The sequence below is a fragment of the Amycolatopsis orientalis DSM 40040 = KCTC 9412 genome (genome assembly GCF_000478275.1).
Lineage (GTDB): Bacteria > Actinomycetota > Actinomycetes > Mycobacteriales > Pseudonocardiaceae > Amycolatopsis > Amycolatopsis orientalis.
Genome location: NZ_ASJB01000064.1, coordinates 229610 through 343164, shown reverse-complemented (window position 1 = coordinate 343164; position 113555 = coordinate 229610). Strand labels below are relative to the sequence as shown.

At 69.1% G+C, this 113555-nt stretch carries 106 protein-coding genes and 1 pseudogene (2 of these 107 running past the window's edge); 51 read left to right on the top strand and 56 right to left on the bottom strand.

Going from position 1 to position 113555, the window contains the following annotated elements; all coding sequences use genetic code 11:
- A protein-coding gene (locus L324_RS42850; protein ID WP_161780878.1) for a hypothetical protein crosses the window boundary here: on the top strand, positions 1-2 show a 2-nt sliver of it. It extends 148 nt beyond the left edge of the window; just 2 of its 150 coding nucleotides fall inside the window; its start codon lies beyond the left edge, outside the window; its stop codon straddles the left edge of the window (only 2 of its three bases are visible, at positions 1-2).
- Between the two features lie 38 nt (positions 3-40).
- The gene (locus tag L324_RS23230) at positions 41-457 is read left to right on the top strand and encodes a MarR family winged helix-turn-helix transcriptional regulator (protein ID WP_235783621.1); all 417 of its coding nucleotides are present in this window, start codon (positions 41-43) and stop codon (positions 455-457) included.
- A gap of 12 nt (positions 458-469) precedes the next feature.
- Here the strand turns inward: L324_RS23230 and L324_RS23225 are convergent, their stop codons facing one another.
- Positions 470-2119, bottom strand: coding sequence for a WXG100 family type VII secretion target (locus L324_RS23225; protein ID WP_037312253.1), 1650 nt, complete (start codon positions 2117-2119; stop codon positions 470-472).
- Between the two features lie 70 nt (positions 2120-2189).
- Positions 2190-2969: an SDR family NAD(P)-dependent oxidoreductase gene (locus tag L324_RS23220; RefSeq protein ID WP_037312251.1), complete on the bottom strand. Its 780-nt coding sequence runs from the start codon at positions 2967-2969 to the stop codon at positions 2190-2192.
- Between the two features lie 85 nt (positions 2970-3054).
- On the opposite strand from L324_RS23220, the gene L324_RS23215 reads away from it, so the two are divergent.
- On the top strand, positions 3055-3906 hold the full coding sequence (locus L324_RS23215) for a helix-turn-helix transcriptional regulator (protein WP_037312249.1): 852 nt from the start codon (positions 3055-3057) through the stop codon (positions 3904-3906).
- On the opposite strand, the gene L324_RS23210 is transcribed toward L324_RS23215, so the two are convergent.
- Positions 3865-5100: a PucR family transcriptional regulator gene (locus L324_RS23210; RefSeq protein ID WP_037312246.1), complete on the bottom strand. Its 1236-nt coding sequence runs from the start codon at positions 5098-5100 to the stop codon at positions 3865-3867. The two genes, L324_RS23215 and L324_RS23210, sit on opposite strands and share 42 nt — an antisense overlap.
- A gap of 111 nt (positions 5101-5211) precedes the next feature.
- On the opposite strand from L324_RS23210, the gene L324_RS23205 reads away from it, so the two are divergent.
- A complete protein-coding gene (locus tag L324_RS23205; protein ID WP_235783620.1) occupies positions 5212-6081 on the top strand; it encodes an SGNH/GDSL hydrolase family protein in 870 nt (289 codons plus the stop codon).
- An 82-nt stretch (positions 6082-6163) separates the two neighbouring features.
- On the opposite strand, the gene L324_RS23200 is transcribed toward L324_RS23205, so the two are convergent.
- Positions 6164-7345, bottom strand: a complete 1182-nt coding sequence (locus tag L324_RS23200) for a S8 family peptidase (protein WP_037312243.1) — start codon at positions 7343-7345, stop codon at positions 6164-6166.
- A 270-nt stretch (positions 7346-7615) separates the two neighbouring features.
- On the opposite strand from L324_RS23200, the gene L324_RS23195 reads away from it, so the two are divergent.
- Positions 7616-8419, top strand: coding sequence for a pentapeptide repeat-containing protein (locus tag L324_RS23195; protein ID WP_037312241.1), 804 nt, complete (start codon positions 7616-7618; stop codon positions 8417-8419).
- Between the two features lie 6 nt (positions 8420-8425).
- On the opposite strand, the gene L324_RS23190 is transcribed toward L324_RS23195, so the two are convergent.
- Positions 8426-9064, bottom strand: coding sequence for an SDR family NAD(P)-dependent oxidoreductase (locus L324_RS23190; protein ID WP_037312239.1), 639 nt, complete (start codon positions 9062-9064; stop codon positions 8426-8428).
- Between the two features lie 180 nt (positions 9065-9244).
- On the opposite strand from L324_RS23190, the gene L324_RS23185 reads away from it, so the two are divergent.
- Positions 9245-10198 (top strand): helix-turn-helix transcriptional regulator, encoded by a 954-nt coding sequence (locus L324_RS23185; protein WP_037312237.1) that lies wholly within the window; start codon positions 9245-9247, stop codon positions 10196-10198.
- Here the strand turns inward: L324_RS23185 and L324_RS23180 are convergent.
- Positions 10177-11115 carry an AraC family transcriptional regulator gene (locus L324_RS23180; RefSeq protein WP_037312235.1) on the bottom strand — a complete coding sequence of 313 codons (939 nt, stop codon included), beginning with the start codon at positions 11113-11115 and terminating at the stop codon, positions 10177-10179. The genes L324_RS23185 and L324_RS23180 overlap by 22 nt on opposite strands.
- Before the next feature lie 82 nt (positions 11116-11197).
- Here L324_RS23180 and L324_RS23175 point away from each other — a divergent pair, with 82 nt between their 5' ends.
- Together L324_RS23175 and L324_RS23170 are read left to right on the top strand one after the other, a co-directional pair.
- Complete coding sequence (locus L324_RS23175) at positions 11198-12025, top strand: Rossmann-fold NAD(P)-binding domain-containing protein (protein WP_037312232.1); 828 nt, start codon at positions 11198-11200, stop codon at positions 12023-12025.
- Between the two features lie 32 nt (positions 12026-12057).
- Entirely contained in the window at positions 12058-12549 is a 492-nt protein-coding gene (locus L324_RS23170) for an anthrone oxygenase family protein (protein WP_081736438.1), read from the top strand.
- Positions 12550-12557: 8 nt separating this feature from the next.
- Here the strand turns inward: L324_RS23170 and L324_RS23165 are convergent, their stop codons facing one another.
- Both L324_RS23165 and L324_RS23160 read right to left on the bottom strand, forming a co-directional pair.
- Positions 12558-13790, bottom strand: a complete 1233-nt coding sequence (locus tag L324_RS23165; RefSeq protein WP_037312231.1) for an RNA polymerase sigma factor — start codon at positions 13788-13790, stop codon at positions 12558-12560.
- Positions 13787-14920: a glycosyltransferase gene (locus L324_RS23160; RefSeq protein ID WP_037312229.1), complete on the bottom strand. Its 1134-nt coding sequence runs from the start codon at positions 14918-14920 to the stop codon at positions 13787-13789. The genes L324_RS23165 and L324_RS23160 overlap by 4 nt, the downstream gene beginning before the upstream one ends.
- 83 nt (positions 14921-15003) lie before the next feature.
- Here L324_RS23160 and L324_RS23155 point away from each other — a divergent pair, with 83 nt between their 5' ends.
- Genes L324_RS23155 through L324_RS23135 form a run of 5 tightly spaced genes read left to right on the top strand, consistent with a single transcriptional unit; the run spans position 15004 to position 18571 of the window.
- The gene (locus L324_RS23155; protein WP_037312226.1) at positions 15004-16041 is read left to right on the top strand and encodes a hypothetical protein; all 1038 of its coding nucleotides are present in this window, start codon (positions 15004-15006) and stop codon (positions 16039-16041) included.
- Between the two features lie 38 nt (positions 16042-16079).
- On the top strand, positions 16080-16367 hold the full coding sequence (locus L324_RS23150) for a hypothetical protein (RefSeq protein WP_037312224.1): 288 nt from the start codon (positions 16080-16082) through the stop codon (positions 16365-16367).
- Complete coding sequence (locus L324_RS41025) at positions 16364-17761, top strand: WXG100 family type VII secretion target (protein WP_051174055.1); 1398 nt, start codon at positions 16364-16366, stop codon at positions 17759-17761. Before L324_RS23150 ends, L324_RS41025 begins: the two co-directional genes overlap by 4 nt.
- The gene (locus L324_RS23140; RefSeq protein ID WP_037312222.1) at positions 17748-18293 is read left to right on the top strand and encodes a hypothetical protein; all 546 of its coding nucleotides are present in this window, start codon (positions 17748-17750) and stop codon (positions 18291-18293) included. The genes L324_RS41025 and L324_RS23140 overlap by 14 nt, the downstream gene beginning before the upstream one ends.
- A 23-nt stretch (positions 18294-18316) precedes the next feature.
- Positions 18317-18571: a hypothetical protein gene (locus L324_RS23135; RefSeq protein ID WP_051174054.1), complete on the top strand. Its 255-nt coding sequence runs from the start codon at positions 18317-18319 to the stop codon at positions 18569-18571.
- 6 nt (positions 18572-18577) lie between these two features.
- Here the strand turns inward: L324_RS23135 and L324_RS23130 are convergent, their stop codons facing one another.
- Positions 18578-19372, bottom strand: coding sequence for a TetR/AcrR family transcriptional regulator (locus tag L324_RS23130; protein ID WP_037312221.1), 795 nt, complete (start codon positions 19370-19372; stop codon positions 18578-18580).
- A gap of 70 nt (positions 19373-19442) precedes the next feature.
- On the opposite strand from L324_RS23130, the gene L324_RS23125 reads away from it, so the two are divergent.
- Together L324_RS23125 and L324_RS23120 are read left to right on the top strand one after the other, a co-directional pair.
- A complete protein-coding gene (locus L324_RS23125) occupies positions 19443-22160 on the top strand; it encodes an SCO1167/SCO6262 family helicase (RefSeq protein ID WP_037312219.1) in 2718 nt (905 codons plus the stop codon).
- The gene (locus L324_RS23120; RefSeq protein ID WP_037312217.1) at positions 22157-23317 is read left to right on the top strand and encodes an SWIM zinc finger family protein; all 1161 of its coding nucleotides are present in this window, start codon (positions 22157-22159) and stop codon (positions 23315-23317) included. The genes L324_RS23125 and L324_RS23120 overlap by 4 nt, the downstream gene beginning before the upstream one ends.
- On the opposite strand, the gene L324_RS23115 is transcribed toward L324_RS23120, so the two are convergent.
- The 6 genes from L324_RS23115 to L324_RS23090 form a co-directional block, all read right to left on the bottom strand.
- Entirely contained in the window at positions 23254-23901 is a 648-nt protein-coding gene (locus L324_RS23115) for a DUF4865 family protein (RefSeq protein WP_037312620.1), read from the bottom strand. The genes L324_RS23120 and L324_RS23115 overlap by 64 nt on opposite strands.
- A gap of 36 nt (positions 23902-23937) precedes the next feature.
- A complete protein-coding gene (locus L324_RS23110; protein WP_051174053.1) occupies positions 23938-24369 on the bottom strand; it encodes a hypothetical protein in 432 nt (143 codons plus the stop codon).
- Positions 24370-25235: 866 nt separating this feature from the next.
- Positions 25236-26855 carry an acyl-CoA dehydrogenase family protein gene (locus tag L324_RS23105; protein ID WP_037312214.1) on the bottom strand — a complete coding sequence of 540 codons (1620 nt, stop codon included), beginning with the start codon at positions 26853-26855 and terminating at the stop codon, positions 25236-25238.
- Positions 26839-27444 carry a TetR/AcrR family transcriptional regulator gene (locus L324_RS23100; RefSeq protein WP_037312212.1) on the bottom strand — a complete coding sequence of 202 codons (606 nt, stop codon included), beginning with the start codon at positions 27442-27444 and terminating at the stop codon, positions 26839-26841. Before L324_RS23100 ends, L324_RS23105 begins: the two co-directional genes overlap by 17 nt.
- Before the next feature lie 32 nt (positions 27445-27476).
- On the bottom strand, positions 27477-27935 hold the full coding sequence (locus L324_RS23095; protein ID WP_037312210.1) for a peroxiredoxin family protein: 459 nt from the start codon (positions 27933-27935) through the stop codon (positions 27477-27479).
- Between the two features lie 35 nt (positions 27936-27970).
- Positions 27971-28504 (bottom strand): RNA polymerase sigma factor, encoded by a 534-nt coding sequence (locus tag L324_RS23090; RefSeq protein ID WP_037312208.1) that lies wholly within the window; start codon positions 28502-28504, stop codon positions 27971-27973.
- Between the two features lie 132 nt (positions 28505-28636).
- On the opposite strand from L324_RS23090, the gene L324_RS23085 reads away from it, so the two are divergent.
- The 4 genes from L324_RS23085 to L324_RS23070 are packed head-to-tail and all read left to right on the top strand — an operon-like array spanning position 28637 to position 31349.
- Positions 28637-29164, top strand: coding sequence for a DinB family protein (locus L324_RS23085; RefSeq protein ID WP_081736437.1), 528 nt, complete (start codon positions 28637-28639; stop codon positions 29162-29164).
- Positions 29165-29174: 10 nt separating this feature from the next.
- A complete protein-coding gene (locus tag L324_RS23080) occupies positions 29175-29942 on the top strand; it encodes an NAD(P)-binding domain-containing protein (protein WP_037312204.1) in 768 nt (255 codons plus the stop codon).
- Complete coding sequence (locus L324_RS23075; RefSeq protein WP_037312202.1) at positions 29939-30697, top strand: putative protein N(5)-glutamine methyltransferase; 759 nt, start codon at positions 29939-29941, stop codon at positions 30695-30697. The genes L324_RS23080 and L324_RS23075 overlap by 4 nt, the downstream gene beginning before the upstream one ends.
- A 10-nt stretch (positions 30698-30707) precedes the next feature.
- Positions 30708-31349: a class I SAM-dependent DNA methyltransferase gene (locus tag L324_RS23070; protein WP_037312200.1), complete on the top strand. Its 642-nt coding sequence runs from the start codon at positions 30708-30710 to the stop codon at positions 31347-31349.
- Here L324_RS23070 and L324_RS23065 read toward each other — a convergent pair whose 3' ends face one another.
- Together L324_RS23065 and L324_RS23060 are read right to left on the bottom strand one after the other, a co-directional pair.
- Positions 31350-32189: a class I SAM-dependent methyltransferase gene (locus tag L324_RS23065; RefSeq protein ID WP_037312198.1), complete on the bottom strand. Its 840-nt coding sequence runs from the start codon at positions 32187-32189 to the stop codon at positions 31350-31352.
- Positions 32190-32226: 37 nt separating this feature from the next.
- Entirely contained in the window at positions 32227-32433 is a 207-nt protein-coding gene (locus L324_RS23060; RefSeq protein WP_201769676.1) for a VOC family protein, read from the bottom strand.
- A 745-nt stretch (positions 32434-33178) separates the two neighbouring features.
- Here L324_RS23060 and L324_RS23055 point away from each other — a divergent pair.
- Complete coding sequence (locus tag L324_RS23055; protein WP_037312196.1) at positions 33179-34159, top strand: tyrosine-type recombinase/integrase; 981 nt, start codon at positions 33179-33181, stop codon at positions 34157-34159.
- A gap of 1 nt (position 34160) precedes the next feature.
- On the opposite strand, the gene L324_RS23050 is transcribed toward L324_RS23055, so the two are convergent.
- Complete coding sequence (locus L324_RS23050) at positions 34161-34544, bottom strand: hypothetical protein (protein WP_037312194.1); 384 nt, start codon at positions 34542-34544, stop codon at positions 34161-34163.
- Between the two features lie 66 nt (positions 34545-34610).
- On the opposite strand from L324_RS23050, the gene L324_RS23045 reads away from it, so the two are divergent.
- Entirely contained in the window at positions 34611-35390 is a 780-nt protein-coding gene (locus tag L324_RS23045; RefSeq protein ID WP_037312193.1) for a glycerophosphodiester phosphodiesterase family protein, read from the top strand.
- Positions 35391-35452: 62 nt separating this feature from the next.
- Here the strand turns inward: L324_RS23045 and L324_RS23040 are convergent, their stop codons facing one another.
- A complete protein-coding gene (locus tag L324_RS23040; protein ID WP_037312191.1) occupies positions 35453-36127 on the bottom strand; it encodes a transglycosylase family protein in 675 nt (224 codons plus the stop codon).
- Positions 36128-36397: 270 nt separating this feature from the next.
- Here L324_RS23040 and L324_RS23035 point away from each other — a divergent pair, with 270 nt between their 5' ends.
- The 3 genes from L324_RS23035 to L324_RS23025 all read left to right on the top strand — a co-directional run bounded on the left by L324_RS23035 (position 36398) and on the right by L324_RS23025 (position 39161).
- Entirely contained in the window at positions 36398-37798 is a 1401-nt protein-coding gene (locus L324_RS23035; RefSeq protein WP_037312189.1) for an MFS transporter, read from the top strand.
- A gap of 30 nt (positions 37799-37828) precedes the next feature.
- Positions 37829-38587, top strand: coding sequence for a thymidine kinase (locus L324_RS23030; protein WP_037312187.1), 759 nt, complete (start codon positions 37829-37831; stop codon positions 38585-38587).
- A gap of 226 nt (positions 38588-38813) precedes the next feature.
- Complete coding sequence (locus tag L324_RS23025) at positions 38814-39161, top strand: RNA polymerase-binding protein RbpA (RefSeq protein WP_005151365.1); 348 nt, start codon at positions 38814-38816, stop codon at positions 39159-39161.
- A gap of 449 nt (positions 39162-39610) precedes the next feature.
- Here L324_RS23025 and dapA read toward each other — a convergent pair whose 3' ends face one another.
- A complete protein-coding gene (gene dapA, locus L324_RS23020; protein ID WP_037312183.1) occupies positions 39611-40522 on the bottom strand; it encodes a 4-hydroxy-tetrahydrodipicolinate synthase in 912 nt (303 codons plus the stop codon).
- Between the two features lie 73 nt (positions 40523-40595).
- On the opposite strand from dapA, the gene L324_RS23015 reads away from it, so the two are divergent.
- Positions 40596-41597, top strand: coding sequence for a LysR family transcriptional regulator (locus L324_RS23015; protein WP_037312180.1), 1002 nt, complete (start codon positions 40596-40598; stop codon positions 41595-41597).
- Here L324_RS23015 and L324_RS23010 read toward each other — a convergent pair.
- The 3 genes from L324_RS23010 to L324_RS23000 all read right to left on the bottom strand — a co-directional run bounded on the left by L324_RS23010 (position 41490) and on the right by L324_RS23000 (position 44073).
- Positions 41490-42275, bottom strand: a complete 786-nt coding sequence (locus L324_RS23010) for an SDR family NAD(P)-dependent oxidoreductase (RefSeq protein WP_037312178.1) — start codon at positions 42273-42275, stop codon at positions 41490-41492. The two genes, L324_RS23015 and L324_RS23010, sit on opposite strands and share 108 nt — an antisense overlap.
- A gap of 77 nt (positions 42276-42352) precedes the next feature.
- The gene (locus L324_RS23005; RefSeq protein WP_037312615.1) at positions 42353-43633 is read right to left on the bottom strand and encodes an RNA polymerase subunit sigma-70; all 1281 of its coding nucleotides are present in this window, start codon (positions 43631-43633) and stop codon (positions 42353-42355) included.
- A 65-nt stretch (positions 43634-43698) separates the two neighbouring features.
- Positions 43699-44073, bottom strand: a complete 375-nt coding sequence (locus tag L324_RS23000; protein ID WP_235783619.1) for a DUF4406 domain-containing protein — start codon at positions 44071-44073, stop codon at positions 43699-43701.
- A 51-nt stretch (positions 44074-44124) separates the two neighbouring features.
- Here L324_RS23000 and L324_RS22995 point away from each other — a divergent pair, with 51 nt between their 5' ends.
- On the top strand, positions 44125-44889 hold the full coding sequence (locus tag L324_RS22995; RefSeq protein ID WP_037312172.1) for a DeoR/GlpR family DNA-binding transcription regulator: 765 nt from the start codon (positions 44125-44127) through the stop codon (positions 44887-44889).
- On the opposite strand, the gene L324_RS22990 is transcribed toward L324_RS22995, so the two are convergent.
- The 3 genes from L324_RS22990 to L324_RS22980 are packed head-to-tail and all read right to left on the bottom strand — an operon-like array spanning position 44876 to position 48882.
- Positions 44876-45643, bottom strand: coding sequence for a polyprenol monophosphomannose synthase (locus tag L324_RS22990; protein ID WP_037312170.1), 768 nt, complete (start codon positions 45641-45643; stop codon positions 44876-44878). The two genes, L324_RS22995 and L324_RS22990, sit on opposite strands and share 14 nt — an antisense overlap.
- Positions 45644-45669: 26 nt before the next feature.
- Positions 45670-47262 carry an apolipoprotein N-acyltransferase gene (gene lnt / locus L324_RS22985; RefSeq protein ID WP_037312167.1) on the bottom strand — a complete coding sequence of 531 codons (1593 nt, stop codon included), beginning with the start codon at positions 47260-47262 and terminating at the stop codon, positions 45670-45672.
- 9 nt (positions 47263-47271) lie between these two features.
- Positions 47272-48882, bottom strand: a complete 1611-nt coding sequence (locus tag L324_RS22980; protein ID WP_037312164.1) for an amidohydrolase — start codon at positions 48880-48882, stop codon at positions 47272-47274.
- Between the two features lie 142 nt (positions 48883-49024).
- Between L324_RS22980 and L324_RS22975 the strand changes: the two genes are divergently transcribed.
- Positions 49025-50419, top strand: coding sequence for a KamA family radical SAM protein (locus L324_RS22975; RefSeq protein WP_037312159.1), 1395 nt, complete (start codon positions 49025-49027; stop codon positions 50417-50419).
- A gap of 79 nt (positions 50420-50498) precedes the next feature.
- Here L324_RS22975 and L324_RS22970 read toward each other — a convergent pair whose 3' ends face one another.
- Positions 50499-51917 (bottom strand): alpha/beta fold hydrolase, encoded by a 1419-nt coding sequence (locus L324_RS22970; protein WP_081736436.1) that lies wholly within the window; start codon positions 51915-51917, stop codon positions 50499-50501.
- Positions 51918-52001: 84 nt separating this feature from the next.
- Here L324_RS22970 and L324_RS41020 point away from each other — a divergent pair, with 84 nt between their 5' ends.
- From L324_RS41020 to L324_RS22955, 3 genes are all read left to right on the top strand, one after another.
- Positions 52002-53039, top strand: a complete 1038-nt coding sequence (locus L324_RS41020) for a sensor histidine kinase (protein WP_051174052.1) — start codon at positions 52002-52004, stop codon at positions 53037-53039.
- The gene (locus L324_RS22960; RefSeq protein ID WP_037312153.1) at positions 53036-53686 is read left to right on the top strand and encodes a response regulator; all 651 of its coding nucleotides are present in this window, start codon (positions 53036-53038) and stop codon (positions 53684-53686) included. Before L324_RS41020 ends, L324_RS22960 begins: the two co-directional genes overlap by 4 nt.
- A 265-nt stretch (positions 53687-53951) precedes the next feature.
- On the top strand, positions 53952-54203 hold the full coding sequence (locus tag L324_RS22955) for a J domain-containing protein (RefSeq protein WP_037312150.1): 252 nt from the start codon (positions 53952-53954) through the stop codon (positions 54201-54203).
- A gap of 36 nt (positions 54204-54239) precedes the next feature.
- Here L324_RS22955 and L324_RS22950 read toward each other — a convergent pair whose 3' ends face one another.
- Positions 54240-54794, bottom strand: a complete 555-nt coding sequence (locus L324_RS22950) for a hemerythrin domain-containing protein (RefSeq protein WP_037312147.1) — start codon at positions 54792-54794, stop codon at positions 54240-54242.
- 113 nt (positions 54795-54907) lie between these two features.
- On the opposite strand from L324_RS22950, the gene L324_RS22945 reads away from it, so the two are divergent.
- Positions 54908-55765, top strand: coding sequence for a sensor histidine kinase (locus L324_RS22945; protein ID WP_037312144.1), 858 nt, complete (start codon positions 54908-54910; stop codon positions 55763-55765).
- A complete protein-coding gene (locus tag L324_RS22940; protein WP_037312141.1) occupies positions 55759-56439 on the top strand; it encodes a response regulator in 681 nt (226 codons plus the stop codon). The genes L324_RS22945 and L324_RS22940 overlap by 7 nt, the downstream gene beginning before the upstream one ends.
- A 9-nt stretch (positions 56440-56448) precedes the next feature.
- Here L324_RS22940 and L324_RS22935 read toward each other — a convergent pair whose 3' ends face one another.
- The 5 genes from L324_RS22935 to L324_RS22915 form a co-directional block, all read right to left on the bottom strand.
- Positions 56449-57087, bottom strand: a complete 639-nt coding sequence (locus tag L324_RS22935; protein ID WP_037312138.1) for an ABC transporter permease — start codon at positions 57085-57087, stop codon at positions 56449-56451.
- Positions 57084-57821 carry an ABC transporter permease gene (locus tag L324_RS22930; RefSeq protein WP_037312135.1) on the bottom strand — a complete coding sequence of 246 codons (738 nt, stop codon included), beginning with the start codon at positions 57819-57821 and terminating at the stop codon, positions 57084-57086. Before L324_RS22930 ends, L324_RS22935 begins: the two co-directional genes overlap by 4 nt.
- The gene (locus L324_RS22925) at positions 57818-58522 is read right to left on the bottom strand and encodes an ABC transporter ATP-binding protein (RefSeq protein WP_037312132.1); all 705 of its coding nucleotides are present in this window, start codon (positions 58520-58522) and stop codon (positions 57818-57820) included. The genes L324_RS22930 and L324_RS22925 overlap by 4 nt, the downstream gene beginning before the upstream one ends.
- A gap of 130 nt (positions 58523-58652) precedes the next feature.
- On the bottom strand, positions 58653-59861 hold the full coding sequence (locus tag L324_RS22920) for an MFS transporter (protein ID WP_438938463.1): 1209 nt from the start codon (positions 59859-59861) through the stop codon (positions 58653-58655).
- Positions 59862-59896: 35 nt separating this feature from the next.
- Positions 59897-60928: a glycoside hydrolase family 43 protein gene (locus tag L324_RS22915; RefSeq protein WP_037312129.1), complete on the bottom strand. Its 1032-nt coding sequence runs from the start codon at positions 60926-60928 to the stop codon at positions 59897-59899.
- Between the two features lie 434 nt (positions 60929-61362).
- Between L324_RS22915 and L324_RS22910 the strand changes: the two genes are divergently transcribed.
- The 7 genes from L324_RS22910 to L324_RS22880 all read left to right on the top strand — a co-directional run bounded on the left by L324_RS22910 (position 61363) and on the right by L324_RS22880 (position 73940).
- Positions 61363-64239 carry a glycoside hydrolase family 9 protein gene (locus tag L324_RS22910; RefSeq protein ID WP_081736433.1) on the top strand — a complete coding sequence of 959 codons (2877 nt, stop codon included), beginning with the start codon at positions 61363-61365 and terminating at the stop codon, positions 64237-64239.
- A gap of 449 nt (positions 64240-64688) precedes the next feature.
- The gene (locus tag L324_RS22905; protein ID WP_063624609.1) at positions 64689-66155 is read left to right on the top strand and encodes a glycoside hydrolase family 10 protein; all 1467 of its coding nucleotides are present in this window, start codon (positions 64689-64691) and stop codon (positions 66153-66155) included.
- A 36-nt stretch (positions 66156-66191) separates the two neighbouring features.
- Complete coding sequence (locus L324_RS22900) at positions 66192-67838, top strand: glycoside hydrolase family 27 protein (RefSeq protein WP_037312126.1); 1647 nt, start codon at positions 66192-66194, stop codon at positions 67836-67838.
- A gap of 18 nt (positions 67839-67856) precedes the next feature.
- On the top strand, positions 67857-69836 hold the full coding sequence (locus tag L324_RS22895; protein WP_037312123.1) for an alpha-L-fucosidase: 1980 nt from the start codon (positions 67857-67859) through the stop codon (positions 69834-69836).
- 38 nt (positions 69837-69874) lie between these two features.
- Positions 69875-71173 carry a ricin-type beta-trefoil lectin domain protein gene (locus tag L324_RS22890; RefSeq protein WP_051174050.1) on the top strand — a complete coding sequence of 433 codons (1299 nt, stop codon included), beginning with the start codon at positions 69875-69877 and terminating at the stop codon, positions 71171-71173.
- 48 nt (positions 71174-71221) lie between these two features.
- Positions 71222-72520, top strand: coding sequence for a ricin-type beta-trefoil lectin domain protein (locus tag L324_RS22885; protein WP_051174049.1), 1299 nt, complete (start codon positions 71222-71224; stop codon positions 72518-72520).
- Between the two features lie 226 nt (positions 72521-72746).
- Entirely contained in the window at positions 72747-73940 is a 1194-nt protein-coding gene (locus L324_RS22880) for a hypothetical protein (RefSeq protein WP_051174048.1), read from the top strand.
- Between the two features lie 122 nt (positions 73941-74062).
- Here L324_RS22880 and L324_RS22875 read toward each other — a convergent pair whose 3' ends face one another.
- Genes L324_RS22875 through L324_RS22855 form a run of 5 tightly spaced genes read right to left on the bottom strand, consistent with a single transcriptional unit; the run spans position 74063 to position 81552 of the window.
- A complete protein-coding gene (locus L324_RS22875; protein WP_152546965.1) occupies positions 74063-76450 on the bottom strand; it encodes a ricin-type beta-trefoil lectin domain protein in 2388 nt (795 codons plus the stop codon).
- Positions 76451-76456: 6 nt separating this feature from the next.
- Complete coding sequence (locus L324_RS22870) at positions 76457-78397, bottom strand: DUF8034 domain-containing protein (protein ID WP_037312116.1); 1941 nt, start codon at positions 78395-78397, stop codon at positions 76457-76459.
- Positions 78398-78429: 32 nt separating this feature from the next.
- Positions 78430-79320, bottom strand: coding sequence for a carbohydrate ABC transporter permease (locus L324_RS22865; RefSeq protein ID WP_051174047.1), 891 nt, complete (start codon positions 79318-79320; stop codon positions 78430-78432).
- Complete coding sequence (locus L324_RS22860; RefSeq protein ID WP_037312113.1) at positions 79310-80191, bottom strand: carbohydrate ABC transporter permease; 882 nt, start codon at positions 80189-80191, stop codon at positions 79310-79312. The genes L324_RS22865 and L324_RS22860 overlap by 11 nt, the downstream gene beginning before the upstream one ends.
- Positions 80188-81552, bottom strand: coding sequence for an ABC transporter substrate-binding protein (locus L324_RS22855; protein WP_051174046.1), 1365 nt, complete (start codon positions 81550-81552; stop codon positions 80188-80190). Before L324_RS22855 ends, L324_RS22860 begins: the two co-directional genes overlap by 4 nt.
- Positions 81553-81883: 331 nt before the next feature.
- On the opposite strand from L324_RS22855, the gene L324_RS22850 reads away from it, so the two are divergent.
- Positions 81884-82651 (top strand): FadR/GntR family transcriptional regulator, encoded by a 768-nt coding sequence (locus L324_RS22850; protein WP_235783618.1) that lies wholly within the window; start codon positions 81884-81886, stop codon positions 82649-82651.
- A 39-nt stretch (positions 82652-82690) separates the two neighbouring features.
- Here the strand turns inward: L324_RS22850 and L324_RS22845 are convergent, their stop codons facing one another.
- On the bottom strand, positions 82691-83515 hold the full coding sequence (locus L324_RS22845; protein WP_037312584.1) for a dienelactone hydrolase family protein: 825 nt from the start codon (positions 83513-83515) through the stop codon (positions 82691-82693).
- Between the two features lie 73 nt (positions 83516-83588).
- Here L324_RS22845 and L324_RS22840 point away from each other — a divergent pair, with 73 nt between their 5' ends.
- Positions 83589-84545: a GlxA family transcriptional regulator gene (locus tag L324_RS22840; RefSeq protein ID WP_037312109.1), complete on the top strand. Its 957-nt coding sequence runs from the start codon at positions 83589-83591 to the stop codon at positions 84543-84545.
- 76 nt (positions 84546-84621) lie between these two features.
- On the opposite strand, the gene L324_RS22835 is transcribed toward L324_RS22840, so the two are convergent.
- Together L324_RS22835 and L324_RS22830 are read right to left on the bottom strand one after the other, a co-directional pair.
- A complete protein-coding gene (locus L324_RS22835; RefSeq protein WP_328286155.1) occupies positions 84622-85131 on the bottom strand; it encodes a DUF6292 family protein in 510 nt (169 codons plus the stop codon).
- Positions 85132-85213: 82 nt separating this feature from the next.
- On the bottom strand, positions 85214-86209 hold the full coding sequence (locus L324_RS22830) for an Acg family FMN-binding oxidoreductase (protein ID WP_037312106.1): 996 nt from the start codon (positions 86207-86209) through the stop codon (positions 85214-85216).
- Positions 86210-86386: 177 nt separating this feature from the next.
- Here L324_RS22830 and L324_RS22825 point away from each other — a divergent pair, with 177 nt between their 5' ends.
- Positions 86387-87049 carry a response regulator transcription factor gene (locus L324_RS22825; protein ID WP_037312579.1) on the top strand — a complete coding sequence of 221 codons (663 nt, stop codon included), beginning with the start codon at positions 86387-86389 and terminating at the stop codon, positions 87047-87049.
- A 26-nt stretch (positions 87050-87075) separates the two neighbouring features.
- On the opposite strand, the gene L324_RS22820 is transcribed toward L324_RS22825, so the two are convergent.
- From L324_RS22820 to L324_RS22805, 4 genes are read right to left on the bottom strand one after another with little or no spacing between them, the layout of a single operon-like run.
- Positions 87076-87966 (bottom strand): universal stress protein, encoded by an 891-nt coding sequence (locus L324_RS22820; protein ID WP_037312103.1) that lies wholly within the window; start codon positions 87964-87966, stop codon positions 87076-87078.
- Complete coding sequence (locus L324_RS22815) at positions 87963-88568, bottom strand: CBS domain-containing protein (RefSeq protein WP_037312100.1); 606 nt, start codon at positions 88566-88568, stop codon at positions 87963-87965. The genes L324_RS22820 and L324_RS22815 overlap by 4 nt, the downstream gene beginning before the upstream one ends.
- Positions 88569-88605: 37 nt before the next feature.
- Complete coding sequence (locus L324_RS22810) at positions 88606-89499, bottom strand: universal stress protein (protein WP_037312097.1); 894 nt, start codon at positions 89497-89499, stop codon at positions 88606-88608.
- Positions 89483-90028 (bottom strand): flavodoxin domain-containing protein, encoded by a 546-nt coding sequence (locus tag L324_RS22805; protein WP_037312094.1) that lies wholly within the window; start codon positions 90026-90028, stop codon positions 89483-89485. The genes L324_RS22810 and L324_RS22805 overlap by 17 nt, the downstream gene beginning before the upstream one ends.
- A gap of 418 nt (positions 90029-90446) precedes the next feature.
- On the opposite strand from L324_RS22805, the pseudogene L324_RS22800 reads away from it, so the two are divergent.
- Positions 90447-91589 (top strand): annotated as a pseudogene (locus L324_RS22800) (transcription termination factor Rho, short form); the annotation flags it as partial.
- A 39-nt stretch (positions 91590-91628) separates the two neighbouring features.
- Here the strand turns inward: L324_RS22800 and L324_RS22795 are convergent.
- Entirely contained in the window at positions 91629-92126 is a 498-nt protein-coding gene (locus L324_RS22795) for a hypothetical protein (protein WP_235783617.1), read from the bottom strand.
- Positions 92127-92466: 340 nt separating this feature from the next.
- On the opposite strand from L324_RS22795, the gene L324_RS22790 reads away from it, so the two are divergent.
- Positions 92467-92718, top strand: a complete 252-nt coding sequence (locus L324_RS22790; protein ID WP_037312088.1) for a hypothetical protein — start codon at positions 92467-92469, stop codon at positions 92716-92718.
- A gap of 1 nt (position 92719) precedes the next feature.
- On the opposite strand, the gene L324_RS22785 is transcribed toward L324_RS22790, so the two are convergent.
- Positions 92720-94171, bottom strand: coding sequence for an aldehyde dehydrogenase (locus L324_RS22785; RefSeq protein ID WP_037312085.1), 1452 nt, complete (start codon positions 94169-94171; stop codon positions 92720-92722).
- Between the two features lie 78 nt (positions 94172-94249).
- Between L324_RS22785 and L324_RS22780 the strand changes: the two genes are divergently transcribed.
- The 3 genes from L324_RS22780 (at position 94250) to ligA (ending at position 98028) form a co-directional block, all read left to right on the top strand.
- Positions 94250-94810 (top strand): TetR/AcrR family transcriptional regulator, encoded by a 561-nt coding sequence (locus L324_RS22780; protein WP_162835873.1) that lies wholly within the window; start codon positions 94250-94252, stop codon positions 94808-94810.
- A 74-nt stretch (positions 94811-94884) separates the two neighbouring features.
- Positions 94885-95982 carry a calcium:cation antiporter gene (locus tag L324_RS22775; protein ID WP_037312079.1) on the top strand — a complete coding sequence of 366 codons (1098 nt, stop codon included), beginning with the start codon at positions 94885-94887 and terminating at the stop codon, positions 95980-95982.
- A gap of 54 nt (positions 95983-96036) precedes the next feature.
- The gene (gene ligA, locus L324_RS22770; protein ID WP_037312573.1) at positions 96037-98028 is read left to right on the top strand and encodes an NAD-dependent DNA ligase LigA; all 1992 of its coding nucleotides are present in this window, start codon (positions 96037-96039) and stop codon (positions 98026-98028) included.
- Between the two features lie 7 nt (positions 98029-98035).
- Here the strand turns inward: ligA and L324_RS22765 are convergent, their stop codons facing one another.
- The 4 genes from L324_RS22765 to L324_RS22750 are packed head-to-tail and all read right to left on the bottom strand — an operon-like array spanning position 98036 to position 102985.
- On the bottom strand, positions 98036-99232 hold the full coding sequence (locus tag L324_RS22765; RefSeq protein WP_051174044.1) for a family 2 encapsulin nanocompartment cargo protein terpene cyclase: 1197 nt from the start codon (positions 99230-99232) through the stop codon (positions 98036-98038).
- Between the two features lie 29 nt (positions 99233-99261).
- Positions 99262-100125 carry a geranyl diphosphate 2-C-methyltransferase gene (locus L324_RS22760; RefSeq protein ID WP_037312076.1) on the bottom strand — a complete coding sequence of 288 codons (864 nt, stop codon included), beginning with the start codon at positions 100123-100125 and terminating at the stop codon, positions 99262-99264.
- A 53-nt stretch (positions 100126-100178) separates the two neighbouring features.
- Complete coding sequence (locus tag L324_RS22755) at positions 100179-101567, bottom strand: family 2B encapsulin nanocompartment shell protein (RefSeq protein WP_037312073.1); 1389 nt, start codon at positions 101565-101567, stop codon at positions 100179-100181.
- Positions 101564-102985, bottom strand: a complete 1422-nt coding sequence (locus L324_RS22750) for a family 2B encapsulin nanocompartment shell protein (RefSeq protein ID WP_037312070.1) — start codon at positions 102983-102985, stop codon at positions 101564-101566. Before L324_RS22750 ends, L324_RS22755 begins: the two co-directional genes overlap by 4 nt.
- A 497-nt stretch (positions 102986-103482) precedes the next feature.
- Between L324_RS22750 and cmtR the strand changes: the two genes are divergently transcribed.
- From cmtR to L324_RS22735, 3 genes are read left to right on the top strand one after another with little or no spacing between them, the layout of a single operon-like run.
- Positions 103483-103824 (top strand): Cd(II)/Pb(II)-sensing metalloregulatory transcriptional regulator CmtR, encoded by a 342-nt coding sequence (cmtR, locus tag L324_RS22745; RefSeq protein WP_037312067.1) that lies wholly within the window; start codon positions 103483-103485, stop codon positions 103822-103824.
- Positions 103821-104489 carry a cation efflux transmembrane domain-containing protein gene (locus tag L324_RS22740; protein ID WP_051174043.1) on the top strand — a complete coding sequence of 223 codons (669 nt, stop codon included), beginning with the start codon at positions 103821-103823 and terminating at the stop codon, positions 104487-104489. The genes cmtR and L324_RS22740 overlap by 4 nt, the downstream gene beginning before the upstream one ends.
- 10 nt (positions 104490-104499) lie before the next feature.
- On the top strand, positions 104500-105111 hold the full coding sequence (locus L324_RS22735) for a class I SAM-dependent methyltransferase (protein WP_037312064.1): 612 nt from the start codon (positions 104500-104502) through the stop codon (positions 105109-105111).
- Between the two features lie 269 nt (positions 105112-105380).
- Here the strand turns inward: L324_RS22735 and L324_RS22730 are convergent, their stop codons facing one another.
- Positions 105381-106397: an endo-1,4-beta-xylanase gene (locus L324_RS22730; RefSeq protein WP_037312061.1), complete on the bottom strand. Its 1017-nt coding sequence runs from the start codon at positions 106395-106397 to the stop codon at positions 105381-105383.
- Between the two features lie 38 nt (positions 106398-106435).
- Between L324_RS22730 and L324_RS22725 the strand changes: the two genes are divergently transcribed.
- On the top strand, positions 106436-107485 hold the full coding sequence (locus L324_RS22725; RefSeq protein ID WP_037312059.1) for a LacI family DNA-binding transcriptional regulator: 1050 nt from the start codon (positions 106436-106438) through the stop codon (positions 107483-107485).
- On the opposite strand, the gene L324_RS22720 is transcribed toward L324_RS22725, so the two are convergent.
- The 4 genes in view from L324_RS22720 to L324_RS22705 are tightly spaced (at most 58 nt apart) and all read right to left on the bottom strand, a layout consistent with a single transcriptional unit that may run on beyond the window.
- A complete protein-coding gene (locus L324_RS22720; protein WP_037312055.1) occupies positions 107446-110463 on the bottom strand; it encodes a glycosyl hydrolase 115 family protein in 3018 nt (1005 codons plus the stop codon). The genes L324_RS22725 and L324_RS22720 overlap by 40 nt on opposite strands.
- A 58-nt stretch (positions 110464-110521) precedes the next feature.
- Positions 110522-111340 carry a carbohydrate ABC transporter permease gene (locus L324_RS22715; protein WP_037312052.1) on the bottom strand — a complete coding sequence of 273 codons (819 nt, stop codon included), beginning with the start codon at positions 111338-111340 and terminating at the stop codon, positions 110522-110524.
- Complete coding sequence (locus L324_RS22710; protein ID WP_037312046.1) at positions 111340-112305, bottom strand: carbohydrate ABC transporter permease; 966 nt, start codon at positions 112303-112305, stop codon at positions 111340-111342. The genes L324_RS22715 and L324_RS22710 overlap by 1 nt, the downstream gene beginning before the upstream one ends.
- A protein-coding gene (locus L324_RS22705; protein WP_037312043.1) for an ABC transporter substrate-binding protein crosses the window boundary here: on the bottom strand, positions 112302-113555 show its 3' portion. Its footprint extends 39 nt past the window's final position; the window shows 1254 of its 1293 coding nt (coding positions 40-1293); its start codon lies beyond the right edge, outside the window — the gene reads right to left on this strand; its stop codon occupies positions 112302-112304. The genes L324_RS22710 and L324_RS22705 overlap by 4 nt, the downstream gene beginning before the upstream one ends.

Sequence of the window (113555 nt, the reverse complement as noted above, 5' to 3'; positions counted from 1 at the left end):
AAGGCGCTGATGCGACGACGGCCACGTTCTTCAACGACTGGTGCGGTGCGAGACCCGCCTGTACAACGCGCTCAACGACCGGATGCGCCGAGGCCACGGGATCGCGGCCTCGCAGTACGAGTTCCTGCGCTACCTGCGCGACCATCCGGACGCACGAGTCGGGGACCTCACGGCCTTCTTCGTCATCGGGGTCGGAGCGACCAGCAAGGGAATGGACCGCCTCGAAGGACGCGGCCTGTTCAGGCGCGTTCCCGATCCCGCCGACCGCCGCTCCTCGCTACTGGAACTCACCGACACCGGCGAGCGTCTTGTCCACGAAGCGGACGAGACGCTCGCGGCCATCGGCGCGCTCATCCAGACGGCCCTCGACCCAGCGCGGCTAGGCGCCGCCGCGCAGGCGCTGCGGCAACTCCTGACCGCGCTCGAACACGACAGGATCGGCACACCCGCAGGCTGAAGAGCCGCCGGTTCAGGGGAGGGCTTCGCCGAGCTTGTCCAGCCCCTCGCGGATCCCGTCCTCGACGCGCCGATACGTGTCCGCGCCGGTCACCAGGCTGTCGGCGATGCCACCGACCGTGTCCACACTCGCCGTGAGCCGATCCCCGGCGGCGCTGAGGTGCTTGGTCAGCGTGTCGCTGAACGCGGTGGCGGCGGGAACCTCGCCCAGCAGATGCGCCACCAGTTGCAGCCGCGACATCGCGCCCGCCGCGCCGCTCAACGTCGACGTCGCCTCGTCCAGGACACCCGCGGCGCCGACCAGCGAATCGGGGTCCGTTTCGTATCCGGCGTCGCCGGAGGAGAGCGCACCGTCCAGGTCGAGGCCGAGCTCTTCCAAGGAGATCCTGGTCAGCTCAGGTTCGTCCCACTTCGAACCCGGGTTCTTCTGGTACCCGTAGGCGCCGGATTCGTGTGCCAGCACGATCTCCCCGTCGATCTCGACGGCTTCCTCGACGCCGTGCGAGTCGTAGCCGTCGTCGTTGCCCGGCTCGCCGCCCTTCAGCTCGATCTCTTCGCGATCGTTGAAGTCGAACCACTCCGGCGTCCGGTCCTGCCGGTAGAACTTGCCGCTGTGCCCGTCGGAGGAGGAGAAGATGAACTCGTCGTCGCGGACCACGACACCCTGGACGTTGTTCGGTGTCTCGATCGGTTCTCCGGCTTTGTCCGGCTGGGGCGAACCATCCGGGCCGACGGGGACCTCGTAGAGCCGGTTGTTGGTGTAGTCGCCCACGAAGAGCTTGCCTTGCGCGTAGGTGACGTAGCTGTGGGCGGGCGTGTCGACCACGTCCACGGCGTCGACCGGTTTGCCGCTGTCCCGCGCGGCGTCGAGTTCGGCCTTGTCGTAGACGTACACGTATCCGTTGGACGACACCCAGACGTGCTTGCCGTCCGTCGCGACACCGCCGGTGTGCGTGGGCGCGCCGACCTCGTCGTTGCCGTTGAGGTAGACGTTTCCCGATTCCACTCCGGTCTCGTAGTCGACGTAGGTCAGCCTGCTTGGCGTCAGGTCGGGGCCGATGGGGCTGTCGCCCGATCCGTCACCGTCGCCGTCGTGGTACGAGCCGACGAGCAGGTTCTTGCCGTCGTAGGCAAGGCCCTGCGACGTCCACGGCTGCCCTGGATCGACGCCGCTGATGTCGGCGTTGCCGTCGCTGTCCCAGCCCTCGCTTCCGCCGCCGTCGGTGGTGGCCGCCAGCGCGGTGAGCCTGCTTTCGTAGGTCTGCTGGGCGACGGTCAGCGCCCGGATGGTCTTCATCGCGATCTCCGGCGCTTCGAGGAGATCGGTCAAGCCGAGCTCGCGCCAGGGGCCGATGGCGGTGTCGGCCGACGTCCGCAGCGCGGAGTACGCCTTCGCGGCGCCCTTAATCGCCGCCTCGGCGGTGTCGAGCTGGGTGTACACCTCGGCGACGGTTCGCGAAGACTCTTTCGCCTTACCGACGAATTCCGCGGCCGCTGTACCGCGCCATGACCGCGCCGCCCGCAAGGCGCCGTCGGAGATCCCGTCCGCGACGGTCCGCAACGACGCCTTGGCGTCGGCGATGGTGGTGCCGACTTCGGCGATGCCCGCCGCGTCACCCGAGGTGAGCTTGGCGTAGAGCGGTTCGGGATCAAGGAACGGCATCGGCTCCTCCTCGGTCAGCGGTCGCGTTCTGACGTCGGCGGGCGGACACCGGTTCCCTACGATCCACCGCTCAGGACAGCATCCCGCCGTCCACCCGCAGGACGGTGCCGGTGACGTAGGAGGCTCGGTCGCTCAGCAGCCACGCGGCGGCCTGCGCGACCTCCTCGGGTTCGGCCACGCGCCCGAGCGGCGTCTGGGCGTTGAGCCGCTCCAGGATCCCCGGTGAGCTCGCGACCCATTCGCTGAACATCTCCGTCATCGTCGTCCCGGGGGCGACGGCGTTGATCCGGATCCCTTCCGGCCCATAGGTGGCGGCGGCCGACGCGGTGAGGCTGTTGACGCCTCGTTTCATCGCGCCGTACGCGGGGAGTTCGGGATTGGCCATCAGGCTGCCGACACTGGTGTTGTTGACGATGGCCCCGGTGCCCGCGGTGGCCCTGATCGCCTCGATCTCGGCGACCATCGCCAGCCACGGGCCCTTGAGGTTCACCGCGTAGATGCGGTCGAAGTCGGCCTCGGTCACCCGGTCCAGCGGGCCGGGCGGCACGTTCGTCGCCCCGTTGTTGAACGCGACGTCGAGCCTGCCGTGCAGGTCCACGGCCCGGCCGACGGCCGCGCGCACGCTCGCCGCGTCCCCCAGGTCGCACACCACGTGGTCCGCGACGCCGCCCGCCGCGCGGATCTCCTCGGCCACGGCCTTGAGCTGGGCCTCGGTCCGGGCGGCGAGGACGACCCGGGCACCCTCCTCGGCGAACAGCCGCGCGGCGGCGGCACCGATACCGCGGCCGGCGCCGGTGACGAAGGCGACCTTGCCGTCCAGCAGGCCCGAAACAGTCGTTGTGTTGGTCATGCCACCGAGAGTCCGCCCGTCCGGTGACGCTATCCAGGCACCGGCGGTACCTGGATAGCCCGGGCCCGTCGCGCACACTGGAGGGGTGGACAGAGGACAACTGGCGGATTTCCTGCGCAGCCGTCGCGAGCGGATCGCCCCCGCCGACGTGGGCCTGCCCGCCGGGCCACGCCGCCGCACCCCGGGACTGCGCCGCGAGGAGGTGGCGCAGCTGGCGTTCATCTCGACCGAGTACTACACGCGGCTGGAGCAGGCACGCGGTCCCCGGCCCTCCCGGGAGGTACTGGCCGGGCTGACCAGGGCACTGCGGTTGTCGGACGTGGAACGCGACCACCTGCACCATCTCGCCGGTGCTCCGCCGGGACCTCCGCCCGGCCCGTCCCGGGAGGTCCGGCCGAGCATCCTCGCCCTTCTGCGGCGCCTTCCACAGGCCGCGGCGATCGTGCTGTCGGCGACCTACGAGGTGCTCGCGTGGAACGACCTCGCCGCGGCACTGATGGAGGACTTCTCCGCACTCCCACGCCGCGACCGCAACCTCGTCCGCCGCGCGTTCCTCGGGCCGCGACCGGAAGGCGGTCGACTGTACGGGGTGTCGGACGCCGACGAGTTCTCCGCGAGCGCGGTCCGGAATCTGCGGGCCACGGCCGGCCGCTACCCCGACGATCCCGAGGTCACCGGACTGATCCGGGAACTTCTCGACGGCAGCGAGGAGTTCGCCCGGCTGTGGGCCGCGCACGACGTCTGCGCCGAGCCCACCCTGTGCAAGACGTTCCGGCATCCGGTGGTCGGCCCGATCAGCGTCAACTGCGACGTCCTCGCCATCAGCGACCGGGATCAGCAGGTCGTCATCTACACCGCCGACCCCGGCACCCCGTCGGAGAACGCGCTGCGGCTTCTATCGGTCGTCGGGACGCAGCGCATGGACGTCCCGCGCTGAGCCTTTTGTAGGTTCCCTCGATACCAGCGACGAGACATGCGGATCGATCCGCAGCGCGGTGGCGAGTGCGAAGCGGCCCGCCGGGTCGTCGATCGTGCCGCCGAAGAGCGTCCGCAGCTGCCGGATCCGGTACCGGACGGTCTGGACGTGGACATGCAGTTCGACACCGATCGCCTGCGGCTGGTCTGGCCGCGCGAGCCAGGCCGCCAGTGTCGCGGTCAGCCGTTGTCTCGCCGGTTCGGGCAGGCCCGCCAGCGGGGCGAGGACGTCCTTCGCGAACTCGGCGGCGAGTTCCGGGTCGGCGGTCAGCAGCAGGTCGATGCGGTGGTCGGTGGTGTGGACGAGGGCGCTTTCACCGAGTGCGCCGGTGCGGGTGAGCCGCCACAGCGCGCTCGCCCGGCGGGCGCCGAGTGCGGCCGAACGCAACGGGACCACCGGGCCGACCCCGGCTTGGTCCCGACCGAGCAGATCCCGCAACCGGCCGAGGTACCACTCCAGCCGGTCGGCGGGCATGACCACGGCCGTGAGGTCGTCGTGGCGGCCGATCAGCACCCGGCCCGGCATCCGGTCCAGCAACCGCGGCGCGACGTCGGCGCTGGTGACGGCGATGACGAGCCGGTCAGGCGGTACCCACGCGGCCTGGCTCGCGGCGTCGTCGAGCACGTCGCGGGCGGCCGCCGGTTCGGTGAGCAGGAGACCGAGGAGCCGGTCGCGCCGTGCTTGCCCGGCCCGCGCCGCCTGTGACCGCGCTTCGGCGTATCCGTCGGCGGCCGCGGCCGAGAGTTCCGCGATGAACGCGAAGAGCGCCTCGCCGAGTTCCACGATCGCCTGGGTGGGGAGGTCCACGGCCGGTGCCGCCGAGGTGAGCTGCCGCCATACTCCCAGCGCGGCCGACTGGTAGAAGCCGAGCATCTCCTCCAGGCTGCGGCCCGCGGTGTGCTGGGCCCGGCCCTGCGCGCGGTAGACCTCGCGGTCGGTGGTGACGTCGGGGTGGCCGATCTCGCTGAAGAAGGCCGACAGCGCGACGTCGAGGGTGGTTTGCAGGTTCGCCGCCGTCCGGTGGTCCAGCGGGGTCCGCAGCCCGGCGCGGACCTGGTCCAGCGCGGCGGACGCGATCGCGGCGGTGTCCGGTTCCAGCCGGGTGAGCACCGAGGCGTCCAGCCGGCGCCACGGCTGCGCGGACGGCGTGGTCATAGAGGAAACCTACAAAACTCCGATCAAGTACGCGCGCCTCCGTTCTAGTGGTTCACCCGCTCCCCGGCGGACGCTGTCGGCGGCATTCGACGACGCATGCAGGAGGCGGCAGTGACACGTTCTCGCTGGGGAAGACTCGTTCGTATCGCCGCGGTGGCGGGCACCGCACTCACCCTCGCCGGATTCGGGACACCGGCCATCGCGGCCGAGCGCCAGGTGTACGTCGCGATGGGTGACTCGTTCTCGGCCGGTTCCGTGGTCCTGCCGCAGTCCGATCTGCTCACCTGCGCCCGGTCCGCGATCAACTACGCGGGCCTGCTGGCGAGGGAGATCGAGGTCGACGAACTGCGCGACGTCACCTGTGGTGCCGCGACCACATCGCATTTCAGCAATCCGCAGAAAGGCATCATCTCCGGCACCAACCCGCCGCAGTACGACGCGCTGTCCGCCGACACCACCCTGGTGACCGTGGGCATCGGCGGCAACGATGTCGGGCTGGTCGGGCTCGCGACGTCGTGTGTGAACCTGCTTCCGGTGGGGACGTCGTGCAAGGCGGCCAACACCGCGGGCGGGGTGGACAAGTACGCGACCAGGATCGACGCCTTCGCCGCCACCTACGGGACGGTCATCGAGCAGATCCGCCAGCGTGCCCCGCAAGCGAAGATCGTCATGGTCGGCTACCCGACCGGGATCAAGGGCGGCGGCTGCTGGCCGCTCGTGCCGGTACTGCCGCAGGACGCCGACTACATCCAGGCCAACATCGACCGGCTCAACGCGCGCATGGCCGAACAGTCCGCGGCGCACGGCGCGAGCTACGTCGACATCCGGACGCCGAGCATCGGGCACGACGCCTGCCAGCCGATCGGCGTCAAGTGGATCGAAGGGCTCATCCCGTCGGTGGTGAACAACAGCTTCGCGCCCCTGCACCCGAACGCCGCCGGACTCGCGGCCGTGGTGCCCAGCATCCGGAAGGTGCTGTAGCCCGCCGCCGACGCCAGGAAAGGACCTTTCCTCGCAAATTCTGCGAGGAAAGGTCCTTTCCTGGCGTGTGTGGGGCGTGAGATCAGGCGGTCGGCGCCCAGTACAGGAGCCGGTTCGGCGAACCGGAGCCCGGGTTGGTCACCTTGTTCGGGGTGGCGGCGTTGATGAGCGCGGTGGCCACCTGCGCGGGGGTGGCGGACTTGTTGTTCTGCAGGTAGCGGGCGGCGACGCCGACCACGTGCGGGGTCGCCATCGAGGTGCCGCTGATGGTGTTGGTCGCGCTGTCACCGGTGTTCCAGGACGAGGTGATGTTCGAACCCGGCGCGAAGATGTCCACGACCGAGCCGTAGTTGGAGAAGCTGGAGCGCGCGTCGGTGTTGGTGGTCGAGCCGACGGTGATCGCCTGGGTCACGCGGGCGGGGGAGTAGTTCGAAGCGTTCGCGTTGGAATTCCCGGCGGCCACGCCGTAGGTGACGCCCGCGGCGATCGAGCGGCGGACGGCGTCGTCGAGGGCGGTCGAGGCGCCGCCGCCGAGGCTCATGTTGGCGGCGGCGGGCTTGACGTGGTTCTTGGTGACCCAGTCGATGCCCGCGATGACGCCGGCGGTGGTGCCGCTGCCGGAGTTGTTGAGCACGCGGACGCCGTAGACCGTGGCGCCCTTGGCGATGCCGTACTGCGAACCGGCGATCGTGCCGGCGACGTGGGTGCCGTGACCGTTGCCGTCCTGGGCGACGGCGTCGTTGTCGACGAAGTCGTAGCCGTTGCGGGCGCGGCCGCCGAAGGTGGTGTGGCTGATCCGCACCCCGGTGTCGATGACGTAGACGTTCACGCCGGCGCCGGTGGAGGTGTAGCTGTAGCGCTGGTCGAGCGGGAGGTTGCGCTGGTCGACCCGGTCGAGGCCCCAGGACGGCGGGTTGACCTGTGTGGCGTCCGCGTGGACGACCTGGTTCTGCTCGACGGCCGCGACCGAGGGGTCCGCGGCGAGCCGTTTGGCCTGCTTCTCCGAGAGTGACGCGGCGAAGCCCTTGAGCGAGCCGCTGTAGACCTGCTCCACCTTCGCGCCGAAGCGGCTGGCCAGCGCGTCGACGACGCCGGTGTCCTTCAGCGTGACGATGTAGCTGTTCGGGATCGCCTCAGGTGATCCCGCGGCGAGGATCTGTCCTTCGGCGGCCTGCGCGGGAGCGGCGGTGACGCTGATCGCCACGGCGAGGACACTCGCCATTCCGGCACCCGTCAGCCAACGCGCTTGTCTCGTCTCTCGCATGCGTTCGTCCTGTCGTTCGCAGGGGGACCGGCCGGTCAAGACCACGGGAGAGGAAAGCGGTCCAGCTCGACCGCATGGGACGGCACCTGCCGAAGCCCACGAAGATCGAGGTTATTGAGCGTTTGACATGTCCGATATCGACTGAATGGGGCAGGACCCGACCTTCGTCTGGCGACCATTAGCGGGGGGTGCCCTGCACGGAAAGTGGACCTGGGCTCCTCCGTACCCTGTGGGTGGAACACCTGCCGATCCTCTGGAGCCCGAATCACCGTGCCAGCCCTTTCGAGCCTGCGAGCCGACTGCGAGAACTGCTTCGGCCTGTGCTGTGTCGTCCCGGCCTTCGCGGCTTCGGCCGACTTCGCGATCACCAAACCGGCGGGCCAAGCGTGCCCGAACCTGCTCGCGGACTCCCGGTGCGGCATCCACGACAAGCTCCGCAAGACGGGCTTCACCGGCTGCACGGTCTACGACTGCTTCGGCGCGGGCCAGAAGGTCTCGCAGGTCACCTTCGACGGCGAGGACTGGCGGAAGGCGCCGAAGACGGCGAAGTCGATGTTCGCGGTGTTCCCGGTCATGCGGGATCTGCAGGAACTGCTCTACTACCTCACCGAGGCGGCCGCACTGCCGACGTCGGCGCCGATCCGCGGCGACCTGGCCGGGATGATCGACCGGACCGAGCGGATGACGCTGGAGAAACCCGACGTGCTGCGGAAACTGGACGTCCACGCGCACCGGGGCGAGGTGAACGGCCTCCTGCTGCGCGCGAGCGAACTCGCCCGCGCCGAGGTTCCGGGCAAGAAGAAGGACCGGCGCGGTGCCGACCTCATCGGCGCGAAACTGAAGGGCGCGAACCTGCGTGGCGCGCTCCTTCGCGGGGCTTACCTGATCGGCGCGGACTTGCGCGGCGCCGATCTGCGCCAGGCCGACGTCATCGGGGCGGACCTGCGCGACGCCGACATCCGTGGCGCGGATCTGCGTGGCGCGCTCTTCCTCATCCAGTCCCAGGTGGACGCGGCCAAGGGCGACGCGACGACGACGCTGCCCGAGTCGCTCTCCCACCCGGCACACTGGTAGCCGTTTTCATCCTTTGTGGACGATCTCCCGCAGCCTGCCGTCGTGCGGCTGGGTGTGCAGGCGCCAGTAGTGCTCGGCGATGTCGTCCGGGTCGAACGGTGTCCCCTTCGCGACGGCGCCGGCGACGGTGACCGACGCGACGTGCACGCCCGAGGGCCCGAATCGCTTGTCCAGCAGTGAGACCAGCGCACGGACACCGGCCTTGCCGAGCGACAGGCTGGTGTACTCCGGTACGGCGTCCGGCATTCCGCCGGTGATGATGATCGTGCCGGAGCCGCGTTCGGCCATCCGCGGCGCGACGTGAGCGGCGGTGGTGATCGCCCCGACGACGTTGACCGACCAGGCCCTGAGGTGCTCTTCAGTCGTGAGTTCGCCGGGGGCGTCGGCCTGGATGACGGCGGCGTTGTAGACCACGACGTCGGGCACGCCGTGTTCGCGGACGGCGGCGTCGAGGGCGGTCGTGAGTGCTTTCTCGTCGGTGACGTCGGCGGTCAGCGCGAGTGCGGTCCCGATTTCCGCGGCCACCGGGGCGAGGGTCGCCTCGGTGCGGGCGATGAGGGTGATCGGCAGCCCTTCACGGGCGAACCGGAGGGCCACGGAGCGTCCGATGCCCGGTCCCGCGCCGATGACCACTGCGCCTGCCATGTGTGCTCCTTCGAGGTCGGTTGCGGCCGACCGTAAGCCCTGACATCGATGTGAGGGTCAAGCTCGCGTTTCGTCCTCTGGATGCGGTAGTTGGCATCGCGAACTACCACATCCAGAGGACGAAACGCGGGTACCCAAAGTGCGCATCGGGTGAGCGGTTTACCTGCCAGACTGAGCCGTATGCGTGCTGATCGCCTGGTGGCCACCCTTCTGCTGATGCAGGCGCGGGGCCGGGTCACGGCTTCGGAGCTGGCCGACGAACTCGAGATCTCGGTCGCCACGGCCCGGCGGGACCTCGACGCGCTGTCGGCGGCGGGCGTGCCGGTGTACCCGCAGCCGGGCCGCGGTGGCGGGTGGTCGCTGATCGGCGGCGCGCGGACGGACCTCAGTGGACTGTCGGCGTCGGAGGCGCAGGCGTTGTTCCTGCTCGCCGGGCCGGCGGCGTCGATCTCGCCGGAGGTCAGATCCGCCCTGCGGAAACTGGTCCGCGCCCTGCCCGACACCTTCCGGGCCGACGCCCAGGCCGCCGCGGACGCGGTCGTCATCGATCCGTCCCGCTGGGGTGAGCGGGAGAAGGAACGGCCCGCACCGCTGACCGTGCTGCAGGCTGGGATCGTCCGCCGCCGCAAGGTCCGCTTCGGTTACGCGAAGAAGGGGGCCGCCCCGGCCGAGCGGCTGGTGGATCCGTGGGGCCTGGTGGACAAGGACGACGTCTGGTACCTCATCGCCGGCACCGAGAAGGGCCAGCGGACCTTCCGCGTCGACCGGATGGCCGACGTCGAGGTGAGCGACCTGCCCGCGGCGCGCCCGGACGACTTCGAGTTGTCGCGGGCGTGGGAGGGCGTGGTCGATCAGATCGAACGACGACGCTCGGGGCTGGACGCCACCGTGCTCATCGCGGAGCGGCATCTGCCGATCCTCCAGGACCACTTCGGACGGCAGTCGGTGGTCGAGGAGACACTCGGCGACGGACGGGTGCGGGTGACGGTGTCGGCGCCGGTGGCGTGGATGATCGCCCAGAAACTCGCGGGCTGGGGCTCGATGATCGAGGTACTGGGCCCGCCGTCGGTCCAGGAGGAACTCGCGCGGATCGGCGCGGAACTGGTCGAGCGCTACGCGACGCCGGCGCGGTAGTGCTGCGGGCTGACGCCGTGTTCGCGTTTGAACGCGGTGCTGAGCGCGAACGAACTGCCGTAGCCGACCTGCCGCGCGACCGCGCCGATGGTGACGTCGGGGTGCTGCCGCAGCAGATCCGCGGCGAGTGCGATGCGCCAGCTCGCGAGGTAGGCCATCGGTGGTTCGCCGACCGCGGCGGTGAACCGGCGGGCGAACGCGGCCCGTGAAACCCCGGTGTCGGCCGCGAGGCTCGCCACCGTCCACGGCTCGGAAGGCTTGTGCTGCAACAGTTTCAGCGCCCGCCCGACGACGGGGTCACGATGCGCGCGATACCAGGCCGGTGCCGCGGCCCCTGGCCGGTCGAACCAGGTCCGCAGCGCGGCGACCAGGAGCAGATCGAGCACCCTGTCCAGGACGGCTTCCTGCCCCGGCGAGTCCTTGACGATCTCCCCGGCGAGCAACGGCACGAGCGGGTTCTCCCACTCCTCGTCCCGCACGACCAGCAGCGGTGGCAGCGCGGTGAGGAGCCGTTTGCTGATCTCGCCCTCTAGCGGATAGGTGCCGGTCAGCAGGACGACGGGGCCGTCCGGATCGCTGCCCCAGGTGCGGACGCCGAGGTCGGACAGCTCGGTGAGGTGCCGTCCGTCGGGGGCCAGGCATTCCTGTCCCGGCAGGATCATCGCCTGCGGTGGCGTGGCCGGATCGTCCGCGACGAGATACGGGTCGGGGCCGCGGGCGATGGCGATGTCGCCGGCGCCGAGCCGGACGGCGTCCCCGTGCTCGGGCACGACCCAGGAGTCCCCGCGAACCTGGGCCATCACCGTCAGCGGCGCCTCGTCCTCCACGCGCAGTGACCACGGCGGGGTCATCACCGATTTCAGCAGGAACGCGCCGCGGGCGCGAGGTCCGTCGAGCAGTCCGGCGAGGGGGTCCATACCCGCCAAGTGTAGACGATGAAACATGGAATAGAGCCTTTGAACTATGTCGAGTCTCATTCCGAGGCGCTTGACTAGGGGCATGACAGAGACGAAGAACAACGAGACGGTGCTGGTCCTCGGTGCGACGGGCAAGACCGGGCGCCGGGTGGCACGGCGGCTGACCGACCTGGGGATCGAGGTCCGGAAGGCGTCGCGTCCGGCGTTCGACTGGGACGACAGGTCCACCTGGACGGCGGCGGTCACCGGCGTCGGCGCGGCCTATCTGACCTACTACCCCGACCTCGCCTTCCCCGGCGCCGCCGAGGCGATCCGCGACTTCTCGAAGCTGGCCGTGGAGCACGGCGTCCGGCGGCTGGTGCTGCTGTCCGGCCGCGGTGAGGAGGAGGCCGTGGTCAGTGAGGAAGGGGTGCGCGAGTCCGGTGCCGAGTGGACGGTCGTGCGGTCCAGCTGGTTCGCGCAGAACTTCAGCGAGCACTTCCTGCTGGAACCGGTGCTCGCCGGTGAGATCGTGCTCCCCGCCGGGCAGGTGACCGAGCCGTTCATCGACGTCGAGGACATCGTCGACGTCGTGGTGACGGCGCTGACCACCGACGGGCACGACGGCCGGGTGTACGAGCTGACCGGGCCCCGGTTGCTGGGTTTCGCGGACGTGGCGGCGGAAATCGGCAAGGCTGCGGGGCGGGATGTCCGGTACGTTCCGGTCTCCGCGGCGGAGTTCGCGGCGGGGGCTGCCGAACAGGGTGTGCCGGAGGAGGAGATCGAGGGCCTGACCGACCTGTTCACGCGCATCCTCGACGGCCGGAATGCCTCGCTCACCGATGACGTCGAACAGGTACTGGGCAGGCCCGCGAGGGACTTCTCCGACTATGCCGCGAAAGCCGCGGCCACCGGAGTCTGGAATCGATGAAACGAACGGGAATCGGAAGGGAGGCGACAGGAGTGTCCACGCTGAGCACGGTCATCCTGGTCGCGGCCGTCATCACGGCGGGGTTGATCGCGGGCTTGTTCTACGCCTACACCTGCTCGGTCATGCCGGGGCTGGGGCGGGCCGACGCCCGGACGTATGTGACCGGGATGCGGGAGATCAACATCGCGATCCTCAACGGCTGGTTCGCGCTGAGTTTCGGTGGCGCGCCGCTGCTCGCCGCGGTGGCGGCGGCGCTGCACTTCCGGTCGGAGCTGCGGTCCGCGCTGCCGTGGCTGATCGCGGGATTCGTCCTGCTGCTGGTGATGCTGATCGTGACCATGGCGATCAACGTGCCGTTGAACAACGCGCTCGAAGCGGGCTTCGACGGCGACAGCACCGACTTCGAGGCGCTGCGGGCGAAGTTCGAAGGTGTCTGGGAACGGTGGAACCTGGTCCGGACACTGGCCGCGATCGGCGGCTTCGGCGCGCTGGTGGGCGGGCTGATCGTGCACGCCCGCGCCTGATCCGTCCGTCAGGAGATTTCGGCGAGTTTTCCCGCCAGGTAGGCCCGCTCGGCGTCGGTACCGGTGAGCGCGAGCGCTTCACGGTAGGCGTCGGCGGCCTCTCCGAACCGGTCGAGCCGCCGGAGGAGGTCCGCGCGGGTCGCGGGAAGCAGGTGGTAGCCGGGCAGGCTGCCGTCCGCGGCCAGTTTGTCGACCAGTTCGAGCCCGGCCTCGGGGCCTTCGGCCATCGCGACGGCCACCGCCCGGTTGAGTTCGACGACCGGCGAGGGCACGAACCGCAGCAGTTCCCCGTACAGCGCGGCGATCTGCGCCCAGTCGGTGTCGGCGGCCCGCGCCGCGGTGGCGTGACAGGCGGCGATGGCGGCCTGGACCTGGTACTGCCCGGGGACACCGCGGCGGAGCGCGGTCTCCAGCAGTTCGGTGCCCTCGGCGATCTCGGCGGCGTTCCAGCCACCACGATCCTGATCCTCGAGCGAGACGGGCGTGCCGTCGCCGTCGACGCGGGTGACACGGCGGGCGTCGTGCAGGAGAAGCAGCGCCAGCAGCCCGAGGACCTCCGGTTCGCCGGGCATGAGTTCGGCGAGGACCCTGGCGAGCCGGATGGCCTCCGCGGACAGGTCCGGGCGCAGCAGATCGGTGCCCGCGCTGGCCGAGTAGCCCTCGTTGAACAGCAGGTACAGCATGCCCAGTACGGCGGCGGTGCGTTCGGGCAGCAGGTCGGCGGGCGGGACGCGGTACGGGATCCCGGCGGTGCGGATCTTCCGTTTCACCCGGACCAGGCGCTGCGACATCGTCGCCTCGGAGACCAGGAACGCGCGGGCGATCTCGGCGGTGGTGAGCCCGGCCAAGGTCCGCAGCGCGAGCGCGACCTGCCCTTCCATCGGCAGAGCCGGGTGGCAGCAGGTGAAGATCAGCCGGAGCCGGTCGTCGCCGACGCCGCTGTGGTTCCACTCCGGCTCGGCGTCGGCGGCCAGGTCCGCGGCTTCCCGCAGTTTCTCCGCGCCGACGGCCTCTCGGCGGATCCGGTCGGTGGCACGGTTGCGGGCGGTGGTGGTGAGCCAGGCGCCGGGTTTCGCGGGGACACCGTCGCGGGGCCAGGTGCGCAGCGCGAGCGCGAACGCCTCCTGGACGCATTCCTCGGCCAGATCCCAGTCGCCGGTGACCCGGATCAGGGTCGCGATCACCTGACCCGACTCCTCACGGAACGCCCTGGTGATCGCGGCGTCGAGGTCACCGGTCACCGGAGCAGCCCTTCCAGCAACGGAACGGTCTCCTCCGGCGGCGGATACGCGGTGACCTCGTCCCGCAGCCGCCCGGCCGCCTCCCGGTAGGACGGTTCCCGCAGCACCGAGGACACCGCGTCACGGATGTCCTCCGGGGTCGCTTCGATGACGTCGAGGACCCTTCCGAGCCCGAGTGCGACGGCACGATCGCCGTTGTGGGGCTGGTCGGCGCCCATCGGCAGCAGCACCATCGGCAGACCGTGGGTGATCGCGCCCAGGAGGCTGCCCGAGCCGCCGTGATTGAGGACCGCGTCGCAGTACGGAAGGACGTCGTCCTGCGGGAGGTACTTCGCGAGGTGGATGTGCTCGGGCTGACGGCTGAACTCCGCGGGATCGATGAGGTTCCCGACAGTCACCACACAGGTCGCGTCGACCTCCCGCAGACCGGCCAGCACCCGCGCGAACAGATCGCCGGACTCGGTGTTGAAGATCGTACCGAGGGTGAAGTAAAGCCCGGGGCGGCCCTCGACGTGCCAGTCCGGCACGGGGCCGCGTCCGGGAACGGGTACGTGGAAGGGCCGCGTGGTCGGCGGCAGCGGGAACCGGGGATCGCGGAAGCTCGCGGGGAAGGGCGAGAGCACGAGATGGCGGTGGGCCGTCTCCAGATTCCGTTGCGGGGGAAGCCCGTGGGCGGCGCGGACGTCGTTGAGCGCGTCGTCCACGAGGTCGGGGCGGATGAGGGCGCCCGCGGCGGTGACCAGGACGGTCGCGTGGGGGAGGCCGAGCTTTTCCGCGGTGATCATCGGACCGAGGTCCGCTTCGTCGCAGACGAGGAGGTCCGGCGCCCAGGTGTCGCAGAGCGCCAGGACGTCCTCCGCGCGCAGGGGAGCGGTACGGCGGACGAAACCGTCGCGCAGATCGGCGTCCTCGCGGTCCCTGTCGACGGGGAGCAACGGGCGGCGTTCTCCGTCGCTGCCGAGATTCGGGCCCGACGGGAACACCGTGAAGCCGGCCGCCTCGACGACGGGAACCATCAGCGGCTCGCCGGTGAACGCGATCGTGTGCCCCGCGTCGGCGAGCGCACGGGCGATCGGGACGAGCGGCCGGAAGTGGCCGTTGCCGCCGGCGAAGGTGAACAGGACACGCACTCGGACGACCCTATCGGCGGGACCGCCGGTTTTCCCGGCGTTGCCCCGCTTCTCACCCCACCGGTCAGCGCTACCCTGCGGCGGTGATCGATACGGACGCCGACGAGGTCCGGCTGTGCGCGCTGGAAGGCTGCGAGAATCCTTTGCCACCGCCCGCGGTGGACGCCGACGGGAAACGCAAGGGCGGACGGCCTTCGGCCTACTGCAGTAAGACGCACGCCGACGCGGCGTCGCGCGCCCGCCGGGCCGCCGCGGTGGCGAGCGTGGCCGATCCGCTGCTGGAGGTCCGCCGGATCGCCGACGAGTTCACCCCGGCGGCGGCGTCACTGGTGGAATCGCTCGACGCGATGCGCGCGCGGTTCGACGACGCGGCAGGGGCGGCCTTGGGCCGGGTCACCGAAGCCGAGACCGAGGCGGCCACGGCGCGGCGGGAGGCCGAGGAGGCCCAGCAGGCGGCGGCGAAGGCCGACACGGCGCGCGCGACGGCGCTGGCCGCGTCCCGCGACGACAGGATGGCCAAGGCCAAGGCCGAACGCACCGCCGAGCAGGCCTTGAAGGACGCGGAGGAGACCCGCCAGCGTTCGTGGACCGAGATCGCGGCGCACGAACGGGCCCGGGGCGCCGCCGAAGCCGCGACGGTCGCCGCGGAACGCGCCCGTGACGCGCTGGTCTCCGACCTCCGGACGCTGCGCGAGGATTTCGCGGCCGTGCGGACGGAGAAGACGCGGCTGACCACGGAGCTTGGTGAGCGGGACACCGCGCTGGCGCGGGCGGTGGCCGAACTCGAAGCCTTGCTGGACCGGCTCGACGAGGCGAAGGCCAGGGCGACGGTGTCCGAAAAGGACTGTGCCGCGGCACGGGCGGAATCCACGGCGCTACGGGGCGATCTGGACCGTGTCCGCGCCGAGCTGGCGCGGGAGCACACCGCCCGCAGCCTCGCCGAAGCCCGGGCGACCGCGCTGGCCGAGGAACTGGAGCGGGCACAGGCCCGCGCCGCCGCCGACCAGGCACGGTATGACGACGTCGTCCGTCAGCTGGCCGAACTCGCCCGTACTCCGGTCGTCGAGGAAGCGACCACCCCTTCGCCCGAATCGCCTGTGGAGACTCCCGAGCTCCCGTAGAGTCCCGCTGACCTATCCAGGGTTGGGGGTCTGAGGCTGTGAGCGGGTACGAGGTCGAGATCGGTCAGCTGCGGAACGCGGCCAAGGCGGCGGGGTCCGCGGCGGACCAGGCCAGAGCCGTGGAACCGGGCGCAGGCCTGGACGCGATCGCGACGGCGTTGCCCGGTGGCGAGGCCGCGAAGAGCGCGCCGACGCTGGCCTCGACGTTCACCGAGCGCGCCAAGGGGTGGGCCGGCGAGATCGACCGCTGGGGCGAATCGATCACGACGGCCGCGAAGGCCTATTCCGAAAGCGAGAAGTCCGCGGAGGAGGCGTTCGGAGGATGACGGTCGGCTACGACGACGTCCGCACATGGGACGCCGAAGCGCTCGACGCGACGGCCACCAACCTGGGTGGACGGCGGGACAAACTCCTCGGGCTGCAGGACGAACTCGACGACGCCAGGAAACTGCCCGACTGGCACGGCCCGGCGGGCGAGCGCGCCCGCGATTCGCTGGGCGAGACGCGGAACGACGCCGAGACCCTGATCGCGGAACTCTCCGCCGTCGAAAGCGCCCTGCAGAACGCGTCGGACGATGTGTCCGCACTGAAGACCAGGGTCGCCAACAACGACTCCCTCGCCGGCACCTACCAGTTCCGCATCGCCGCCGACGGCGCGATCGTGGACGACAAGCCCGCCGATCCTCCGCCGAAGTCCCGGTTCGAGGCCGAGGAGTACGCCGAGTCCCGGCGGCACCGCGAAACCATCAGGAAGCAGCTGGCACAGGAAACCAAGGCGATCCTCGCAGCGGCGAACGCCATCGACGCCACTCTCGCCCGGGTGATGCGGCTGGCGCGGGACGGCGAGATCAGCGACCACGGAGCGACCACCCTGGCCGGTGCCAGGAAGGGCGGGGAGATCGACGCCCAAGTGGTCGAGATGGAACAGGCCCTGCGCGACGCGGGTCTGCTGAACGGACCACCCGCGTCCGGCCACTACCGGCAATGGCTGGAGAACGCCGTACGCCGGGGCGTCTCGATCGACACCATCAAGAAGATCGCCGACGAACACGACATCACGCCGGAGGACTTCAAGGTCCTCGACGGCATGGAAGAGATCCGCGAGGACAAGGACGGCGACGGGACCTACAAGTCGTACTTCCTGATGCCGACCGACATCAGCGGGGACGACGCCGCCAAGGCGGTGCGGATGACCTACGTCCTGAACGCGGGCACCGACTACGGCACCGAAGGCGAGAAGACCGACTTCGCGCCGACGCCGTACGGATCCGAGGAACTGCGGCGGATCACCGACCGGCAGCGGGAGAACTCCTGGAGCTACGACGACGACGTGGGTTTCGTGCACGGCAACGGCGGGCGGCTGGTGACCACCCCGAACGGCATGATGATGGGGCTCGGCGGAAACCTCGTCCAGGACCAGTTCAGCCAGCGCGGCGGAACCACCTGGGGCGACACGTTCATGCTGAACATCGACGATCCGAAGGATCCGGCGCAGCAGCTTCGCGAGGTCGCGAAGTCGGGCCACGCCTGGTACGAGGGCGACAACGGTGCCTCCCAGGGGTCGCTCGACATGGACCGGCTGCTGCACCACGAAGAGCGCCATTCCCAGCAATGGGGCCGCGAGGGCTACACGGGCTTCCTCGCCTCCTACGCGTGGGAGCAGGTCACCGGCGGCAACGAAACCGAGGAAGACGCGGGACTGTCCGATGGCGGCTACTAGAAGGGTCGTCTGCGCCGCCGTGCTCGTGGCGGCGGTGACGGGGGCGTGTGACACCAGGGCGCAGTTCGCGCCGTCGCTGCCGCCGGAGGCCGGGTTCCGCGTCGACGACGGCGTCCTGAAACTGTGGACGGGCACTCCGTGCGAGGGCGTCACCGGCCTGAGGCTGACGTTCGATTCCGGCGCCAAGGAGAGCACGGAGCAGATGTGGACCGCGCCGCGGCCGGGGGTGCGGGTCGAGCGCCTGGACCTGCTGACAACCTCCGGCGAATCCTCTGTGGACACCAGTGGCCTCCAGGTCCGGACCCCGCTGCCCGCGGAGTACGACTGGACCAAGGCAGGCTCGGTCAGCATCGCCGTCGACGGCCCGAAAGCGTACGGTGCCAAGGCCGACGTCACCCAGGTGCTGCGCGAGTCGGCCCGGCATCCGGCCGGGAGCTACCTGTTCGGCCGGAGCGGCTGGCTGGACGCGGCCGGCGTCCAGCGCGAGAACCGGAAGTCGTTCCTGACCGTCTGCACTCCCGACCCGGAGTGACGTTGCCACCAGCGGAGCCGCATATGGACATGCCGGACGACACCGGCCGCACGAGCACCTCGAGGACGGTGTTCCGACGCGTCGTGCTCGGCGCGTTCGCCTGCGTCGCCGCGGTGATCGTGCTGCTCGCCGGCCGCGCGGTGCTCAGCGCGACCGGCTTGTCCTCCGATCCGCACGGCTACGGGATGTTCGCGGGGATCCTGTTCACGGCGGTCCTGACCCCGGTCGCGCTGGCGTTGTGGCTGCTCTACCGCTCATTGCGACGACGCGGCAGGTGACCTGGCTCAGGAGGGCAGTTCCCGCTCCGCCCCGCGTGCGGCCCCGTTCACCAGTTGCTCCACGCCGTCCAGGATCCGTGCCAGGCCGAACCGGAAGGTGTGCAGCGGCGCGCTCGCCGCACCGTGTGCCTCCCCGGCCGCCTGGCCGATCCGCGCCGCCAGCGGGAACAGGCCCGCGTCGGCTTCCGGGATCTCCGCGAGCACGGGGGCGCTGGCGGTCCACCACTCCATGTCCGTCATCCCGGAGCGGCGCACGAGACTCGCCGACTCGACCGACCCCCGCGCGATGCCCTGGACGTATCCGTTGACCATCGCGACCACGGCGTCCATCTCCAGGTCGGTGAGCCCGATCGCGTCGATGGCGCCCAGCTCGCGTTCGTGCTTGGCGAAGGTGTTGGGGCCGAGGGGGAGACGGCTGGTGATGAGCTGGAGCATCCACGGATGCCGGTGGTACATCTCCCAGGCGTCTTCGGCGAGGATCGTCATCGTGACCCGCCAGTCGTGGCTCGCCGGCGGATCGGTCAGCTCGCCGTGCACCCGGTCCATCATCAGGTCGAGCAGCTCGGCGCGGCTGGGGATGTAGGTGTAGAGGGACATGGGGGAGACGCCGAGCCGTTCCGCGCCCCGCCGGACCGACAGCGCGGCGATCCCCTCGGAGTCGGCGAGGTCGATCGCCGCGGTGACGATCTCCTCGACGGTCAGCTTCGGCTTGGGGCCACGCCGGGGTTTGTCCCGCACGCCCCAGAGCAGTTCGATGGTCCGCCGTGGATCGCCCGTGCCGGTGTAGTCCGCGTACGTCATCCTTGTTCTCTCTACGCTGTACAGAGTTTGTGTTATCCTGAACTGTACACCGTACAGAGATTGGGGTTGAGTGACGTCTCACGACGGTTTCGACAGTGTCGTGTTCGAACCGAAGAATCCGGCTCGGACCAGCGGATTCGTTTTCTGGAACGCCGACGGTGACCGGCCGGGGACCGGGGAGGTGACGGTCGCCCTTCCCGAGCTCAGGACAGTGCCCTGCGTCCGGCTTCCGATGGCCGAGGCGCTCCCCGCCCTCCTGCGGCTGCACGCCAGCGGCGATCCCTCCGCGCGCTTCTGGAGCATGGCGGCCACGGCGGCTCTCAAGCTCGCTGAGGCGGGCCGCCTGCTGCCCGGGCTCACCGAGTCCGATGTGGACGCCTGGCGTGCCGGGCCGCTGGAGGCCGCCGAAGCCGCGTGGCTGCACCGGCTCGCCGAGGCGATGCCGCCGCGGGCCCGGGCTATTCGCGGAGAGGGAAACCTCCTCCCGGCGAGGTATCCGCTGCTGCGCGCGTTCCTCGACGCGGTCGCCGACACCCTGCCCCGGACACCCGCTGCCGCGCAGGCGACCGGCGTCAAGGCCTTCGCCGCCCCGCCGTCGCATCGGGTCCCGGAGCTGCGGGACTGGGCTGCCGAGGTCGCGGCCGGGCTGGACTCCGGCGTCCGGGTCTCGCTGCGCGTCGAGATGCCCGGCGACGACTTCGCCGACGGGCGCTTCCGCGGGGTTGTCCAGGTGCACAACCTCGCCGATCCGGGCGTGGTGGGCGACGCCGCCGCGCTGTGGGCGGGCGACGACAGGTTCGGCCCGCGGGCCCGGATCGACGTGATGCTGGCGCTGCTGCGCGCGGCCCAGGTGTGGCCACCGCTGGAACCACTGCTCAACGCGGCGGTCCCGGACGAGGTCGGCCTCGGCGACTCCGACGTCACCGAACTCCTCACCACCGGCGCGCCACTGCTGGCCACCGCGGGTATCGAGGTCCACTGGCCCGCCGTGCTCGCGCGCGATCTGAGCGCGAAGGCCGTCGTCGGCGGCGGTGACGCGCCTCCCGGCGACCTCCCGTCGTTCTTCGCGGGCGGGAAGCTGCTGGAGTTCGACTGGCAGCTCGCGCTCGGCGGCGCCGCGCTCACCGCGGCCGAGATGGACGCGCTGGCCGAGGCCCACCGTCCCGTGGTGCGGCTGCGTGACCAGTGGGTGCTCGTCGACCCGGCGCTGGCGGCGAAGGCGCGGGATCGTGCCCTGAAACCGCTGACCCCCATCGACGCGCTCGGCGCCGCGCTGAGCGGGACGGCCGAGGTCGACGGCGAACGCGTCGACGTCCTCACCGACGGCTGGCTCGCCGCGTTGCGGGAACGGCTGCTCGCCCCGCCCGAACCGCAGGCCCCGCCGCGGGGTCTGGCCGCGACCCTGCGCGACTACCAGCTGCGCGGCCTGCAGTGGCTCACCGCGATGACCTCGATCGGGCTCGGCGGCTGCCTGGCCGACGACATGGGTCTCGGCAAGACCATCACGCTGATCTCGCTGCATCTGCAGCGCGCGGACGGCCCGACGCTGGTCGTCTGCCCGGCCTCCCTGCTGGGCAACTGGGAACGCGAGATCACCCGGTTCGCCCCCGGCGTCCCGGTGCGGCGGTTCCACGGCACGGAGCGCTCGCTCGAGGACCTCGGCAACGGTTTCGTGCTCACCACCTACGGCACGCTGCGCGTGGACCCGGGCCCGCTGGGCGCCGTCCACTGGGGACTGCTGGTCGCCGACGAGGCTCAGCACGTCAAGAACCACCGCTCCGGCACGGCGAAGGCGCTGCGGACGCTGACGTCGTCGGCCAGGGTGGCGCTGACGGGCACCCCGGTGGAGAACAACCTCGCCGAACTGTGGGCGATCCTCGACTGGACCACTCCCGGTCTGCTCGGCACCATGGCCGACTTCCGCCGGGTGTGGGCGAAACCGGTCGAGTCCGGAAAGGACCCCGAGGCCGCGGAGCGGCTTTCCCGCCTGGTCCGCCCCTTCCTGTTGCGGCGGCGCAAATCCGATCCGGGGATCGCACCGGAACTGCCTGCCAAGACCGAGACCGACCGGCCGGTGACGCTCACCGCCGAGCAGGCGGCGCTGTACGAGGCGACGGTGCGCGAACTGATGGCCGAGATCTCCGCCAGCGAGGGCATCGCGCGCCGCGGCCGGATCGTCAAGCTGCTCACCGGGCTCAAGCAGATCTGCAACCATCCCGCCCAGTACCTCAAGGAACCGGCGGGCGCGGTGCTCGACGGCCGGTCCGGCAAGCTCGAACTGCTCGACGAACTCCTCGGCACCATCCTCGCCGAGGACGGCGCGGTGCTGGTGTTCACCCAGTACGTCGCCATGGCGCGGCTGCTGGAACGGCATCTCGCCGCCCGCGGGATCGGCACGCAACTCCTGCACGGCGGCACCCCGGTGCCCAAACGCGAGGAGCTGGTGCGCCGGTTCCAGGCCGGTGAGGTACCGGTGTTCCTGCTGTCGCTCAAGGCGGCAGGGACCGGGCTCAACCTGACCCGCGCCGATCACGTCGTGCACTACGACCGCTGGTGGAACCCGGCGGTGGAGGACCAGGCGACCGACCGCGCCTACCGGATCGGGCAGACCCGGCCGGTGCAGGTGCACCGGCTCATCGCCGAGGGCACGGTCGAGGACCGGATCGCGGCGATGCTGCGGGAGAAACGCGCGCTGGCCGACGCGGTACTCGCCGGCGGCGAGGCCGCCCTGACCGAACTGACCGACACGGAACTGGCCGAACTGGTCGAGTTGAGGAGCCGCCGATGAGCACGCCCGACGACCGCGTCCGCGGCTTCCCCGCCTTCGGCGCCCAAGGTGGCCGCGGCCAGTTCGCCCGCTCGTGGTGGGGCCGCGCGTGGATCAGCGCGATGGAGGACACCGCGCTGGACCTGCGGCAGCTCAAACAGGGCCGCAAGTACGCCGCGGCCGGCCGGGTCGGGCCGATCACGGTCAGCCCCGGCCGGATCGCCGCCGTGGTCGACGACCAGGAAGGCCAGTACCGCACCGAGGTCCGGCTCGCGGAGCTGACCGAGTCCGAATGGGAGCACTTCCTCGATCGCGTCGCCTCGCGGGCCGGGCACCTCGCAGCGCTGCTGGACCGGGACATGCCACACGACCTCGTCGAGGCCGCGGACGACGCCGGGGTGCACCTGCTGCCCGGGATCGGGGACCTCGACCCGGACTGCGACTGCCCCGGCTGGGAACTGCCGTGCCGTCACGCGGCGGCGCTGTCGTTCCAGGCCTCGTGGCTGCTCGACGCCGATCCCTTCGTGCTGTTGCTGATGCGGGGCAAGGGGGAGCGGGAACTCCTCGACGAGTTGCAGCGGCGCAACGCGCCCCGGTTCGTGCGGACAGGGGACGACGACACCTCACCGGAGCGGGCCTACGCCGACGAACCGGGTCCGCTGCCCGACGTCGCCGAGTTCGTGCCGTCCGCAGGTCCGACGGTGCCCGCCGCACCCGGCATCCCCGCGGAGACCTTCGCCCTGCTGGTGGCCAACGCCGCCCAGATGGCCGGTGCGCTGCTGGCGTCACAGCCGAAGCTCACCCGCAGACAGGACGCCGTCCGCCTCGCCGCCACCCGGCCGGAGAGCGCCGGACGGCTGCGCCCACCCGAGGGTGGTGACGACTTCGACCGCGCCGTGCTCGCCTGGCGACACGGCGGGCGTGCCGGTCTCGACGTCCTGGAAACCACCTGGACCCCGCCGCCCCAGGCGATCGGCCGCGCAAGGGCGGCCTTCGCCGAGGTGGTGGACGATCCCGGCCAGGGCCTGGACGTCGAACGCAACCACTGCGCCGTCCGCGGGACGGGCGTGGAGATACGGCTGGGCAAGGACGGCCTCTGGTACCCGTACCGGGATCAGTGGCCGGCCGGGACGCCCGAGGCCGACCCCGGGGTGCTGCTCGCCGCGCTGCTGGGCTGATCCCACTGCCGTCCTCGCCGCAGCTCGTCCAGCCGCGGCGAGGACAGGTGGAGGATCCGGTACCGGACCTCGTCCGACTCCGGTGCCTCGTCGCGCCACAGGCTGTAGCGCACCACCTGCCAGGTCCGCGGATCGACGGCCAGCGCCCCCGAATGCGCGCCGTCCTGCCGCAGGTGCTCGCGAAGCCCGTCGAGGGCCTCGCCCAGGAAGGCCACCGGATCGGCCTCGGCGGGGATCGTCGTGACGTGCTTGCCCGCCGCCACGGGAGCGGTGCCGAACGCGGGACCCTCCTCGAATCCGAGCACGGTCCAGTGCTGCACCGCGGGACGCCCGAACGACTCGATGATGCCGGTGAACGGCCCGCCGAACAGGAAGGCGTTCATCCCGGCCTCGTCGTGCCACAGGTAGAAGGGGGAGTACTGGTTCAGGGTCGAGCCGTCGACGCCGCGCTCCCGGATCCCGTACACCTTCAGCCCCAGGCCGCCGAAGTCGTCGAGCAGATGGCCGCGGGTGGCGACGCGGTCGCGGATGACGCCCATGTCGTAGTCGGCGGGGAGGGTGATCTCGTACTGCATCGCATGCATGCCGTACATACTAGTAGGTACAGTGCGGTGTCCTGGCTATTTCTTGCTGAGCCGGAGGATCCCCTCGTTGCCCTGTACCGCGACGACGACGATCACCTGCCGGTTGATCTGGTGGGCCATCCCGGCCGGACCGGACACCGCCGCGCCCATCCCGCCCGACGCCGGGGCGAGCCCCACCTTCCCGGCCTGGATCGCGACCGCGAGCGGCCCCGCGCCGCCGTCGTTGGGGATCTGATCGCCGTTGCGCACCAGCACCTCGCACTCGCCGTCGGCGCACGCCCGCAGATCCCGTCCGTCCGCGGCGACGAACGGTGCCCCGGACGGGGCCGCCGCCCCCAGCATCGGCGCACTCCCCGCGGAAGGCCCCGAACTCGCCGCGGCGAAGATCGGCGTCGGGGCGGCCGTCGCGCAGCCGGCGGCGAACAGCGCCAGGGGGACCAGGACCAGGCATCTTCGGCGATCGACCATGACCGACGAACGTAGCCGACGCGGGAGCCCTTGCATGCACCCGAATTCCGCAATCCCGCGGCCATTCGCAGTGCTCGGCGGCCGTCCGGCCGGCGGAATCGGCCGGACCTCAGCGGCACGTGGTCATCCGGGCACTGAGCGTTCGACTCACCGGGCGGAGTCGTGAGTGGTAATGACGGTTCTATTTTGAGGGGTAAGGCAAAGATGTCGTGCTCCGGCGAGCGTCCGGCTGGCTGGCGGAAGCCGGGCCGCGGATCCGAGAGACACTCTTCTGAAGACAAGTGTCCGACTTGGGCTGTTTGTGCGGTTTCACGGGGTGGTCGTGAGTGGCAAGGAGCGTTAGAACGCTCTTTGCCACTCACGACCCCGGTCAGGAACGTGCATTCAGGCATCAACCGGACGCCGGATCGCCGCAAACTGTCCTTCGCGGACAGGCCCCGGTCTCGTGAGGGAGTCCCACGTAGGTCGCCAAGTAGTGAAGGCCTCCTTCGCTACCTTGAGGGTAGGCAAGGGGACCTTCACGCCATCGAGTCGATCACGCCACGTTTGCCTTACCTCTCAATAACCAACCCTCACTCGGGTACCTGCTCGTAGCCTGCGGCCTTGCCCGCGGTGAAGTACATGATGGCCCCCTTCCTTGCGCTAGGCGCAAGGAAGGGGGCCATCATGTACTTCGGAAGGCTGTGAAGGTCGAGTTTCCTCTGCTGAGCCGAGCGAAGGGGACCTTCACGCGCTACCGCTGTGACCGGCGGTGCCACTGAGCCTGGTGGCGATGGTCCGAGCCAGCCGCCAACGAACCTGCCCCCGGTAGGTACCTAAAACACCCTTGGTTCTCACCGTCATCACCACTCACGACAGAGCCGGCCTCAGACCTCGGCGCGGGCGACGATCGCCCGGGTGTCCACCCCGGACGGAAGCGTCCCGAACGCGCCACCCCAGTCGCCGCCCAGCCGTGACGCGCAGAACGCGTCGGCCACCGCCGGCGCACCGTGCCGCACCAGCAACGAACCCTGCAACACCAGCGCCATCGACTCCACCAGCCGCCGCGCCCGGTACTCGATGTCCGACAGATCGGACAGCTCCTTGCGCAGCCTGTCCACCGCGTCGTCCAGCCGCACGTCGGCACCGGCCGCCTGCTCGACCTCCGTGAAGTACGCCGCCACCGACTCCGGCTGCTTCGCCATCGCCCGCAACGCGTCCAGCGCCGCGACGTTGCCCGAACCCTCCCAGATCGACATCAGCGGCGCCTCACGGTAGAGCCGCGGCATCCCCGACTCCTCGACGTACCCGTTGCCACCCAGGCACTCCAGCGCCTCCACCGCGTGCGACGGACCCCGCTTGCACACCCAGTACTTCGTCACCGCCAGGCCCAGCCGCCGGAACGCCTGCTCCTGCTCGTCACCCTGCCGGTCGGTGGCCGCCGCCAGCCGCATCCCCACCGTCGTCGCCGCCTCGGACTCCACCACGAGATCCGCCAGCACATTCCCCATCAGCGGCTGATCCACCAGGTTCGCCCCGAAAGCCCGGCGATGCCGCGCGTGATGGACCGCCCGCACGGCGCCGTACCGCATCCCCGACGCGCTCCCGACCGCGCAGTCGAGCCGCGTGTTGTTCACCATCTCGATGATGGTGCGCACCCCGCGGCCCTCCTCGCCGACCAGCCAGCCGACCGCGTCGTCGTACTCGATCTCCGACGACGCGTTGGAGCGATTGCCCAGCTTGTCCTTCAGCCGCTGCAACCGGATCCCGTTGCGCGAACCGTCCGGCAGGACACGGGGGAGCAGGAAACACGACAGCCCGCCCGGCGCCTGCGCCAGCGTCAGGAACATGTCCGACATCGGCGCCGAGGTGAACCACTTGTGCCCGACGATCACGTAGCTGCCATCACCGAGCGGCCGCGCCGTGGTCGTGTTCGCCCGGACGTCGGAACCGCCCTGCTTCTCCGTCATCGACATCCCGGCGATCAGCCCGCGCTTCGTGCTCGGCTCACGCAGCCCGAAGTCGTATTCCGCCGACGCCAGCAACGGCTCGTACCGCGCCGACAGCTCCGGAGTGAACCGCAACGCCGGAACCGCCGCGTAGGTCATCGAAATCGGGCACGTATGTCCCGCGTCTACCTGACCCCAGACGTACATCTTCGCCGCCCGCGCCGCATGCGCACCCGGACGGGAATCCCGCCACGGCGCCGCGTGCAGCCCGTGGGACACCGCGACGTCCATCAAGTCGTGCCAGTGCGGGTGGAACTCGACCTCGTCGATCCGGTTCCCGACCCGGTCGTGCGTCCGCAGCACCGGCTCGTTCTCGTTGACGAGCCTGCCCCACTCCTGCACCTGCTCACTGCCGGCCAGCCTGCCGAGCGCGTGCACCTCGGCCACCGCCCAGCCCGCGTCCGCCCGCTCCAGCCCCTCCAGCAGAGCCGGATCCGCGGCGACGTCGTACTCCGTCAGCGGCGGCACCTGGTTGGTGACCTCATGAGTGACCGGCATCGGAACCTCCCAAAGAACGCAGGACGAAAGTGCGCAGCCCGGACACCTCGTCCGCACTGCCGGTGGTCAACGGACCGATCAGCACCTCGGCGGCGGCACCGACCAGCGCCGCCGCGGTGACCTCGGCGTCCTGGGCGGGCAGCACCCCGGAACGGACGCCGTCGGCCACGAGCCCGGCCACCACATCGCGGAACGCGCGCCGGAACACCAGCCGTTCGGCCTCGATCGGCGCGTCGACGGGCTCGGCCAGCAGCGCGTAGGCCATCCGCGGCGTCTTCAACGCGCGGCTCGCGAAGGTGTCGAAGACCGCCACGACCCGCTCGGCAGGTGTGCCGGGCCGCTCCGACACCGCGCGCACCGCCTCGACCTCACGCGTGACGACCTTGCGGAACAGCTCCACGACCAGCGCGGCCTTGGTGGGGAAGTGGCGGTACACGCTCCCGACCGCCACCCCGGCCCGCTCCGCGACCGCCGACACCGAACACCCCGCGTAGCCACGCTCCGCCAGCTGCTCCATGGCGGCGGCGAGGACGGCGTCACGCTGGGCGTCCAGGCGCTCCTGGACCTTCGGTGTACGGCGATACGGCACCCAAGAAGTGAAGCACTGATTCACACCTTCAGTCAACGCACTCTGGCAAGCCCCTCCACCGCACTGACGATCCCCTTCCGGTCATAAGCACCGGTCGGCATCGTCGCCGCATGGGCATGCCGGACCACCCCGTCCCGGTCGATCAGCACACTGCCCGACTGCTGCAGCAGCTTCTTCCCCAACCCGAAAGCCTCGTGCGGCGTACCGCCGCGACCGGTCACCACCCGGAACGGCACCCCGCGCTTCGCACGCCACGCCTTCGCCTCCGCCCGGCCCTCGGGAACGGCGACCAGCACCCGCACCTCCGCGGCGGCCAGCTCCTCGGCCCGCCCCACGAGATCCTTCACATGGCTGTTGCAGACCGGACACGTGGTCGACCGCATGAAATAGATCAGCACGTTGTCCTTACCGCGGTGATCCGAAAGCCGCACGACCTGCCCGGCCGTGTCCTCCAGAACGACCTCGGGAACCGTGGAACCGATTTCGAGCATGACAACTCCTCAAGAGAAATAAGGGGAAACGAAGATCAGGAAGCAGGAATGTCGAGAAGAGCCCGCACCGTCGCCCGGGCGCGATGCAGCCGGGACTTCATCGCGGCCGTACTCAGACCGAGCGCGTCGGCGACGGCCCGGCCCGAATGACCCTGGATGTCACGCATGATCAAGACGCGACGCTGATCAGCGGGCAACTCGGCGATCGCCGCCGCCACCCGTTGCGCCTCCAGCCGATCCAAGGCGTCCTCTTCGGCCGACACCACCACGACGGAATCCGCCAGATCGTCGCCACGCCACGCCCGGCGCGCCCGCCGGAGACACTCGTTGCGCACGATCCGGAACATCCACGACGCCAGCGCACCGGTGGCCCGCAGCGTGCCGATCTTCCGGTACAGGATGATCAGCGCCTCCTGCGCCGAATCCTCCGCGTCCTCCGGCGAAGCGCACAGCGACCGCGCGAACCGCTGCACATGCGGATGGGAACCCGAGACCAAGGCGGCGATGGCGGACGCGTCCCCACCCTGCGCCGCCACGATCAACGAGTCCCGCGGCCAATCGGCCTCCACGACAACCTCCTCCCGCGCCGAGCTTGTCCCGGCCCTTACAAGAGCCGGGCACCCCACGAAAGGATTCAGCCCGTCCCACGTGACCCCGCTCACCCCGGCAGGCGCACCACGAATCCCATGTCACCCGATGGCATGATCGCCGCTATGACATGGACCGCCCCCGAGGTGACCCGTCCGTCCGGCGACACCGCCGCCGACGAACGCATCCTCCTGCCCAGCCTGCTGAACTGGCACCGCAGCACCTTCCTCTCCAAGCTCTCCGGCCTCACCGGCGAACAACTCGCGCAGGCTTCGGTCCCGCCCTCCAACCTCACCCTCCTCGGCCTCATCCGCCACCTGGCCAAGGTCGAACGCATCTGGTTCCGCCTGCGCTTCGCCGCAGAAGACATCGAACCCCTCTACGACCCCGCCCTCGGCAAGGACCACGACTTCGAAGTCCTCGACGCCACCAAAGCCGAAGACGCCTACAACACCCTCCTCGAGGAAATCCGCCTGGCCGACGAAGCCGCCGCGCGAGGCTCCCTCGACGACACCTTCGACGTCGGCGGAAACCCCTTCTCGCTCCGCATGGTCTACGTCCACATGATCGGCGAATACGCCCGCCACAACGGCCACGCCGACCTCATCCGTGAACGTGTCGACGGCACCACCGGGGCCTAGGGGAGAGACCATGCACTACGGATTCGTCGGCGCGGGCGAGATCACCGCCGCCATCGTCGAAGGCCTCAGCAAAGACATCACCGACCCACCCACGATCTTCCTCTCGCCCCGCAGCCGCAGCGTCGGACAAGAACTCTCGGCCCGCTTCCCGAACGTCCACGTCCGAGACAGCAACCAAGCCGTCCTCGACAGCGCCACGACGATCGTCCTCGCCGTCCGCCCGCCGATCGCCGAGGAAGTCCTCCGGGACCTCACCTTCCGGCCCGACCACGTCCTGATCAGCGCCCTCGCCGGCGTCCCCCTAGCCCGGCTCCGCGACTGGGCCGCCCCGGCACGAGACGTCGTCCGCAGCATCCCGCTACCCCCGGCCGCCCGCCGCCAAAGCCTCACCGCCATGTACCCCGACAACACCGAAGCCCGAGCACTCTTCGACAGCATCGGCGGCAGCGTCGTCCCCGACGCCGAAGAAGACCTCGACATCTTCAGCGCCGCCACGGCCACCTTCGCCGCCCACCTCGACTACCTCGGCACCATCGCCGCCTGGATGACCGACCAGGGCGTCGACGACACCATCGCCACCACCTTCACCAGCCACATCTTCGGCCAGCTCGGCCAATCCCTGCTCCAGCAGCCCGGCTCACTCGAAGCCCTCACCGGCAAGCACATGACCCCCGGCGGGCTCAACGAACAACTCCTCACCGACCTGCGCACCAACGGCGTCCCCGACACCGTCCGGCACGCCCTCGACGGGATCCTCACCAGACTGCGGGACCGATGACGATCGTCGCCAGACTCCGCGCGGCCGGCTGCGTCTTCGCCGAAGACGAAGCCCGCCTCCTCAGCGCCGAAGCCCGCACACCCGCCGAACTCGACACCATGGTCGAACGACGCATCGACGGCGAACCTCTCGAAGTCATCCTCGGCTGGGCCGAATTCTGCGGCCTCCGCATCGTCGTCGAACCCGGCGTCTTCGTACCGAGACAACGCTCCGAACTCCTCGTCCGCCACGCCCTCACCCTGGCCGAGCCGGGCGCCGTCGTCCTCGACCTCTGCTGCGGAACAGGAGCACTCGGCGCGGCCATCGCGGCCGAACTCGGCGGAATCCGGCTCTACGCCGCCGACATCGAACCCGCCGCCGTCCGCTGCGCCCGAGCCAACGTCGCCGACGCCGGGGGAGAGGTCTTCGAAGGCGACCTCTACGCACCCCTGCCGGAGTCACTGCGCGGCCGCGTCGACCTCCTCGTCGTCAACGCCCCCTACGTCCCGACCGACGCCATCGCGATGATGCCGCCCGAAGCCCGCGACCACGAACCCCGCGTCGCACTCGACGGCGGACAAGACGGCGTCGACGTCCACCGCCGCGTCGCCGCCGAAGCTCCACAATGGCTCGCCCCCGGCGGCCACCTCCTGATCGAAACAGGGGAGAGCCAAGCCGAAAACACCGCGAAAGCCATGGCACACAACGGATTGACCCCCGAAGTGATCACCGACGACGACCTCTACGCGACGATTGTCGTCGGAGTCAGGGGATAGGGTCTCGGCCGTGACCGACTACCTCACCCTCACCCGCACCGCCTACGACACGGTCGCGGCCGACTACGCCGAACTCCTCCGCGACCACCTCGCCGGATCCACCTGGGACCGCGCCATGCTCGGCGCGTACGCGGAACTCGTCCAAACCGCGAGCGGCGGACGAGTCGCCGAGATCGGCTGCGGCCCCGGCCGCATCACCCAGCACCTCCACGGCCTCGGACTCGACATCCACGGCGTCGACCTCTCACCGGAGATGATCTCCGTCGCCCGGAAGTCGTACCCGCACCTGGACTTCCAGATCGGGGAGATGCCCGGATTGTCCATTGAGGACGCCACGCTGGCCGGCGTCGTCGCCTGGTACTCGATCATCCACACCCCACGCGAGCGGCTACCGGAGATCTTCACCGACTTCCACCGCGTTCTCGCCCCAGGCGGTCACCTGCTGCTGGCGTTCCAGGTCGGCGACGAAGTACGCCACATCGAGCACGCGTATGGACACGACATCTCCTGCGACGCCTACCGGCTGGAACCGGAGAAGATCGCGGACCAACTGGGGGAGGCGGGATTCACCCTGGTCTCCCAGCTGGTCCGCGAACCGTCCGAGGAATTCGAGTACACGCCGCAGGCCTACCTGATCGCCCGCAAGCCGTGATCAAGGCCGCCGGGCCTCGATGAGCCAGGCCGCCGAGTCGTACACCACGCCTCGGCCGGTCTGGTGCTCGGCGAGATCGGCACGCAGCGTATCGACAGCCTTCGCCCGCGCCGCCTCGTCCAGATCGCGCAACCGCCCGCCGTGCTGCTCGATGACGAACTCCGCCGCATCGTCGACGTCCTCACCGAAGTACATCGGCTTGCTCACCGCCATGCACCGGACATCGGCGTATCCGGCGGACGTCAGCAGTTCCTCGGTCGCACCAGGATCACTGAGCGCGAGATCCACGGTCGGCACCTCGCGACCGGCCGCGAAGATCGTCCGGAACGTGGTGATCCACTCGTTGAGCCGAAACGGCTGCCACGTCAGCAACACGAGACGTCCGCCAGACCGCGTCGCCCGGGCGAGATTGGCGAACGCGGCCAGGGGAGTACCGAAGAACATCGACCCGTGCCTGCTGATCACGACGTCGAAACCCGCCTCGGGAAACGGATGGACCTGTGCGTCCGCCTGCTCGAACGAGACGTTGGACAGACGTTCCCGTTCGGCCAGCCCGCGAGCGACGGCGAGCATCTCACCGGACAGGTCCACGCCGTACGCCGAACCTCGCGAGGCCCGGCGCGCCACGTCACGGGTCGTCTCACCGGCACCACAGCCGACATCGAGGACCCTGTCGGCCGGTTGGATATCGGCCGCGGAGAAGAACGTGTCGCGATAAGCGGCGACGCCGTCATTGAAGCGCTGCGCACGCTTCGCCCACAGTGCGCCGTCGTCACCGTTCCACGCCTGCAGCATCCGCTCGTTGGACGGATCAACGCGCACAGCAGTGCTCTCGGACATTCTCGGCCAACCCCCAGTTCGCTTTGCAGGGAAGACCTTAGCGCGGCCACATCAAGCGATGTTGATCATCCAGGTGATCCCGTTCGACTTGACCGTCAGCGTCGCAAGCTATCAGCGTGTGTCCGTACGGGGTGTCAAGCTGGGCGTGCATGACCTTGTCGGCATGGGGCGAGTCCGGCGAACCGAAATCCGCGATCGTGTGGATCTCCAGCTTGCCGCCGAGCACCTCCCGGTAGAACTCCATCGCCTGCCGTGCGTTCCCGTCGTACCTGAGGTACGGGTTGAGTCGAAACCCCATCTGAATCCCATCGTGCGTCGTGTAGGTGGCTGAGTCGTGAGCATTCCACCGGATACACGACATCCTCTGACAGGTATTCGCGGCGAGATCCCCGTCCGCTGCGCGAGGGAGGGCTTCACCGACCTTACTTGACATAATGTACATTATCGGCACTTTGGACGACCTGGATAACGAGCCCTGAGAGGGGTCTCTGACGTGAGCCGAAGGGGCCTTTCCGCGCATGTCACGCGGCGAAAGCTCCCTTCGCCGCGTCAGATGCGGGCATGGACCCCTTCGTCCCCTGAAGCGCTGGACAGCACCTGATGGGCCAGGCAGGGCCAGAGGCACCCCCGAAGGTCGCTGAAGGGATGTCCGATCACCCACCCTCAATACGTCACTGTGACGAATTGGACAGGGCATCTGGGGGTCAGAAAGTCGGGCAGGCGCAAGATTGCGATCCATCCCGACTTTCGGGCGCCTGGCCGGGTCGGCCCAGCCGGACCTGTCGCTCAGGGTGCCCGACGTCGCTGGAGTGTCATGAGGGGTCCCCAAAGGACAAAAAACGTCTCATGGGGACCCCTCATGACACTCCGGAAGGTGTCGAGCGCACCGGGATCCCCCGCGAGGGGTTCCCGGACCCGTCACTCCGTTTCATGCATAATCACTATTATGCATGAAACGGAATATAACCCAGTGTAAGACTGTCGGTGCCATGCGGTACAAGATGCTCATGAGGGTTTCCGAGGCACAGCAAGCCTTTTTCGCCGCACGTCGTCCCCGTAAGGATTCTCCTCACACGACCGACGCCTACCGCCGCGACCTCGCCGGCATCACCACTCTGCTGCTCCGCGAGCTGGACCTCTCCCCTGACGAACTCACCGTCGAGATGCTCACGGCACAAGCGCTCCGGAACGCCTTCGGTGCCTTCGCGGACACTCACGCCAAAAGCTCCGTCCTGCGCGCGTGGTCGACCTGGAACCAGTTCCTCACCTTCTGTGTGTCCGACGGGCTGCTCGCGGGCAACCCGATGGGCGCGGTCGCCCGGCCGAAGGCGCCGCCGTTGACGCCGAAACCGTTGCGGGGTGAGGAAACCCCGGAGCAGTTGCTCGCGGCGGCCGCCGACGGTTCGCGCCGGACGCGTGATCCGTGGCCGGAGCGGGACGTCCTGGTGATCGCGCTCGGCCTGGTCGCCGGGCTGCGCGCGGCGGAGATGCGGGCGCTGACGGCGCGGTCGCTGGTCGGGCGTCAGGGTGAGATGCGGTTGCACGTCCACGGCAAGGGAAGCCGGGATCGGTCGATCCCGGTGCAGCCGATCATGGAGAAGATCATCGAGGAGTATCTGGCCTCCTGCCGTCGGCGTTTCGCGCATCAGCGGTTCGGACCCTCCACTCCCCTCCTCCGGGATCGCGCGGGCGAGCCGATCGGCCGTGGTGCGCTGGAGTACCTGGTCAAGTCCTGCTATCGGTGGGCGGGGCTGCACGACCGTGTGCCGGTGGGGGCGAACCTCCACGCGCTGCGGCACACCTTCGCGACGCGGCTGGCCGAGGACGGCGCGACGGCGTCGGAGATCATGGCGCTGCTGGGGCACGCGAGCCTGGCGACCAGTCAGAACTACATCGAGGCGACGGGGCGGGAGCAACGGGCGGCGGCCGCGAGCAACCGGACCTATCGGGCGCTGGACGGGATCGTGTAGGTCAGCGGAGCTGTTCGAGGTCTTTGGCGGCCTGGGCGATTTCGTCGGCCAGGCCGCGCAGCTCGGCCAGGGTCGCTCCGTCGTCGGCCGCGGTGACGATGTCTTCGGCGGCGCAGCGAAGTTGGAAGAGCCGGTCCTGCAGGGTGGCGATCTCGGTGTCGGAGAGGACGACGGCGTCTTCGGGGAGGCCGCTGCGCTGGAGGGCGGTCCGGCGTTCGTAGGCGCGCTGGCGGCAGGATTGCCCACAGTAACGGCGGCGCCTGCCGACGTTGCCGCCTTGTTCGAGTCGCCGTCCGCACCATCCGCAGTGCTTGGGTGCGCCCGCCCGGCGTAGCTCGGACACCTCTTCGGCGGAGGTCTTGGGGTGTTCGGCCACTTCCCTCACGGATCAGACCCTAGCTGGCCATCGGACGATCATGCCGGGGCCACGGCCGAAGTGCACACTAGTGGGGTGCCGACACTGTTTCCGTACCTCGCCGACCCGCTGCCGCGTGCCTTCGCCCATCGGGGCTGGCACCTCGGTGACCTGGAAGGACTGGAGAATTCGCTGCCGGCGTTCCGGCAGGCGGTGACGGAGGGCTATCGCTATCTGGAGACGGACGTGCACGCCACGTCGGACGGTGTGGTGGTCGTGCATCACGACGAGTCGCTGGACCGGACGACCGATGGCGCGGGGTTGATCTCCCGGCAGACGTGGGCGCAGCTGCGGAACGTCAAGGTCGGTGGCCGTGTGCCGCTGTCGCGGCTGGAGGATGTGCTCGAGGAGCTGCCGGAGGCACGGTTCAACATCGACGTGAAGTCGAACGAGGCGGTGGCGCCCTTCGTGCGGACGATCGAGCGGACGGGGGCGCATGACCGGGTTGCGGCGGCGTCGTTCTCCGACGCGCGGCTGGCGCGGATCCGGAAGCTGGCGGGGCCGAAGCTGGTGACGGCGATGGGGCCGCGTTCGGTGGCGGTGATGTGGGCGAACGGGTTCTTGCCGCTGATCTCGTTGCGGGCGTTGTCGCGGGGTGCGATGGCGCAGGTGCCGGTGCGGCAGGGCCGGTTGAAGGTGGTGGACCGGGCGTTCCTGCGGCAGGCGACGCGGGTGGGGTTCGAGGTGCACACGTGGACGGTGGACGATCCGGCGGAGATGCGGTTGCTGCTGGATCTGGGGGTGCACGGGATCGTGACGGATCGGCCGGATCTGCTGCGCGAGGTTCTCCGTGAGCGGGGTTCCTGGCCGTCCTGACTCCCGCGTTCAGTCCTCTGGATGCGTTTCGAAGGCGCATCCAGAGGACTAAACGCAAGGGGTTACCGGGGTGGTTTGCCGTTCCAGGCGGCGTCCCAGGTCTTGGGGCCGAGGCGACCTGAGTCGTTGATGCCGTTGGCTCGTTGGAGGGCGAGGACGGCTTCGCGGGTTTTCTCGTAGTAGCAGCCGGTTCCGGTGAAGCCGTAGCCGAAGGCGTTCATCCTCAGCTGGAAGGCGACCAGGGGTTGTGCGCAGTCGCCGTAGGCGTAGACGACGCCGGGCCAGGCGGGCTGGGGGCCGCCGGGCGGAGCGGGAGGGGTCGGCTTCGGCTTGGGCGGAGGTGGCGGGGCGGGTTGTCCTCCCCCGCCGATGTAGGCGGAGTCCTCATAGGACGGGACGCGTTTGCTGCGGGCGTCGCCGTCGTTGCGGAAGCCGAGTTTGCCGGCGCATTCCCAGGGTTGCCAGCCGCGCATGCGGTAGAGGTAGAGGGCCCGGTAGTCCTGTTCGCGGGGGCTGGCCTGGTCGGGCCTCCCCTGGCCGCCGACGCTGCGCCAGGTGGGCAGGTCGAACTGGTAGGCGCCGTAGTAGCCGTTGCCGGTGTTGATGTTGTAGCGCCCGCTCGATTCACACATGCGGAGTTTGGCCCAGTGGGAGCCGTGGGGGTCCGCGGCGGCGGATCCGGTGGTGGCGATCTGCAGGCCCGTGACGGTGAGCGCGAGCAGGAGCGTTCTCGCCACTACGCGGTGTGCTGTGCGAAGGCGATGGGTCCTCATGAGCGGAACAGTAAATACCGGACACTTTCTTCACAAGAGTCACAGCTCGCCCACCAGCCTCACATGAAACACACGCGGTTCATGTCAGCGACACGCCGACGATGGTCGGAAAGCGTGTCCGCGGGGACGTGGCGGACGTCGATCCGAACACGGTCCGGACTCGTGCCGGACAGGTGGGCGTGATGACCAGTAGTCTCCCGCTGACCTCGACGTTCTCGACTTCAGGAGCAGTGCATGACGGTGGCCGTGACCCGTGAACGCAAGCGGGTGTGGCGGGCTTGGTACCTCTACGACTGGGCCAATTCGCCGTTCTATTCGTCGGTCATCACCGTCTTCGGAGCGCTCTATTTGAGCGAGGTGGCGTCCGCGGACGCGAAGGCGAATTTCACCCTTAACGGGGACAGGCGGTGTACCGATTCGAGTGGTGCTTCGAGCACGCTGCAGAACTGCGATGTCTCGTTGTTCGGGCTGCAGTTTCCGGCGGGTTCGCTGTGGGGGTATCTGCTGTCGATCGCGACGGTGACGCAGGTGCTGGTGTTGCCGATCGCGGGTGCGATCGCGGACCGGAGTAGGCACAAGCGGCGGATCCTCGGCGGGTTCGCGTTCCTGGGGGCGGTGTCGTCGGCGCTGATGTTCTTCATCGCGGGGACGAACTGGGAGGTGGGGGTCTGGACGTTCATCCTGGCCAACATCGGTTACGGCGGTGCGCTGGTCGTCTACTACTCGTTCCTGGTGGACATCGCGGAGCCGGACGAGCGGGACGCGGTGTCGTCGAAGGGGTGGGCGTTCGGGTATCTCGGTGGCGGGCTGGCGCTGGCGTTGCAGCTGGGGTTCTTCATGGGGCATGAGTTCTTCGGGGTGAGCGAGGGGCTGGCGATCCAGATCTGCTTCCTGACGTCGGGGATCTGGTGGGCGGTGTTCACGATCCCCGCGGTGCGGGCCCTCCCCCAGACGCATGTGCCGAAGACGGCCGAGCGCGGCCTGTCGGTGCTGACGGCCGGGTTCAAGGAGCTGAGGCAGACGATCAAGGAGGCGAGGGCGTATCCGCTGACGCTGGCGTTCCTCGGGAGCTATCTGATCTTCACCGACGGGATCACGACGGTGGTGGCGGTGTCGGCGCAGTACGGCAAGGACGAGTTGAAGTACAGCACCCAGGTGCTGATCGTCACGATCCTGGTGATCCAGTTCCTCGCCTACGCCGGCGCGATGATCCATGGGGCGATCGCGGCCAGGTTCGGGGCGAAGAAGACGATCTTGGGCAGTCTGGTGGCGTGGGTGGTGGTGCTGTGTTTCGCGTACTTCATCGAGGCCGGTGAGCCGCTGCAGTTCTACGCGGTGGCGGTCGGGATCGGGCTGGTGCTCGGTGGAACGAACGCGTTGTCGCGTTCGTTGTTCGGGCAGATGATCCCGGAGGGGAAGGACGCGCAGTACTTCTCGTTGTACGTCGTGGGTGAGCGGGGGACGTCGTGGCTCGGTCCCCTGTTGTTCGCGGCGGTCGGGCAGATCACCGGGTCGTTCCGGTACGCGATCATCGCGCTGGTGATCTTCTTCGTGCTCGGTTTCGTGTTCGTGTGGCTGGTTCCGGTGCGCCGGGCGATCGAGGCGGCGGGCAACCGACCACCGGCGGTGCTGTGAGGCGGGAGCGTGCCGATAGGGTCGAACGTCGTGACCGTACTGAAGGAGAGTGGCCCGGACCCCACGGACGCGTTGTCGTCGGTGCCGGTGGCGGGTTCACGGCGGGGTGTGCCGGTCGTCGGGAAGCTGAAGTTCTGTTACGGGCCGATGGACTGCGGGAAGTCGACGCTGGCGTTGCAGATCGACCACAACCACGCGCGGCAGGGTCGTCGCGGGATGGTGCTGGTGCGGCATGACCGGTCCGGTGAGCCGCAGATCACCAGCCGGATCGGGTTGACGCGCAAGGCGACCGAGGTGGGGAACGAGACCGATCTGCGGTTGCTGGTGCGTGAGCAGTGGGCGGCGGGACGGCACGTGGACTACTTGATCGTGGACGAGGCGCAGTTCTTGTCGCCTGATCAGGTGGATCAGCTGGCTGAACTGGCCGATGACGTCCAGATCGACGTGTACTGCTTCGGTATCGCGACGGATTTCCGGAGCATGTTGTTCCCGGGTGCGGCTCGGCTGTTCGAGTTGGCGGACGAGTTGCAGCCGGTTCAGGTCGAGGTGTTGTGCTGGTGCGGGCAGACGGGACGGTTCAACGCGCGGGTCTCCGACGGCGAGGTGTTGCGTGCCGGGGACACCGTTGTGGTGGCGGATACCGAACAGTCTGTAGTTGAATCTTCATCGACATCACGTTCTGAGGCTGAATCGAACACAGTGCGTTATCAGGTATTGTGCCGTCGGCACTTCCGCCTGGGCGACCTGGGCCCCACCTCGGCCCAACACGGTCAGTTACGGTTGACGTGACAGGCGTACTACTAGCCCATCTGGGGGATATCCGCACCAAGATGGCCGTATTGACGTCACGCCAGAGCGCGAAATCACTCCTACTAGGAGAAGCTGTTGCCACCGGGTGACACAGCTCATCGTGAGCAAGGACATGCTGTCCAGGGAATCCTCTGGCCCTCATCGTCGTTGCATAGGGTGAGCATCACCCTGGCTCCACCCGGAGCTGACTGAAAGGACCCCCATCATGGCCGACCGTGTTCTCCGTGGAAGCCGGCTGGGAGCGGTCAGCTACGAGACCGACCGCAACCACGACCTCGCGCCTCGGCGCACCGTGCGCTACGCCTGCCCCAAGAACCACGAGTTCGAGGTGCCCTTCTCCGACGACGCCGAGATCCCCTCGGTGTGGGAGTGCAGGCTGCACGGCAGCGAGTCCGAGATCGTGGACGGCGGGCAGCCGGAGCAGAAGAAGGTCAAGCCCCCGAGGACGCACTGGGACATGCTCCTGGAGCGCCGCTCGATTCCGGAGCTCGAAGATCTGCTCAACGAACGTCTCGCCGAGCTGAAGGGACGCAGGACCACCCGGTCCGCCTGACGCACGGCACAAGTAGCTAGCCCCACCACGAACCGGCGAAGCCCCCGCGACCTCCCTCCGCGGGGGCTTCGCCGTGTCCGGGGTCAGGCGACCGCGGCCCTGTGAAGGCATCCTTCCCCTACCTTCAGGGTCAGGGGCCCGGCAAAGTCGCAGAGTTGCTGGTCCGTGCCGCTCCCAGGGCGGCGACCGGTGTGAGGGGTGTGGTGGCGCTGGTGCCTGCAGGGTTCGAGTGGGGAAGATTCCGGACGTTGAACGTCCGGAATCTTCCCCACTCGGGTTGTGCCGGATCCTGGGGACACGTCCCCGATCCTCTGTTGATCAAGCTTCACCGACGGCTGCACCACGACGAAGAGGCGCCCGACCTGCAAAATGCCGACCTTCCCCACCCTGACCCCAGCCGCGGCACGTGAAGGCCCCCTTCCCTCCGCTCAGCCGAGGAAACTCGACCTTCATTGACCGAGGCTGCCCACGAGAGCCCCGGCACGGAGAGGTGCCAGGGCGGCACGAAGCCGCCGCAGGTGCTCGGGTGGTGATGCGAGCAACGGTGACCGGACCGTCGCGTGCGGGATGACGCCGAGTTCGGCCAGTGCCGCCTTGGCCATGATCGCCCCCTGCGAGGTGCGCATGACGGCGTCCGTGAGCGGCTGAAGGGCGGCGTTGACCGCTCGCGCGGTGTCGAGGTCTCCCCCGCGTACGGCGCCGATCAGCTCGGCGTTGCGGTCGGCGAAGACGTTGCCCACGACGCTGACCAGGCCGGTGGCGCCGGCGGCGAGGTAGGGCAGGTTGAGTTCGTCGATACCGCAGTAGTAGGCCAGCGAGCACCGGGCCATGACGGACATCGCTTCGAACAGGTCGCCTTTGGCGTCCTTCACCGCCCGGATCCTGGGGTGGCGGGCGAGTTCGATCAGCGTGGCCGCTTCCATGGCCGTCCCGGTGCGGGCGGGGACGTCGTAGAGCATGACGGGCAGTTCGGTGGCGTCGGCGACGGCCAGGCAGTGCGCGACGATCCCGGCCTGCGTCGGCTTGGAGTAGTACGGACAGACGAGCAGGAGCGCGTCGGCCCCGGCCGCCTGGGCTTCGTGGGCCCGGCGGACGCAGGCGACGGTGTCGTAGGTGCCGACGCCCGCGATCACGCGTGCGCGGCTCCCGGCCCGGGTCGCGACGGTGCGGAGGAGCCGGGCGGCTTCGAGGTCGGTGAGGGTGGGTGACTCACCGGTGGTGCCGCCGACGACGATGCCGTCGCATCCGGTGGCCAGCAGGTGGTCGACCAGGCAGGCGATGCCGGGTTCGCTGAGCGCGCCGCCGGGTTCCATCGGGGTGACCATGGCGACGAGGTTGGAGCCGAAGAGCGTTTCGGTCATGTGCTCGATCCTGTCGACGCCGATAGCTGCGGTCCAGCGATGCTTTTTTGCCGGTATTGCGTAACCTGGCTTCATGATCGAGGTGGGAGCCCTGCGGGCGCTGCGGTCGGTGGCCGCGCTCGGGACACTGGCCAAGGCGGCCGACGAGCTGGGCTTCACGGCCTCGGCGGTGTCACAGCAGATCAAGCGGCTGGAACGCCAGATCGGGTTGCCGGTACTGGCGCCGTCGGGACGCGGTGTGGTGCTCACTCCGGCCGGGCAGGCTGTGGTCGACTCCTCGCTGGAGGTGTTCCAGGCGCTCGAGCGCTGTGCCGAAGCCGCCCAGTCGGTGGCGGAAGGCGCGCCTCGCGGCGTACTGCGGGTCGCCGCGTTCTCGACCGCCATCCGCGGGCTGCTCGCGGCGGTCCATCCGCGGCTGCTGGAGCGCCACCCGGACCTCCGGCTGCACATCACCGAGCAGGATCCCGACCAGGCACTGCACAGTGTCGACGCCGGAACCGCCGATCTCGCGCTCCTGCACGACGCCGACGGCCTGCCCGTCCCGCTGTCCCCCGCCTTGTCCCGGCGGTTGGTGCACACCGATCTCGGGGACGTCGTCATGGCCAGGACCCATCCGCTGGCGGCCGTCGAGGCGCCGCTGGACGGCGCCGACCTGGCGGGATACGCGTGGGTGACCAGCCCGCCCGGCACGGTGTGCCACCAGTGGTTCCGGCGCCTGTTCGCCGATCGGGGCGAGGAGCCCGACGTGCGGCATCTGGTGGACGACTTCTCCACGCAGCTGTCGCTGGTCGCTTCGGGCGAGGTCCTCGCGCTGATCCCGCGCTTGGCGCGTCCTCCCCTGAGTGAAAGGCTCGTGGCCCGGCCGTTGCGGCGCCCGCCGACGCGCGAGGTGCACGCGGCGTGGCGCCGCAGCGCCGAAGCCAGCCCGGCGATCCGGGCCGTGCTGGCGGAACTCGGTGTGGCGCGGTCAGCTGGGGTACATGCTGGTCACGTTGACGAAAGTGCCGGTTATGCCCATCGCGTCGTCGGAGGCGAGGAAGGCCAGAGTGGCGGCGACCTCGGCGAGCTGCGGTGAACGTTTCGTCATCCGGGCCTCCTTGAGGCCGTTAAGGACGTTTTCCATCATCTCCGGGCCTGCGGGCAGCTGATCGTTCACGGCGGAGAGCTTCTCGGGAGTGAAGGTCTCCGGGATACCCGCGACCCAGATGCCGAGCGCGCGGACGCCGTGCGGTCCGATCTCCACGGCGAGGTTGCGGATACAGGTGTCCAGCGCGGCGTCGATCGAGCCGGTCGAGCCCATCATCGGACTGCCTTGGGCGGAGCCGCTGTCGAGGGCGAGGATGACGCCGGAGCCCTGGGTGATCATGTGCCGGGCGGCCGCGCGGGCGGTGATGAAGTTGGTCGTGATACCGGTGGTGATCGGGCGGACGTAGTCCTCGACCGACATCTCCACGAGCGGGATGCCCTGGATGTCACCGCGCGGGACGAGGTTGAGCGAGATGTCGAGAGTGCCGGCTTCGGCCACGACGGAAGCCGCGTGCGCGTCGACCGCGGTTTCGTCCAAGGCGTCAACGACGGCGACCTCGGCCATTCCCCCGGTCTCCTTGATCTCGTCGGCGACCTTCGTCAGCGCCGATTCGTGGCGGCCGGTGAGGAAGACGCGGGCGCCGCGCGCGGCGAATTCCCTGGCGACTCCGCCGCCGATCGATCCGCCGGCGCCGTAGATGACCGCGTTCTTGTTCTCGAGGCTCATGGGGCGTTCCTTCCGCGTAGGTCGCTTCGGTGTGCTCGACCGTTGAGACGAAGAAGGCGCGCGAATCCCATCGGTCCTCAGGTGATCGTCAGCGGCAAGCCGAACGCGGGGAACAGGTGCGGTTCGAAGGCGGTGATCTCCGCGACCTTCCCGTCCTCGATCCGCAGCACGTCGAGCACTTGTGCGCGGTAGATCCGGGTGCCGGGACGCCGGACATATCCAGCCGCGGCGGGAAGCCGGTTGGCCCGGGCCGGGAGGTGCTTCCACTCGCCGAAATACGTCGGTGACGCGGGATCGAGAGACTCGGCGACGAAGCCGAGGAAGACGTCGCGGCCGGAGAACCACAGGGGGTTCGGTGGCATCGTGACCAGCACGTCCTTTCGCAGCAGCTCCGCCATGACCCGGCTGTCGCCGCTGCCGGTGGCGGCCGCCATGTAGCGCCGCAGGATCGTTTCCTCTTCCTCGGTCGGCTGAACGTTCCGGGTCCAGTCGGCGCGGCGTTCCGGCAGGCGTTCGCACAGGGTGGGGCGGGCACGCTGGAGTGCGCTGGTGACCGACGCGACCGTGGTTTCCAGGAGGTCGGCGGTCTCCGCGGTCTTCCAGCCGAGGACGTCGTTGAGGATCACCACCGCGCGCTGCTTCGGTGGCAGATGCTGGATGGCGGCCAGGAAGACCAGTTCCATCGTTTCCCTGGCCTCCTGGATCTCACCGGGTTCAGGCTCCGTGGACGCGACTTCGTCGAGCTGGATGTCCGGGTACGGCTGCAACCAGGGCATGAACTGGGGCGGTTCGCCTTGCTGGTCGACGCCGGGCAGCGGGTCGTAGGGGCGCGGGACCCGTTTGGTGCGCCGCAGGAAATCCAGGCAGGTGTTGGTGGCGATGCGATAGAGCCAGGCACGGAAGCTCGACCGGCCTTCGAAGCCTTCACGGCCGCGCCAAGCTCGCAGGAACGTCTCCTGCACGAGGTCCTCGGCGTCGTCGTAGGACCCGACCATGCGATAGCAGTGCACGCGCAGCTCTCGCTGATGCTGCTCGATCCTCCCGGCGAAGGTGACCTCGTCCACGGTTTCCGTCACGGGCTCCGGCGTGACGTTTTCTCTTTCCGCCCGAAGCGCCAGCTGAGCGATGCGCCGCAGTCTGCCCACACCGGAGGTCAGCGAGGTGAGATCGGTGAGAAACGCCTCCGGTGGCCGAGGCGCCAGCCGGTTCGCGACGCGGCCGACCTCGGCGATGAGGGTGTCGACGTCGGAGGTGGGGTCACGCCGTGACCGGTAGGCCCGCTGGCGGCACGCGGCCGAACAGTAGAGGGCTGTGCGCCCGCGCGACCCCGTCTTCGACGGCAGGGGGCCTTCGCACATCCTGCAGACCTGACCGGCCACGACTCACCTTCCCCCGGAAACGTCACACTCGACGGCGTTACGCATTATGCGGCCAGGTATCCCGGGATGTCCTCGACGCGGTGATACACGGCCAGTCCGCGGGACAGCGCGATGGCGACGTCCTGGTCGGCGCCGGTCGATTCCCCGGGCAGGCGCAGGACGGCGTCGCAGTGGTGCAGCAGCCGGTCCGCCGTCGGATACATGACGTCCTTGGCGACCGGGTCGGCCACGGTCTTCCCGCCGGCGCCGCGCAGCACCGGCAGCGCGACCCATTCGCCGATCATCGGCACGTGTCCGCTGCGGAAGATCGGCCAGGCGGCCTCTTCGAGCCGGGCGAGGTTGCGGGCGAGGAGTTCGGGATCGTCGCCGGTACCGGAACGGAACGGGCCGGCGATGAGGATCATCAAAGGTTTGCTCATGCGGCGCAGCCTAATGTGCAACAATCGGCAAGAACAAGGAGGAACGTGCACATGTTGGCTGCGCAACGACGAGACCTGCTGCTCGACCGCTTGAAGACCGAAGGCCGGATCGTGGCCAAGGACCTCGCCGCCGAACTCGGCGTCTCAGAGGACAGTATCCGTCGTGACCTGCGAGATCTCGCGGATGCCGGACTCTGCCAACGGGTCTACGGCGGAGCTTTGCCGGTCTCCCCCGCCACTGCGGACTACGCGACCCGGATGGCGGTCAGCGTCGCGGGCAAGGAACGGATCGCGAAACGTGCAGCAGCGTTGATCCGGCTGGGGTCGACCGTCATCCTCGACGGCGGCACGACCGCGCTCGCGCTCGCGAAGGCCCTCCCCGTGGACCTCGAAGCGACCATCGTCACGCACAGCCCCACGGTCGCGGCCGCGCTCGTCACACATCCGAAGGTCGAGGTGTTCCTGATCGGCGGGCGGCTCTTCAAGCACTCCGCCGTCACCTGTGGCGCGGCCGCGGCGGAGGCGGCGATGAGGATCAACGCCGATCTGTTCTTCCTCGGCGTCACCGGTGTGCATCCGGAGACCGGGCTCACCACCGGCGACTCGGACGAGGCCGCGATGAAACGCACGCTCGCCAAACGCGCCGCCGACACCTACGTGCTGGCCAGCTCCGAGAAGATCGGCGCGGCCTCGCCGTTCACCGTGCTCCCCCTGTCCGACGTCGCGGGCGTGATCACCGACGCGGCGCCGGACGAACCGACGGTGAAGGAACTGGGGAAACTCGGCGTGAGCGTGCTGGGCGTCAGCCCTTCTTGACCAGCCCGCGAAGCTGCTGCCAGCGACGCTTGATCCCCCACAGCCCGACCAGGACGATCGCCTCACGCACGACCGAGCCGCTCATCTTCGACTGGCCGACCTCGCGTTCGGTGAAGGTGATCGGCACCTCGACGACCTCGAACCCGGCGAGTGCCGTGCGGAACGCCAGGTCGATCTGGAAGCAGTAGCCGCGCGAGGCGATCTCGTCGAGCGGGAGCTTCTCCAGCACAGTGCGGCGGTACGCGCGGAAACCGGCGGTGATGTCCTTGATCTTCGTGCCGAGCGCGATCCGCGCGTAGAGGTTCGCCACCCACGAGAGCGCCTTGCGCTGGAACGGCCAGTTCACCGTGCTGCCACCGGGAACGTAGCGGGAACCGATGGACAGGTCCGCGTCCTCCAGTGCCGCCAGCACCCGGGGCAGATCCTCCGGCGCGTGCGAACCGTCGGCGTCCATCTCGACGATGGTGGCGTACTCTCGGGAGAGCCCCCAGCGGAATCCCGCGACGTACGCGGCGCCCAGACCGGCCTTCTCGGTCCGGTGCATGACCTGGATCCGCTCGTCGGCCTTCGCGAGCTCGTCGGCCACGTCGCCGGTCCCGTCCGGGCTGCCGTCGTCGACGACGAGGGCGTGCACGTCCGGGAGTGCCTTGAGCAGGCGTTCCAGGATCGGGCCGATGTTCTCCCGCTCGTTGTACGTCGGGATCACCACCAGCACCGGGTCGATTCCCTGGTCCCCCCGTGGCGCCTGCGCCATCCGTCTTTCCTCCGTGTTCCGGCGGGTCAGCCCGCCGCTTCCCTCGTTGCCTTGGCGACGCTCGCGCGCCGGGTGCGAAAACGGAGTACGAACCCGCCGGTAACCCCGGCGACCGCCAGGGCCAGCACTCCGTACTCCGTCGTCACACCGAGTAGATCCGACAGCGTAGTCTGCTGCCTCAGCGGGACGCGCCCCACCAGGGAGTCTGCGGTGAACAGGCTGGTAGAGGCCATGATCGAACCGTCGGGCGCGACGATCGCGCTGACTCCGCTGGTGGCGGAGACGATCACGGAGCGACCGTGCTCGACCGCCCGCAGCCGCGACATCGCCAGCTGCTGGTAGCTCATCTCCCCCGGTCCGTACCAGGCGTTGTTGGTCGGCACGACGAGCAGTTCGGCACCGTCGGCGACCGATTCCCTGGCGGGGTAGTCGAACGCGGTCTCGTAGCAGATGAAGACGCCGACCTTGGTGCCCGCGACCGACAGGGCGGCGTTGGCGCCGTCCCCCGCGGTCATGTTCGCGACGCTGTCGACGAACGGCGTCACCAGCTTCGCGACTTCACGGGCGGGGACGTACTCGCCGAACGGGACCAGCTGCTGCTTGGCGTAGCGCTGGCCAGGGCCGGTGACCGGGTCCCAGACGAGGGCGGAGTTCTGCGCGGTGCCGTCGGGCAGCCGGACGAGCGCGCCGATGATCGCCTGAGTGCCGTAGTCCCGCACCATCTGGTCGACGCCGGCGTCACCGGTGCGCATCGCCAGCGCGGTCTCGGGCCAGATCAGCAGATCGATCCTGGTGTTGCCCGCCTTGAGCCGTTCGAGCAGCCGGGCACTCTCGGCGAGGTGGTTGTTCCGGAGTTCGTCGCGGCGGCCTTCCAGCGCGAGACCGATGTCGGGGGCGTTGCCCTGCACCGTGGCGATGGTGAGTTCGCCGTCCTGAGCCTCGGTGCCGATCGTCGGCCACACCGCCAGGCCCGCCACCACCGGCACCAGCGTCAGAACCGACGCGGCCACCAGCGAACGCCGCGGATCGGCGCCCTTCAGCCGCAGGCACAGCGCGGCGAGGCCGAACCCGGTGAGCACGACGGCGAGACCGACCAGCGGAGCGCCGCCGACAGACGCCAGTGACACGAAGGCGCCTTCGGGCTGACTGAACGCCACCCGTCCCCACGGGAACCCGCCGAACGGGAACCACGCGCGCGGGGTTTCCATCGCGATGATCACCAGCGCCGCCCACAGCGGCCCGAGCGGCAGCCGCCACACCACGGTGGCGAACGCACCGCCGAAACCGAGGTACACCGACAGCGCCATCGCCAGCCCGAGCCACGGCCACGGCCCGAAGCCCGGGCCGAGGAAGTCCAGCAGCCAGGTCAGCAGCGGCAGGAAGAACGCCACCCCGAACACGAACGCGTAGCCGAACGCGCCGCGGAACCGGCGTCCGTGCACCACCAGCGCGAAACCGGTGAACGCCAGCGGCGCCAGCCACCACAGCGGACGCGGCGCGAAACTCAGGTACAGCGTGAACCCCGACGCCGCCGCGACAAGGAAACGCAGGAGCCAGGCACGGGAGAACCGCTTCCGGGGCACCACTTCGGGATCCGGATCGGTCACGGTCGAGGACACTCCTGAACCCTAGGCCGTGCGGGTGAACGCGTCGTGGATGACCTGGCCGTCGCGGACCGTGCGCAGACAGCGAGGCAGCGGGGCGCCTTCTTCGAGGTTCGGCAGCGGGGGCACGCCCGCCCGCGGGTCGGTCGACCAGCGCTGCACCCGCGAGTCCGGCGTCGCGACGACCAGATCCGTGGCGTCCCAGACCGCGTAATGCGCGGGAGCTCCCGGGACCAGGCTGCCGGTGACGCCGTCGTTGACCCCGGCGGCGCGGTGCCCGGCGCGGGTGTGGGCGGTGAAGGACGCCCGAGCGGACAGTCCCGACCCCGGAGTGCGGTGGTAGGTCCCGGCGCGGACGGCGGCCCACGGATCGACCGGCGTGACGGGTGCGTCGGAGCCGAAGGCGAGCAGGAGCCCTTCGGCGGCCATGGCGGAGAAGGGATTGAGCTTCGCGGCCCGTTCGCCGCCGAGACGGTCGGTGTACATGCCGTGCGCACCGCCCCATTCCGCGTCGAATCCCGGCTGGACCGAGGCGACCACGCCCCAGCCCGCGAGCGCCCGTGCCTGGTCGGCGTCGATCATCTCGACGTGCTCGAGCCGGTGGTGCCGGGCGGCCAGCGCACGCTGCCCCACGGTCTTCTCCGCGAGGCGGAATCCCTCGACGACCTCCGCGACGGCGGCGTCACCGATGACATGGAACCCGGCCTGCAGCCCCGCTTCGGTGCAGGCGGCGATGTGCTCGCCGATGGCGGGAGCGTCGAGGTAGAGCGTCCCGGAGGTACCGTGCGCGTCGGCGTACGGCTCGTGCAGCGCGGCGGTGCGGGAGCCGAGGGCACCGTCGACGAACAGGTCGCCCGCCACTCCCCTGGCACCCAGGGCACGGGCACGGTCGACTCCGCCGTGTTCGCCCCAGTAGCCGACGACCTCCGGCAGTCCCGGTCCGGCGGCGAGCGCGAGCAGGTCGGTGAGGTCTTCGGCGCCGGAGATGTCCGGGCCGGCGCATTCGTGGACGCTGACGACTCCCTGCGCGGCGACCTCGGCGAGGAAGGCGCGCTGGGCCTCGCGTCGCTGGCCGGGGGTGATGGCCTCGCGCATCGCGGCGCGGACCCGGTGGTGGGCGTCGCGGGTCAGCGGCCCGTCGGCCGACCAGCCCGCCGCGTCGTGCACACCGGGCGCCAAGGCGACGAGCGCGCTGGAGACGAGCGCGGAATGGACGTCGACGCGGCTCAGGTAGACCGGCGTCCCGTTCGCGGCCGCGTCGATCTCCGCGCGGCTGGGCAGCCGGCCGTCGGTCCAGCGGGACTCGTCCCAGCCGTGCGCGACGAGCACCTGGCCGGGCCGGACCGCGGCGCGGACCGCGGACAGGAGTTCGGCCGCACTCCGGATGCCGGCGAGGTTCACCCCGGTGAGGTGCAGGCCGGTCGCGGTGGCGTGGACGTGCGCGTCGACGAAGGCGGGGGCGACGAAGGCGCCGTCGAGGTCGACCACCTCGGCGTCGGGGTGCAGTGCCTTGGCCGGGCCGTCCTGTCCCACCCAGACCACGGTGCCGTCCGTGACCGCCATGGCGGTGGCGTCGGGAGCGGACGGGCTGTAGATGCGCCCGCCGAGCAGGAGCGTGGTTCGCGCGTTGGTCACCCTTCCGAGTTTGCAGCCTGCGGATGTCCGCGTGACCAGCGGGGCGGCCTCCGTCGGACACACCGCGCAGGACAGGAATATTTACGTCTTCCGAACGATGTGACAGGATATTTTCACGCGTTTCCGACGACGAGGAGTACAAGTGACTGCGATCCAGGAACCAACCTCGCCGGTGGCCGCCTACGATCAGCCCTACGACTACACCCGAGTCGAGCTGATCGAACCCGACTGGCGCCGCTTCCCCGGCTGGCACGACGTGACCGAGGCCGAGTGGCGTGACGCGCAGTGGCAGCGGGTGCACTGCATCCGCAATGCCAAGCAGCTGCGCGCGCTGATGGGCGACCTGCTCGAGGAGCGCTTCTACGAGGACATGCTCGCCGACCAGCGCGAGATGGCCACGATGTCGATGCTGCTGCCGCCGCAGATGATCAACACGATGGCACCCAACGCGGGCACCGATCCGGCGAAGGTGACCGAGGCCTGGTACGCCGACCCCATCCGGCGCTACATGCTCCCGGTGCGCAGCGACCGCGACACCGAGTGGCCGAGCCACCCGCACTCCGAGCGGGACTCACTGCACGAGGCCGAGATGTGGGTGGTGGAGGGGCTGACGCACCGCTACCCCACCAAGGTCCTCGCCGAGATGATCTCCACCTGCCCCCAGTACTGCGGGCACTGCACCCGGATGGACCTGGTCGGCAACTCCACCGAGCAGATCGAGAAGCACAAGCTCTCGCTCAAGCCTGTCGACCGCCAGGACGCGATGATCGCGTACCTGAAGAAGACCCCCGGTGTGCGCGACGTGGTGGTCTCCGGCGGCGACGTCGCCAACGTGCCGTGGCCGCAGCTGGAGTCGTTCCTCATGCGGCTGATGGACATCGACACCGTCCGCGACATCCGGCTCGCGACCAAGGCGCTCGCCGCCCTGCCGCAGCACTGGATCCAGCCCAAGGTCGTCGAGGGCCTCGAACGCGTCGCCGGCACCGCACAGCGCCGCGGCGTCAACCTCGCGATCCACACCCACGTCAACCACGCCCAGTCGGTCACCCCGCTGGTCGCGGAAGCCGCCAGGACCGCGCTCGACGTCGGCGTCCGCGACGTGCGCAACCAGGGCGTGCTGATGAAGGGCGTCAACGCGACCCCGGGCGATCTGCTGGACCTGTGCTTCGCGCTGCAGGGCGAGGCGAACATCCTGCCGTACTACTTCTACATGTGCGACATGATCCCGAACGCCGAGCACTGGCGGGTTTCCGTGCACGAAGCACAGGAACTGCAGCACGCGATCATGGGCTACCTGCCCGGCTACGCGACGCCGCGGATCGTCTGCGACGTCCCATACGTCGGGAAGCGCTGGGTGCACCAGCTCGCCGAATATGACCGTGAGCTGGGGATCTCCTACTGGACGAAGAACTATCGGACCGGGATCGAGCACGAAGACCCCGAGGCCTTGCAGCGCCGGTACCCGTACTACGACCCGATCTCCACCCTGCCCGAGGCGGGCCAGCGCTGGTGGCGCGAGCAGCCACGGCAGTCCTGACCGGCCGTCCCTCCAGGGACAGGAGGGGGCGTTCAGGCTCATGTCCGAGCTTTGAACACCCCCTCTGCTGTCCCGCCGCTCATGGGGTGAGTTCTCCGGCGCAGAACGTGCCGGCCGGTGGCAGGGTGCCGGCCATCAGGTAGGTGTTGCCCAGCGTGCGCAGACACTTGTTACCCAGCAGGTAGGCGGCGTGCCCGTCGCCGTGCCAGACCTGCCTCGCCCGCGGGAACTGCCGCGCGGCGTGTGCCGCCCCGAGGTTGGCGGTGTTGTTGTCGAGTTCGCCGATCGTCACCAGGACCGGCGGCGCGTCCGGCGCCGAAAGCGGATGTGGCGGATACGCGGGCTCACCCGATATGCCCACACAGCGCCCGAGCTCATAGCGGCCCTCGATCCAGCCGAAACGGGGTGCGATCGCCTTCAGATGTCGTTCGATACCGAGAAACCCTTGGTAATCCGGCAGTGTCGGCATGAAGTCGTGACAGAGCGTCGCGCCTTGCACGGAACCGGTCGGTTCCGGCGCCGGGTACCGGAGCACGGTCTCGAAGTCGGAGGCGTCGCCGGCGCGCGCTTTGGCGATCGCGCGGGCCAGATCCGGCCACCGCGGCGGGTTCATGCCGACGAGGGCACCGGCGAACAGATCGCCCGGGCGATCGGATGTCACGACGAGGTCGTCCCATGCCTTCGCTGCGTCCAAGCCGTGCAGTGCACACGAAAACGTCCGCGCACACCAGTCGCGAAAGTGCAGCAGCTGCTGTTCCTGGGTGCGCGCGTAGTCGGACAACCAGTCGATCAACCGGGGCCGGGTGTGGTCGGCGACGCCGTCGAGGTACATCCGCTCCAGGCGGGAGCCGAAGAGTTCGGCGTATGCCTGTCCGTAGGTTGTGCCGTACGAGTTGCCGAAGTACCGAAGTTTCGCTTCACCGAGTGCCGCCCGGAGCGCGTCCAGGTCGTGCGCGATCTGCCACGAACGGAGGCCCGCGAAAGCCGGTCCGGCGGCCTCGCGACATCCAGCGTCGTAGGCGGCGTTCTTCGCGGCCTGTGCCCGCCACCCGGCCGCGTCCTGCCGCCGCACCAGGCCGAGGATCGACGGCTGGGGCCGGGGACAGACGATCCGCGTGTCTCCCCGGCCGAGACCGCGAGGATCGAACACCACGACGTCCAGTCGCTCGGTCAGCTGGTCGAGCCAGCTCTGGATCGACGGTGGCCGTAGGCCCACGATGGCGGTGGTGCTGTTGCCCGCCCCCAGGTTGGCCACCACGGTGCCGGTCTTGCGCCCCGGATTCTTCGCCGCGACGCGCACGACGTCGATGCCGGTGGCCGGCCCCGCCGGATTCTTCCAATCCACCGGGACGGTGAGTACCGCGCATTCGGCCCCCGCACCGCAATCACGCCAGTTCAGCGCGGATTCCGGTGCGGCCGACGCGGTATGTGCCGTCAGCGCCAGTAGTCCCGCCCCGAGCGCCACGCCGTATCGCCGGGACGCCTTTCGATTTGTCATCCGCGCCGTTCCTCCCTAGGTTGCCGCCTCACGCTGGCAGTACGGGCGCCGGTGGCACATCTGCCGTTCGGCATAGGGGGAATGATGAGCACAGCCACCGGGTGGCGAGCGGTCCCGTCGGCGGCGCAGGACGCCTTGATCGCGGCCGGGGTCCTCGTCGTCTCACTCGGATTGCCCGTACTCGACGGGAGAACCGTGTCGGTGGCCGTGACACTTTGGACGCTCGCGGCCTGCGTCCCGCTGCTCTGGCGCCGCCGGCTTCCGCTCATCTCTGTGGCGGCCACCGGGACAGTGACCTTGGGTTCGCTCTGGCTCGGCGCGGCCGTGTCACCGTGGGCGGCGCTGGTCGCGGTGTTCTCCGCCGCGTACCACCTGCGCCGCGATCGCGTCCTGCTGGCCGTCGCGGCCATGGTCTGGATGGTCGTGGTCGCCGTGTTGCGCGGCGCCCCGATCACGCCCTCCGACGTGCTCACCGTGGCCGGATTGGCGGTGCTGCCGGTCAGCCTCGGCTACGCGTTCCGGCTGCAGGCCGCCCAGGCACGCGAACGAGAGCGAAACCGGGTGGCCAGGGAAGTACACGACCTCGTCGGGCATCAGCTGAGCGCCATCCGCTTGCAGGCCCTCGGAAGCCGTAAGGCGGGCACCGGCGCCGACGAGGCGCTCGACACCATCGCCGGGTTGGCGGGTGCGGCACTGGGCCAGGTGAGGGCGCTGGTGGACGTCCTTCGCGAGGACGGGGCACCCGGATTGTCCGAAGTGGACGAACTGGTCGGCAATATGCGGGGCGCGCTGACCGTGGAGCTCGTACGTGATCTCGCGGCGGCAGACCCACCGGAGCACATCCAGGCCGCGGCCTACCGGATCATCGAGGAGGCGCTCAGCAACGTCGCCCGCCACGCGTCGGCACAGCGAGCCGCGATCCGGATCGCGACGGCGAACCGGATGCTGACGGTGACCGTGGAAGATGACGGCCAGGGCGGTACGGAGTCCGAGGAGGGCAATGGGATACGGGGCATGCGAGAACGAGCGCGGCTGCTCGGGGGCAGCGTGAGCGCCGGTCCGCGTGATGGCCGGGGATGGCGAGTACGGGCGACGATCCCGCTGGACGGAGACGTCTCGTGATCAAGGTGATCGTCGCCGACGACCAGGAGGCGGCCAGGGACGGCCTGCGGTTGCTGCTGGGCGGAGAGCCCGACATCGAGGTGATCGGTGCGGCCGTCGACGGGACCGACCTGCTCGCCCTCGCCCGCTATCGGCGGCCCGATGTGGTGCTCACCGACATCCGCATGCCCGGAATGGACGGCATCGGCGCCATCGAACGACTGCGCGAACTCGAACCGGAACCGGCGGTCGTCGCGGTGACCACCTTCGACCTCGACGAATACCTTTTCGGTGCCCTGCAAGCCGGAGCAGTCGGCTTCGTCCTCAAAGACAGCGCCCCGGAGTTGTTCGTCGATGCGGTCCGCCTCGCGTATCGCGGGCAGGGACTGATCGACCCGCAGGTGACCCGGCGCCTGGTGACCCGTTTCGCCCGTACGTCACCGCGTCCGGCGCCACCGGAACTGGCGTCTCTCACCCCGCGCGAAACAGAGGTGTTGCGCGGTCTCTCCCGTGGATCGACCAACGCGGAACTCGCCGACGAGCTCGGGATCGCCACCGGAACCATCAAAGTCCACGTCGAGCGGATCCTGGCCAAACTCGGCGTCGCGACCCGGGTGCAAGCGGTGATCCAGGCGCACAAGTACGGAGTGGTCACCTGGGACGACTGATCGTCGCCGCGCGGCACGATTCCGGCGATGACGCGCGTTACCGCCCGCGTCCGGTCTGGTTTCTGGAGGCTGGGCACCTGTTCGTCCAGCGATTACCCGGTCAGAGGGAAGCGACACCTCCCGGTGACACGGCGTGGCCATCGCGGCCAGATCGCACCCTGACCGGGCGCTTGCCCCTCGACAAGTTCGTCCGACACGTACGCTGGAGCCTGGGACAACGGATACTGGGTGACTGGAGACGGGCCGAGCGACACGAGGGAGCACCATGAAGGACGATCCCGCGAGCCGCGCGGCCTATCGGGCGTTCGTTCGCCGGCACCACCCGGATCGAGGCGGCGACGTCGACACCTTCGTCGCCGGCCTCGCCGAGTTCCATGCGGCGACGGGCCGGAAGCGCGGGACACAGGACCGCTTCTCCGCACCGATCGTCGTGGTCGTCCGCAAACGGGGATTGGCGTCCGTCGCGCATCGCCTTGGTCAATGGCGGAAGCGACGCCGCAAGACCAGAGTCCGCTGACGCCACGACCTGCCGCCTTCGGTCAGGGGGCCTGCCTCAAGACTTGTCGTCCTCAGAGGACAGTAAGCCCTTCTTCTCTGCTCGGGCCACGACCTTCTTGACGAACTCGATCGAACCGCAGTCCTGGTCGAGCAGCGCGTTACGGCGGGTGGCCCAGGTCGTGCCCAGGTCCTGCCGGACCTTCTCGCTCACGTCAGTGCGCGCGGGGTTGAGGATCGTCTGCTCTTCCTCGCCGATGTGGTGCATCAACGCCTCGGCCAGCTTCTCGACCGCGTCATCGAACTTCTGCGTGTCGGTGCCTTTGCACTCCAGCAGGTCCAACAGCGCCTGGTTGCCCTCGGCGTGTTCTTCCTCGCCGTGTTCCTGCTCATGCTTGTCGATGGCGTCCTTGCGCCGTAGGGCCGGGTAGACATCCCGCTCTTCGGCTTCGCCGTGCGCGATCAAGGCCGCCGACAGTGCGGCTCGGGCACCTGCGCGGTCCGCGGTCGCGTCCCGCAGATCACGTAAGAGCTGCTCGAACAGACGGTGGTCGTCCAGGATCAGGTCGACGACGTCGCCGGCGACGGGACGGGGAATCTTCACGGCAGTCATTTTTCGAGGATTCCCTTGCGGCAATTGCCCTGCAACTCGAGCGCCGCGCTACGGGCGGCGCTTGCCGGTCACCACCGCGGCCGGGGACCGGCCCGGTAATACGATGAACGGCGATGACACCGCCGGAGCGCCCCGTATGGCGATCGCGTGCGTGGCTGGTCGCCTCTGCGGTGCTGGCCGTGGCCGCGTTCGCGCTGCTCACCGTCGGCGCGGACGGACCCGGCGCGGTCATCGTGCCGGTTCTCGTCGTGGCCACGGCCATCGGAGTGACGACGTGGACCCTGATCCGCGCCCGCCAGCGGCGCCTCGACTACGAAGCACGCCTCACCACCTGGGCGGCCGCGCACGCCACGCACCATGAGCGGCTCCGGATCGCCAGGGAACTCCACGACATCGTCTCCCACGGCCTCGGCGTCATCACGCTGCGGGCCAGCGCGGCGAGGCGAGTACGTGGGGACGTCCGGGAAGCGGAGCGTGAGCAGGCGCTGATCGACATCGAACAGGCGAGCCGGGACGCGGTCACCGAACTCCGGCGCATGCTGGCCGTGCTCCGCGACACCGACGAGAAGGGCGCGCCTTTGCGACCCGTGCGGAACCTGTCGGATCTTCCGGCCATCGTCGAGGCCACGCGCCCGCTGGGGCTCGAACCGCGGCTGACCGTCGGCGAACTCGGTGACGTTTCCCCTGGGGTGCAAGCCACAGTGTGCGAGATCGTCCGTGAAGCCGTCGCGAACACCGCCCGGTACGCCGGACCGACGATCGCTCGCGTCGAGCTGCGGCGGGAGGGCGACACGATCGTCGTGACCGTCGACGATGACGGGCCGCGGGGCACCTGGTCGCCATCCCGCGGCGCCGGGCACGGCCTGGCGGGCCTCCGTGAGCGGGTCGGCGTACTCGGCGGCGACCTGCGAGCGGCTCCGGCCGGAACCGGCTTCCAGCTCATCGCACGGCTACCCGACGGAGCATGGTGACCTATTCCGAACAGCCACCGAGCCGGGTCCTGCTCGCCGACGACCAACGACTGTTGCGGCACAGCCTGGCGATCATCATCGACACCTCGCCGGACCTGGTCGTCGTCGGACAGGCCGAGGACGGGATCCAGGCGGTGGAGATGGCGCGGCGGTTGAGCCCGGACATCGTGCTGATGGACATCCGCATGCCCGGCCAGGACGGGATCGTGGCGACCAAGGAGATCAGTGCCTGCCCCGACCTGGCCGGGACCAGGATCCTCGTGCTGAGCATGTTCGAGCTGGACGAGTACGTCTACGGCGCGCTCCGAGCCGGGGCGAGCGGGTTCCTGCTCAAGGACACCGAACCCGACGAGCTGATCGCCGCCGTTCGCCGGACGCACGCAGGCGAATCCCTGTTCGCCCCCGCCATCCTCACCCGGTTGATCGAGCACTACGTCACGACGCCGCCGCACCGGAGCCCACGACGGCCCGCAGAGCTGACCCAGCGCGAGATCGAGATCCTCACGTTCGTCGGCCGCGGGTTGTCCAACACCGAGATCGCCGAGACGCTGACCATCTCCATCAAGACGGTGAAGACGCACATCAGCCGGCTGCTGAGCAAGCTCGCCGCCCGCGACCGCGCACAGCTGGTGATCACGGCGTACGACCTGGGACTGGTGGTCCCGCGAACCTGAGGCACGCGGTCAAGCGTCCCGTCTGTGGAACACAGCCGCGGAAATCCCCACCGCGACGAGCACCCACCCCAGTACGACGGCCGAACCGCCGAGCGCGCCGAGGTCGTGGCTCGCGGCGTCCGGCAGGTAGCTCGCGACCGTCGCCCGGCCGTGCAGCAGCGGACCCGCGATGAAGTAGTACCCGAGCAGCCCGGCCACCGCCGGGACACTCCGCCGCAGGATCGTCGCGACCGCGGCGGCGATCACCGCGGTGAGCGCGAGATAGGCACTCGCTTCCACCGCGGCGGACCAGGGTGCCCGGGTGACTGCCGCTCCGACCAGCACGGTGATCGTCGCCGCGGGCACGGCGACGATCAGGAGAGCCGCCATTTTGGCCAGCTGCAAGGCGATCCGGCGTGGCATGGCGGTGAGCGTCACGTGGATCTGGCCGCCGCTGTACTCCGAGGTCGCGGTGACGACGCCGAGAACGATGAACCCCGCCTGGGTGTAGCGGACGAATGAGAGGCCCGTGTTCCCCTCCTGTCCCGAGGAAGTCAACGCGATCGCGAGGGCCGCGGAAACGCCGAGCGTGGCCAGCAGCGTGAAATACGTCGCCGGCAGGCTGAGCACTTTGAGCGTCTCGGCCCGGACCGACCGGCTGCCCGTCATGCGTCCCTCCTGGTGAAGACGAGGAAGCCCGCGGTGAGCAGCGCGGCGACCCACGCCGTCATCACCAGTCCGCCGGTGACCGGCGAGAGCCGCACGGGCAGATCCATCTGCCTGATGAACAGGCGGATCCCCGCCAGGTCGGGGAAGAACACGGCCAGCGGCGTGAGTTTCGTGAGCAGGTAGGTGACCGTGACCACCGACGTGTTCAGGATCAGCACGGTGAGCGGCAGGATGCCGTTGCGCGTCAGCAAGGTCAGGCCGAACGCGAGCAGGGCCGTCAGTACCCAGTACAGGACGACACCGGGCAGGCGGACGAGGCCGCTCGTGCCCGCTCCGTCGCCGATCAGCGCTTCGACATTCGACAGCGTGACGGCCGAGGACACGGTCGCCAGCACGGCGACCGCGGTGCTCACCGCGGCCAGCTTCGCGATCAGCAGCCGCCGCCGGGACGGCACCACTGTGAGGCTCGTGGTGATCTGACGTCCGCCGCCCGCGCTTTCCCCTTCCGACGTGTATTCACTGCTCGCCGCGACGACACCCAGGATGACCGCGCCCACCACCCCGAAAGCGAGTTCCTGGAACCCGAGGTCCACGTTGCCGCCGCGGTTGGCCGCGATCGCCGACTTCGCGTTGAGGAACGTGAGAGCGGCCGGAACCACTACGCCGACCGCGACCGCCGCCCAGACCGACGGCAGGGAGGTCAGCTTCCGCAGTTCGCCCCGGTAGGCCCTCATCGCGCGGTCTCCTTGGTGAGCGCGAAGAAGGCGTCCTCCAGGTTCCGGTGCTCGTCGACGACCTCGGCGAGCGTTCCCTGCGCGACGATCCGGCCGCCCGCGATCACCACGACGTCGTCGACCGTCTCCGACAGCTCGCCCATGAGATGGCTCGACAACAGGACGGTGTGCCCGGCCGCGGCCCGCTCACGGACAAGACCGCGGATCCAGCGGATGCCTTCCGGATCGAGACCGTTGACCGGCTCGTCGAGCACCAGCACCTCCGGGTCGCCGAGCAGTGCCGCCGCCAGGGCCAGCCGTCGCCCCATCCCCAGTGAGTAGCCGCGGACGCGTTTACCCGCGGCCGAAGCCAAACCGACCTCCGCCAGCACCTCGTCCACCCTGCCGCGCGGGATACCGCCCGCCGCGGCCACCCACTTCAGATGCGCCCGGCCGGTACGCGCGCGATGCGCCCCCGAGCCGTCGAGTACGGCACCGACCTTGCGCAGGGGATCCCGCAGCCCGGCGAACGGCACACCGTCGATCAACGCGGTACCCGAGGTGGCACGGTCGAGTCCGAGCAGGATCCGCAGCGTCGAGGACTTCCCGGCGCCGTTGGGACCGAGGAAGCCGGTCACCCTGCCCGGACGTACCTCGAAACTGACGTCGGAGAGGATCGTCGCCGATCCCCTCCGTTTGGTGAGCCGGTCGAACTTGAGCATCAGGTCTTCTTCCCGTCGAGCGCGATCTTGGTGCCCGCCAGTCAATTCCAGCGGGGCACTCGCTCGCGTCAGGCCGGGGACCGATCCTGTCCGGTGCCTGTAGGACCTGGGTCCTACAGGCACTATCCGTTCAGCGGGTGTCGCGGCGTTCGATGGCACCCGAGACCAGGGCGACACCCAGCGCGGCGACGCCCAGGGCCACGCCGATCCACACCGGGGCGATCAGTCCGAACCCGCCGTCGATCGCCATCCCGCCGAGCCAGGCGGAGAGGGCGATGCCGACGTTGAACGCCGAAGCGTTCGACGAGGAGGCGAGCGAGGGCGCGTCCTTGGCGGCGTCCATCATGCGGGTCTGGAACACCGGGACCATCGCGAAACCGGCGGCTCCCAGCACGAACACCATGATCACCGCCGACGTCTGCTGGTGCACCGCGAAGGCGAAGACGGCCAGTGCGACGATCGCCGCGACGATGGTGCCGTAGAAGGTGGGCATGAGCGCCCGGTCGGCGAGCCTGCCGCCGAGCAGGTTGCCGCCGGTCAGCCCCGCGCCGAAGAGCAACAGCAGCCACGGCACCGTCGAGGCGTCGAAACCGGCGACCCGCGTGAGGATCGGCTCCAGGAAGGTGATCGCGGCATAGGCCGCGCCCCAGCCGAGCATCGTCGTCGTCAGCACCAGCCATACCCGGAGGCGGCCGAACACGGCCAGCTCGCCGCGGAGCCCGGTGCCCGGGTCGTTCGGTCGCGAGGGCACGAACGCCACGATCGAGGCCAGCGCCATCGCCCCGATCAGGGCGATGGCCCAGAACGCCGAACGCCACCCGAGCTGCTGGCCCAGCGCCGTCCCGAACGGGACGCCGACCACCGTCGACAACGTCAGCCCCGTCATCATCAGCGCGATGGCGCGGGACCGCCGCTCCGGGGCGACGAGACTCGCCGCCATGACCGGGCCGATGCCCATGAACGCGCCGTGGCAGAGGGCCGTGACGACCCGGCCGGTCATGAGCACGCCGTATCCGGGCGCGACGGCGGCGAGCACGTTCCCGGCGATGAAGAGGCTCATCAACGCGAGGAGCATCGTCTTGCGCGGCAGCCTGGTGCCCGCGGCGGTCATGATCGGAGCCCCGATCGCCACCGCCGCCGCGTAGCCGGTGACCAGCAGACCGGCGGTGGGAATGGACACGTCGAGGTCTTCGCCGAGCGGTCCGAGCAGACCGACCACGACGAATTCGGTCAGCCCGATGCCGAACGCGCCGAGGGCAAGGGCGCCGATCGCGAACGCCCGGCGCCGCTTGGAGTACTCAGAAGCGGGAACGCGGGCCGGAGTGGCCAGGATCGGCACGCGGTGGGTCCCTTCGCAAGGTATAGACGGTGGCCTCAGATCTTGGCCAGCCGGTTGTACTCGGCCCGCGTCACCGGCAGGACGGTGCCGTGCCGGGGCTTACCCGGCAGCTGTGCGTCCGCCACCGGCCGCCAGTCGCCGGAGTTCAGGTCGGTGGTCTCGAACGGCCGGTAGCCGCGGCCGCCGTACTCGTCGATGAACAGGTACCACCGCTTCTCGGTGTTCGACCGGAACACCAGCGGCCCCTCCCCACCGACGATCGCGTCCTTGCCGACGCACTCCTTCACCAGGGAGTACCCGGGACTGGTGAGCGTCGTGGACTTCTCCTGGGTGATGTACCGCCCGCACGGCGTCGAACCACCGCCGCCGACGCCCCGATCGTCCTGGGAGAACCGGTGGTAGACGCCGTTGTGCTCGACCACCGTGGAGTCGATCACCGAATGGCCCGGGTCGAACCAGACCTTCGGCTCGCTGAACGTGCGGAAGTCCTTGGTGGTGGCGAACATCATCCGGTTGTGGGACTTCGTGGTGTGGCCGGGATCGTCGGCCGGATAGAGCGTGGACGCCCAGAACACCACATACGCGCCCCGCGCCGGGTCGTAGAACGCCTCCGGTGCCCACACGTTGCCTGCGGTCTCCGGCGCCACCTGGACCAGCCGCGGCTCGCTCCACCGCACCAGATCCTTCGACTCCCACACCACCATCGACCGGCTGCCGTGGCGCGTGGTCTGGTCCCAATCGTCGCGGCCGTACATCCTCAGATCCGTCGCGATCAGGTAGAACCGGTCACCACGCGGCGACCGGATGACGAACGGGTCCCGGACCCCCTTGGTGCCGAGCGTCGATCTCAGCACCGGCTCCCCGCCACCCAGCTCACGCCACCGCAGCGGGTCGTCGCCCTGGCTCAGCCCGAAGTGGACCTGCTCCCCGTCCGCGGTGTTCTCACCGGTGAAGGAGACGAACAGGTACCCGGCGTACCGGTGCGACCCGGCACTGGCAGGCCCCGCCGGGGACAGCAGCCCGCAGACGACCAGCAGCACCGCGGCAATGGTCCGTAACACGCGCACAGCCGCGTCCTCCCCGCTCGGGACCCGATCCACTCCACACCGATGACCACCATCGCCGACTGTGTCCATTGTGGACACAGGAGCACGGCCACTCCGCACGGTCCATAATGGAACCGGCGCGTGGAGAGAGTGACGGGATGACGATATTGGTCCATTTCCAACGACGTCAAGGACTTTCCCGTTGAAGAAACGCGGATCACCTTGCTGTCCAAGATGTTCCCGACCTGTACCGAGTCTAGGGAAACCGCTTTCCCGACTCGAGGGCGGTGATGACCCGGGAAGACCGGGCGCAGTTAGTCGACTAAATGCCGGATTGTCACCCCGCGTGACGAGCTGACTCACTCTTGCGATCGGGAGGCGGGGCCCCTACTCTCGCTGGGAGCGCTCCCAGGCAGCTGTGTCAACCGTCAGAGCAGACGGAGGAGACCCACCCGATGAGATCGTTTTCCCCTCCCCGCCGATATCGCCACGCCACCGCCGCGCTCGCCTTCGTCACTCTCGCGGCTGCGCTCACCACCGGAACGGCCCAGGCCGCCGGCTACGAACGGATCCTCAACGGCGGCTTCGCCACGGGCGCCGCCGACCCCTGGTGGGCCAGTGCCGGGGTGACCAACCGCGTCACCGACGGCGAGCTGTGCGCCGCGGTCACCGGTGGCACGACGAACCCGTGGGATGCCCTGATCGGCCAGAACGGGGTGCCGTTCGAAGCCGGGCAGCAGTACACGATGTCCTTCGACGCCTACGCCACCACACCCCAGCTCGTCGCCGCCAACGCGGGTGAAGGGGTCAGCCCGTACCGGGGCATCGCCCGGCAAGAGGTCCAGCTGACCACCAGCAAACAGAAGTACACCTTCACGTTCACCTCCGGACTGGACTTCCCGGACTCGGGCAGCGGGCAGATCACCTTCCAGGTCGGGGGCCTCGCGGCGAACAACACCATCTGCGTGGACAACGTCTCGCTGGTCGGTGGCGTGATCCCGCCCGGCGGCCCGGCCGCTCCGACGAAGAAGGTCCAGGTGGACCAGGTCGCGTACGTGCCAGGCCTACCGAAACACGCCACCCTCGTATCCGACGCGACCACCGCGCAGACCTGGGCGCTGAAGAACTCCGCGGGCACTACGGTCGCCACCGGCCGCACCACGCCGAAGGGCGCCGACGCGCTGTCCGGCGACCCGGTGCATCTGATCGACTTCTCGGCCTACGACACCGCGGGCACCGGGTACACCCTGACCGTCGGCTCGGACAGCAGCTTCCCGTTCGCCATCTCCGCCGACCCGCTCAAGAAACTGCGCTACGACTCGCTGGCGTTCTTCCACCACCAGCGCAGCGGGATCGAGATCGGCGCGCCGGACGTCGGCGCGGCCTACGCCCGGCCCGCGGGTCATCTCAACGTCGCGCCCAACCAGGGCGACGCCAACGTGCCGTGCCGGTCCGACCTGAACTGCGGGTACACCCTGGACGTGCGCGGCGGCTGGTACGACGCGGGCGATCACGGCAAGTACGTCGTGAACGGCGGCATCTCGGCGTGGCAGGTGCTCAACACCTACGAGCGCGCCAAGCTGATCGGCGACGCCGCCGCGCTCGGTGACGGCAAACTCGCCATCCCGGAAAAGGCCAACGGCGTGCCCGACGTCCTCGACGAGGCCCGCTGGGAGGTCGAGTTCCTGCTGAAGATGCAGGCGCCCGACGGCATGGTGCACCACAAGATCCACGACGCGAACTGGACGGCCCTGCCCACCCTCCCGCACCAGGACGCCCAGGCCCGCAGGCTGTCGGCCACCAGCACCGCGGCGTCGCTGAACATGGCCGCCGTCGCGGCGCAGGCGTCCCGCATCTGGAAGACCATCGATCCGGCTTTCTCGACCAAGACGCTCGCCGCGGCGAAGAAGGCGTACGCGGCGGCGAAAGCGAACCCGAACAAGATCGCCGACCCCAACGACAGCACCGGCGGCGGCGCGTACTCCGACAGCACCCTGACCGACGAGTTCTACTGGGCCGCCGCGGAGATGTTCACGACGACCGGCGAGGCGTCCTATCGCGCCGACGTCACCGGATCGACCCTCTACAAGGGAAAGTCGATCAGCGACCGCGGCTATGACTGGGGCTCCACCGGCACCCTGGGTGACATCACGCTGGCGCTGGTGCCCAACGGCCTGCCGTCGGCGGACGTCGCGGCGATCAAGACGGCGTTCGTGGCCACCGCGAACAAGCATCTGAACCAGATGGCGACGCTCGGCTATCCCGCGCCGTACCGGGAGGTCGACGGCAGCTATGTCTGGGGCTCGAACGGCCTGGTCGCCAACAACGCCTCGGTACTCGCGCTCGCCTACGACTTCACCGGCGCGGCCAAGTACCGCGAGGGCGTGTTCGAGGCACTGCACTATCTACTGGGCCGCAACCCCGTGAGCTACTCCTACGTCAGCGGGTACGGCGGGCAGCCGGTCCGCAACGTGCACCACCGGCACTGGGCCAACCAGCTCGATCCGACCCTGCCGATCGCCCCGCCGGGGGTGCTCTCCGGCGGTCCGAACAGCGGACTGCAGGATCCCGTCGCGGAACGACGGCTCCAGGGCTGCAAACCGCAGAAGTGCTTTGTGGACCACATCGAGGCGTACTCGCTCAACGAGGTTACGGTCAACTGGAACTCGGCACTGGCCTGGATCGCCAACTGGGCCGCGGAAAAGTCGGGCTCGGCCGACGCCACCGCCCCGACCGCTCCGGGCACACCCGTGGCGTCCGGCGTCACGGGCACCGGCGTGACGCTGACCTGGACGGCGGCGAGCGACCCGGAGAGCGGCGTCAAGAACTACGACGTCCTCTCGATCGAAGGTGACACGCAGCGGGTCGTCGCCACCGTCACCGGTACGTCCGCGACAGTGACCGGGCTGCGGCCGAACACCGCGTACCGGTTCGCCGTGCGGGCCCGTAACGGGGCGGACCTCAGGTCCGCGCTGTCGGGCGCGGTCTCGGTGACCACCACCTCGGACGCCCAGACCACCTGCAAGATCACCTACCAGGCGAGCGGGTGGGCCACCGGGGTGTCCGGGTACGTCACCATCACCAACACCGGCGCCGTCGACTGGAGCACGTGGACGCTCGGATTCACGTGGCCGGGCAACCAAAGGATCACCCAGGGGTGGTCGGCGACCTGGACCCAGAACGGTTCCGCGGTGACCGCGACGCCGTTGTCGTGGAACAGCCGCGTACCGGCAGGCGGTTCGGTCCAGATCGGCTTCAATGCCTCGTCGTCCCCGCCGCATCCGGAGCCGGCCGGCTTCACGATCAACGGGCAGGCCTGCACGAGGGGCTGACCCGGGAGGCGCCGGAACGACAACGGCGGCCTCATCGATCGAGCGGTTGGTCCTCGAAGTCCGCTGGGCTTCGAGGACCAACCGCTATCGTGCGTTCTTTCCCCGGTGAAATCGTTTCTGCGCGATAAGACTGATCCATTACCCGAGATAAGACTGAAGCATTGCGCTGTACACAACGGATCGCGTACGGTTACGAACTGATCGAACCGGTTCGACCCCACTCGGGAGTCCTCATGGTTCAACCGCGGAACGCGCTCACCCCATTCTCCACCGCCCGCACCAGGACGTGATGGTCCCCCCGGCGGACCGGTAAACCCAGTCAGGTCAGCGAGACCCGGCGATTCGAGGGCACTGGGCCCGCCACCCCCATCCACCTCCTGGACTTTCCCCCCCTGCTCTGGGAGCGCTCTCAGCGCCACGCGGATGCCTTCAACGACGAAGGAGGAAGTATGAACTCGCAGCTCCGGTCCCCCCGACGGCGGAGACGGCCCCTGCTCCGCTGGGCGATCGCCTCGCTCGCCGCGACCAGCGCGATCACGCTCGTCCCGGCCGCCGCCGACGCCGCGGCCGGAACCCTGGGCGCCGCGGCGGCCCAGTCCGGCCGGTACTTCGGCACCGCGGTGGCCGCGGGAAGACTGGGCGACGCGCAGTACACCACGATTCTCAACCGGGAGTTCACCTCGATCACTCCCGAGAACGAGATGAAATGGGACGCCACCGAGCCATCCCGCAACAACTTCACCTTCGGCGGAGCCGACCGGGTCGCCAACCACGCCCGTAGTCAGAACAAACAACTTCGTGGGCACACCCTCGTGTGGCATCAGCAGTTACCCGGCTGGGTGAGCGGTATCCGAGACGCCAACACGTTGCGCGCGGTGATGACCAACCACATCAACGGCGTCATGGGCCGGTATCGCGGCCAGATCTACGCCTGGGATGTCGTCAACGAGGCCTTCGCGGACGGTGGGAGCGGCCAGCTTCGGTCGTCGGTGTTCCGCGACGTCCTCGGCACCGGGTTCCTCGAGGAGGCGTTCCGCGCCGCTCGCGCCGCGGATCCCGCGGCCAAGCTCTGCTACAACGACTACAACATCGAGGATTGGAACGCCGCCAAGACACAGGGTGTCTACAACCTGGTGCGCGACTTCAGGTCCCGCGGCGTCCCGATCGACTGTGTCGGCCTGCAGGCGCACTTCGGCAGCGGCGGCCCGCCCGCCACCTTCCAGACCACCCTGGCCAACCTCGCCGCACTCGGCGTCGACGTGCAGATCACCGAACTCGACATCGCCCAGGCGCCGGCGAGCGCGTACGCCAACACCGTCCGGGCCTGTCTGAACGTGTCGCGCTGCACCGGGATCACCACCTGGGGAATCCGGGACAGTGACTCCTGGCGCGCCAGTGAGAACCCGCTGTTGTTCGACCGCGGTGGCACCAAGAAGCCCGCTTACGACGCGGTGCTCACCACGCTGAACGGCACGACCACGGGGAGCCCGATCCAGGTCGGTGTCCAGTACCGGCTGGTGGCCCAGCACAGCGGTAAAAGCGCCGAGATCACCAACTCGTCCACCACCGCCGGCAGCACGCTGCGGCAGTGGGCGATCACCGGCGGGACCAATCAGCAGTTCGACTTCCTCGACTCCGGCGGCGGCTACTACCGGATCAGGGCGCGACACAGCGGACTCGTACTTCAGGTGTCCGGTTCGGGCAGTGGCGCGGACGTCGCGCAGCAGCCGGACACGAACGCCGCGAGCCAGCAATGGCAGGCGACCGACCACGGCAACGGCGTGATCAGCCTGATCAACCGGCAAAGCGGCCTGGCACTGGACGTGTGGGAGGCCTCCACCGCCGACGGCGCCCGCGTCTCGCAGTGGACCTTCACCGGCAACCCCAATCAGCGCTTCCAACTCCAGCGGGCCTGAAACGGCCGGACCCCGCACATCAGTGAAGGAGCAAGGATGCTCACTCGATCACGTCGACGACTGGTCGCCCTGCTGGCGACCGCGGCCGCGGCGCTGGCCCTGTTCACGGTCGCACCCGCCCCTCAGGTCGCCGTCGCCGCGCCCGGCAGCCCGGCGGTCACTCCCCCGCTGGGCTGGAACAGCTGGAACAGTTTCGGCTGCGGCGTCACCGAGGCCGCGGTCCGCCAGGCGGCGGACGCGATGGTCTCTTCGGGGATGCGGGACGCGGGCTACCAGTACGTGGTGGTCGATGACTGCTGGTTCGATCCGCAGCGCGACGCGCAGGGCACTCTGCGGGCCCATCCGACGAAGTTCCCCAGCGGCATGAAGGCCCTGGGCGACTACATCCACGGCCGCGGCCTGAAGTTCGGGATCTACCAGGTGCCGACCGAGCGCACCTGCGCCCAGCGCGTCGGCAACCATCCGGGCTCCACGGGCAGCCAGGGGCATGAGGTGCAGGACGCCCGCACCTTCGCCTCCTGGGGAGTGGACTACCTGAAGTACGACTGGTGCTCCCCCGACGGTACGAGGGACCAGCAGGTCGCCCGCTTCAGCGTGATGCGGGACGCGATCCGCGCCACCGGCAGGCCGATCGTCTACAGCATCAACCCCAACAGCTTCCACGCGATCACCGGTGACAAGTACAACTGGGGCGAGGTCGCCGATCTGTGGCGCACCACCGAAGACCTGCTCGACATCTGGCAGAACGGCAACACCAACAGCTACCCGATGGGCGTCGGCAACGTCGTCGACATCAACGCTCCCCTGGCCGCGCAGGCCGGGCCCGGCCATTGGAACGACCCGGACATGCTCGTGGTCGGGCGTCCGGGCCTGACCCTGACCGAGTCGCGGGCGCATTTCGCGCTCTGGGCGCTGATGGCCGCGCCGCTGATGGCGGGCAACGACATCCGCACCATGTCCGCCGACGTCAGCGCGATCCTGCGCAACCCGCGGCTGCTGGCGGTGAACCAGGACAAGCTCGGCGCGGGCGGCCGCCGGGTGCGGGACGACGGCGCCACGGAGGTCTTCGCCAAACCGCTGTCGGACGGCTCGGTCGCGGTCGGCCTGTTCAACCGCGGCGGCGGGGCGGGCACGGTGACCACCACGGCGGCGCAGCTCGGGTTGTCCGGCGGATCGTTCACGCTGACCGACCTGTGGACCGGAGCCACGTCGACCAGCGGCGGGCAGATCTCCGCCACCGTCCCGGCGCACGGCGTCGCCGCGTACCGGGTCACCGGCGGTAACCAGGTGGCCGCCACGACAGCGAGGCTGCGCGGTACCGGCTCGGGCCGGTGCCTGGACGTGAACGGCGGCTCGACCGCGCCCGGGGCGGCCACGGTGATCTGGGACTGCCACACCGCGGCGAGCCAGGCGTGGACGACGTGGGCGGGCGGCGAGATCCGGGTCTTCGGCGACAAGTGCCTGGACGCCGAGAACCAGGGCACCGCCAACGGCACGCGAGTCCTCACCTGGTCGTGTAACGGCCAGGCCAACCAGAAGTGGACCCAGAACGCCGACGGATCCATCACCAACGTCCACTCCGGACTCTGCCTGGACGTCAACCAGGCCGCCACCGCCAACGGGAGCCGGCTGGTCCTGTGGACCTGCAACGGCCAAGCCAACCAGAAATGGGCTCGCGCCTGAGCCGAAGGGGGTCGTGCCATGTCCTTGTCCTCAAGCCGGTTCAGCCGTCGCCAGGTGCTCGCCCTGAGTGGATTCACCGCCGCCGCCGGGCTGCTGCGAGCCGGAACGGTGTGGGCCACCGAAGGACCGAGCAGCTACACGCCGACGTGGCCGTCGGTCGACCGGCATCCGCCCGCGCCCGAGTGGTTCCAGGACGCCAAATTCGGCATCTACTTCCACTGGGGAGTGTTCAGCGTCCCCGCGTTCGGCAACGAATGGTATCCGCGCAACATGTACATCGGCGGCTCCAACGAGAACCGCCATCACATCGCCACGTACGGGGATCCCTCGGCGTGGCCGTACCACAACTTCATCAACGGAGCGCGGGACAAGGCGGGGAACTGGGTCCAGTTCGCGCCGAGACTGAAATCCGCGGGTGGCAATTTCGACCCCGGCGAATGGGCACAGCTGTTCGCCGACGCCGGGGCCAGATTCGCCGGACCGGTCGCCGAGCACCACGACGGCTACTCGATGTGGAACAGCACCGTCAACGAATGGAACTCGGTACGTACCGGCCCCAAACTGGATCTGGTGGGGCTCCATGCCGCCGCGATCCGGGCCAAGGGGCTGAAGTTCGTGGTGTCGCTGCACCACGCGTACAACTTCACCGGTTTCTACGACCGGGTCCCGGCGCAGTCGGATCCGAGCCTGCGCAAGCTGTACGGCCAGCTCGGCAGGGCGCCGGAGAACCAGCTGTGGTTCGACAAGCTCAAAGAGGTCATCGACGGCTACCAGCCCGACATCGTCTGGCAGGACTTCAACCTCCCCCAGGTCGACGAGGCACAGCGGCTGAACTTCCTCGCGTACTACTTCAACCGGGCGGTCGCGTGGAACAAGGACGTGGTCAGCACCTACAAGGACGGCCTGAACAACCGCGGTTCGGTGTTCGACTTCGAACGCGGTGGGCCGGCGGACATCCAGCACCCCTTCTGGCTGACCGACGACAGCATCTCCAGCTCCAGCTGGTGTTACACCGTCGGCATCGGCTACTACTCGCTCTACGCCATGCTGCACTCGCTGCTCGACAGGGTCAGCAAGAACGGCAACATGTTGCTGAACATCGCGCCGATGGCGGACGGGACCATCCCCGGCGGCCAGCGCGCGATCCTGCTGGGCATCGGCGATTACCTCAAACGGTTCGGCGAATCCGTCTACGCCACCCGGGCCTGGACGGCCTACGGCGAGGGCCCCACCCAGATGGGCGGCGGTTCCTTCGTCCAGCCGAGGGAGGGCACCAACCGCGACATCCGGTTCACCCGCGCCAAGGACAACACGGTGCTGTACGCCACCGTGATGGGCTGGCCCGGCAGCACGCTGAGCATCACCACCCTCAACTCCGGCCGGATCGACCTGAGCTCCCTGGCCTCCGTGCGGCTGCTCGGCTCCACGGCCGGGACGTACCTCGACCTGCACACCCGTAACCAGAACGGCTCGGGACTGCACATCTCGATGCCGTCGGCGGCAGCGCCCTTCGCCGCCCCCGCGTACGTGGTCAAGCTGACCTTCTCCGGTCAGATCCCCGCCTTGGGTGCCGCGCCCGTCCCCACCGGCTGGTCGCGGATCACCAACGCCACCACCGGACTCGCCCTGGACAGCGGCGGGAACGTCGCCTCGGGATCGCGGCTCAAGCAATGGAACTGGGACGGCAGCGCCAACCTGCAATGGCAGCTGGTGCCGCTGGGCGGCGAGTGGTACCGCATCGTCAACCGCACCAACGGGATGGTCGCCGACAGCTGGGGCAACAGCGCCAACGGTGCCGCCTGTCAGCAGGCGGCCTGGAACGGCGGAGCCAATCAGCAATGGCGCCTCAACGGTGTCGGCGGCGGCCGTCACCAGGTGATCAACCGCGGCACGGGTACCGCGCTCGACAGCCTCGGCGATTCCACCGCGGGCTCCGGCGTGGCGATGTGGGCACCGAACAGCAGTCCCAACAACCACTGGGCCATCGCCGCCGTCTGACCTGGCCCGGTAACCCAGTACAGAACAGGAGCACACCCATGAGGAAACGAGCCCATCCACACCGCTGGTGGTGGACGCCGATCGTCACCGCCGCCCTGGTCCTCGCCGGTTCCACCGCGGCGGCCGCCGCCCCGGCGCCGCCTGCCGATCCCGGCACCCTCGCCGCGTCCGCCGGCTGCGGCAAGACACCCACGCTGCGCAGCGGTCCCCAGACCATCCAGAGCAGCGGCAAGACCCGCAACTTCATCCTGCGGCTTCCCGACAACTACTCCAACACCCGCCAGTACCGGTTGATCTTCGGGTACCACTGGCGGGGCGGAACCGCCAACGACGTCGACTCGGGCGGAACCGACGGCTACAACTGGTCCTACTACGGCCAGCGGAGACTGGCGGAGAACAGCGCGATCTTCGTCGCGCCGCAGGGCTTCGGCAACGGCTGGGCCAACTCCGGCGGGGAGGACGTGACCCTCACCGACGACCTGATCAAGCGGATCGAGAACGACCTCTGCGTCGACACGGCGCAACGTTTCGCGCTGGGCTTCAGCTACGGCGGCGGCATGAGCTACGCGATCGCCTGTGCCAGGGCTCCCATGTTCCGCGCGGTGGCGGTCTACTCCGGGGCGCAGCTGAGCGGGTGCGCCGGTGGCAGCCAGCCCATCGCGTACATGGGGATCCACGGCGTCTCCGACTCGGTGCTCAACATCTCCCTCGGTCGCGGGCTTCGGGACACCTTCGTCAGGAACAACGGCTGCACCCCGCAGAGCCCGCGGGAACCCGCGGCGGGCAGCCGGACCCACATCATCACCACCTACTCGGGGTGCCGCACCGGTTATCCGGTCGTCTGGGCGGCCTTCGACGGCGGTCACACCCCCGGGCCCATCGACAGTGGCGGCGACGGCTGGCGCACCTGGACTTCGGCGGAGGTGTGGAAGTTCTTCACCGGGGGCACGACGCCGACCCCGACGACGTTCCGGCTTCGGGGCGAGTCTTCGGGCCGCTGCCTCGACGTCAACGGCGCGAACTCGGCGAACGGCTCCCAGATGATCGTCTGGGACTGCCACACGGGCGCCAACCAGCAGTTCAGCCAGAACAACCAGGCTCTGCAGGTGCTGGGTAAGTGCCTCGACGTACCGACGAACGCCACCTCCGGCACGCGAGTGCAGATCTGGGACTGCCACGGCGGCGCGAACCAGCAATGGAACGTCAACACCAACGGCACGATCAGCGCGGTCCAAAGTGGACTGTGTCTCGAGGTCGCGGGAGGGACCGGCAACGGTTCGGTCGTGAACGTGGCGACCTGCGGGACCGGCGCCAACCAACGGTGGGCCAAAGCCTAGTTTCGCCCGTTCGCCCGGCACAGCCACCTTCAGTACAGGAGCACGCACATGAAACGAAGGCGCAGTCCAGGCCGGTGGTGGGCGCCGATCGCCGCCCTCGCGCTCGTTCTGGTCAATGCCACCGTGGCGGAGGCCAGGGAAGCCCCCGTGGCCGCGGACGCCGGCACTCTTGCCGCGTCCCCCGGCTGTGGCAAAGCACCCACGTTGCGGAGCGGCACGCACACCATCCAAAGCAACGGCAAGAACCGCAGCTTCATCCTGAGCATCCCCGACAACTACGACAACACCCGCCGGCACCGGCTGATCTTCGGGTTCCACTGGTGGGGCGGTACCGCGGAGCAGGTCGCCTCGGGCGGTAGCGACGGCGACGTCTACGCCCATTACGGACTGCGGCGGCTCGCGAACAGCACCGCGATCTTCGTCGCACCCCAGGGCATCGGCAACGGCTGGGCCAATTCCGGCGGAGAGGACGTGACCTTCACCGACGACATGATCAAGCGGATAGAGGGCGACCTCTGCGTCGACACGGCGCAGCGCTTCTCGCTGGGCTTCAGCTACGGCGGCGCGATGAGTTACGCACTCGCGTGCGCCAGGCCGACGACCTTCCGCGCGGTCGCGGCCATCGCCGCTCCCGGCGCGATCAGCGGTTGCAGCGGCGGCACGCAGCCGTTCGCGTACCTGGGAATCCACGGCGTCGGGGACAACATCGGCGCCGGACGGGGGCTGCGGGACAGGTTCGTCAGGAACAACGGCTGCACCCCGCAGAACCCGCCCGAGCCGTCGTCGGGCAGCCGGACCCACATCACCACCTACTACTCCGGCTGCCGAGCCGGGTACCCCGTCGCCTGGGCCGCCTTCGACGGAGGTCACCAGCAAGGTCCCGTCGACGGATGCGCCGGTTGCGAGAGCGGCGCCCGGAGCTGGGTCAAGACCGAGGTGTGGAAGTTCTTCACCGGGGACACGCCCACCCCGACGCCGACGTACCGATTGCGCAGCGAGTCCGCCGGCCGGTGCCTGGACGTCACCGGCGCCACCTCGGGCAACGGCACCCAGATGATCGTGTGGGACTGCCACACCAGCGCCAACCAGCAGTTCACCCGCAACGGTCAAACCCTGCAGGTGCTGGGCAAATGCCTGGACGCCCCGGCCAACGCCACCTCCGGCGCGCGGGTACAGATCTGGGACTGCCATGGCGGTGCCAACCAGCAATGGAACGTCAACGACAACGGCACGATCACCGGTGTCCAGACCGGGCTGTGCCTCGACACCGCCGGTACCGCCAACGGCTCGGCCGTGACCGTCGCGACCTGCGACGGTGGCGCCGACCAGCGCTGGGCCAAAGCCTGACCGGGCGGGGAGGGTAGGGCGGCGGCCCCGGTGCACACCGGGGCCGCCGTCTTCACGGCGAACGGACGCAAGGCCGTCGCCTGTTCGGCTCTTGCCGGTGAGTGTCCGGTCGGCCACGGTGGGCACTGACTGTTTCGGTCGCGTGGTGCCGGGGGACACGCGCTGACCTTCAGGGGGTACGCCGACGATGCGTCGCGTCACGGTGTTTTTCTGTCTTGCCCTGCTCATGAGCGTTTCCGCGCCGCTCGCCGCCGCGAATGCGACTCCGCGCGACGTCGCGGCGCCGAGCATCGACCACGTGTTGTACTGGAACGAGGTATTGCTCGACGTCTTCCGGCATCAGACCGGTGAGAGCGCGGCGCCGACCCGGCTGTCCAGGTCGGCGGCCATGATGCACGGCGCGATCTACGACGGAGTCAATTCGGCCCGGTGTGCGACCGCGAGCGGTTGCCTCGGGCAGCCCTATCTGACGCGGGTGCCCGTGCCATCCGGTGCAGCTCCCGATCCGAGCAGCGCCGTCGACCGCGCCGCCTACAAGATCCTCACCGGCCTCTACCCCACCGGCCCGGTCGATTTCGCCGCGAAGCTGGCGACGGCGCAGTCGACGATTCCCGACAGCGTCACCCAGGAGCAGCGGGACCAGGGTGCCGCGATCGGCGACCGGACCGCGGCCGTCATGGTCGTGACCAGGGCGAACGACCGCTCGGACGAAACCGTCCCCTACACGCCGGGCACCCGGCCGGGCGACTGGCGGCCCACCGGCTCCGGCGACGCGCTCAACCCGAACTGGGGTCTGGTCCGGCCGTTCACGATGGACACACCGAACCACTTCCGCCCCTCACACCCCGAGGGGGCGCAAGACATCGGCGAGCTGCTCGCCTCTCCGACCTACCAGGCGCACGTGGCCGAGGTCCGCGACGTCGGCAGGCTGAACTCACCCTCGCGCGGTGCGGACAAGACCCAGGCCGCGCACTTCTGGGCCAACGATCTCGACGGCACCTACAAGCCACCGGGGCAGCTGCTCCAGCACACCGCGATCATCGCCCGGCTCCTGCCGGGACAGGACCAGTTCGTCAACGCCAGGTTGTTCGCCTTGGTGTCCCTCGCCCTCGCCGACGCCGCGATCGCCGCCTGGGACGCGAAGTTCCGGACGGACATCGACCTCTGGCGTCCGGAGATCGCCGGCGGTGGGCTGCGGATCAGGCTCCAGGTCACCGGCACCTCGCCGACCATCCTGCGGGCCAAGGTGTGGGCGAACGGGACCACCGAACCGGGGTGGCAGGCGACAGTGACGGACCAGACCCCCGCGCTTCAGGGCGCGGGAAACGCGGGCCTGCTCACCAACCTGTCCGGCTCGGCCACCAACGCGCCGCTCACCCTCACCGTGGACGACGTCGCCATCTTCCGCGTGGCCGGCTGACTCGGGCGGAGCTGAAGGGCGCTTTCCCCGCATGTGACGCGGGGAAAGCGCCCTTCGCTGCGTGAGATGCGACGAAAGCGTCCTTCAGCCCGTCCTTGGCCTCACGCCAGACAGGAGCGCGGTCAGGACAGGGTCCACTGCTGGTTGGCGCCGCCGTGGCAGGTCCAGAGCACGACCTTGGCGCCGTTGGTGGTGGCGGCCCCGGTGACGTCGAGGCAGAGCCCGGACTGCACACCCGCGATCGAGCCGGTGGCGTCGAACCGCCACTGCTGATTCGCCCCACCGGTGCACTGGGCGATCACGACCGCCGTGCCGGGGGCGGTCTGGCCGTTGAGGGCGGTCGCGCACCTGGTGTCACCACCGCTGTAGACGGTCAGCTGCCCCGACGCGGTCCGCGTCCACGTTTGGTTCGTCCCGCCGGTACAGCCCCAGATCTGCAGCTGCGTCCCCGCCGCGGTACTGCCGCCGCTGACGTCCAGGCACTTACCCGCGGCCAACGCGAGGACGTCGCCGACAACGGGCCGCAGGGCGGATTCGATACCGGCCTGGGCCATGACCTGCCGCGCTCCCGCGGGCCAGACCCCGGTCACCTGGACGTTCCCTCTGAGGACATTGTTGTGCGGAGGCCCGGTGACCACCCTGGTCGCGCCGGTGTTGTACCAGTTTTCGGCGAAGACGCTGTCGCTGGTGTTGTTGGTCGAACCGGCGTTGGTGAAGGCCCAGACGCCGCTGTCGATGACCACGTTCTGCGCCACGGAGACGTACCGTGAGCCCTCGTCCAGGTAGAGACCGACCGTGCTCCGGTTGTCGTAGACGAGGTTGTGGTCGATCGAGCCCCCGGGATTGGCGGAGAGGTTGTAGAGGCTGCCGCCGTCGTGCAGGGACTTCTTGGTGCCGTGGACGACGTTGTACCGCACGATGGTCTCGCGCAGTGTCGTCGGAGTGGTGTAGACCGGCTGGAAGTCGTACAGGCCGCGGTTGCGGTAGTCCTGGCTGCCGCCGGGGTCGTTGGCGCCCCAGCCCCAGCCGACGTCGATGCCGTCGTAGGCCAGGTTGGACACCTCGTTGTGCTCGATGACGGCGCGCGTGACGTAGGTGGACAGGATCCCCGCCATGTCCTTGTAGTCCTTGGCGACGTCGGTCACCAGGTTGTTCTTGATCGTGATGTCCTTGGTGACCATCGCGGGCTGGGACGGGTGGTGCGCGTCCGGCCGGACCCCGCCGACGACGATCCCGCCGCCGGAGAGGTTCCTGAAGCTGTTCTGCGTCACGGTGATGTCGGACGCGCCGAGGCCGACACCCGACTGGTTGGCGTTCGCGTCGTTGCCGATTCCCAGCCCCACCTGGCCGAGATGGCGGAAGGTGTTGTTGGTGAAGGTGATGCCGGTGGCGGCCGAGACCTGGACGGCGGCGGGCATCTGGCCCCAGTTGTTGCGCGCGCCTTCGAACAGGCGGCAGCCAGACTGACACGAGGTCAGGAAGTCCCCGGGCATCTGGTGCGCGGTCGCGATAGATGTGCCGCTCTGCTGGTTGGCGTAGCCGGCCGAGGTCCCCGGTTGGAGCCAGGTGGTGTGCTCGAAGACCATGTCCCGCACGGTGACGTCGCGGATCGGGTTCGCGAGGGTGCCGCTCATCTGGACCAGCGAGGTCAGGCGCGGCAGCACGACGTCGCGGCCGACGGGCGACTGACCGGCGGCCGCCTTGTAGTAGAGCCGTCCGGCCTGGGGATCGAGATACCACTGTCCGGCGTTCTTCAGGAACGAGTAGGAATTGTGCAGCGTCAGGCCACCACCGGCGAACGGTTTGGCCAGGGTGTCGTAGCCCCAGTTGTTGTTGTTCCAGGCGGGCTGCTGCATGGTGACGGTGGTGCCGCTGATGCTCTGCACGGGCGAGAACCGGTCGGTGAACGAGTTCAGGCTCTCCAGCTCGATCCGGTTCTGCTGCGGCAGCGTCGCGAGGTAGTTGAGCGCGGGGTTGGTGATGGTCATCCCCCGCGCGGTGATCTGCACGTCGTTGCGCGAGATGGCGATCGAGGCGCGCGGTGCCAGCGTTCCGTCCACATAGAGCTGGCGGGAGTCGGCACCCTGCGGTACCGGTGCGACCCAGATGTTCGCGCCCGCGTCGTGCTGCGTCCAGCCGGTCACCGGCTGACCGCCGGACACCCGCGGCGTCGCACCCGGCAAAGCCTGCCAGGTGACCTTGTGCCCGTTACGGCCCGAGTCGGCGCTGGTGAACTTCAGCGGTTCGGCCAGCCGGTGGACACCGTCGGCCAGTTCGACGACCACGTCGCTCTTGCCGACGGCGGCACGGGCCAGTTCTTGCGCCTTCGCGAGGGTCGCGACCGGCCGGTCGGCGGAGCCCGCGGCGCGGTCGTTTCCGTTTGGGTCGACGACGATCCGCACGGTCGCGGGCTCGGCGCCGAACGCGGGAGTGGCGGTGAGTAGCGGCCCGGTGAGGGCTGTGGCCGCCGTGGCGAGCGCGGCGATCATCGATCTGCTGCGGGGATGCATCGTGTTTCACCTTTCCGGAGTGCGGGGCTGGTGATTCGGTCGATCGAAGGGCGTCCGGTAGGACGGTTGCCGGTCGTGCAGATCCAGGCGCAGGGTGAGGCCGATCCGGCTGGAGGGCGGCAGGTCCACTTCGAGCCATGGCCCGTCGGCCCGCGTACTCGCCGAGGTCACCACCGGCTCACGATGGCCGTAGTCGTACAGGCCACCGATCCAGGACGGGTCCGCGCAGACGGTGTGCCGCACGGAGCGGATCGTGTGCTCGGCGAACGCTCCGGCCTGCACGATGACGGAACGGGTGGCTTCCGGGTCGAGATTGACCAGCTCGACCGTGGTCGCCTCCGGTTCGATGCCGGAGACGAGCGCCGCGACCGAGGGCGGCAGGCCGGGCCGCCTGGCCTGGGCGTCGTAGTACCGCACGCGTGCCTGCTGCAGGCCCCCGTTGTAGATGACCTGGGGTCCGCCCCAGGTGAGCTGGACCAAAGCCTCGGTGACGACCGGATTGGACTGCTGCCACAAGTGGATGTCCTCTTCGGACACTTCTCGGTCCCGGTACCGCTCCATCCTGGCCAGCCGATGGCGCACCTGAGCCTGCGCGGCCGCCAGGATCCGCTCCGGGTACTCGGGGTTGTCCCCGGCGAGGAAGGCCAGCCACGGCTCCTCATGCCCGGCCTCTTCCTTGCTGCGGAACGCCCGGACGGTCCGCCAGTCGTGGCTGTCGGCCGCGCGCAGCCGGTCGATGCGATCCCGGTCTGCGGGCGCGGCGGTGTGATGCCACAGAGCGGTGGGGACGGCCATCAGCATCGGGTTGTAGTCGAACCAGCCCCGATCGGCATACCGCAGCGGGACATGCAGGGTGAGCGCGTGCACGTCGTCGCCGAGCTGGGCGACCCAGCGGGACTGGAGGCTGGAGTCCGCGTCGGTGAACGCCATGATCTTGCCGTGGGCGATGACCTCGTCGAGGGCGGGGCGCACCAGGTCGAGAAAGGACTCGTCACCGGTCGCCGTGACCGCCGCCAGCGCCGCGATCGTCGCGGCCTGCCCGACGCTGTACCAGCCGTGCGGCCAGGACCAGCCGTAATGCCCGCCGTACCAGCGGCCTTCCAGCAGCCCGCCGACCGTGCCGTCCGGCGCGACATTGTCGGGCAGAATGCCGCCGTTCGCGGCGGCACGCTTCCGCCAGGCGCCCACGTACTCGACGATCCAGTCCCGGTAGCGCTCCTTCCCGGACAGGATCAGCGCGTTCAGGACGAGCCCGGACGCCGCCAGGTTGACCGCGGTGTCCCCGACGGCCATCCGCCGGCGCATCTCCTCGCCCAGCCGTGGGTCGCGGTCGCGGTCCGGTTCGCCGGCGCCGGGTGGCAGCACCCAGTCCAACGGGAAGCCGTACATCCGGGCTTCCTCGGGCAGCCAGGGGTAGGACCCGCCGTCGAACAACCCCTCCCGCGAGGGATCGCTGCCGTTGTGCGGACGGCGGATGATCCGGTGGCCGGGGTCGTAGTTGCCGTACGCCGGGTCGACGTAAAGCTCCGCGAAGCGCAGGGCGCGCTCCGCCCAGCGATCGGGCGCGGCCATGCACAGGAAGTAGAACAACTGCAGGCTCTCGCCTTGGTGGAACCAGTCGTAGCCGCGCTCGTACTCGTCTTGCAGCATGCCCAGACCGGCGAGCTGCCGGGTCACCCCCTCCCAGTGCCATTCGGAGGCGGACAGCAGGTCGTCCGCCCCACCGAGCAGGTAGAGCTGCGGCCAGTTGAAGAACGTCTCGTAGAAGTCGTCCACCCCGTCGCGTGAGGTCAGCCCGGAGTGGTAGCGCAGCTGCCCGTCCGGACCGGTGAAGTCGTGCTCGAACCGGCGCCAGGCGTGGTCGAGCAGAGCGAACAGTTCGCGTTGCGCGATCGCCCAGGCAGGCGGTTCGAGCAGGGGCACTGAGGCGGTGATGACGGGATACATCCGTGAGCTCTCCGTTCCAGTGGGCGCGCAGGTCACTCCTTGGTCGCGCCGGCGAGCATCCCGGCGACGAGGAACCGTTGGGAGAAAAGGAAGACGACGAGCACCGGGGTGATCGCCAGCAACGTCGCCAGCGCCAGTTGCGGGCGCTGGACCGCCAGCTCGCCGACGGTCGGGTTGAACTGGGGGACGTTGTTGAGCAGCTCCCCCAGTCCGACCTGGACCGGGAACCGGTCGCTCGCGGGCAACAGGACGTAGGGAAGGAAGTAGTTGGTCCAGTTGGTCACGAAGCCGAAGAACCCGACCAGCGCGACCACCGGGACGGCCAGCGGAAGGGCGACGCGGCGGAACACGCCGAACTCCGAGCAGCCGTCGAGCCGGGCGGCGTCCAGCAGTTCGCCGGGCACCGCGGTGCTGAAGAAGATGTACGCCAGGTACACGCCGAACGGGTAGAACGAGTACGGCAGAACGATCGACCACATCGAGCCGATCAGGCCGACCGCGTTGAGTTCGAGGAAGAGCGGCACGACCAGGGTCGCGTTGGGCATGAGCATCACCACGAGGGTGACCACCAGCAACATCCGGCGGCCGCGGAACTCGGTCTTGGCAAGCGCGTAGCCCGCCGGGATCGCCACGCACAGCGTGATGGCGAGGGCGAGGAACGAGTACAGCGCCGAGTTGCCCAGCCACCGGAAGATCGCGTCGTCCCCGAAGGCGGTCAGGGTTTCCCAGTTCGCCCGCAACGCCTGCCATGAGCCGAAGGAGAGCGGGTGGTCACGCACGAGCTGGTCGTCGGTCTTCGTGGCGGCCAGCCCCAGCCAGAGCACCGGGAGGGTGAAGAACAGCAGGAAGAGCACGAGGACCACTGTGGACAGTGGATTCGACGGCGGACGACGCGGTCTCGCGGGCCGGGTGTCACTCGGCATCGAAGAACCCCGATCGCACGACGAACAGGGCCGCGGCGACGATCCCGACCAGCAGCAGCTCGACCGAGATCGCGGCGGCGGTGTTGACGTCGCCGTTCTGGAAGGCGAAGTCGTAGGAGAGCTGATTGAGCGAGAAGTCCCGGCCCGCCACCCCGACACTCGCCTGTGACAGCAGCTGCGGCTCGACGAAGAGCTGGGTCCCGCCGGCGAAGGCGAGGATTACCATGTAGACGATCCACTTGCGCAGCAACGGAAGCTGGATGTGCCACGCGGTACGCCAGGCTCCCGCGCCGTCGATCCGCGCCGCCTCGATGAGGTCCGGGGAGATGTTGTTCAACGCCCCGTGCAGCACCACGATCCAGCCACCGGCGCCGGTCCAGAACGCGATCAGGGTGAACAGGACCGGCAGGTGCCCCGGCGCGACCACCTGGCCGAAGGTGTCGAAACCGAACGCCCGCAACAGGAATCCGACCGGGCTCACCGCCGGATCGAGCATGAACAGCCAGACCAGCACGCTCGCCGCCCCGGCCAGGGCACCGGGAATGTAGTAGAGGAACCGCAGCGACCCGCCGACGGCGCGAGCCGTGACACGGTGCAGCAACAGCGCGAGTCCGACCACGAAGACCACGAGCGCGACCAGCCAGAAGACCAGGTACAGCAAGACGTGCCCGACGGCCGCGACGAACCGGAAGTCGCTCGCGGCGGTGGCGAAGTTCGCGAACCCCACGAAGATGCCGCTGTCATCGGTGAAGGCGAAAGCGAACGCGTACCCGGTCGGGACGACACCGAACGCGATCAGCAGCACCACGTAGGGCGCGACGAAAACGTGTCCGGCGCGGCCACGCCACCGCACTCGCCTGGTCGGCGTCATGGGCCGACTTGGTAGCCGTCGGACCGCGCGTGGTTCGCGATCGCGGTCTGCCACTCCGGGAGCATCGACACGATGGTCTTGCCCTCGTTCAGGCCAGGGGTGACCGTCGCGGCCCAGATCGCCTCCTGGCTGAACTGCCCATAGCCCCACCCCGGCCACACCTGACCCGCCGCGGCCTGCAAGGGCGCGGCGATGTCGTTGGCGTAGTACCCGGAGGTCGCCTGGTTCGCCAGCCACGTCTTGGCCGCGGGCCCGTATGCCGGATAGCCCGGCGAGAGCTTGCCCTGGTAGTCGTCCGAGGTGGTCACCCAGGTCAGGAAGTCGCCGGCGGCCTTCAGATTGGCGCTGTGCGCGGACAGCAGCCACGTGCCACCGCCGACGTTGCCGACCGAGGGACTGGTGTCGCCGGACCACTGCGGCATCGGGGCGACCCCGATCCGGCCCGCCGGCACTTTCAACGTCTCCCGGAACACCGAGCCGCCGAACCACGCCGGGCCGGGCATCATGAGGATCTTGCCGGCGTGGTTCTTCCCGAAGTCCGAACTGAACACGCCGCTGGTGGTCAAGGTGCCGTTCTTGATCAGCCCGTCGAGCAGCGACGCCATCCGGGTGCATTCGGGACTGGTCGTGTTCACGGTGACCGCCTTGGGCCCGGTGATCTGGTTGGCGCCGCATTTGCCCGCCCAGAGGTAGATCTCCGGGGCGAACGCGTCACCGACGGAACCGGCCAGATAGCCGGGATGCTCCGCCGCGACCCGCTTGGCGAGAGCCTCGTACTGCTCCCAGGTGGCGGGGACCTGATAGCCCCACTCCTTCATCAGGGTGGCGTCGTACCAGAGCACCGTCTGCGAAAGATCGTTGCGCAGGCAGTAAAGCGTGCCGTCCACCAGGCACGGATCGTTGGCGCCGGGCGCCCAGCCGTCGAGAAGGTCCTTCGGGATCAGGCCCTTGTTCAGCGGCGCGGTGAACTTCGCGGGCACGGCCCAGGTGGTCTCGTTGTTCTGCGAGCTGAAGACGACGTCCGGCCAGCCGTTGCCCGTCCGGTTGAACAGGCTCACCTTCGTCTGCAGGTAGTTCGAACCGTTGGCGTCGCCGTCGTAGGTGACGATGTTCATGGGCACGGACGGGTTCTGCTTCTGATACAGCTGCGCGGCGGCGAGGCGGGTCGAATCCACCCACACCGTCAGCGTGCCGCCCGTCTGCTCGACCGGCTTGAACTCGTTCTGGGCTTTCGCGGGCCCGCCGTCGCCGCAGGCGGTCACCGCGGCCAGGAGGAGCGCGACGACGCCTGCCAGCAACGGGATCCGCCGGGGACCGGTGCGTGGAGTGGTTCCGCCGTCAGGGTCGAGCTTCGCTGTCATGAGCGACTCCACTACGTTGTGGTGCCCGCCGACCGGTACATCGCGGGCGAAGCTGCCAGAATGTGTCTGACTCATTCGGAGACGAAAAACACCAGACCAGACGCCCCCAGTGGCGCTACGACGGTGATCTGAGGTCGGTCGAGCTGCTTAGATCACACATAACAGCCGGTCGATATCCCTGGAGTCAAGACATAAGCCTGATCAATCCCCCGATCTTCCCAGCCGTATGGGCCCGATCGGCGCGTAAGCTGGCAGCCTCGGAGGCAGGGTCACTGGACCGACGGATGACACACGCTCTTCCCGGTGGTCCCACACTGTAGGAGGCAAGCGGGTGGACAGTGCGTCCCTTCCGGCCGGTACCGGTGCGTCCACAAGAGATCAGGAGACCGGTTCGTACAAGCCCGGCTACGAACTGGTGGCGGAGCGGATCCTCCAGCTCATCGGCGAACTGCGCCTGCGGCCGGGCGACCGGATGCCCACCGAGAACGACCTGGCCACGCAGCTGGGTTCCAGCCGCACCGTGGTGCGGGAGGCGATCAAGATCCTGTCGGCGATCGGCCGGGTCAAGGCCCAGAAGGGGCGCGGGCTCTACGTCGCGGACGACGACGGGATGCTGGGCTCGGCCCGCTGGGGCGGGTTCTTCCTGCCCACCGACCTCGACCACGTCTACATGCTGTTCGAGTTCCGCCGGGTACAGGAGACCTCGGCCAGCAGGCTCGCCGCGACCCGCGCGACTCCCGCCGAACTCCGCGCCATCGAAGCGGCGGCCGAGACGTGCAAGGAAGGACACCTGAGCAGTCAGACCGCGGTCTTCGAACGCGGCGACGACGACTTCCACCTCGGAATCGCCACGGCTTCGCACAACGACTTCCTGGTCGCCTCCGTCCGTGAGGCCCGCCGCCTGCAGCACCAGAGCAGCATCATCGGCCTGCACGGCACCGTCGGCGGTCACGCCGCGGAGGCCATCGAAGAACACGCGGCCATCTTCCGCGCGATCCGGGACGGTGACCCGGAAGCGGCGGCACACGCCACCGCCGTCCATTTGGACAACACCCTCGAGGACTACCGCCGGGAGATCCAGCGCCGGGTTTTCGGCTGACTCACTCCTCGTGAGTGGTAATGACGGTTAGAACCGTCATTACCACTCACGAGGAGTGGGAGTCAGGCGGTCGGTCAGGAAGGCGAGGATCTCGTCTCTCGCGCGCAGCGTGGGGTGCCCCTCTGCGTCGACGAGGTGGGCGGTGACGACGCTGTGCGGGGTGCCGACCACCTCGCGGAAGAACGAGGGCGGGTCGGTGTTCGCGGCACTGTCCGGCAGGACCCGGCCGTCGAAGGCGCCCCCGAGGAGCGCCTGATAAGCGGCGAAGCGACGGCCGGTGCACCAGCGGTCGCCTGCGAAGCGGTAGGCGAGCACTTTCAGCCCGTCGCGCTGAACGCGGTCCCGGACCGCGAGCGCGTCCTCGTCATCGAGTTCCAGCCCGCCCGGATCGTCCAGCGGCAACGACGGATGGTTGACCACGGGCGCGATGACGGCGGGTTCGAGGGTCATGGTGAGGGCGAAGTTCCCGGTGAAGCACAGGCCGATCGCGCCGACTCCCGGACCGCCGCATTCGGCATGGGCGAGCCGGGCGAGTCCGCGCAGCCAGGTCGTGACGGGGCTGGTGCCGCCGCCTGCGAACGCCCGGAACTCGGCACTCACACACGCGCGACGGGCCACCTGCTCGCCGTCTTCGGCCGAGGGGTACGCCCCGTCGGTCCCGAAAAGCGACGGGACGTAGACGGTGAGTCCCGCGTCCCGCACCCACCGCGCGAACCGGAGGACGTCGGGACTGATGCCGGGCATCTCGGGCATCAGCACCACGGCGGGACCGGAACCCGAGACGTACACCGTCTTCGGCACCCCGTCCACCTCCACCCGGCGGCGGGAGAAATCGGTGATCGCATCGTCGAGTCGTTCGCGCATGCCGACAGCCTGGCCCGGCGACCCCACCAGCAGCGAGAGGCCGGATCGCCAGATATGGGGGTAATCTCGCCATATGCTGCGAGTCGGCGTCCTGGCCTATCCGGGCTGTTTCGCGTCCGAGGTGTTCGGCGTCCCCGATCTCCTCACCATGGCCACCCACGTCGGCGCCGCCGAATACGACGTGGCTGTCGTCTCGCATCGCCGCCGGGTCGTCGCGTCGGGTGGCGTGGCGCTGACCGTCTCGCCACTGCGTGAGGTGGACGTCCTGGTCGTGCCGGGATTCGAGCTGGTGCCGGACCTCGACCTCGACGCGAAGATCAGGGGTTTGGCCGGGGAGATCGCGGCGATCCGGACCCACGCCGCGACGGGCAACGCCGTCGTCTCGATCTGTGTCGGAGCGTTCCTGCTCGCCGAGGCAGGGCTGCTCGATCGCCGGCGCGCGACCACTTCCTGGCTCTTCGCCGACGAACTGGCTCAACGATGCCCCGCGGCCGATGTCCGGCCCGAGCACCTCGTCGTCACCGACAAGGGAGTCACGACAACGGCGGCCTTCAGTGCCATGTACGACTTCGCACTCGAACTGATCCGCGAGCACAGCGGCGCCGAAGTGGCACGGACGACAGCACGGGTGGCACTGGTCGACGACGCGCGAACATCCCAGACCCCCTACGTCGACGCGCGGCTCCTTCCCCGGCCCGGCAACGAATTCTCCCGCCGGGTCATGCGGCGTCTCGACCAGAACCTGGCCGCCCGCTACGACCTCGCCGCCCTGGCCGACACCTTCAACGTCAGCTCGCGGACCTTGCTGCGGCGCTTCGCGGAGGAGACCGGCCAGAGCCCGCTCGAGTATCTCCAGTCCTCACGGGTCCGGCGCGCCCGCCACCTTCTCGAGACGACGGACCGCACGGTCGCCGGAATCTGCACCGCGGTCGGTTACCGGGACCCCGGGACCTTCGCCGCCCTCTTCACCAAGCACACCGGACGACGCCCGAGGGACTACCGCGCCGCCTTCCGTCGCGACGCGTCTTGATCCTGCGCCGTTCTCCGTGTCCATAAAGGACAAACGAACCGTCCAGGCTCACCGAGGCCAGATGCCGGAGAATCTGTCAGACCGCTTGGGACAGCCGCAGGGCGCCGGCGGGCACCCAACCCAGACGATAGCGCGCGAGGCGGTTCGGCAGGTCTTCCCGGTGATCGCCGAGATCGGGCGGCACCGGAGCGGAGATCGGCCCGCCGAGCGAGAGGGCCGCCACGAAACCGGCCACCCGGCTGGGCGCGGGCACGATTTCGTCGCCGAGATACGCCAGGACAAGCAGGTCCTCGCCCGAGTACGTCTCCATGGCGAACGACCACCCGTGCCGTTCGTCCCAGAGCAACGCGATATCGCGGTCGGGATGGCGGGCGAGCCTGCCGTCCAGCGCGATGTAGGCGGACACGGGCGCGTCGACGTCCATCGTGCAGGACTCCGCGCCGACTCCGAGAGTGGCACCGACGGCGGCGAGATAGCCGTTCAGCGCGTCCAGCAGGCCTTGTTCACGGTCGATGCCGGTCAGCAGGGGGATCACCCTCCGTCGTTCGTGGTCGTTCACCGGACACGCCAGGGGCGTCCCGGCCATGTGCCGAAACTAGGGGCGGACCATCGTCATCGGCAGACGGCGTTCGGCCCTTCGGAGCAGGACCTTCGTCACCTGAGCGCGGTCAGGCCTTGAATCCCGTCCCCAGCACCTCGGCGACCACACGCCGCGGGCTGGCCTCGACCGGGCCCGACGAATAGCCGAACCGCATCAAGGCCTGGGGAAAGCCGCCCAGCTCCAGGTCATCGCGAAGCGCGGAGCGCACCTCGGGCAGATGCAGCGGCTGGGTCAGCACCGATCCCACGAGGCCATGGTCGACGGCACTGAGCCAGGTGTTCTGCAGGGCATACCCGGCCCGCAGCCGGTCGTGCCGGGTGTCGCCAGGGGTGACGAACGCGAGCAGGGTCTCCTCGGTGAGACGACGCTTCAGCACACTCCGGTCGGGCAACGCGGTCGAAGCGCGGACCAATCCGGCCCACGGCAGCGATCCGGTGGGGATGGCGCTCGTGGCGAGGCCGACGCCGTGGGCCCGTTCGTCACGGATCGTCCACAACGCCAGCTCACGCTGATAACCGTGGTCGTGCTGATACGCCTCCGCGGCGAACTCGAGCAGGTCCGCGACCTGGGTCAGCTCCAGTTCGTCCAGGATCGGTCTGGCTTCGATCCCCTGCGCCGCCGCCGCTGCCCGCAGAGCCACGATCTCATGCCTCGGTACCGGCCGCGCCGAGAAGGGCCTCCGGTAACTGTGCCGTCGTTCGATCGCCGAGTACCGGTGCAGTTCGTCGGGGGCGGGCGCCGAACGCGGTCCCGGCTCGACGGTCGCGACCAGCTCCGGCCTGCCCGGATCGGGGAACATCTCGGTGCGGGCGTCGAAGCCGAGCACACGGACCGCGAGCCGCACGTTGGCCAGCGCGGCCCCACAGGACAGGAGACGGTCCCGGCCGTCCGGATCATGTTCCGGCAGGACCAGGTCCCGGCGTTCGATCAGCAGCAGCCGGTCGCCGTCGAAGTCCAGCAACCACGGCTGGATGTTGTGCACCGACGGCGCCCGCAGCAAAGCCCTCGCCAGCACCTCGATCTCCGCAGGCGACCAGCCTTCAGGCTGCCTTCGCTCCACCATTTCCCCGTCCCTCTTGTTGTCTTCGGTCTGCCTCCACAGTGCGCCTCGAGCCGGGTGCGGGCGCAGGTACGGACGGCTCCGATCGCCGGGACCAAGTACCCCCGGCGGCTGCGGGACCCGGATCGCGCGGGTATTTTCGAAGATACGGCCAGGAACCTGCGGCGGAAGGACCCTCCGATGACCACCAAGGTGTTCCTCGTCGACGACCACGAGATCGTCCGCCGTGGACTCGCCGACCTGCTGGGCAGTGAGCCGGACATCGAGATCACCGGCGAAGCCGCGTCGGTGTCGGAAGCGCTGGCCCGGATCCCCAAGAGCGACGCCGGCATCGCGGTCCTGGATGTGCGGCTCCCCGACGGCACCGGAATCGAACTGTGCCGGGAACTGCTGTCGAATCAACCGGACCTGCGCTGCCTGATGCTGACCTCGTACGCGGACGACGAAGCACTGTTCACCGCGATCATGGCCGGGGCATCCGGTTTCGTCCTCAAACAGGTGCTCGGCAACGACCTCGTGTCGGCCGTCCGCACCATCGCGTCCGGTGGTTCCCTGCTCGACAGCCGCACCACCGCCGCGCTGATGAACCGGATCCGCCGTGAACGCGACCGCGACGACCCGACCTCGGACCTGTCGGAGCAAGAACGCACGGTCTTCGAATTGATCGGGGAAGGCCTGACCAACCGGGAGATCGGGGAACGCATGTTCCTCGCCGAGAAGACCGTCAAGAACTACGTCTCCCGGATTCTGTCGAAACTCGGCTTTCAGCGCCGGACGCAGGCCGCGGTGCTGGCGACGGAACTCAAACGGGATCCGGGCGGGCCGACCTTCGGAGACCGTTGATCGAACCCGCCGCGGCCGGTACGGACTCAGCTCGGCCGGACCACCATGACCGGGCATTCGGCGTGGTGCGAGAGGGCCTGGCTGACCGAGCCGAGCAGCTGCCCGGTGAACCCGCCACGACCACGGCTGCCCACGACCACGAGCTGCGCCTTGGCGCTCCACTGCAGCAGCGCGTGACGCGGCTGATCACGGACGAGCACCCTTTCCACGACCACGTCCGGATACTTCTCCTGCCAGCCGGCGAGGCGTTCCGCGAGCAGCCGGCGTTCGTCGCCCTCGATGGACTCCCACTTCGTGACCAGTCGCGCCATGCCGTAGACGTCGTCGTAGGTGATGTCCGACCAAGCATGCACGGCCACCAGGGAAGCGTTACGCCGTGACGCCTCCTCGAACGCGGTGGCCAAGGCCCGTTCGCTCACCGGGCTGCCGTCGATCCCGACGACGACGGGGCCACCGTCGGGGTAGTTCGTGGTGCCCTTCCTGCCTCGCAACACCAGTACCGGGCACTTCGCGTGGGCGATGACGGCCGACGCCGTCGAACCGATCATCATTCCGGAGAAGAATCCCTTCCCGGAGGCACCGACCACCAGCATCGCCGCCGACTCCGACGCGTCGAGCAAGAACGGTATGGGCGAATTCTGCGGCATGGCGGTGTCCACCCGGATGCCGGGAGCGGTCGTTTCGGCTTCCGCGACAGCCTCGTCGAGTACCTTCCGCCCGTAAGCGGCGAGGTCGTCGAACCATGGTGCCGGCCCCGCCAGCCCACCGCTGTAGGACAGCTGCTCCAGGTGAAGGGCATGCACGATCAGGAGCCCCAGCCCCCGTGCGTCGGCGAGGGCGGCGGCCTGGCGAACGGCGGCCCGTCCCGGCTCGGAGCCGTCGGTCCCGACGACGATCCTCTGGTTGGCGGCATTCATCGGTCATCCTCCTGATAGGTCACTTCGGCTTGCACGACACCGGGGATCGCTTCGGCGATGACCTTCGCCACGTGCCTGTCGGTGTCGTCGTCAAAGGCGTCGCCGATCCGGACGACGCCGTCGTCCACCTCGACGGTCCACCGGCTGGAACCGCCGAAGACGGCGAGGTGATGCCGCACATCCGCGGCGATCGCGGTGTCGCCGCGCGCGAAAGCGCGCACGAAGTCGCCGCGGGTCAAGATGCCGATCACCCGAGAACCGTCCACGATCGGCATCGCGCGGATCTTGCCGTCGAGCAACGCCTTGCCCACTTCGGCGAGGTCGGCGCCGGCGCTCATCCCGATGGCGGGTGTCGTCATCGCCTCGCCGACCGTGCTGACCGGTTTCGGCCGGGCACCGGATTTGCCGCCGGACCGGATGTCCAGAGGGAAGCGGTCGCGGATCAGATCGGCTTCGGTCACGATGCCGATCAGCCGATCGTCGTCGTCCACCACCGGCAAAGCGGTGAAGCCGTGCTCGGTCAGCACTTCGGCCGCGTGTTTGGCGGTCGTCTCGGCGGTGACGGTGACGACCGGGGTCGTCATCAAGTCTCGTGCTCGCATGGGGTCTCCCGTGTGAAGATGTCCGGTGGTCTGTGGCTCATCGCGTCGGCGATTCAGGGCGGATGACGGCGACAGGGCATTCCGAATGTGTCACCAGGGCCTGACTGGTCGAACCGAGCAACATGCCTTCGAAACCGCCACGTCCCCGGCTGCCGACCACGAGCAGGCTCGCTTCCGAACCGGCATCGAGCAGAATCCGCGCCGGGCGCCCTCTGCGCACGACGAGCCGCACCGGAACGTCCGGCTGCTTCTCCCGCCACGGTGCGACCTGCTCTTCGACGGACTTCCGCTCCGCCGCTTCGATCTCAGCCGGATCGACGTCGAGGAAATGTGGCCGGATCGCGCCGTGGTCGAGCATTCCGGACCAGGTCCGTACGACGGTCAATCCCGTTCCCCGCAGACGGGCCTCGTCGAACGCGAAGGCGAGCGCCGCCGCGCTGGAGGGCGATCCGTCCGTGCCCACCACGACCGGTCCGGTCTCCCGCGCTTGTTCTCCCCTGGCGACGACGATGGGACAGTGCCCGTGGTGCGCGAGGGCCACAGCGGTCGACCCGACGAGCATGCCGGTGAATCCGCCGAGCCCCCGCGAACCCAGTACCAGCATGGTGGCGGCGAGAGATTCCTGGACCAGCGCGGGTACCGCGCTCCATTCGCGGGCCGCGCTCTCCACGGCGAGATCCGGATACCGGGCGAGGACCTCTTCCCGCGCCTCGGAAAGCCATTCGGCCCCGCGGTTCTCGAAGCCGACGCGCACCGTTTCGCGGGAAGGCGTGACCCCGGGCATGCTCGCCGCCGGGACCGTGTACACGTGGACCAGCCGCAGTGGCAGCCCGCGCCGCCGTGCCTCGGTCGCGGCCCACATCGCGGCCGCCCGCGCGGACCCTGACCCGTCGATCCCGGCCACGATCGCCCCTTCAGTGACTGGCCGCATGATCACTCCCCACGGTCCCCCGTTCACCGGCGAGCACCCCGGCGATCGCCGCCGCCCACGCCCGGACCGCGGGCCAGTCCCGGTAGTCGCCGTCCTTGACCCGCAAGGCGGTGACCAGGGCGCGCTCCGCGAACTTCATCCGGCCGCGGTCGATCCGGCCGGGGAAGACGCGGTGTTCCCGCGCCCGTAACGCGTTCACCGTCTCGGCGACGTCGACCGGTTCTTCGGCGGGCTTCGGCTCGTCGCCGACAGGCCCGCTCGAGAACAGCCATACCGGCTTCGCGCGCAGCGCCTGCCGGTGACGTCCGGCGAACGCCGTGGCGTCTTCCAGCCAATGGCCAAGATAGACGGCGCTGCCGAGGACGACCGCGTCGTAGTCGTCGATCGAGCCGACGTTGCCGGCGTAGAGGACGTCGACGGCTGTCGTGATGCCCCGTGCCTCGAGGTCCTCGGCCAGGACACGACCCACCTCGTCGGCGATGTCCCGGGTCGCGCCGTGGCGGGTCGCCACCGCCACCAGAATCTTCATCTCGGGTCCCCTCGTTCGGTTCCCTCCCAGCTTCGCGGACCCACCTCGCTGTGCGCAGAGCCCGAAGTCCCCTGACCTGCGCCATCGGTCCCGGCCGACCGGCCATGCGAACCGGGACACAGGACCGAAAGTCCCTATCCGTTCCGGTGATCACCGCCGGACGCGTGGTTGCCCGCCGGATCACCCCACTGCTACTCTCAAGACGTCTCACGCTTCCGGGTTCCGGACCATGTCCCCCGCGAGCGTTTTCCGACCCCTCATCGTTTCGGCCGCGACCGGCTTCTCTGACAAGCCGTTCCCAGCGCGAACGGGGTCTCACCACACGGCCTGTGCATGCCTTGTCGCGGCACCACGCCGATCATCTACCCAGAAAGAATTTCCTATGTACAGCAACGATTTCCCCGATGACGCGTACCAGAACGACGCGGACCGGCCGGTCACCGGGATCCTCGACATCGTGGACAACCGCGCGTTCGTCCGGCTCGACGGCTACCTGCCGGGACCGGACGACGTCCACGTCCCGCTTCCCTTGGTGCGCAAGCACCATCTGCGGCGCGGGGATACCGTCACCGGACGCGTGCGGCCCGCCGGTCAGGGCCGGAAATCCCCGTCCCTGACCGAGGTCGACGCCGTCAACGGGCTGGCCCCTCGGCAAACCGCCACGCGGCCCGCGTTCTCCGACCTGGTCCCCCTTTACCCGCACCAGCGCCTGCGGCTGGAGACCGAGCAGCACGGCCTGACCACCCGCGTGATCGATCTGCTCATGCCGGTGGGCAAGGGGCAGCGGGCCTTGATCGTCGCGCCTCCGAAGGCGGGCAAGACCTCGGTGCTGCAGGCGATCGCGCACGGGATCAGCAAGAACCACCCGGAATGCCATCTCATGCTCGTCCTCGTCGGCGAGCGCCCGGAAGAGGTCACCGACTTCGCCCGTGCCGTACCCGGCGAGATCATCGCCGCCACGTTCGACCGCCCGCCCGGCGAGCACATCGCGCTCGCGGAGTTGGCCATCGAACGCGCCAAACGCCTGGTGGAGATGGGCCGCGACGTGGTGGTGATGCTCGATTCGCTGACCCGGCTCGGCCGCGCCTACAACCTGGGCGCGCCCACCTCCGGGCGCATCCTCTCCGGCGGCATCGATTCCGCCGCCCTCACCCCGCCGAAGCGGTTCCTCGGGGCCGCACGGGCGATCGAGAACGGTGGTTCCTTGACCATCTTCGCCACCACGCTCGTCGACACCGGTTCGCTCGGTGACACGCTGATTTTCGAGGAATACAAGGGAACCAGCAACGCCGAACTGGCACTCGACCGGTCGATCGCGACCAAACGGATCCACCCCGCCGTCGATGTGAGCAAGACCGGGACCCGCAAGGAGGCACTGTTGTGCTCGCCCGCGGAGCTGGCGGCCACCGGCGCGTTGCGCCGTGCCCTGCACCGCCGGGATCCCCAGCAGGCCATCGACATGGTCCTCAATGGACTGCGTGCCACGCCGACCAACGCCGAGTTCCTCGCCCAGCTGACCAGGACCACGCCACAGTCGGTCGTGAGTGGTAATGACGGTTAGAACCGTCATTACCACTCACGAGACCGGGAGGGCAGGCGCTCAGGTGAGCAGCAGCGGTCCCTCGTACCGCAGCACATCGCCCTCGCCGTACACCCGGACCGTCAGTTCCGGCGGTTCCCAGGGAGCGAAGACCTCGTCGACGGTCTGGGGCGCCGGACCCAGGTCCACATCCACGGCGAAGGTATGCGCCACGATGTCGGCCGGGACGACGGCGCCGTCCGCGTCGGCCACCTCCAGCCGGCTCACCCCGGCCTCGACTGCCCCGAGCACCCCCGGCCGCGAACTCCACACCGCGAATCCTCGCTCGCTGGTGTCGCTCCCGTATCCACCGCTCATGATGTTGAACAGCGTGCGCTCCCCCGCCCGGAAAACGCACTCCGCCTCGGGACCCGAATCCTTGTAGACCAGCAACCGTCCGTTCGCGGTGCTCGTCCCGAGCAGGGCTCCGGCATGCCACCCCGCATGCGACACCGCCTCCGCCGAACCCTCGGCCTCCGCCGACCGGTACAGCTCGGCCAACTCCGTCAACTCCGCCACCCACTGCGCGGTTTGTTCATCCCTTGATGGGGCCACTACGCGTGTACTCTCCTCTTCGACTGTCCACAATGGTCATTACCGAGGTTGACACACACCGAAGTCGATCACATCGGGGTTTCCCCGGAGATCGCTCAGGGTCGCTGCACGATTCCGTGCAACCGACCGCCGTCACGCTACCGCTCCGGGTGAACACGGAACGTGGACCTCGGGGCCTTCTGACACCGGTCCATTGCGCCGACCAGAGCAATCTCGCGGGTTTCCCGTCATGGGGTCCGCTTTGGCACGTCGGAGTGTCGCCGGGGCAAACCCGGCGACACTCCGACGCAGAGGGGTCAGGCTGATGACCGCGCAGGGCACGATCACGGACGAGATCGGCGAAATCGGTGTCTGGCTGATGGGCGAGTTCGACGGCCGCGTACCCGCGGGGTTGATCAGCCGGGTGCTCAACGCGAGCAGGCGCGATCTCGAGGGCCGTATCGACCCCGAGGAGCTGGGCGAAATGTTCCACACCCTCTGCCGTTTCCGGCTTCAGCGGATCGTGGCGGCGGATCAGCGGATCACGGTCCGGATCCCCGGCGCTCGCGCCTCGTGAGTCACCGCACCGGCACGGTCACGGTCTTGAGCTCGACGTACTGAGCGAGGCCGGCGGCACCGTATTCCCGGCCGACGCCGCTGGCCTTGAACCCGCCGAACGGGCCGTCGAAACCGATCGGTGCCCCGTTGACGGTGACCGTTCCGGTCCGCATCCGGCGGGCGACGGCGAGAGCGTGCTCTTCGTCGGCCGACCAGACACCGCCGGAAAGGCCGTATTCCGAGTCGTTGGCGATGCGGACGGCGTCGTCCTCGTCGTCATACGGCAGGACGACCAGCACCGGTCCGAAGATCTCCTCCTGGGCGATCCGCATCGTGTTGTCGACGTCGGCGAACAAGGTCGGGGTGACGTAGTTGCCCTTGTCCAGGCCGACCGGGACTTCGGGGCCACCGGTGACCAGCCGCGCGCCTTCGGCGATGCCGATCTCGATGTAGTCGCGCACCCGCTGCTGCTGGCCGGGCCGCACCATCGGGCCGATGAAGGTCTTCTCGTCGGCCGGGTCTCCGACGACCAGGGACTCCGTCATCTCCTTCAGCGCGGCGACGACCTCGGCGTACCGGCCGCGCGGCGCGAGGATCCGCGTCTGCGCGATGCACGCCTCGCCGTTGTTGAGCAGCGACCCGAACTTCAGCCCGGCGATCACGTCGTCGAGGACGGCGTCCGGCAGGATCACGGCCGCGGATTTGCCACCCAGTTCCAGGCTGACCCGCTTGAGGCGCTCGCCGGCCAGCGACGCGATCCGGCGGCCGGCCGCGGTCGAACCGGTGAACGCGATCTTGTCGACGCCGGGGTGTTTCACCAGGTATTCGCTGGTCTCCCGATCGGCGGGCAGCACGCTGATCACCCCGGACGGCAACCCGGCCTCCGCCAGCAGATCCGCGAGCAGGCTCATGCTGAGCGAGTTCTCCGGCGAAACCTTGAGAACGACCGTGTTCCCCGCGAGCAGGGCCGGGACGATCTTGGCCATCGACGCCGAGAACGGTGAATTCCACGGGATGATCGCGGCGACCACCCCGATCGGCTCCCGGCGCACGATCGAGCGGAACGGCGCGGACGGGTCCGACGGCGTGAGCGTCTCCTCCCACCCGAGCTCTTCGGCCGCCTTCAGATACGAGACGGCCAAGCGGCCCACCCCGGGCTGGCCCGCCCGCGTGAACCACAGCGCCGAGCCGTTCTCGGCCGAGATCAGCTCGGCGATCTCGTCCGCGCGGACTTCCCTCAACGCGTTCAGGCGCCGAAGAACCGCTATCCGTTCCTTCGGCGAGGTCTTCGGCCACGGTCCTTCGTCGAAGGCGGTCCTGGCCGCGGCGACGGCGCGGTCGACATCAGCGGGAAGCGCCTGCACGACGCGCCCCAGAACCGACTGGTCGTGCGGGGACACGATGTCCAGTAGCGCCGGGTCGCTCGGCGTCGTCCATTCGCCTCCGATGAAAAGCTTGTCCTTCGTGATCACCGTTCCGCCTCCTTAACTGTCACATCAATGTAGCACTTATGACGGTTAACGACACAGCCGTGTGATACATTCCCGACGGTGAGAGCTGATGCGGCGCGAAATCTCGAAGCGGTCCTGACCACGGGCGCGGCGATGCTGGCGCGCGATCCCGCGACCAGCATCAGCGCGATCGCCGCCGAAGCAGGCGTCGACCGGCGCACCGTCTACCGGCGTTTCGCCTCCCGCGAAGACCTTCTGGCGGCCATCTACGACTCCAGGCTGACCGCGGTCGAGGAGGTCGTCCGCGCCGCCCGGCTCACCGAGTCCGCGGTCCCCGTGGCGCTGCACCGCTACGCCGAGGGCATCATCGAGGTCAACCGCACCTGGCCCGTCGAGCTGACCAGGATGCGCGCCGAACCGTCCATTCAGGACCGTCGTGCGCGGCTCACCGCCGAGGTGGATGCCTTCCTCCGGCGGGCGACCGAGGAAGGATTCCTCCGCGCGGATGTCCCGGAAGGCTGGGCCAGCCGTCTGCTGATCCAGCTCCTGCATCTCGCCTCACGGGAGGACCTGCCCGCCCCGCGCGCCGCCGACCTGCTCGTCAGCACCTTCCTGAACGGAGTCGGCGCCCGCCAGGCCGCGTCGCCTCGTGAGTGGTAATGACGGTTCTAACCGTCATTACCACTCACGAGACTGGAACGGCGGTGTCACGCACGGTATGCGAAGGTGACCTCATGGCCGCCACCACCGGACGATTCCCCGTCTCCTGGACCACCGCCACGCCGGTCGTCGCCATAGTGGTGCTGGCGCTGAGCTGGGGCCGCGACCTGGGACCGGTCCCGGTGGCCGTCGTCGCGCTCGCCCTCGGCGCCACGGTGCTGGCCGCAGTGCATCACGCCGAAGTGGTCGCGCATCGGGTCGGGGAACCCTTCGGCTCGCTGGTGCTGGCCATCGCGGTCACCGTCATCGAGGTCGCGCTGATCGTCACGATGATGTCTTCCGGCGGCCCCGAGGCCGGCACGCTGGCCCGCGACACGGTGTTCGCCGCGGTGATGATCACCATGAACGGCATCACCGGTATCTCGCTCATGGTCGGCGCCCGCCGCTACGGGGCGACGCACTTCAACCCCGAGGGCAGCGGCGGCGCCCTCGCCACCGTGGCCACGCTCGCGTCGGTGACCCTCGTGCTGCCGACGTTCACCTTCAGCACACCCGGCCCCGCCTTCAGCAGTACACAGCTCACCTTCGCCGCGATCGCGTCGTTGCTGCTCTACGGCCTCTTCGTGCTCACCCAGACCGTGCGCCACCGCGACTTCTTCCTGCCGGTCGACAACGACGGCGCCGTCAAGGAGGAAGAGCACGCCGAGCCGCCCACCAACAAGGCGGCGCTGACCAGCCTCGGCCTGCTCCTCGTCGCGCTGGTCGCCGTGGTCGGCCTGGCGAAGGTCGAATCACCCGCGATCGAAGCGGGGGTCCGTGCGGCGGGCTTCCCGCAGTCGTTCGTCGGTGTCGTGATCGCGTTGCTGGTGCTGCTGCCCGAAACCCTGGCCGCGACGCGGGCCGCGCGGCGCGACCGGATGCAGACCAGCCTCAACCTCGCCTACGGTTCGGCGATCGCGAGTATCGGGCTCACCATCCCGACCATCGCGCTGGCGTCGATCTGGCTGGACGGGCCCCTGCTGCTGGGCCTGGGCGCCACCCACATCGTGCTGCTCGCGCTGACGATCGCGGTCAGCGTGCTCACCGTGGTCCCCGGCCGCGCGACCCGGCTGCAGGGCGGCGTGCACCTGGTGCTGCTGGCCTCGTTCCTGGTGCTCGCCGTCAACCCGTGACACGAGTCCTCTTCGGACAATGTTCTGTCGGTGGTCACGGGTAATCTCTGCCTCGTGAACGCTCGGGACCGCATCCAGGAACTCGCCGATCAGATCGTCGTCCTTCGCGACGCCTACTACCGGGGCTCGCCGAAGGTGGCCGACGCCGACTACGACGCGATCGAAGACGAGTTGCGTGGTCTCATCGAGGCCAACCCCGAGCTGACCCCGGATCCGAATCCGCTCGACCAGGTCGGCGCGCCCGCCGTGCTGCACGCGCCCATCCGGCACTCGCGCCCGATGCTGTCGCTGGAGAAGGCGACCAAACCCGAGCAGGTCTCGGCGTTCTTCGCCCGCTTCCCCGGCCAGTCCGTGGTGGTCATGCCGAAGCTGGACGGGCTGTCGCTGGCGCTGGTCTACGAGAACGGCCGGCTCGCGCGGGCGGTGACCCGCGGCGACGGGACCACCGGTGACGACGTGACCATGCTGGTACGTGCGCTGACCGACGGCGTCCCGGAGCAGGTCGAGGCGCCGGGACGGGTCGAGGTGCGGGGCGAGGCGGTCATGCTGCGCTCCACCTTCGCCGCCTACAACAAGGCGCATCCCGACAAACCGCTGATCAATCCGCGCAACGCCGCCGCGGGCACCCTGCGCGCCAAGGATCCGGCCACCGTCGCCGAACGACGACTGCGGTTCTTCGCCTTCGACCTGACCACCGAACCCGACAGCGCGGAAACCGACCTCGACGGCGCCCTGCGGACGCTCGGGTTCACCGCCGCCGACATGCGCCACTGCGAGGACGCCGAGGCCGCGCAAGCCGTCATCACGACCATCGAGCAGCAACGCAACGAACTCGATTACGACCTCGACGGCGCCGTCCTGCGCCTCGCGGATCGCGATGCCTACGCCGCCGCCGGGACAAGGTCGAGCTCACCCCGCGGCGCGCTGGCGTTCAAGTTCGCCGCCGAAGAGAAGACCACCTTGCTCGTCGACGTGGTCTGGGACGTCGGCAAGACCGGCAAGATCGCCCCCGTCGCGTGGCTGGAGCCGGTGTTCGTCGGCGGCACCACCGTCACCCGCGCGACACTGGCCAACCAGGAGGTCATCCGGGCCCGCGGGATCAAGATCGGTGACACCGTGCTGGTGCGCCGCGCCGGTGACGTCATCCCGTTCGTCGCGGGTGTCCTGGACGCCGCCAAACGCACCGGCGAGGAACGCGAGATCGTGCCGCCGTCGGTGTGCCCGTCCTGCGAAGAGCCGTTGACCGAACAGGGCAACAGCCGGGAGCTGTTCTGCACCAACGTCGCCTGCCCCGCCCAGACGGTGCGGCGGCTCATCCACTGGGCTTCGCGGGCCGCGGCGGACATCGACGCGATCGGCGGGGTCTGGATCGAGCGGCTCGCCGAGGCCGGGATCCTCGAACACCCGTCGGACTTCTACCGGCTCACGAAAGAGAAGCTGCTGGAGTTCGACCGCATCGGTGAAGTCTCCGCCACCCGCATGATCGAGTCGATCGACGCGAGCCGCGCCGTCGGCCTGCGCCGGGCGCTGATCGGGCTGGCGATCCCGATGGCGTCCGAAGGTACGGCGGCCCGGCTGTGCCGTGCGGGGTTCGGTTCGCTCGAAGCGGTCGCCGAGGCGGGCGAAGAAGGACTCGTGGCCGTCGAGGACATCGGCCCCAAGGTGGCCGCCTCGCTGATCGAGCACCTCACCCGGCTCAAGCCCGAACTCGAGCGGCTGCGGGAGGTCGGGGTCTCGCTGGACGTGCGCGAGGAGGACCTTCCGCCGGTCGTCGTGGCCGGCGCGCCGCTGGAGGGCAAGACGGTCGTGGTCACCGGTTCGATCAGCGACCCCCGTTCCGGGGAGAAGGTGCCGCGCCCGACCTTCCAGCGGTTGTGCGAGAAGGCGGGCGCGACCACCGCGTCGTCGGTTTCGGCGAACACGGACATGCTCATCACCGGTGCCGATGTCGGCGCGAGCAAGCTCACCAAGGCCGAGAAGCTCGAAGTCGAGGTCGTCGACCAGGGCGTGATCTGGCGGCAGCTGATCGAGGCAGGCGTCGTCTAGCTCGCGTTCAGTCCTCTGAATGCGGAGGTTCGTGTCGCGAACTACCGCATCCAGAGGACTGAACGCTGGGTTTCGTGCGGTAGCGCGGACTCGTCGAGTGCCATTCGAACCCGCCGCCCATCCAGCTCCGCAAGCCGCGTAAGAAGCGTTGCAGTTCGGGGGAAGGCACCCCACTCAACTTCTCGTGCGCTGCCTGGAAGTCCCGGACGACGTCGTTGTGCAGTTCGACGGTGATCGCCGTGGCCTCCTCGATCGAGCACTTCCGGTCGTCGGCGATCAGCAGGACCGCGTTGCAGGGCGGCGACTCGTCCTCCAGATCCTTGGTGACCGAGTGCACGTCGTTGACGAGCACGGCCGCGGTGCCCGCCTGGATCGCCGCCTCGCGGACCCGCGGGTCGTAGTAGAGGTTCGACGTCAGTTCGTAGCCGCCGAGGACGTCGATCAAGGTCATCGACGTGTAGAAGCTGTCGTGCTGCCGGGCAGCGAGGTACTCCCACGCCGGCGGGTACTTCCCGCTGTGGCGCCATGCCGCGTAGGCCGTCCAGCTCACGAACATCGCGAAGGTCGAATAGCAGACACGCTGGACCTGCGCGGCCGTCCCGGCCCGCCGCAGGAAGTCCGTCCCCGAGTTCAGCGCCACCAGAACCCGGTCGTTCCGCAGTGTTTCGTCGAGATCGCGGCTGAATTCACCCAGCGACGGCACCGGATCCATGGCGGCCATCGCCAGCGCGAGCTTCGGCGGCAGTTCCGCCGGAACAGCGCCGAGCGACGTGTCGTCGGCGTAGAGATCGTCGGCCGCCCACCAGGCGGCGTTGAGCCGCGCTGAGATCAGCAGCCTGTCGGGATCCTCGCAGTCAGGGTGGGCGAGCATGACCAGCCTGCCGAAGCCCGCCTTCCCGATCTGCTCGCACTCCTCCTCGCCGAAACCGCATTCGGCCGCCCACAGCACCAGCCGCCTGTCGACCTCCTCCGCGAGCGGATCGTTGATCCGTTCGGTGACCGGGCAGTACAACGGCGGCGCCGACCCGTCACCCCACGGGCGATACGCGTACCCGGGATCGAGCCCCGCCTCGGGACCCGGCGGCGGCGGTGTCTGCACCACCGCCGCCGGGGTACGTGCGAGGCGGGCCGCCAGACGCGCGGCGGACGTCCCCAGCCCGCTCGGCCCGGCCAGCAAGGTGGCCAGAGCGCCTTGTTCCGTCATCGCAGTCACTCCGATGGTCTCGGCAGGGATCAGATCCGGTCCGCGGCGATGAGCAGGTAGTGGAAGCTGCCTTCGCGATAGGCGTCGAGGAACGGCCCCTCGATCCCGGTCGCCACGGACGACTTCGCGCGCAACTCCCAGTACGGGATCGTGTCCGCCGTCAGGTCCACCACCGAGATCGGCACCAGGCCGTTCGCCGTCATCGCCTTGAAGTACTCGCTACGCGGATGGATGTTGCACGTGTAGTGCTGGTCGATCTGCGCGACGGCCTTGGAGCGCCCGCCGGTCACGTCGTTGTAGCAGCCGGTGATGGTGACGTAGCGACCGCCGAACTCCAGCTGCCGCGCGTGCTCGGCGAACAGCTCGTGGAGATCGACGTACATGGTGCTCTCGTTGTTCCAGATCGCCTTGCGCGAGCCGGTTTCGAAACCGGTGTCGAGCATGTTGCGGAAGTGGTAGCGCACCCGGTCGGAGACCCCGCGGAGGTCCGCCTGGTGATTGGCGAACTCGACCTGCTTCTCCGAGATCGAGATCCCGTCGACGTGGCAGCCGAAGCGCGCGTTCGCCATGATGCTGGACCCGCCGCGCCCGCAGCCGGCGTCGAGGAGGTGGTCGTCCGGTTTGACGTCGCCGAGGTGATCGAGCAGGACGTCCGCCTGCGCGGTCTCCAGGCGGTGCATCTCGGCGATGATCCGCTCGTCGCGGGTCTCCTCCGGCCCTTCCAGCACCGACCAATCGACCTCGCCGATCCCGTAGTGGTGGTGATAGAGCCCGTCCACGTCACCGAGCCGCAGGTTGACCGGGTCCTTCTCCTTGTTCCAGTACGACGCCACCGACTTCTGGTACTCGGTGCGCAGCACCTTGGCGGGAGCGGGAGTACGGGCGATGGTCACGTGGGTGTTCCTTTCTGAAGCGTTGATGTCCGGTGTCGTTGCGGATCGAGGGGTCAACGCGCGATCTCGACGTTCTCGAGGACGCCGAGCGCGTCCGGTACCAGGACGGCGGCCGAGTAGTAGGTGCTGACCAGGTAGGAGGCCACGGCCTGTTCGGAGATGCCGTCGAACCGCACGTTCAGTCCCGGCTCGTACTCGTCGGGCAGGCCGGTCTGATGCAGCCCGATCACGCCGTTGTCCTCCAGGCCGGTCCGCATGGCGAGGATCGACGTCGTACCCGCGTCGGTGACCGGGATCTTGTCGCAGGGCAGCAGTGGCACCCCGCGCCACGCGGCGACGACCTTGCCGTCGACCGTGGTGCCCTCGGGATACAGGCCGCGGCTCGTGCACTCCCGGCCGAACGCGGCGATCGCGCGCGGATGGGCGAGGAAGAACTTCGTCTTGCGGCGGCGGCTGACGAGTTCGTCCATGTCGTCGGGCGTCGGCGGACCGGACCGGGTCTGGAACCGCGATTTGAGGTCGGCGTTGTGCAGCAGCCCGAACTCGCGGTTGTTGATCAGGTCGTACTCCTGCCGTTCCCGCAGCGCCGCCACGGTCAGCCGGAGTTGCTCGTCGAACTGGTCCATCGGCCCGTTGTAGAGATCGGTCACCCGCGTGTGCACTCGCAGCGACGTCTGGGCGACGGCCAGGTCGTATTCGCGCGGCGAGAGCTCGTAGTCGACGAACGTGCCCGGCAGCGGCGGCTCGCCGTCGTGCCCGGACGACATCCCGATCTCCGCTTCCCCCTTGGCGTTCTGGGGTTGGGTACCGCGCGCCAGCATGCCCTGCACGTGACCGCGCATCGCCTCGGAACGGCCGTTGAGGTCGGCGAAGTCGTCGGCACGCAGGGTCAGCACGGTCACCGGGGTGACGGCCTTGACGGTGTACGGCCAGTTCCGGTCGATCCCGGCGAGCATCTCCTCGCCGAAATGGTCACCGTCGGCCATGCTGCCGATGGTCGCCTCGCCGCCGTACTCACCCGGCGCCACCTTGGCGACCTTGCCGTGCGCGATCAGCACGACCTCGTCGAGCGGGGTGCCGTGGCCGACGATCGTGTCGCCCTGCCGGTATTCATGCTGCACGAACCGGTCGGCGAGCGCGGTGAGCGTGTCTTCGTCGTCGAAACCGCGCAGCAGCGCCAATTCCGCGAGTTCCTGCGGGACGACCCTGACCTCGGTGCCGACGTTGGTGAAGCTCACCCGCCCGTCGCCGATGGCGTAGGTCAGGCGCCGGTTGACCCGGAAGGTGCCACCGGACGCCTCGACCCAGGGCAGCATCTTGAGCAGCCACCGCGGCGTGATGCTCTGCATCTGCGGCCGGGTCTTGGTGGTCGTCGCCAGGTTCCGCGCGGCGGCTGGGCCGAGACTGAGCCGCCGGTCGGCCTCCGGCGTCGTGGCGGTCATCCTTCGCGGCCGAGTTCGGCGGCTTCGAGTACGGCCAGCGCGTCCGGCACGAGCACCGCGGCGGAGTAGTACGTGCTGACGAGGTAGGAGATGATGGCCTGCTCCGAGATCCCCATGAAGCGGACGTTCAGCCCCGGCTCGTACTCGTCGGGCAGGCCGAGCTGACGCAGGCCGACGACGCCCTGGTTCTTCTCACCGGTGCGCATCAGCAGCACGGAACTGGTGCTGCTCTGGCTGACCGGGATCTTGTTGCACGGCAGGATCGGGATTCCGCGCCAGGACGGCACTTTGTGGCCGCCGAGGTCGGCGCCGGTCGGGTAGATCCCGCGTTTGCTGCACTCGCGGCTGAACGCGGCGATCGTGCGCGGATGCGCGAGGAAGAAGCCGGGTTCCTTCCACACCAAGGAGAGCAGCTCGTCGAAGTCGTCCGGAGTGGGCGGACCGGTGCGGGTCGTGATCCGCTGGGCGAAGTCGGCGTTGTTGAGCAGGCCGAAGTCCGCGTTGTTGATCATTTCGTGCTCTTGGCGCTCGCGCAGCGCCTCGATGGTCAGGCGAAGCTGTTGCTCGGTCTGGTCCATCGGCTGGTTGTAGAGGTCGGAGACGCGGCTGTGGACCCGCAGCACGGTCTGGGCGACGCTCAGTTCGTACTCACGCGGCGAGGTCTCGTAGTCGACGAACGTGCCCGGCAGCAGCGGCTCGCCGTCGTGGCCGGAGGAGATGTCGATCTCGGCCTCGCCGAAGTCGTTGGCGCGTCCGGAGTCCCGCGACGCCTGCTCGATCTGCGCCTGCAGCGATTCGGACTGCTCCAGGATCCGCTCGAAGGCCTGGCGGGTCAGTGTCAGCACGGTGCCGGCGGTGGCCGCCTTGGCGGTGAACTCCCAGATCCCGTCGCCGTCGACGAGTGCCTGCGCGCCGAAGTAGTCGCCGTCCTTGACCACGCCCAGCGCGGTCTCGTCGCCGTACGGACCAGGGCCGGTCTTGGTGATCTTGCCGTGTGCGATGAGGTAGACGCGGTCGGCACGGTGCCCGAACTCGACGAGTACGTCACCGGCGGCCACTTCCTGCTGCTCGAACCGGCGGGCGAGTTCGGCGAGCACTTCTTCGTCGTCGTAACCCTTGAGGGGTTTCAGCTCCCCCAGCTCCGCCGGGATCACACTCACCTCGGACCCGGTCTTCGAGAAGGACACCCGTCCGTCGCCGACCGCGTAATTGAGCCGCCGGTTGACCCGGTAGGCGCCACCGTTGACCTGAACCCATTCGAGCATCTTCAACAGCCACCGGGACGAAATGCCCTGCATCTGCGGAACGGATTTGGTCGTGGTCGCCAGATTGCGCGCGGCGGCCCGGCCCAAACTCAGCTGCGGATTTCCCGCCCCCTGGACACCTTCGGCGGAAGTGTCCGATTCGGTCACGGTCACAGCAAGGTCCACCCTTCGATAGTCATGTGAACAAACAAGATCCACAAACAGCGGCGTGCCGGTTATTCCCCGAGGTGACGGCCCCGCAGGGATCAACATAGCAAGGTGTTTTGCCCGCACAAGCGCACTTTCGGGTAATGGGAAAAGGCCACCCGAATGCCGAATAGACCATTGTCGCGAAATCTTTTGGAAACGTCACTCGCGCATCGAAATTGCTCACGCGCTTGGTCCAGAGATTGTTCTCAGGTGTTATGCGGCGCCGCCATGGAACTCCCGGCGGTGTCAGTCGTGCGGCCGTTTGAGTGGGGCGGACGATCTCTTTCGGGTCACCTCCCGGCGCGTGTCCGGCGGCGACTTGACAGACAGCGACGAAACAGAGGGTCGCGTTCGCACACTCCGTCGGGTCAGTCACCCTGAGGCCGCTCCGCCGTCCCTGTACCCGCCGGTCATTGTTCAGCACTTGCTGACCTATCAGTGAACGCTGTATTGTTCTGGCCGTGCTGACGTGTGAAACCCAGGGTGCCGCGCTCGCCCGGCTGGGCCGTGCCCTCGCCGACCCGAACCGGTGCAAGATCCTGGTCGCCCTGCTCGACGGTGTGAGCTATCCCGGACAACTGGCCGGACAACTGGGGCTGAGCCGCTCCAACGTGTCCAACCATCTCGCGTGCCTGCGTGGATGCGGGCTGGTCGTGGCCACCTACGAAGGACGGCAGGTTCGCTACGCACTGGCCGACGCACATCTGGCCCGCGCGCTCCGTGAACTGGTGAAGGTCGTGCTCGCCGTCGACACGGCCGAGCCCTGCGTGGACGACGACGTCAGCCTGCGGGTTCTCCGATGACCGAACGCGCACTGCCTCTCGAAGCCAGCGGCTGCGCGGACGGCTGCTGCACCCCGGAGTCCACAGTGGACCCGGATCGCCGCGCCCTGCTGTCGCGCCGGGTCCGCCTGCTGGTCGCCGCGACGATCACCTACAACGTCATCGAGGCGATCGTCGCCATCTCCGCCGGCAGCATCGCCTCCTCGACCGCGCTGATCGGCTTCGGCCTGGACTCGGTCATCGAGGTCGCCTCCGCGACGGCGGTCGCCTGGCAGTTCTCCGGCAAGGACCCCGAAGCCCGCGAGCGCACGGCACTCAAGGTCATCGCGGTGTCCTTCTTCGCGCTGGCCGCCTATGTCACCGTCGAATCCGTACGCAGCCTGTTCGGCGCCGACGCCGCCGAACATTCGACGGTCGGCATCGTGCTGGCGGCGGTTTCACTGCTGGTGATGCCGTTCCTGTCCTACGCCCAGCGCCGCGCCGGCCGTGAACTCGGCTCCGCGAGCGCCGTCGCGGACTCCAAACAGACCTTGCTCTGCACGTACCTCTCCGGTGTGCTGCTCGTCGGGTTGCTGCTCAACAGCCTCTTCGGCTGGTACTGGGCCGACCCGCTGGTCGCACTCGTCATCGCCGCCGTCGCCGTCAAGGAGGGCCGCGAGGCCTGGCGCGGAGAGCACTGCTGCTGAAAGGAACGCCATGACCCGGCCCGCGCGGTGGAACCGCTACTGGGACGGCAAATCCCGGAACTACGACCGGGAGATGCGGTTCCTCGACCGGAAGCTGTTCGGTGATTCGCGGGCATGGGCCTGTGGGCGGGCCGAGGGCGAGGTGCTGGAAGTCGCTGTCGGCACCGGCCTGAACCTGCCGCTCTATCCCGAGGACGTCACCCTCACCGGCATCGACCTCAGTGACGGCATGCTCGCCATCGCCCGCGACCGCGCCGAACGTCTCGGCCATCCGGCGACCCTGCGCCGGGCGGACGCCCATGACCTGCCGTTCGACGCCGGTTCGTTCGACACCGTGGTCTGTACCCTCGGGCTCTGCGCCATCCCCGACGACGGCAAGGCGTTGCGGGAGATGACCCGGGTCCTCCGCCCCAGCGGTCGGCTCATCCTGCTCGACCACATCGCGAGTTCGTCGCGCGCAGTCCGCGGCCTGCAATGGCTCACCGAGAAGGTCACCGTGCCGATGGCGGGCGAGCACTTCCTGCGGCGCCCGTCGGAGAAGGTCGACGCCCTCGGCTTGACCGTCGAGTCGCGGGAACGGTTCAAACTCGGGCTGGTGGAACGACTCGTCGCCCGCAAGTGACCGCTTCCGTCCGCAGCCCCCATGCCTCGTGAGTGGCAATGACGGTTCTAACCCTCTTTACCACTCACGACACCGGGTGCCCTGGCGACCCGGGGCCGCTTCGGCGATTGGGTCCGGTCGGGGGCAGTCGTCCTGAAGGCCCCCTTTCCGACGATGGACGTCGCAAAAGGGGGCCTTCGCGACGTCTGGCACGAGAAGCCGGTGGGCCACAGTCGTGAGTGGTAATGACGGTTCTAACCGTCATTACCACTCACGAGACTTGAGGCACCTCAGGGGTTGATGCGGGTGTAGGCCGGTTTGGGCCGGAGATTCGGGTCGAACAGGCAGGCCGCGCCTTCGCCGGGGAACGTGTCCGGCACCCACGAATGGCGATCGGTGAAGCCCCAGGTCGTGAACTCCACGCACCGCCGCACGGCGTGGCAGCCGTCCCACAGTTGCTTGAAGTAGTTCGCCTGCGTGTCCAGCTTGGCGGGATCGGCGGGCAACGGGATGCGGACGTCGGCCTCGGTGATCGCGACCTCGACGCCCAGCGCGGCGAAGCGGGCGAGGTTCGCCTGATAACCGGCGGGGAAGCCGTACTGAATGGCCAGATGGCCCTGGAAGCCGACGCCGTCGATCGGCACGCCCTGCCGTTTCAGCGTCCGGACCAGGTTGTACAAAGCATCGCTCTTCGCGTTGAGCCCTTCGGTGTTGTAGTCGTTGATGTACAGCTTCGCCGACGGATCGGCCGCCCGGGCCCAGCGGAACGCGTCGGCGACATAGCCGTCACCGAGTTTCTGCTGGAACACCGACGCGCGGCGGGTGCCGTCGTCGTTGAACATCTCGTTCACCACGTCCCACGCCCGGATCTTGCCCTTGTACCGGCCCATTTCGGTGGCGATGTGCCGCCGCGTCACCGAACGCAGTTCCCCGGCGGGGAGATCGTCCACCCAGTCCGGCAGCTGGCTGTGCCAGACGAGGGTGTGCCCGCGGACGGTCTTTCCGGTCCGCTGGGCGTAACCGACGATCGCGTCGGCACCGGACCAGTCGTACCGGCCGCGTTCCGCCTCGATGACACCCCATTTCATCTCGTTCTCCGGGGTGACGTTGTCGAATTCACGGGTGAGCACGGACCGGTAATCGGCTTCATTGGCGAGGTGATTCGCCGCGACCGCGCTGCCGACGTGACGATTCGTGATGCTCTTCAACGGGACGGCAGCCGAAGCCGGGAGCGAGTTCACCACCGAAATGCCCGCGACGGCGACCAAAAGCGCGACTGCACGTCTTGCGGAGATCTTGTTCTTCATGGGTCTCCTTTTCATTGATCCGACGTAGAATCCTTGACATGTCAACGGAACCTCGGGTCACCATCAGCCGGATAGCCGCCGAAGCAGGCGTGTCCGTGCCGACCGTTTCCAAGGTCGTCAACGGCCACCCCGACGTCGCCGACAAAACCCGGGCCAGGGTGGAGGAATTGATCCGTAAATTCGGCTATCGGCGGCGCGCCGACCAAAGATCGCAGCGGTCGCGCCTGCTGGAACTGATGTTCCACGAAATCGAAAGCACCTGGGCACTGGAAATCATTCGCGGTGTGGAGAGCGTCGCTCGCGAGAACGGGATGTCGGTCGTCCTCGCGGAATCGTCGGGCCGCCACACCCCCGCGCACGACTGGCTGGAAAGCGTGCTCACCCGCCGCCCGGTCGGCATCGTTTCGGTCTGCTCCGATCTCACCGTCGGGCAGCTGGCGAAACTGCGGGCCCGTGACATCCCGCTGGTGGTGATCGACCCGGCCGGGCAGCCCGAGCCGGAGACGCCTTCGGTCGGCGCCACCAACCGGCAGGGCGGGCTGACCGCCACCCGGCATCTGCTCGACCTCGGGCACCGGCGGATCGCGGTGATCGGCGGCCCCGACGGGGTTCTGTGCAGCCGCGCCAGGATGGACGGCTACCGCGCCGCGCTGGAGGCCGCCGGTCAGGCCTTCGACCCGGCGCTGGTGCGCCGCGGCGATTTCCATCCGCGGTCCGGCTACCGGCAGCTGACCTCACTGCTCGCCCTGCCCGACCGGCCGACCGCCGTGTTCGCCGGCAGCGACCTGCAGGCGCTCGGCGTCTACGAGGCCGCCCGCGACGCCGGCCTGCGCATCCCGCAGGACCTCAGCGTGATCGGCTTCGACGATCTGCCGCTCGCGGGCTGGCTGACCCCGGAACTGACCACGATCCGCCAGCCGCTGCGGCAGATGGCGGCCGCCGGGGCACGGCTCGCCATTTCGCTGGCACAGGGCCGGGTCCCGGACAGCCACCGCATCGAACTCGCCACCAGCCTCGTGGTCCGCGACAGCACCGCGCCGCCCGCCGGTCATCTGCCAAGCCGGACGCTTTCCGGCGGCCCGAGGTAGCTGGGCCGGAGCCCGCCGGTGTCGACCACCAGCTTCTGCACCACGACCGCCGGGTCCACCATCCAGAACTTCAGCACGTGCGGCCCCGGCGAGCCGAGCACGTGCCGGGTCGAGGTCAGGTTCACGTTGTCGGAGGTGGTCCATTCCCACTGCCGGTTCATGGTCATGTCGTCGGCACCGGTCGCCTTGGTGATGTTCACGACCTGCGGGTCCGCGTCGTCGAACGACACCGCGTAGCGCAGCCCGTCACCGGCCAGCACATTGCTCCTCGGCGACAGATACGCCCAGACGGTCACCGTTCCCGGGCTGAACACGGTCAGCCGGTACTCCAGACGCGGTCCGGCGCCCGGTGCCTGGCTCGCCGACGTCACCGGGAAGGGCGTCATCCCGCCGCCGGTGCGGCCGATATCCGGGATATGCCGCCAGGACACCCCGGCCGTCCCGATGTTCGCCGTGCAGTGCTCGGCCTCCATCGACACGTATCCCCCGGCCTCGATGAACCCGCGGCGCCACGAGGCGGGCAGCTCCGGATTGCGGACGACCGCCTCGACGCGGACCTCGCGCCCGGCGCCCGACACGGTGAGCGGCACCCTGGTCGTCCCTCGGGGCGCGCGGGTCCAGTCGACATTCACAGCGATCCGGAGTTGTTCGTCCACCCGGCCACCGCGCGGTTCGGTCCGCACCCAGGGGACGTCGGCGGTCACCGTGCAGCGGAACGGCGTCCGCCCTCGGTTGAAGACGTCGACGTACTGACCAGGAGCGCTCTGGAACGGGCTGAACTCGGGGAGCACCGGGGTGCCGGGGGCCGCGGGCCACCACAGCTCGGAGCCGTCGATCGCGATGCCCAGTTCGGCGGGCTCCGGCACCGCGATCCGCCGCACGGCCGGGAAGATCTCGTCCGGCAGGGCGACGTTGTCCTTCTCCGGCTGCTGCCAGGGCGCGTTCGGACCGTAGCGGGCGACGTCGCCGTAACCGATATGCGGCTGGGTCTGGAAGCCGCGCCATTTCCCGCCCGCGATCGCGGTGTTGAACTTCTCCGCCAGCGCGAGGTCGTCGGCGAACCGGGCTTCGGTGGCCGCCGCGAGGGCATTGGCCGAGGCCCGGCCCTGCGCCGCGTACAGCAGGTTGGTGAACTCGGCCCGCCGCAGCGCGTAGAGGTTGGCCGACGCCTTCACCGCGTAGAGCACGAGTTCGTAGTAGGCGTCGCGGTAGGTCTCGGGCAGGCGGGCCGAGATCTTCTCGGCCTTCGCGCTGAGCTGCCGCCATTCCTCGGTGACGACGTCCAGCTCGCGGTAGTTCACGAGACTGAACGGCGTCGCCTGATCGTCGTACACGATCGGCGTTCCCGGGGTGATCCGGCGGTTGAGCAGCTCGGGTTTGCGACGGGACTGCAACCGCCCGTAGGTGTGCAGGACCTCGGCGATCGCCGCCGCCGTGCCCCGGCCGAAGTTCGTCTCGGCGAAGCCACGCTCCCAAGTGGACAGTCGCTCGAGCGGCCAGGCCGAGGGATCCCAGGCGTAGTCGAGGAAGAACTGCAGCGGTAGCTCGTTGCCCTTCATGTCCCCGGCGTTGACCACCCACAGCCGGTCGGTCCCGTAGGCGACGGCCTGGTGCAGCTGCTCCCAGACGTTCGGCAGCAGGTTCGTGTCGACCCACTTGTAGTTGCGGCCGCCGCCGACGTAGTCGAAGTGGTAGTAGAGACCGTATCCGCCGGGATGCCGCGGCAGCGCCGGGTCGGGGTGCTTGCGGATGTTGCCCCAGTTGTCGTCGGTGAACACGACGATGACGTCGTCCGGCGGCCGCAGGCCCTTCTCCCAGTACCGCAGGACTTCCTTGTAGAGCGTCCAGACCTGGGGCACCGTCGCCGGGTCACGGCCGGTTTCGCGGGCGAGGATCTCCCGTTCGGCGGCCAGTATCTCCCGCATCAGCTCGATCCCGTCGCCGTCGGGCAGGCTGACGTCGCCGTTGCCGCGCATCCCGAGGGTCACCACGCCTTCGAAGTCCTCGCGGACCATGCGCCGGATCCCGTCGGCCCAATAGGCCTTGACGGCTTCGGCGTTGCGGCGGAAGCTCCACTCCCCCGTGCCGCCGTACGGGTCCTGCCCCGGTGAAGCGTGCCGGTTCCATTCCTCGATCCCGCGCATCATGGGCGCCTCGTGCGAGGTGCCCATGACCACGCCGTACTCCTTGGCCGTGGCGTGGTTGAGCGGATCGTCCTCGGCGAACGCCCGCCCCCACACCGCGGGCCAGAGATAATTCCCCTTGAGCCGCAACAAGGTCTCGAACACCTTCGCGTAGAAGGCGCTGGTGAACCCGTTGGGGAAGCCTGGCGCGTGACCCGGGCCGAAATGGGCCGGGGCCCAGGTGCCGAGCGCGGGGTTCTCGTCGTTGATGAAGAAGCCGCGGTACTTCACATGCGGTGTCCCGAGGCTGAATCGTGTCCCGGACACGAAAAGCTCGTCGGCCGGTGGCACCGGCACGTCGTCCCACCAGTACCAGGGCGACACCCCGATCCGCCGGGACACCTCATAGACGCCGTAGATGACGCCGCGCTGGTCGCTGCCGGTGAGGACCAGCCTGCCGTCGACGACCTGGCTCAGCGAAGTCTCCCACTTCCCCGCGATCCCGGCGACGTCCAGCTTCCGCGCGGCCACGAGGTCGTCGACCAGCGGACTGTGCCCGATCGTGCCGATCAGCACGACCGGCCCGGTCTCCGGTGGCCGGTCGAAGACCAGCTCCGGCCGGATCCCGGTGACCCGTTCGATGTCGTCGCGCAGATCCCCCACCACGCGGCGGACCCCCGGCTGGTCGCCGGAACTCACCACCAGCGTCGCGGCCTTGCCTCGGGCCACCAGCGGGAACCCGCCCTTTTCGGGTGCCGCCTCGGCGACTCCCGGAGTGAACGCGGTACCGGCGCCCAGCACGGCGAGCAATCGCAGGAAATCCCTGCGGTGCACGGCTTGCTCGTCGGACGTCATCTTCGACCTCCTGAAAGTCGGTGTCCAGTGGTGCACCCGCGACCGCTTTCGACCGGCCTCAGCCCTTCACGGCGCCGGTCAGCCCGCCGACGATGCGCCGTTCGGCGAGTACGAAGAACGTGAGCGCGGGGATCATCGACAACGCGGTGAACGCGAGCACGCGCGCGGTGTCCTGGGAGTACTGGGATTGGAACGTCGCCACGCCGAGGGGCAGCGTGAAGTTCGCGGGGTCGTTGAACACCAGCAACGGCAGCAGGTAGAAGTTCCAGCTGGTCACGAACGCGAGCACGGCGACGGTGGTCAGCGCGGGAACGGACAGCGGCAGCAGGATCCGCCAGAAGAAACCGAGCCTGCTCGTGCCGTCAAGGACGGCGGCGTCCTCGATCTCCCCGGGGATCGCCCGCATGAACGGCCGCAGGATGACGATGGTGACCGGCAGCGAGAACGCCGCCTCGGGGATCGCCACACCCCAGAAGCTCTCCAGCATCCCCAGCTGACGCAGCCACAGGTACAGCGGCAGGGTCGCCACCCCGAGCGGGAACAACAGGCCGAGGGTGAACAGCGTGTAGAAACCCTCGCGGCCCTTGAAGTCGTAGCGGGACAGGGCATAGGCGGCCATCGATCCCAAGGCGACGGTCAAGAGCGTGGCGATCACCGCGATCAGCGCGCTGTTGCCCAGGAACGTCCAGAACGCGGAAGAGCCGAGGAGCGACGCGTAGTTGTCCCACACCCACGGGCCGGGCAGGCCGGCGGGAGACGCGTTGATCTGGGCGGTGGTGCGGAATCCGCCCAGTACGACGAACAGCAACGGAACCACGGTGATCCCGAGGACGGCGATCGCGGCGACGTAACCGATCGGCGTCCCGGCGCGGCGCATCAGCTCACCATCCTGGTCAGTGCCCCGTCGGTGTCCCGGCGGAGGGCGAAGCGCTGGTACAGCAGCGCGAACACGAAACAGATCACGAACAGGATCACCGCGACGGCACTGCCGAATCCGAATTCGTACCGTTTGAACCCGTGGTCGACCAGGTAGGTCGCCATGGTGGCCGACGAGTTCGCCGGACCGCCGAGGGTCATGATCCACACCAGGTCGAACAGCTGCAGTGAGCCGATCACCGACAGGAACACCCAGATCCGGATCGTCGGCCCGAGCAGCGGCAGCACCACGTGCCGGGTGGTCTGCCAGGCCGACGCGCCGTCGAGCGCGGCCGCCTCCCGCAGTTCGGCAGGCACACCCTGGAGCCCGGCGAGCAGCAGGATGATGCCGAACCCGATGTACTTCCAGGTGATCACCGCGAACAGGGTGTAGAGCACGATCCCCGGGTCGGCGAGCCAGTGCTGGACCAGGCCGCCGAGACCGATCCCGCGCAACATCCGGTCCACGAAGCCGTCCGGCTGCAACATCAGCAGCCAGATCACCGCGGTGATCGCCTCCGACAGGACGTAGGGCGCGAACACGAGGGCGCGGAGGACCGCGCGGCCGCGCAGCTTGCGGTTGAGCAGCATCGCGAGCCCGATGGACAGCGGCAGCTGGATCACCAGGGACAGGCCCGCGATGATCAGGTTGTGCCCGATGGCGCCCTGGAACACCGAGCCGGACAGGGCGTCGACGTAGTTGTCGAAACCGACGAAGTCGTCCAGCGGGCCGAAGCCGTTCCACTCGTAGAGGCTGTAGAACGCGGCGATCCCGATCGGTACCAGCACGAATCCGGCGAACAGCACGAGCGCCGGCCCCAGCAGGAGCGCCAGTTCCAGCTTCTTGCGCGTCCCCGGCCGCCGGACCCGGGCGGCGGGTGCGGACGGCCGCGCCGCCGCCCGCACCCGCGTGGCCGTCGTCGTCACTTGTCGCCCGCCGCGGCCTTGTTCACCGCTTCGACGATGCCTTCCGGCGTGCCCTGCCCGGCGAAGAAGTCGGCGACGGCGTCGTTGAGCGCGGCCCCCACGGCGGTCGGGAACGCCTTGTCGAAGTACATCTGCAGGTACGGCGCCTTCTGCCCGTAGTCGAAAACGGTCTTGAGCGACTCGGTTTTGAGGGATTTCGCCGCCGACGCGTTCATCGGCAGGCCGGCGCCCTTGGCCGCGAGCTGGTTCTGCACCGGTTCGCTGCCGAGGTACTGCAGGAAGTCCGCGCACGCCTTGACCGCGCGGGTGGTGCAGGAGAAACCGTCGCCGCCGCCGAGTACCGCGGCCGGGTCACCGGCTCCGCCAGGGACCGACGGGAACGGGAACCAGCCCACCTTCGAGTCGAGGTCCTTGTCCTCGGTGAGCGACGACATCGTGCCGGGTTCCCAGTCACCCTGCAGTTCCATCGCCGCCTTGCCGTTGGCCACGAGCCCGGCCGAGCTGCCGGCGCCCTGCTGCGCGGGGGTGCCGGTGAAGCCGGGCTGGAACGGCTGGGTGGCCAGGAAGGCCTGCAGATCTCGTCCGGCCTTGGTCCAGCACGGATCCTCGAGTTTCACCGCCTTGACCGACTGCTTCAGCGTGTCCGCCGAGCAGGCGCGCAGCGCGAAGTAGTTCCAGTAGAACGCGTCCGGCCAGCGGTCCTTGCCCCCGACCGCGATCGGGGTGATACCCGCCTGCTTGAGCTTGGCGACGGCGGCGTTGAACTCGTCCATTGTGGACGGCGGTGACGTGACTCCCGCCTGCGCGAAAAGGTCTTTGCGGTACCAGAAGCCGACGAAGTGCTGCTCCCACGGGACGCCGTACTGCTTGCCGTCGACCTGCCAGCTCTCGGCGAGCTTGCCCACCGAGGAGAGCCAGCCCTTGGTCGCGTCGGTCAGGTCGGCGACCTTGCCCGAGGTGGCCTGTGACGCCAGTTCGCCGCCGCCCCAGGACTGGTAGACGTCCGGTGGCTCGTTCGACTGCAGGGCGAGCGGGACCTTGGTGGTGAACTCCTCGTTCTGCAGCGGCTGCCCTTTGATCGTCACCTCGGGATGCGCCTTCTGGTAGTCGGCGACGACCTGGGCCCAGATGGATTTGATCGGGTCGGTGGTGCCGTTGTGCCACCAGGTGAGGGTGACCGGCCCGCTGGGTTCCGCCGGGCTGTCGGTGCCCCCAGAGCAACCGGTGAGCGCGAGCGAAACGGCCGCCGC

What these genes read in the sequence shown, in the direction of transcription:
- L324_RS23225 (WP_037312253.1), bottom strand. Translation starts at nt 2,119, where the DNA reads ATGCCGTTCCTTGATCCCGAACCGCTCTACGCCAAGCTCACCTCGGGT.
- L324_RS23220 (WP_037312251.1), bottom strand. Translation starts at nt 2,969, where the DNA reads ATGACCAACACAACGACTGTTTCGGGCCTGCTGGACGGCAAGGTCGCC.
- L324_RS23210 (WP_037312246.1), bottom strand. Translation starts at nt 5,100, where the DNA reads ATGACCACGCCGTCCGCGCAGCCGTGGCGCCGGCTGGACGCCTCGGTG.
- L324_RS23200 (WP_037312243.1), bottom strand. Translation starts at nt 7,345, where the DNA reads ATGCGAGAGACGAGACAAGCGCGTTGGCTGACGGGTGCCGGAATGGCG.
- L324_RS23190 (WP_037312239.1), bottom strand. Translation starts at nt 9,064, where the DNA reads ATGGCAGGCGCAGTGGTCATCGGCGCGGGACCGGGCATCGGACGCTCC.
- L324_RS23185 (WP_037312237.1), top strand. Translation starts at nt 9,245, where the DNA reads ATGCGTGCTGATCGCCTGGTGGCCACCCTTCTGCTGATGCAGGCGCGG.
- L324_RS23180 (WP_037312235.1), bottom strand. Translation starts at nt 11,115, where the DNA reads ATGGACCCCCTCGCCGGACTGCTCGACGGACCTCGCGCCCGCGGCGCG.
- L324_RS23175 (WP_037312232.1), top strand. Translation starts at nt 11,198, where the DNA reads ATGACAGAGACGAAGAACAACGAGACGGTGCTGGTCCTCGGTGCGACG.
- L324_RS41025 (WP_051174055.1), top strand. Translation starts at nt 16,364, where the DNA reads ATGACGGTCGGCTACGACGACGTCCGCACATGGGACGCCGAAGCGCTC.
- L324_RS23140 (WP_037312222.1), top strand. Translation starts at nt 17,748, where the DNA reads ATGGCGGCTACTAGAAGGGTCGTCTGCGCCGCCGTGCTCGTGGCGGCG.
- L324_RS23135 (WP_051174054.1), top strand. Translation starts at nt 18,317, where the DNA reads ATGGACATGCCGGACGACACCGGCCGCACGAGCACCTCGAGGACGGTG.
- L324_RS23130 (WP_037312221.1), bottom strand. Translation starts at nt 19,372, where the DNA reads ATGACGTACGCGGACTACACCGGCACGGGCGATCCACGGCGGACCATC.
- L324_RS23120 (WP_037312217.1), top strand. Translation starts at nt 22,157, where the DNA reads ATGAGCACGCCCGACGACCGCGTCCGCGGCTTCCCCGCCTTCGGCGCC.
- L324_RS23115 (WP_037312620.1), bottom strand. Translation starts at nt 23,901, where the DNA reads ATGCATGCGATGCAGTACGAGATCACCCTCCCCGCCGACTACGACATG.
- L324_RS23110 (WP_051174053.1), bottom strand. Translation starts at nt 24,369, where the DNA reads ATGGTCGATCGCCGAAGATGCCTGGTCCTGGTCCCCCTGGCGCTGTTC.
- L324_RS23105 (WP_037312214.1), bottom strand. Translation starts at nt 26,855, where the DNA reads ATGCCGGTCACTCATGAGGTCACCAACCAGGTGCCGCCGCTGACGGAG.
- L324_RS23095 (WP_037312210.1), bottom strand. Translation starts at nt 27,935, where the DNA reads ATGCTCGAAATCGGTTCCACGGTTCCCGAGGTCGTTCTGGAGGACACG.
- L324_RS23085 (WP_081736437.1), top strand. Translation starts at nt 28,637, where the DNA reads ATGATCGCCGCTATGACATGGACCGCCCCCGAGGTGACCCGTCCGTCC.
- L324_RS23080 (WP_037312204.1), top strand. Translation starts at nt 29,175, where the DNA reads ATGCACTACGGATTCGTCGGCGCGGGCGAGATCACCGCCGCCATCGTC.
- L324_RS23075 (WP_037312202.1), top strand. Translation starts at nt 29,939, where the DNA reads ATGACGATCGTCGCCAGACTCCGCGCGGCCGGCTGCGTCTTCGCCGAA.
- L324_RS23065 (WP_037312198.1), bottom strand. Translation starts at nt 32,189, where the DNA reads ATGTCCGAGAGCACTGCTGTGCGCGTTGATCCGTCCAACGAGCGGATG.
- L324_RS23060 (WP_201769676.1), bottom strand. Translation starts at nt 32,433, where the DNA reads ATGGAGTTCTACCGGGAGGTGCTCGGCGGCAAGCTGGAGATCCACACG.
- L324_RS23055 (WP_037312196.1), top strand. Translation starts at nt 33,179, where the DNA reads ATGCGGTACAAGATGCTCATGAGGGTTTCCGAGGCACAGCAAGCCTTT.
- L324_RS23035 (WP_037312189.1), top strand. Translation starts at nt 36,398, where the DNA reads ATGACGGTGGCCGTGACCCGTGAACGCAAGCGGGTGTGGCGGGCTTGG.
- L324_RS23025 (WP_005151365.1), top strand. Translation starts at nt 38,814, where the DNA reads ATGGCCGACCGTGTTCTCCGTGGAAGCCGGCTGGGAGCGGTCAGCTAC.
- dapA (WP_037312183.1), bottom strand. Translation starts at nt 40,522, where the DNA reads ATGACCGAAACGCTCTTCGGCTCCAACCTCGTCGCCATGGTCACCCCG.
- L324_RS23015 (WP_037312180.1), top strand. Translation starts at nt 40,596, where the DNA reads ATGATCGAGGTGGGAGCCCTGCGGGCGCTGCGGTCGGTGGCCGCGCTC.
- L324_RS23010 (WP_037312178.1), bottom strand. Translation starts at nt 42,275, where the DNA reads ATGAGCCTCGAGAACAAGAACGCGGTCATCTACGGCGCCGGCGGATCG.
- L324_RS23005 (WP_037312615.1), bottom strand. Translation starts at nt 43,633, where the DNA reads ATGTGCGAAGGCCCCCTGCCGTCGAAGACGGGGTCGCGCGGGCGCACA.
- L324_RS23000 (WP_235783619.1), bottom strand. Translation starts at nt 44,073, where the DNA reads ATGAGCAAACCTTTGATGATCCTCATCGCCGGCCCGTTCCGTTCCGGT.
- L324_RS22995 (WP_037312172.1), top strand. Translation starts at nt 44,125, where the DNA reads ATGTTGGCTGCGCAACGACGAGACCTGCTGCTCGACCGCTTGAAGACC.
- L324_RS22990 (WP_037312170.1), bottom strand. Translation starts at nt 45,643, where the DNA reads ATGGCGCAGGCGCCACGGGGGGACCAGGGAATCGACCCGGTGCTGGTG.
- L324_RS22970 (WP_081736436.1), bottom strand. Translation starts at nt 51,917, where the DNA reads ATGACAAATCGAAAGGCGTCCCGGCGATACGGCGTGGCGCTCGGGGCG.
- L324_RS41020 (WP_051174052.1), top strand. Translation starts at nt 52,002, where the DNA reads ATGAGCACAGCCACCGGGTGGCGAGCGGTCCCGTCGGCGGCGCAGGAC.
- L324_RS22955 (WP_037312150.1), top strand. Translation starts at nt 53,952, where the DNA reads ATGAAGGACGATCCCGCGAGCCGCGCGGCCTATCGGGCGTTCGTTCGC.
- L324_RS22950 (WP_037312147.1), bottom strand. Translation starts at nt 54,794, where the DNA reads ATGACTGCCGTGAAGATTCCCCGTCCCGTCGCCGGCGACGTCGTCGAC.
- L324_RS22945 (WP_037312144.1), top strand. Translation starts at nt 54,908, where the DNA reads ATGACACCGCCGGAGCGCCCCGTATGGCGATCGCGTGCGTGGCTGGTC.
- L324_RS22940 (WP_037312141.1), top strand. Translation starts at nt 55,759, where the DNA reads ATGGTGACCTATTCCGAACAGCCACCGAGCCGGGTCCTGCTCGCCGAC.
- L324_RS22935 (WP_037312138.1), bottom strand. Translation starts at nt 57,087, where the DNA reads ATGACGGGCAGCCGGTCGGTCCGGGCCGAGACGCTCAAAGTGCTCAGC.
- L324_RS22930 (WP_037312135.1), bottom strand. Translation starts at nt 57,821, where the DNA reads ATGAGGGCCTACCGGGGCGAACTGCGGAAGCTGACCTCCCTGCCGTCG.
- L324_RS22925 (WP_037312132.1), bottom strand. Translation starts at nt 58,522, where the DNA reads ATGCTCAAGTTCGACCGGCTCACCAAACGGAGGGGATCGGCGACGATC.
- L324_RS22910 (WP_081736433.1), top strand. Translation starts at nt 61,363, where the DNA reads ATGAGATCGTTTTCCCCTCCCCGCCGATATCGCCACGCCACCGCCGCG.
- L324_RS22905 (WP_063624609.1), top strand. Translation starts at nt 64,689, where the DNA reads ATGAACTCGCAGCTCCGGTCCCCCCGACGGCGGAGACGGCCCCTGCTC.
- L324_RS22900 (WP_037312126.1), top strand. Translation starts at nt 66,192, where the DNA reads ATGCTCACTCGATCACGTCGACGACTGGTCGCCCTGCTGGCGACCGCG.
- L324_RS22895 (WP_037312123.1), top strand. Translation starts at nt 67,857, where the DNA reads ATGTCCTTGTCCTCAAGCCGGTTCAGCCGTCGCCAGGTGCTCGCCCTG.
- L324_RS22890 (WP_051174050.1), top strand. Translation starts at nt 69,875, where the DNA reads ATGAGGAAACGAGCCCATCCACACCGCTGGTGGTGGACGCCGATCGTC.
- L324_RS22885 (WP_051174049.1), top strand. Translation starts at nt 71,222, where the DNA reads ATGAAACGAAGGCGCAGTCCAGGCCGGTGGTGGGCGCCGATCGCCGCC.
- L324_RS22880 (WP_051174048.1), top strand. Translation starts at nt 72,747, where the DNA reads ATGAGCGTTTCCGCGCCGCTCGCCGCCGCGAATGCGACTCCGCGCGAC.
- L324_RS22875 (WP_152546965.1), bottom strand. Translation starts at nt 76,450, where the DNA reads ATGCATCCCCGCAGCAGATCGATGATCGCCGCGCTCGCCACGGCGGCC.
- L324_RS22870 (WP_037312116.1), bottom strand. Translation starts at nt 78,397, where the DNA reads ATGTATCCCGTCATCACCGCCTCAGTGCCCCTGCTCGAACCGCCTGCC.
- L324_RS22865 (WP_051174047.1), bottom strand. Translation starts at nt 79,320, where the DNA reads ATGCCGAGTGACACCCGGCCCGCGAGACCGCGTCGTCCGCCGTCGAAT.
- L324_RS22860 (WP_037312113.1), bottom strand. Translation starts at nt 80,191, where the DNA reads ATGACGCCGACCAGGCGAGTGCGGTGGCGTGGCCGCGCCGGACACGTT.
- L324_RS22855 (WP_051174046.1), bottom strand. Translation starts at nt 81,552, where the DNA reads ATGACAGCGAAGCTCGACCCTGACGGCGGAACCACTCCACGCACCGGT.
- L324_RS22845 (WP_037312584.1), bottom strand. Translation starts at nt 83,515, where the DNA reads ATGCGCGAACGACTCGACGATGCGATCACCGATTTCTCCCGCCGCCGG.
- L324_RS22840 (WP_037312109.1), top strand. Translation starts at nt 83,589, where the DNA reads ATGCTGCGAGTCGGCGTCCTGGCCTATCCGGGCTGTTTCGCGTCCGAG.
- L324_RS22835 (WP_328286155.1), bottom strand. Translation starts at nt 85,131, where the DNA reads ATGGCCGGGACGCCCCTGGCGTGTCCGGTGAACGACCACGAACGACGG.
- L324_RS22830 (WP_037312106.1), bottom strand. Translation starts at nt 86,209, where the DNA reads ATGGTGGAGCGAAGGCAGCCTGAAGGCTGGTCGCCTGCGGAGATCGAG.
- L324_RS22825 (WP_037312579.1), top strand. Translation starts at nt 86,387, where the DNA reads ATGACCACCAAGGTGTTCCTCGTCGACGACCACGAGATCGTCCGCCGT.
- L324_RS22820 (WP_037312103.1), bottom strand. Translation starts at nt 87,966, where the DNA reads ATGAATGCCGCCAACCAGAGGATCGTCGTCGGGACCGACGGCTCCGAG.
- L324_RS22815 (WP_037312100.1), bottom strand. Translation starts at nt 88,568, where the DNA reads ATGCGAGCACGAGACTTGATGACGACCCCGGTCGTCACCGTCACCGCC.
- L324_RS22810 (WP_037312097.1), bottom strand. Translation starts at nt 89,499, where the DNA reads ATGCGGCCAGTCACTGAAGGGGCGATCGTGGCCGGGATCGACGGGTCA.
- L324_RS22805 (WP_037312094.1), bottom strand. Translation starts at nt 90,028, where the DNA reads ATGAAGATTCTGGTGGCGGTGGCGACCCGCCACGGCGCGACCCGGGAC.
- L324_RS22790 (WP_037312088.1), top strand. Translation starts at nt 92,467, where the DNA reads ATGACCGCGCAGGGCACGATCACGGACGAGATCGGCGAAATCGGTGTC.
- L324_RS22775 (WP_037312079.1), top strand. Translation starts at nt 94,885, where the DNA reads ATGGCCGCCACCACCGGACGATTCCCCGTCTCCTGGACCACCGCCACG.
- L324_RS22765 (WP_051174044.1), bottom strand. Translation starts at nt 99,232, where the DNA reads ATGACGGAACAAGGCGCTCTGGCCACCTTGCTGGCCGGGCCGAGCGGG.
- L324_RS22755 (WP_037312073.1), bottom strand. Translation starts at nt 101,567, where the DNA reads ATGACCGCCACGACGCCGGAGGCCGACCGGCGGCTCAGTCTCGGCCCA.
- L324_RS22740 (WP_051174043.1), top strand. Translation starts at nt 103,821, where the DNA reads ATGACCGAACGCGCACTGCCTCTCGAAGCCAGCGGCTGCGCGGACGGC.
- L324_RS22735 (WP_037312064.1), top strand. Translation starts at nt 104,500, where the DNA reads ATGACCCGGCCCGCGCGGTGGAACCGCTACTGGGACGGCAAATCCCGG.
- L324_RS22730 (WP_037312061.1), bottom strand. Translation starts at nt 106,397, where the DNA reads ATGAAGAACAAGATCTCCGCAAGACGTGCAGTCGCGCTTTTGGTCGCC.
- L324_RS22725 (WP_037312059.1), top strand. Translation starts at nt 106,436, where the DNA reads ATGTCAACGGAACCTCGGGTCACCATCAGCCGGATAGCCGCCGAAGCA.
- L324_RS22720 (WP_037312055.1), bottom strand. Translation starts at nt 110,463, where the DNA reads ATGACGTCCGACGAGCAAGCCGTGCACCGCAGGGATTTCCTGCGATTG.
- L324_RS22715 (WP_037312052.1), bottom strand. Translation starts at nt 111,340, where the DNA reads ATGCGCCGCGCCGGGACGCCGATCGGTTACGTCGCCGCGATCGCCGTC.